We start from the raw sequence: 115,004 nt of genomic DNA on the forward strand, positions 1-115,004 counted from the left end.
CCGTTATCTGGACAAGACCCCGGCCAACTATACGCCTGGGCAGGAAGTCGATTTGCTGGTGGCCGAAGCCACTGACATGGGCTTCAAGGCGATCATCAATAACAAGCACTGGGGCTTGATCCACAAGAACGAAATCTTCAAGTTCATGCGTGCCGGTAAAGAGGAAAAGGGTTTCATCAAGGAAATCCGTCCAGACGGCAAGATCAGCCTGAGCCTGCAGCCGGTGGGTCAGGAAGCGGCCACCAGTTTGAACGCCAAGATCCTCGCCAAGTTGCGCGAGAACAACGGCACGCTCCCGGTCAGTGACAAGAGCGACCCGGTATTGATCACCAGCCTGTTTGGCGTGAGCAAGGGCAACTTCAAGAAGGCCATTGGTGCGCTGTACAAGAATGGGCAGATTGTCATTCATGCGGATCGTATTGAGCTGACCTGACCAAATCCCCGCGTGGCGAGGGCGCAAGCTCCCTCGCCACGGTTGACCTTCGCTGTATACAAAATCCTGCACCCTTAACATGCATTCGCGCCCCGTTCGTGGGCGTTTGCCCGCGCCTGCTCGACTTGTTTCGCCGCTGAACACCACGGTTTGTCTCGCATCCGGTGCCTATGGCACGCATTCTGCCTTGGAACCCGTATACAAACCATGCCAGCTCCCGTGCGCAGTGTGGTGGACAATCAACTCGGGGGCTCGGCGGTATCCAAAAGGAGCCCCGCGATGTCCGAGCAAATGCCCAACGGCTATAGCCCTCGTCTCTATAACGAAGACTTGGGCCCGCTGCCGCAGAAATGGAATTGGTACAACATCTTCGCGTTCTGGATGAGTGATGTGCACAGCGTCGGCGGCTATGTATTTGCCGCCAGCCTGTTCGCCTTGGGCCTGGCGAGTTGGCAGGTGCTCATCGCGTTGTTGGGCGGGATTTGCATTGTGCAGTTGATCGCCAACCTTGTCGCCAAGCCGAGCCAGCAGGCGGCGGTGCCTTATCCGGTTATTTGCCGGTTGGCGTTCGGCGTGTTCGGGGCGAATATTCCGGCGGTGATCCGTGGCCTGATCGCCGTGGCTTGGTATGGCATCCAGACCTATCTGGCCTCGAGTGCGCTGATCATTGTGGTGCTGCGGTTTTTTCCTTCGATGGAAGTCTATGCGACGCAGCATTTTGCAGGTTTGTCCTACCTGGGCTGGTTTGGTTTCCTCGGCTTGTGGTTTGTCCAAGCGCTAGTGTTCTGGACGGGCATGGAGTCGATCCGTCGGTTTATCGACTGGGCCGGGCCGGTGGTGTATGCGGTGATGTTCCTGCTGGCCGGGTGGATCGTCTGGAAAGCCGGTTGGAGCAACATCAGTTTTACCTTGGCCGAGAAGTCGCTGTCCGGCTGGCAAGCGTTTGGCCAGGTCATCGTGGCGACAGCTTTGGTGGTGTCGTACTTTTCCGGCCCAACCCTGAACTTCGGTGATTTCAGCCGTTATTGCCGGAGCATGTCTGACGTGCGCCGGGGAAATTTCTGGGGGTTGCCGGTAAATTTCCTGGCGTTCTCCCTGGTCACCGTGGTGATTGTCTCCGGGACTTTGCCGGTATTCGGGGAAATGCTTCACGACCCGATCGCTACCGTGGCGCGCATCGACAACGATGTGGCCGTCTTGCTCGGGGCGTTTGCCTTCGTGACCGCCACCATCGGCATTAATATTGTCGCCAACTTTGTGTCCCCGGCCTTCGACTTTGCCAACGTCGCGCCGAGCAAGATCAGTTGGCGCGCGGGCGGCATGATCGCGGCGGTGGCGTCGATTTTCATCACGCCGTGGAACCTGTTCAACAACCCTGAAGTGATCCACTACACCCTGGACGTGCTGGCGGCGTTTATTGGGCCGCTGTTCGGCATTCTGTTGGTGGATTATTACCTGATCAAAAAACAGCAGATCGACGTCGACGCGCTGTTCGACGACGGCCCGAGCGGGCGTTATTACTACAGTGGCGGGATCAACTGGACCGCCGTCAAGGCGTTGGTTCCGGCGACGCTGATGGGCGTAGCGATCACTTTCACGCCGCTGCTGCAACCGATGGCCAACTTTGCCTGGTTCACCGGATGCTTCCTCGGCGCAGTGTTGTATTTCGCCTTGGCGCGAGGTGAGCCGACGCCGCAGTTGGACAAAACCTACAGCCCCGCCGGCCAAGCCTGATCAGCGTAGGGCGGTCTGGGCGCAAGGGTTTCTCGCGCCGCGTTTGGCGGGCCGCAGCAACAGACCGCCCGCCAACACCAAACCGCTGCCGGCGACGATCAGCGCCGGTTGCAGGCCGCCGCTGAAATGGCTGCTCAGCGCCGCCAGCAATGGACCGCTGAGCTGGCCTACGGCAAAGCAGGCGGTCAGCAGCCCGATGTTGCGCTGGGTCGCGTGGGGCGCCAGTTCCCTTGAACGCAGCACCATCAGTTGCATGCAGGCCAGGAACGGTGCGCCGCATAGGATCACGCCCAGGGCCAAGCCCACGCCACTGCCCAACAGGCAGGCGAATACGCCGGCGGCTTGCAGCCACAACGTAGCCATCAGCCAGCGGCTGGTGGTGCTCGGGTTCGGTCGACGCAGGCTCACCAGCAGCACCCCGGTGGCGGCCGCCAGGCCAAAGCAGGGCCAGAACAGATCCGCCTGCCACTGCCCGTGAAATTGCGCCGAAGCCATTTGCGACAGGAAAGTCGCCGGAATGATGTAGCCGACGCCATACAAGGCGTAGACCACGCAGAGCCGGGCGATTGCGCTGTTGCTGGACGCGGCGATGGGCGCTGCGACCGTGGCCGTCGGTACGGGTTTGGGCAGGGCGGGCAGGATCACCAGCAACATCACCAGCGCTGCGCCGGCATACACCAGCCACAGGGTGTCGGATGTCTGGCCCAGCAAGTTCGAACCCAAGGCCAGCAAGCCTGTAAGAAAAATCCCCAGGCCTGGTCCGGCAAATACCAGTGCGCCGAGTCGGGGCCGTCCCGCCGCCGCTGCCAAAGGTTGGCTCAACGCGGTAATCATCACCATCACCCAGGCACTCGCCACGCCGGTGCCGAAGCGCAGCGCCAGGTGCGGCCAGAACCCCCAGGCCCAGAACGACGCCAGCGTCAGTACTACGCACAGCCACAGGCCTCCCAATAGACGTCGCTGCACCTGTTGCGGACGACGGGCGAACATGGCATCCAGCGCACCGAGCAGATAACCCAGGTAGTTGGCGGCTGCAATCAGACCGGCGGCGGTCAAGTCGACCTGACCTTCGCCGATTAAATGAGGTAATTGCGGTGTAAGGGCGAAGCGGCCAATGCCCATGGCCATCATCAGGGCAATGAAACTGGCGAGCAGGCGAATCAAGGGCGACATGGTCGATCTCCAGCGTCGAGGCGAATGACCGTCAGGCTAGAACCGATTGACTTTCATTAAAAATGAATAATAGTGAGTAACTTGTTCTTTTTTGGAGAAGGTTGTGGAGTTCAGCCAGTTACGGATTTTCCAAGCAGTGGCCGAAGAAGGTTCCATCACCCGAGCGGCAGAACGCCTGCACCGGGTGCCGTCGAACCTTTCGACCCGGCTCAAGCAGCTCGAAGAGCAGTTGGGCGTCGACCTTTTCCTGCGTGAGCGTCAGCGTTTGCAGTTATCGCCTGCGGGAAAAGTCCTGTTGGACTATGCGACCAAGCTGTTTGCCCTGCACGACGAAGCCCATGCGGCGGTGCAGGGTGGCCAGCCGGCTGGAGATTTTGTGTTGGGTACCATGTACAGCACGGCGGCGACGCACTTGCCGGACCTGCTGGCCGGTTATCACCGGGCTTACCCGGCAGTGAACCTGCAAGTGCAATCGGGGCCGAGCGGAGAATTGTTGGAAGGCTTGCTCACCAATCGCCTCGATGCGGCATTGGTAGACGGCCCACTGGAGCTGGCGGGGCTGGATGGCGTGCCGTTGTGCGACGAGCGGCTGGTGCTGATCACCGAGGCCGATCATCCGCCGGTGCGCAGTGCGCTGGATGTCCAGGGTCGCGCGGTGTTCACATTCCGGCGTGGCTGTTCCTACCGGATGCGCCTGGAAGCCTGGTTTGCCCATGATCACGCAACCATGGGCCGGGCGATGGAGATTGAGTCGTACCAGGGGATGCTGGCTTGTGTGATCGCCGGGTCCGGGGTGGCGTTGATGTCCGAGTCGATGCTCGCCAGCCTGCCAGGCCGGGAACGGGTGACGATGCATCCATTGGCCGAGCCGTTTGCCAGCGCAACGACCTGGTTGATGTGGCGCAAAGGCATGGTCGGAGCCAACTTGAACGCCTGGATTGAATTGCAACAACAAGCCTGGCCGCGCGTGCCAATGATCACGGCGCAATCGGCTTGAACTCCCGGGCTGGGATTTGGATCAATTCAGTAACAGATCATTGCAATCTGTCACGAGCATTGCGTAGGACTTCGGACTATTATCAGTGCGAAGGGGCCACAGAAATCTGCCGCTCGCACCACCCTGAGGGGGCACCACGATGAAAGAGAAAATCCAGAACTGGCTTCACGACTTGGGTGTCGCGCTCGGCCTGATCGAACCGCCGATGCAGCCGATACCGATCCGCACCGACGACGAGCAACGCCGCCGCCAGCCGCGCCGCCGGTAAACCCACCTATTTTGGAGAGATCGCAGTCTCGGGCTGTTTCAATTGAAACAGCCCGAGACTGCGATCTTTTTTTGTTTTGACGGGCTGATACAGGAAAAAAAAGGGCATGGCCACCGACGCCATGCCTCTCGAAGAAAACCTTTCCTACTGCTTGATCACGCGGCCTTGGCCACCACATTCGAACGTGGCGACAACAGGCTCACCAGTACAAAACTCACCAGCGCCACGCTCAGGCTGTAGTAGATCGGCGTGTTCGCGTCCAGGCCGTCTTTGAACATGAAGAACAGCGCGGTCAGGAAGCCCAGCGACATGCTAGTGATTGCCCCGGCCGTGGTCGCGCGTTTCCAGTAGATCGCGCCGATCAGCGGGATCAGCATGCCGCCCACCAGCAGGTTGTAAGCCAGGGTGAGGGCGCTGATCACGTCGCTGACCACCAGGGCGATGCCCAACACCACCACACCCAGCAGCAGGGTCGCGATGCGGTTTTCGTGGACGTCGCCGTCGCCGCTTTCTCGGCCCTGGCGCAGACGCGGCAACAGGTCCTGGACCACCGTCGTGGACGCTGCCAGCAGCCCCGCCGCGGCGGTGGACATCAGCGCCGCCAGCGCTGCGGCGATTACCAGCCCGCGAATGCCATTGGGCAGGCTGGTCTGCACCACGCTGGCGAAGGCGTTGTTGACGTTTTCCAGGTCCGGCAGCAACACCTTGGCGGCCATGCCGATCAGCGCACCGGCCAGGCCGTAGAGCACGCAATAAAGGCCGGCGGCAGTGCCGGCGACTTTCGCCACGCGTTCGCTGCGAGCGGTGAACACCCGTTGCCAGATGTCCTGGCCGATGAAGATGCCGAAGAAGTAGATCAGGAAGTAAGTGAGGATCGTGTCCCAGCCGATCGCGGTGAAATCGAAATAACGCGCCGGCAACGCCGCTACCATCGCATCCCAGCCGCCGGCGTCGACGATGGACATCGGCATCAGCAGGAACACCAGGCCAACGGTCATGATCAAGAATTGCACGATGTCGGTCAGGGTCAGCGACCACATGCCACCGATGGTGGAATACAGCACGACGACACCGCCGCCCACCAGGATCGAAGCCCAGAAGGGCAGGCCGAACAGCACTTGCATCACCGTGCCGATGGCGATGGTCGAGGTCGCCCCGATCATCAGCGCATACACCAGCATGATCAGCGCGCTGGCGTGACGAGCCGCCGGGTTGTAGCGGCGCTCCAGCACTTGGGTCACGGTGTAGATCTTCAGCTTGAGCAGCGGCTTGGCCAGGAACAGGCTCAGGCCGACGATGCCCAGGCCGATCGCGCCGCACAGCCAGAAGCCGGAAATGCCGTGGACATAGCCCAGGCGCACGGTGCCGATGGTCGATGCGCCGCCCAGCACGGTCGCGGCCATGGTGCCCAGGTAGAAACCTGGGCCGAGGTTGCGCCCGGCGACCAGATAGTCGTCACGCGTCTTGGCGCGGCGCATGCCATACCAGCCCAGGGCGATCATGCCGGCGGCGTAGATGAGAACGACGATTAAATCCAAAGCCATGATGGCGTGTCTCCGATTGTCTTTTTTATGTGTAGGACGAGGTGGTGCTGTCCCTGGCGAACGAGGTGTTGTGGCGAGGGAGCTTGCTCCCGCTGGACTGCGCAGCAGTCCCAGGCTTTAGCGGTTGCTGCGCAACCGAGCGGGAGCAAGCTCCCTCGCCACAGGTATCTCGTGTGTTCGGATCAGGCGGTTTGCCTGAGGGCTGGTTTATCAAGGGGCGCCGACGCGTCCTTGCTCCGCGCATCCCCCGGCCCGTACACCGCCGCAGGCTCTGGAAACAGTCCCAGCAGCGCCAGGTACACCACCGACGCTAGGCCCAGGGTGACCGGCAGGCTGATGTCGATACCGCCGGCCAGCTCGCCCAATGGCCCGACGAATTGCCCCGGCAGGTTGACGAAGCACAGCCCCACCAATGCGCTGGGAATCCACGCCCCCAGGCCCCGCCAGTTCCAGCCGTGGCTGAACCAGTAGCGCCCGCCGGTTTCGCCGCGGGTGAACACCTGCAAGTCGTCCGGGCAGTAGAAGCCGCGGCGCACCAGCAGGCCGATGATCATGATCACCATCCATGGCGTAGTGCAGGTGATGATCAGCACGGCGAAGGTCGAGACGCTCTGCACCAGGTTCGCGGCGAAGCGCCCGATAAAGATGAAGGCAATCGACAGCACGCCGATCAGCAGCGTCGCCTTGACCCGCGACAGCACGCGGGGAAAGACGCTGGACATGTCCAGCCCGGTGCCGTACAGCGACGTGGTCCCGGTGGACATGCCGCCGATCACCGCTATCAGGCACACCGGCAGGAAGAACCATCCCGGCGAAACCGCCAGCAGGCCGCCCACGTAGTTGTTGGCCGCGATGTAGTCCGGTGCCTTGATCGCCACGATGGTGGCGGTGGCAAGGCCGAACAGGAACGGAATCAGCGTGGCCAACTGGGCAGCGATCACCGCCAGCATGATGCGCGGCTTCGGCGTATTTCGCGGGATGTAGCGCGACCAATCGCCAAGGAATGCGCCGAAGGAAATCGGGTTGCTCATGGCCACCAGCGCTGCGCCGATGAAAGCGGCGTAGAAGCCCGGCTGGCCGAGGCTGACCGTGCCGGCGAACTGGCTGTCGAAGCTCGGCGCGAAGGCGAATATGCCCAGCAGGAACAGCAGGCTGGCGGCCCACACGGCGATGCGGTTGACCCACAGCATGAAGCGGAAGCCGTAGATGCACACGGTCAACACCAGGAGTGCGAACAAGCCGTAGGCCAAGCCCAGGCTGAGGTCGGTTTCCGGCACGCCGATCAAGCGCTTGGCGCCGCCGATCAGCGCATCGCCCGAACTCCACACCGACAGCGAGAAGAACGCGATGGCGGTCAACAGCGAGAGGAACGATCCGACGATTCGCCCGTGCACGCCGAAGTGCGCACCGGAAGACACCGCGTTGTTGGTGCCGTTGAGCGGGCCAAACAGGCCCATCGGCGCGAGGATGATCGAACCCACCAACACCCCCAGCACAATCGCCCAGGCACCGGCCTGGAATGACAGGCCGAACAGCACCGGGAAACTGCCGAGCACGGCGGTGGCAAAGGTATTGGCGCCGCCGAAGATCAGGCGAAACAGATCGCCCGGACCGGCGGTTCGTTCATGGTCGGGGATCTGTTCGACCCCGTTGGTTTCAATCTGCGTAAGGCTTTTATCGTTATTGTTATTCATGATCTGCTCCGATCATCGAGGCGCACTCATCGCACGTGAGCGCTGCCTGCTTGGCTAAGGGGGTGGCAGCCCTTCCGGCATTGCGGACAAATGTTCATGACAGGCCAGCCATAGGCCTTGTTGTTCTTGGCGAAACACAATGGTTTCGCGCTCCTGGCTAAAGTGAAGCTCCCCTTGCATGCGCAGCTCGGTGGCCACGTCATGGATGAAAATCGCCACGTCTCCTTGCAGGCTGACGAAGGCGTTGCTCGAGGTGCAGTTCAGCACCTCGAAGCCATCCTCGGACCGCCAGCGATCCCATAACGCCTGGTAGGCATCGCGGGACAACAAAGGCTGTTCGAGGGTGTAGAACACGAAGCTCGCATCGGCCGCGAACGCGCCGAAGTAAGCGTCGCGGTCATTGCGGGCGAAGGCCGACACCAGTTGCGCGGCGGCCTTGAGCACTTGATCGTGATCGTTCATGGCGGCGCCTCAGCGATGGACTACGCCCGGCAGTACGCAGAGCATCTCGTACAGCAGGTTGGCGCCCAGCAGCGAGGTGTTGCCGGTGGTGTCATACGGCGGCGAGACTTCTACCAGATCGCAGCCGACCAGGTCGAGGCCCTGGCAACCACGGACAATTTCGATGGCCTGGATGGTGGTCAGGCCGCCGATTTCCGGGGTGCCGGTGCCCGGCGCCCAGGCCGGATCGATGCCGTCGATGTCGAAACTCAGGTACACCGGGCCGCCGCCAACTTTCTCGCGCACTTCGGCCATCAGCGGTGCCAGGGATTTGTGCCAGCACTCTTCGGCCTGGACCACGCGGAAGCCCTGGTTGCGGCTCCAGTTGAAATCGTCGGCGGTGTAGCCCTGGGCGCGCAGGCCGATCTGCACAACGCGGTCGCAATCGAGCAGGCCTTCTTCCACGGCGCGGCGGAAGGTGGTGCCGTGGGCGATTTTCTCGCCGAACATGTGATCGTTCACATCGGCATGGGCGTCGATGTGCACCAGGCCGACCTTGCCGTGCTTCTTATGGATCGCCCGCAGGATCGGCAGGGTGATGGTATGGTCGCCGCCCAGGGTCAGGGGGATGACGTTGTGTTCGAGAATCTTGTGGTACGACTCTTCGATGATCCGTACCGCGTCCAGCAGATTGAAGGTGTTGATCGCCACGTCGCCAATGTCCGCCACCGCCAGCGAGTCGAATGGCGCGGCGCCGGTGGCCATGTTGTAGGGGCGGATCATCACGGATTCGGCGCGGATTTCGCGGGGCCCGAAACGGGTGCCGGCGCGCAGGGAGGTGCCGATGTCCAGCGGTACGCCGACGAACGCAGCGTCGAGGCCGGCAGCGGTTTGCAAATGGGGGAGTCGCATCATGGTGGCGATGCCGCCGAAGCGCGGCATTTCGTTGCCGCCCAGTGGTTGGTGAAGAATCTTGTCCACGGGTAGGGCCTCATCGTTTGTTTTATTTATCAGGGGCCGATTCTGCGAAAAGCTTTTGCCGTGAAGAATCGCTGGCGGCAAATACTTAGTTCAGATTTTTCTAAACTAATGGCGGGCGGGCCGATAGACTCCCAACCAACGCCTTCGCCACAGGTTTGCAGTGTCCTGTTTGTATTTGGAGTCCCCCCAATGGCCAACGCTCTACCCGACCTGAAACTGCTGCGCATTTTTGTCAGCGTGGTCCGGCACCAGGGGTTCGCCAATGCCCAGCACGAGCTCAATATTTCCACATCGGCCATCAGCACCTACATGAGCCAGCTCGAATCAGCCCTTGGCCTGGTGCTCTGCCATCGCGGACGGGGCGGGTTCAGCCTGACCAGCAAAGGCGAGTTGTTCCATCAGGAAACCCTGCGCTTGTTGGGCGAACTCGAAGGGTTCGAGCAGTACGCCGCAGCGCTCAAGGGCGAACTGCGCGGTACGCTGAACCTCGGCGTGATCGACTCCACCGTCAGCGACAAGGCCCTGCCGTTTGCCGAAGCCATCGGCGCCTACAGCCAGGAACATCCGGCGGTACATTTGCACTTGTCCGTCATGAGCCCTTACGAACTGCAACTCGGCGTTCAGGACAATCGCCTGGACTTGGCCATCGGCGCGTTCTCCACGCGCATGAGCGGCCTCGTCTACATGCCGCTGTACCGCGAGCAACACTGGCTGTATTGCAGCAACCGCCACCCGTTGTTTAACGAGCGGCGCATCCCTGAACAACTCATCACTCAGCAACGCATGGTCGGGCGTGGTTACTGGAGCCAGGCCGAACTGGCGCGCCATGGCTTCAAGCACAGCGCGGCGACGGTGGAGAGCATGGAGGCCCAGTTGATCCTGGTGCTGTCCGGCGCCTATGTCGGCTATTTGCCCGAACATTACGCCCAAGCCTGGGTCGACAAGGGCGACTTGCGCGTGCTGCTGCCGGCGACGTTTGGCTATCAGGCACCGTTTTCGATGATCGTGCGCCGTGGCCGCAGCCGTGAGCCGTTGATCCAGACCTTCCGCGACTTGCTCAAAGCGCAACTGAATCAGGCCTGACCATGTCCAGAATCCAATGCCCGCGTTGCCTCCGGCCGCAAAGCCACTGCCTGTGCCCGCTGATCCCGAGCCTCGACAGCCGCACCCGGGTCTTGTTGTTGCAGCACCCCAGCGAGGTGAACCACGCCTTGAATACTGCCCGGTTGGCGGCGTTGGGGCTCAATAATGCCGAGTTGATCGTGGGCGAAGTGTTCGCGGATTTGCCCCGGTTGCTCAATCAACCGGGCTATCAGGCGCGGTTGTTGTTTCCTGCCGACGATGCGCAGCCGCTGCAAGCCTATGGCCCGAGCGGTGATTCGCTGCTATTGGTCGTCCCCGACGGCACCTGGCGCAAGGCGCGCAAGCTGCTGCATATGAATCCATTGCTGGCGGCATTGCCCAGGGTGACCCTGGCCGAGGGTGGCGTGTCCCGCTACCGTTTGCGCAAGGCGCCAGGACCGGGGGCGTTGTCGACAGTGGAGGCGATTGTCCAGGCGCTGCAAACCCTTGAGGCACCTGCGAGCTTCGAGTTGTTGCTGAAGCCGTTCGAGGCGTTGATCGAAGGGCAGATCGCGGCGATGGGGGAGGAGACTTATCAGAAAAATCATGGAGGGGGGTGATCGTTCCCACGCTCTGCGTGGGAATGCATCCACTGACGCTCCGCGTCACATCCGCAAAGGGGACGCAGAGCGTCCCGGGCGGCATTCCCACGCGGAGCGTGGGAACGATCAGTCTCAGCCAAAGCCTAGCGCTCGCGCATCGCCTCGGTCCGCGCCTTCAACACCGGTTTGAGCAAGTAATCTAAGACACTTTTCTCCCCGGTGATGATATCCACCGTCGCCACCATCCCTGGAATGATCAGCAGCGGTTTTGCATCGCCGCCCAAATGATTTTTGTCGGTGCGCACCTGGATCAGGTAGAAGCTGTTGCCCTTGTCGTCGGTGATGGTGTCGGCGCCGATCAGTTCGAGCTTGGCGCTCAGGCCGCCATAAATCGTGTAGTCGTAGGCGCTGAACTTGACCATGGCTTTCTGGCCTGGATGCAGGAACGCAACGTCCTGGGGACGGACCTTGGCTTCGATCAGCAGGTTGTCTTCCAGGGGCACGATTTCGATCATGTCGCTGCCCGGCTGGACCACGCCGCCGATGGTGTTGACCTTGAGCTGCTTGATCACCCCATGCACGGGCGAGACCACGGTGGTACGGGTCACACGGTCATCAATGGCGATGCTCGAGGCGGTGATTTTCGACAGCTCGGTGCGTTTCTCGTTGAGTTCCTTGGCCGCGTCGGAGCGGAAGGACTGTTCCGATTCGTCGATCTTGCTCTTGATTTCGTTGATCGCCGATTCGGCCCGAGGGATTGCCAAGGTCGTGGCGTTGAGCGAGCCGCGGATTTCCACCGCGCTGCGCTTGAGCCGCAGGATCTCCACCGGTGAAACCGCCCCGGTGCGCACCAGCGGTGCCGACATGTTCATCTCTTCTTGCAGCAGGCCCAGGGCCGAGCTGAACTGGCTTTGCTTGGAGCGAAACTCCGCGAGTTCCTGGGTCTTCTGCCGCAGTTGTTCAGTCAGGGTGCGTTGCTCGCTGGCCAGGCGTCGCTGGCGTTGTTCGTGCAACGAGCGCTCGTCTTCCGCCACTTGCGGCGCCTTGGCGATCACCTCGGCCGACAGCTTGAAGGGACGGCCTTCTGCCTCGGCCGACAAGCGTTCGACCTGGGCCGTCAGGGCATAGCGGTCGGCCTCGCTCTCGCCCTTGTTCGACAGGAACCGCGTGTCGTCCAGGCGCAGCAGGGTATCGCCCTTGTTCACCATTTGGCCTTCGCGCGCAAAAATCTCGGTGACGATGCCGCCCTCCAGATTCTGGATCACCTGGATCTTGCTCGATGGAATGGCTTTGCCCTCACCAGTGGTGACTTCTTGCAGCACCGCCAGTTTGGCCCAGACCAGCCCGGTCACGATCAGCCCGGCGGCCAGCCACACGGTAACCCGCGAGCGACGGGGCGAATCCTGCAGCGTGGCGCTGGCGGTTTCCGGCATGAACTCGCTTTCGGCGCTTCTGCTGAAACTGCCGAAGTAGCTGCGGGCGGCTGAATCGGGCGTTTGAGCTGGCATGGGACGGTACCCGTTGGTTAGATGAAATAGTGCTCAGTGCTGCTTTTTGTGGCCACAGGGCAGTTGTAGGCAGCTATACCGCCGCGGAGCCTACCCGGCCTTTACGCAGCGCATCGATCACCGCTTCCTTCGGCCCATCCGCCACGATCCGCCCGTTATCCAGCACCACCAAGCGGTCCACCAGACTCAGCATTGAGGTGCGGTGGGTGACCAACAGCACGGTCTTGCCCTGGACATGGGTGTGAAGCTTCTGCCGCAAGGTATCTTCGCTGCTGTTGTCCATGGCGCTGGTGGGCTCGTCCAGCAACAGGATCGGCGGATCGAGCAGCAGCGCGCGGGCCAGCAGCACGGCCTGGCGCTGGCCACCGGAGAGCAACTGCCCGCGCTCGCCCACCGGGCGGTCGAAACCTTGTGGATGCTGGCGGGCCAGTTCGGTAACGCCGGTCAGCTCCGCCACTTCCAGCATGCGCGCGTCGCTGATATAGCGGGCGCCGAGGGTGAGGTTGTCGCGCAGGCTGCCGGCCAGCAGCGGCAGGTCATGGGCGACATAGCCGATCTGCTGCCGCAAGTCGGCGACGTCCAGTTGCCGCAAATCCAGCCCATCGAGCAGCAGTTGGCCTTCCTCCGGTGCATAAAAACCCATCACCAGGCGCGCCAGGGTGCTTTTGCCCGAGCCGCTGCGGCCGATGATCCCGACCCGTTCGCCAGCCTTGAGGCTGAAGCTGATGTCGGCCAGCGCCGGGGTGTCCTGGCCGTTGTAGTGGAAGGTCACGCCGCTGACGTCCAGGGCGCCCTGCAACTGAGTGCGGTCCAGCGGGCGCTGTTTGGCATCGCGCTCCTGGGGCAACGCCATCAGGGCATCGGTGCTGCGCATGGTGAGCTGGGCTTGCTGATAGCGGGTAATCAGCCCGGCGATCTGGCCCAGCGGCGCCAGCACGCGGCTGCCGAGCATGTAGGTCGCCACCAGCGCGCCGACGCTGAGGTTGCCGGCGATGATGCTGTAGACGCCGGCGACGATGGTCGCCATGCCCGCCAGTTGCTGCAGAAAGAGGGTGCCATTGGTTGCCAGCGCCGAAAGGTTGCGCGCATGGCTGTCGAGGCGGGTGAGGGCCCCGTGGGTGCTTTCCCATTGATGCTGGCGCTCGCTTTCGGCGCTGCAGGCCTTGAGGGTTTCCAGGCCGCCGAGGGTTTCGATCAGCAGAGCCTGGCGCTGGGCGCCGAGGGCCAGGCTTTTCTGCACGGTGTCGCGCAGGCGGGCCTGGATGATCATGGCGAAGACAATGGTGATTGGAAACGCCACCACTGGAATCACCACCAGCCAGCCGCCGAGCAGGCCGATCACCACCAGCATCAGCAGGGCGAAGGGCAGGTCGATCAGGCTGGTGAGGGTCACGGCGGTGAGGAACTCGCGCAGGCCCTGGAAGTCATGGATGCTTTGGGCGAATCCGCCGATGGTCACGGGCTTGGCTTTCATCGCCATGCCGGTGATGCGTTCGAACAGGGTAGCGGAGAGAATCACGTCGGTTTTCTTGCCGGCGGTGTCCAGCAGATGGGCGCGCACCACTCGCAGCACCAATTCGAACCCGGTGCCGATCAGCAGCCCCACGGCCAGTACCCATAGCGTCGACGTGGCCTGGTTCGGTACCACGCGGTCGTAGGTCTGCATGACGAACAGCGGCACCATCAGGCCCAGCAGGTTGATCAGGAAACTTGCCAGGATCGCGTCGCTGTACAACCAGCGCGACAGTTTCAATGTGTCGCGAAACCATGCCTCGACCCGCGGCACCAAGGGTGCGCGCAGGTCTTCGAGTTCATGGCGTGGCCGGGCGAACAGCGCCTGGCCACTGTAGTCGGCGGTCAGTTCCTGGCGACTGACCCATTGCTCGCCGCCATCGGCTTCGCTGGGCAGGATCAGCGCCTGGCCGTCCTCGCCCCAGCGCCGCAGTATCGCGCAGCGACCACCGGCCAGGATCAGCATGACCGGCAAGTTGAGCGCAGAAATATCGTTCAGGTCGCGACGCAACAGTCGCGCCTGCAAACTGGCCCGGGCCGCTGCGCGAGGCAGCAGGTCCAGGCTCAAGCGTTGGTGCGCCATAGGCAGCCCGGCGCTGAGGCTGGCGCGACTGACGGTCGCGCCATGGAGTTTGCAGAGGATCAACAGACCGTCCAGCAAGGGATCATCGAAGTTCAGGCGCGGGTCGGCGCCGGGGATTACCGGTTCCATGCGGGTCATGCTGATCACTCCCACTGGATTACTTCAGTTCCGGCAACCGCGCCTGGTTCTTGACCTCGGTTTGGGCGACCGCGTCGGCTGGCAGCACGATCCGTTGTTTTTGCAGCAGCAGGCCCATGTTCGCCAGCACCCGGTACATCGAGTATTCCTCGGTGTAGCGCACCTCGGTGTAGCGACGGTTGGCGTTGTACAGCTCGTTTTCACTGTCGAGCAGATCGAGCAGGGTCCGCTGGCCGAGGCCAAACTGGTCTTGGTAGGCGGCGCGCACGCGAGCGGTGGTGTCGGCGTACTCGCGGGCCGTCGGGGTCTGCTTGCGGGCGTTGAGCATCGCGTTCCAGGCCAGGCGCGTGTCTTCATTGAGCTGGCGCAGGGCGTTGTTGCGAATGTCCATGGCCTGGTTGATCTGATGGGCGTTCGAGGCCAGCCGCGCCTTGTCGCTGCCGCCGCGGAACAGGTTGTAGTTCATCACCACGCCGAGCCGCCAGTTGTTGTCATGGCCTTCTTCGCCGCCGAGGTTGTTGTTGGCGCCCACGGCCGCTTCGGCGTCGAAGCGCGGGTAGAACGGCGACTTCGCTACTTCGTACTGGCTCTCGGCGGACTGCACGTCGGCCTGTGCCGATTTCAGGTAAGGGTTGTTGTCGACCATGCTTTGCTGGGCTTCGCGCAGGTCGACGGGAAGCTCGCCTTTGGTCGAGGGCGGCGCTTCCAGCTCATCGGGCATGCGCCCGACCACGCTGTAGAAATTCGCCTCGGCATCGGCGAGGTCGACTTGGGCGGTGTCGTAATTGTTTTCCGCCAGGGCGCGACGGGCATTGGACTGGTCGGAGTCGGCGGTGCTGCCCACGCCCCGTTCGGTGCGCAGGCCGATCTGATCGTTGACCCGCAGGTGCGCTTGCAGATTGTTCTTGGCCAGGGTCACCAGTTCGCGACGCTTGAGCACTTCCAGATACACCTCGATGGTGCGCAGGGCCAGGTCCTGGGCGGTGCCCTGGGCGTAATAGGCTCGGGAATTGACCACGCCTTTGGTGCGCTCCACTTCATTGGCGGTGTTGAACCCGTCAAAAATCATCTGCCGCAGGCGCAGCTCCGACTGGGTGTAAGTCAGGATGTTGGTGTGGTGGTTGCCCAATGCCCGGGTATTGGTGTTATCGCTGTAGCCGCGGCCATAACCGGCGTTCAAATCCAACGATGGGAAAAAGCCCCCCCTGGCGACCTTGACGTCTTCATTGGCCGACAAACGGCTGTCCACCCGTTGCGCCAGTTCGGGGTGGGTTGCAATGGTGCTCTGGATCGCTTCGGTCACCGACATGGCCTGCACCTGAGAAGAGCAGGCGATGGCCAGTAAAACCGCGCTGTAGAGGGGGGTAAGAACGCGCATGGGGAGCATCTCCTGAGGTCTGTTGTGCTTCGTTGTCGCCAGAATATTGACGTTTAAAAGATCAAAACCGTTTCAACCTTGTAACAACACAGCTAAGAACATCCTGAGGAAAACCTAAGAAGGATTTCTCATAAGGCTTATGCCGAAAAAAACTTATGTGCTCTGAGAAATCCAGCACATTGTTCAAATCGAAAGCCGCGGAAGATAAGGGTTCCGACGACTTTTAGGCGTCAATAAAAAGTTCCATACAAATTTTGAAACGTAGTGAAGACGTGCAAAAAGGTTGAGCGGAGAGGTGGTTTTAAGCGACGGTTTTTTGTCATTGTGGCGAAAGGCTAGCGCTTTGGACGTTCGCGAAAGCTGGCAGATTTTCCAGATTCTGACGGTAACCTGAGCACGCATTCTTCACCCAGACAGGTGCTGACTGCGGTCGGCAGCGGAGGGAATGCACATGGCAGCGCTCATCGGTACCGTCAGCAAGGTGGTAGGGCAGGTTTTCGCGGAGGCTGCCGGCGGGCTGCGGCGGCCCCTGGTCGAAGGCGATCGGCTGTATGCCGGCGAGCATCTGATCACCGGGGCCGAAGGCGCAGTGGCCGTGCATTTGCAGAACGGCCAGGAATTGACCCTGGGCCGCGAGAGCAACCTGAGCCTGACCCCGCAATTGCTCGCCAACCAGGCGCCTCATGTCGACACGCCTGACAGCGCGGCGCCGACCGATGCGCAATTGACCGATGTGCAACAACTGCAGCAAGCCATCGCCGCCGGTGCCGACCCGACCCAGACGGGCGAGGCCACGGCAGCGGGCGCCGAGGGCGGCAACCCGGGCGGGGTGGGCGGCGGGCACAGCTTTGTATTGCTGGAAGAAGTCGCCGGGGAGGTTGATCCGCTCATCGGCTTTCCAACCGCCGGGTTCAATGGGATACCGGAGTTCCCGCAGTTGGAGTTGGCCGCTGACCCGGATGGCGACGGCGATGACGCTGCCGTGCCACCGGTAACGCCCGAGACGCCGGATAATCCCGTCACCCTCGACGGCCTGACCGTGGACGGCGGCGAACTGACCGCCCACGAGGCCAGCCTCGCCGACGGCACGGCGAGCAACCCAGGCGCCTTGGTGCAAAGCGGTACGTTCACCCTTTCGGCCCCCGACGGCCTGAGCAGCCTGAGCATTGGCGGCATCAGCGTGATTGCCGGTGGCGTGCCCACGGGTTTCCCGCAATCCATCACCTCGGCGCTGGGCAATACGCTGACCATCACCGGCTACAACCCGTCCACTGGCGTGGTCAGCTACAGCTACACCCTGACCGACAATGAAACCCATCCGACGGGCGACGGTGCCAACAGCATCAGCGAGCAATTTCCCGTGGTGGCGGTCGATACCGACGGTGATACGGCCACCGGCACCCTGGACGTCAACATCACCGACGACGTGCCCCAGGCAATCGATGACAGCCACGCCAGCACCGCATCGGAAACACTCGTCAGCCTCACCGGCAACGTCTTGCCCAATGATCATCAGGGCGCTGATCGCATTCCCACCGGCTCCGACAGCGGCCCGATCATCGGCGGCACCTTCACCGGCACCTACGGGACGTTGGTCCTCAACCCCAACGGCACGTATACCTACACGCTGAACACCAGCGACCCGCAATTCGTCGCGTTGCACGGTGGCGGCAACGGCACGGAAACCTTCACCTACACCCTGACCGACGCCGACGGTGACACCAGCACCGCGAACCTGGTGCTGCAAGTCCATAACAACGACGACCCGGTGATCATCACCGGTCTCGACACCGAAGGCGGCGAGCTGTCGTTGCAAGAGAAAAACCTCGACGACGGCAGCAGCCCCGACGCTTCGGCGCTGACCCAAAGCGGCACCTTCACCGTGACCGCGTTGGACGGCGTGCAAACCCTGAGCGTCGGCGGTATCAGCGTGGTCAGCGGTGGCGTCGCCGCCGGCTTCCCACAATCGATCACCACCGCGTTGGGCAACACGCTGACCATCACCGGCTTCAACGCGATCACTGGCGTGGTCAGCTACAGCTACACCTTGCTCGACAACGAAGCGCATCCCAATGCGAATGGCGCCAACAGCCTGGGCGAGCAATTTGCCGTGGTGGTCACCGATGACAACGGCACCACCGCGAACGGCAACCTGGACGTGAACATCGTCGACGATCTGCCCAAGGCCGTGGATGACAGCAACGCCGGTACCGCCTCGGAAAGCAACCTGACCCTGACCGGCAGCGTGCTGACCAACGACACCGAAGGCGCCGATCACGTGGCGTCCGGCCCGATTACTCCCGGCACCTTCACCGGTACTTACGGGACCTTGGTCCTCAACGCCGACGGTTCCTACACCTACACGCTCAACGCCGCCGACTCTGACTTCAAAGGCCTCAACGGTGGCGGCAACGGCACGGAAACCTTCACCTACACCCTGACCGACGCCGACGGTGACACCAGCACCGCCAACCTGGTACTTGAAGTCCATAACAACGACGACCCAGTGATCATCACCGGTCTCGACACCGAAGGCGGCGAGCTGTCGTTGGAAGAGAAAAACCTCGACGACGGCAGCAGCCCCGACGCTTCGGCGCTGACTCAAAGCGGCACCTTCACCGTGACCGCATTGGACGGCGTGCAAACCCTGAGCGTCGGCGGTATCAGCGTGGTCAGCGGTGGCGTCGCCGCCGGCTTCCCACAATCGATCACCACCGCGTTGGGCAACACGCTGACCATCACCGGCTTCAACGCGATCACTGGCGTGGTCAGCTACAGCTACACCTTGCTCGACAACGAAGCGCATCCCAATGCGAATGGCGCCAACAGCCTGGGCGAGCAATTTGCCGTGGTGGCCACCGATGACAACGGCACCACCGCGAACGGCAACCTGGACGTGAACATCGTCGACGATCTGCCCAAGGCCGTGGATGACAGCAACGCCGGTACCGCCTCGGAAAGCAACCTGACCCTGACCGGCAGCGTGCTGACCAACGATACCGAAGGCGCCGATCACGTGGCGTCCGGCCCGATTACTCCCGGCACCTTCACCGGTACTTACGGGACCTTGGTCCTCAACGCCGACGGTTCCTACACCTACACGCTCAACGCCGCCGACTCGGATTTCAAAGGGCTGCACGGTGGCGGCAGCGGCACGGAAACCTTCACCTACACCCTGACCGACGCCGACGGTGACACCAGCACCGCGAACCTGGTGCTGCAAGTCCATAACAACGACGACCCAGTGATCATCACCGGTCTCGACACCGAAGGCGGCGAGCTGTCGTTGCAAGAGAAAAACCTCGACGACGGCAGCAGCCCCGACGCTTCGGCGCTGACCCAAAGCGGCACCTTCACCGTGACCGCGTTGGACGGCGTGCAAACCCTGAGCGTCGGCGGTATCAGCGTGGTCAGCGGTGGCGTCGCCGCCGGCTTCCCACAATCGATCACCACCGCGTTGGGCAACACGCTGACCATCACCGGCTTCAACGCGATCACTGGCGTGGTCAGCTACAGCTACACCTTGCTCGACAACGAAGCGCATCCCAATGCGAATGGCGCCAACAGCCTGGGCGAGCAATTTGCCGTGGTGGTCACCGATGACAACGGCACCACCGCGAACGGCAACCTGGACGTGAACATCATCGACGACTTGCCCCAGGCCCACGCCGATTCAGCCTCGGTTGAGGAGGGCGGGACGGTCAGCGGCAATGTGCTGAACAACGATGAGGGCGGTGCCGATGGTCCCGCGGCGAGCGGTGCGGTCATCGGCGTACGGGCGGGCGGCGATACGTCGACCTCGGCCGTCGGCGGCCTCAATACCCAGATCAACGGCGCCTACGGCTACCTGACCCTGGATGCCAACGGCAACGCCGTTTACCACAGCAACCCGAGCGTCGTCAGCGCACCGGGCGCCACCGATGTGTTCACCTACACCGTGCGCGACGCCGATGGCGATGAAAGCACTACGACCATCACCGTCGACGTGCACAACAGCTGCCTCGTCGCTGCGCCGGATCATGAGATCAGCGTCCATGAACGTGCGCTCGACCTCAACCAGGATGGCCAGGACCTGGCCCCCGGCACCGTAACCGGCAGCACGCCGAACGCCAGCAGTGAAACCGCCAGCGGCAGCCTCGTGGATGCGGTGACCGGTGCGGTCGGCGCCGTCACGTTCGCGCTGATCGGCAATGCCTCCGGCGCCCATGGTCAATTGTTGCTCAACCCGGACGGTTCCTACACCTATACCCTGACCTCGCCCGCAACAACAGCGCCCGCCGCCAACGATGGGCCGAACGTGCTGAGCGAAAGCTTTACCTACCAGGCCACTGATTCACTCGGCAACACCGTCACCAGCACCATCGTCATCAATATCGTCGACGATGTGCCCAAGGCTCATTGCGATACCGCTGCGGTGGTGGAAGGCGGGACGGTCAGCGGTAATGTACTGGACAACGACGTGCTGGGCGCGGACGGCGGCGCGGTGCTTGGCGTACGTGCCGGCAACGATACTTCAACGCCCGTCACTGGCGGCCTCGACGCGCAGATCAACGGCACCTACGGCTACCTGACGCTGGACGCCAACGGCAACGCGGTTTATCACAGCAACCCGGACTCGGTCGGCGCACCGGGCGCCACCGATGTGTTTACCTACACCGTGCGTGATGGCGACGGTGACGAAAGCACCACGACCATCACTATCGACGTGCACAACAGTTGCCTGGTCGCCGAAACCGACCACGACGTCACCGTCTATGAAAAAGCCCTGGATCTGAAACAGGACGGCCAGGACCTCGCGCCTGGCACCGCCACGGGCAGCGAGCCGGGTGCCACCGGCGAAACCGCCACCGGCACCTTGGTCGGTTCGGTCACCGGTGCGACCGGCGCCGTAACGTTTACCCTGGTGGGAGACGCCACCGGCGCCCACGGCCAATTGCTGCTCAATCCCAACGGCTCCTACACCTACACGTTGACTTCACCAGCGGCGACCTCGCCCCATGCCAACGACGGCCCGAATGCGCTGACCGAAAGCTTCACCTATCAGGCCACCGATTCCCTGGGCAACAGCACTACCGGCAACCTGGTGGTGAGCATCGTCGATGACGTGCCCAAGGCGGTCGCGTCTGAGCGTTCGGTCACGGCGACGGAGATCGATTCGAACCTGCTGATCGTGCTTGATGTGTCCGGCAGCATGAAAGATCCCTCAGGCGTGTCGGGGCTCTCTCGAATGGACCTGGCCAAACAGGCAATCAACGCTTTGCTCGATAAGTACGATGACATGGGCGATGTGAAAGTCCAGCTCGTGACCTTCAGCGGCAGCGCCACCGACCAGAGCACCGTGTGGGTCGACGTAGCAACTGCCAAGACGTTGATCTCGACGCTGAATGCGCACGGTGACACCAATTACGATGCGGCCGTGGCGGTGGCTCAGACTGCGTTCGCAACCTCCGGCAAACTGCCCGACGCACAGAACGTTGGCTATTTCTTCTCGGATGGCAAGCCGACCTTGGGCGAGATCGGCTCGGCGGACGAAGCCGCTTGGAAGGCCTTCCTCGACGCCAACAGCATCAAGAACTACGCCATCGGCCTGGGCAGCGGCGTCAGGGATGTCCACCTCGATCCGCTGGCCCATGACGGCAGCACTCACACCGATACCGACGCCGTGCTGGTCACCGACCTGAACCAACTCAACTCGGTGCTTTCCGGCACGGTGCAAGGCGTGCCGGTCACCGGCAACCTGTTGGGCGAAGGCGGCTCGTTCGGTGCCGACGGCGGGTTTGTCAAAAGCCTGGTGGTGGACGGCACGACGTACAGCTACAACCCGGACGCCAACGGTGGCCACGGTGCACTGACTGCCAGCGGCGGGCTCAACCACGGCTCCTTCAATACAGCCACCAACACGTTGAGCATCGCCACCGACCACGACGGCACCCTGGTGGTGAACCTTGACACTGGCGGGTTCAGCTACACCTCGCAGACCACCACCGGCACTCTGATCACCGAGCACATCGGCTACACCATCAGCGACAACGACGGCGACCTGGCCAGTTCCAACCTGATGATCAAAGTCGTGCCCAACAGCCCTCCCGTGGCCGTTGAGGACAATGTCATCACCAACGTGCTGTCGGGCAATATCGTCATCCCCAGCGAACTCTTGCTGGGGAACGACAGCGATGCCAACGGCGATCCGCTTACCGCTTCACCCACGGGCTTCAATACGGGCTGGATCGCCAAGGGCGCGGATTTCACCGGCACCAGCGGCACTGCCAGTTTCACCGGCAACAATGCCCAGGTGATCAACCTCAACCGCAGTGCCTTCGTCGCCAACGCTGCGAGCATGACGGCGGTGCTGGTGGTCAGCGGCGCGCTGGGGTCGGTGTCGAACAACAACGCCAACGATGAAGACCGGCTCAACATCACGCTCAAGCAGGGCGAAACCCTGACGCTGGATCACAACCTCACGGCCGGTCGCATCGCCATGGAGTACTCGTTGAACGGCGGGCCGTTCATCGCGATCAACGATGGCGCCTCGTTCACCGCGGCAGCGGACGGCAACTACCAGATCCACGTCACCAACATCCCCAACCCCGGCAATGGCAACGCCAATGCCTCGGAAAACTATCAACTGACGATGACCGTCAACTATGCCGGCGCCCAGGACCACACGCCGGATTACCACGGCACTTACACCGCCAGCGACAACCATGGTGGCAGCGACAGTGCCGGAGTCGGCATCAGCTACCAGGCAGGCCATACGCTCACCGGCACAAGCGGGGACGATGTGCTGCTGGCCGGCAATGGCAACAACGTGCTCAACGCCGGCGATGGCAATGACATTCTCAGTGCGGGCACCGGCAACAACACCTTCAATGGCGGGGCGGGCGGCGACTTGCTCTACAGCGGCAGCGGCAACGACCTGCTCGACGGCGGCAGCGGCAACGACACCGCCAGCTACGCTCACGCCACCGCGGGAGTTACGGTGAACCTCGGTCTGCTGGCCGCACAAGATACCCTCGGCGCCGGCACCGACACCCTGGCCGGCATCGAAAGCCTCGTCGGCTCGAACTTCAACGACACCCTCGCGGGTAACGGCGCGAGCAATCGCATCGACGGCGGGCTCGGCCATGACATGCTCAATGGCGGCGGCGGTGATGACATCCTGATCGGCGGCCTGGGCAACAACACCCTGACCGGCGGCAGCGGCGCCGACACTTTCCAATGGCAGGCGGGCAACAGCGGCCACGACGTCATTACCGACTTCACCCCAGGCCTGGACAAACTCGACCTGTCCCAACTGCTACTGGGTGAAAACGGCAGCGCCGCGTCCCTCGACGACTACCTGCACTTCACCGTCACCGGCACCGGCGCATCGGTCATCACCAGCATCGACGTCAGCAGCATGGCGGGTGCCACGCCGAACCAGACCATTGACCTGGCCGGCGTCAACCTCGCCAGCCTCTACGGCGTCACGCCGGGCGCGGGAGGAATGATCGGCGGCGCGGACACGGCGACCATCATCAATGGGATGCTCAATGATCATTCGTTGAAGGTGGATACGGTTTGAGGTGAGCTGAGTAGGTTTGTCCCATAAGGGTGGCTTCGCCACCCAGCGGGAACAAGCTCCTCGCCACAATGGAAGCTTAGGGTCTTCGCAGCGTCTTCTGCCTGAGGATATAAGCCGTCACCAGCACCGCGCTGGACAGCATGAACACCCGTGCCCACGGGAGTGGCACCAAGTAGCAGGAAAAGAGGATGCTCACCCACATCAGTCCGATGGCGTAGACCTTGCCCTTGAGCGGGATGCCGTTGCCGCTGAGGTAGTCGCTGATCCACGGGCCGAGGCGGGGATGCTCGACCAGCCATTGGTAGAAGCGCGGCGAGCTGCGGGCGAAGCACGCGGCGGCCAGCAGTAGGAAAGGGGTGGTGGGGAGGACGGGTACGAAGATGCCGATGACGCCCAGCACCACGCTCAGCCAGCCGATGGCCAGCAGAGCGTAACGCAGGATCAGCGGGCGGTTGCCGACTGGCGCGGGCATCCGGTCACTCAGTGGTGGCGAGGCTTGAGGATCGCCGGTTTCTCGTCCGGAGCGTTGCACAGCAGGTACAGCGCGGTGAGGGCTTCCGGGATCTGCACGATCATGTCGTCCATCAGGTTCGCGTCGGCGGCGATGTCGGAAAACTCCGGCTGCTCGTCGAACAGGCCGGAACCGACCATGATCGGCAGGAGCATTTCGCTGACTTCTTCCTCGGCGGTTTCGAACCAGGCGGCTTCGCGCAGGAACACGCCTTCCATGAAGCCGATGCACCAGCCGCGCAACTCCGAATCGTCCGGGTCGTCGCCCAGGTCCAGTTCGCACGGCAGCTCGAATTCTTCGTCGGAAGCCAGTTGACGGGCAATGTGAGCCTTGAGGCCGACCAGCGTGGCTTCGATTTCAGCGCGCTGGGCTTCGTCGGCGTAGTGCGGCTCTTCGGCGAACAGGGCGTCGATCCATTCACGATCCGGCACCGATTCTGCGCAGATCGACAGGGCGGTCAGATAGCCGTGAGCGGCCACGTAATCCAGCGCTTCTTCGTGCAGCTCATCGGCGTCGAGGAAGACTTGCAGGCGGGTCAGTTGCTCAGCGAAGGACATTACGGGCTACCTTGGGGAATAAACAATGCGGGAATTCTAGGCCTTCTTGAGCGTCCAGGCCAGCCGCGTGGCGTATTTGCTTCTCGGCGGTGTGGCTGGACGCGCCGGTAGCTCACCGCAGGTCGCAGGTGGGCGCGAGTTCGGTGGCGATGCCGCAACACGATGTATCAGTCGGGTGCGCAGCCCTTGAGCACCAACCGAATAATGGTCTGTGCCGCCGCTTCATAATCGGCTTCATCGAGCTTGGCTTTGCCGGTTACCGCGCTGATCTGCCAGTCGAAGTCGGCATAGGTCTGGGTGGCGGCCCAGATGCTGAACATCAGGTGGTTGGGGTCGATAGGGGCGATTTGGCCGCGGTCGATCCAGGTCTGGATGCAGTCGATGTTGTGCCGGGCCTGGGCATTCAGTTGTTCAACGAGATCGGCGCTCAGGTGCGGGGCGCCGTGCATGATTTCGCTGGCGAAGACCTTCGAAGCGAAGGGCAGGTCCCGGGAAATACGGATCTTGGAACGGATGTAGTGGCTCAGCACCTCGCCCGGCTCGCCGTCGGCGTTGAAGGGCGTGGAGGCCTGGAGGATCGGCTCGATGATGCTTTCCAATACCTCGCGGTAAAGGTTTTCCTTGGATTTGAAGTAGTAGTAGACGTTGGGTTTGGGCAGGCCCGCCTTGGCCGCGATGTCGCTGGTTTTGGTCGCGGCGAAGCCCTTGTCGGCAAACTCTTCGCTGGCGGCACGCAGGATCAATTCTTTGTTGCGCTCGCGGATAGTGCTCATAAACCCTGGGGTTCCTTGCCGGTTCTGGCGGTGGCGCATGGTAGCACCGGGCTCGCGCGGCGCTCAAGAATGCCCATGGAAGCACCGCTCGCGCTATGCTGCGTAGCATTATTTATTCAAGGAGCCCCTTCATGGCTGGAAGCAGTTTGCTGGTACTGATCGACGATATCGCCGCCGTTCTCGACGATGTCGCGCTGATGACCAAGATGGCGGCCAAGAAAACCGCTGGTGTACTCGGTGATGACTTGGCGCTCAATGCCCAGCAAGTGTCCGGCGTGCGGGCCGAGCGGGAACTGCCGGTGGTCTGGGCGGTGGCCAAGGGATCGTTTATCAACAAGCTGATCCTGGTGCCTTCGGCGCTGGCTATCAGTGTTTTCGTGCCCTGGCTGGTGACGCCGTTGCTGATGGTCGGCGGCGCCTACCTGTGTTTCGAAGGGTTCGAAAAGCTAGCCCACAAATTCCTCCACAGCAAGGCTGAAGACCAGGCCGAGCACGCGCAATTGGTCGAGGCGGTGGCCGACCCGGCGGTGGACTTGGTGGCCTTCGAAAAGGACAAGATCAAGGGCGCAGTGCGTACCGACTTCATCCTCTCGGCGGAAATCATCGCCATCACCCTCGGCACTGTCGCCGACGCGCCGCTGACCCAGCAGGTCATCGTGCTGTCAGGCATCGCCATTGTCATGACCGTCGGCGTCTATGGCCTGGTGGCCGGGATCGTCAAGCTCGATGACCTGGGCTTGTGGCTGACCCAGAAACCGGGCCAGGCCGCCAAGAGCATCGGCGGGGCCATCCTGCGCGCGGCGCCCTACATGATGAAGAGCCTGTCGGTGATTGGCACGGCGGCGATGTTCCTGGTGGGCGGCGGCATCCTGACCCATGGCGTGCCGGCGGTGCATCATTGGATCGAAGGCGTGGCGGCCAGTGCCGGCGGCGCCGGGTTTATCGTGCCGATGCTGCTCAATGCCGTGGCCGGGATCGTGGCGGGTGCGCTGGTGCTGGCGGGAGTGATGGCGGTGGGCAAGGTCTGGAAGACCTTCAAGAAATAGAGCAGGCGCCAGAGAACCACCATGGGAGCCAGTCTGCTCCCACGGTGGTCGGTCGGCTGATGGTTACTCGGCGATCTGCAACTTGCGCGATTCGGTGTACACGTAGCGCACTTTTTCGTACTCGAACGGCGAGTTCAGCTGGCCGTAGCGGAAACTGGTCTGGTAGCGCTTGTCCACGCCACGCAAAAGCAGCAGTTCCGGGTGGTTGGAACTGACTTCGGCGACGTTCAGGAAGTTGATCGCCGACTCGGCCGTGTAGTCCACCAGCAAGCCCGAGGTGTCGCGCAGGTTCGACGGGCCGAAGATCGGCAGCACGAAATACGCGCCGCCGGGCACGCCGTAGTAGCCCAAGGTCTGGCCGAAGTCCTCGCTCTGGCGCGGCAGGCCCATGGCCGTGGCCGGGTCCCACAGGCCGGCGATGCCGACGGTAGTGTTGAGCAACAGTCGCGCCGTGGTTTCCATCGAACGCTTGCCCTTGAATTGCAGCAGGCTGTTCATCAGGTTCGGCACGTCTCCCAAGTTATTGAAGAAGTTGCTGACCCCGGTGCGCACGAAGCTCGGCGTGACATAGCGGTAGCCATCGACAACAGGCAGGAAGACCCACTGGTCGAAGCGGTAGTTGAAGTGGTAGACGCGGCGGTTCCAGGATTCCAGCGGGTCGTAGACGTTCAAGGCGTTGAGCGTCGAACGTTCGAACTCACGCTGGTCCAGGCCGGGGTTGAACTTGAGCTTGGACAGTGGTTCCTTGAAGCCGTCCGAATCCACCACCACGGGCGCGTTGGCCTTGCTGTTATCGGCGTGGACCATGCCAGCGCTCATTAATGCGGCAATAAGCAGAAGGTATTTAGCCACGGAAGAACTCCAGCATGGCGTCGCTGTTGACGCGATAGTTAAGGTTGCCGCAATGGCCGCCCAGTGGGTAAACCGTCAGGCGATCACCAAAAGTCTTGCGCAGGAAACCCAGGTCGCCCGGGCCGAGAATCACATCGTCGGCGTTGTGCATGACCGCGATCTTCGGGCTGGCCTGCAGATAATCCTTCAGGGCGTAGAGGCTGACCTGATCGACCAGTTGCAGCAGGCTGCCGCCGTCGGTGCGCGCGCGCCACATCGGAATCACTTGCTCGGTAAGGTAGCAGTCGAAATCGCATTGCAGCGCGCGCTTGAGGAACGGCGTCAGGCTGGTGCTTTCAGTGATCGGGAACTTGGGGGGGATGATCAGGCCGCGACGGTTGATCAAGTCCGAGGTAAACGCGATGTCCGCCGCCGAAAAACGGAACGAGGTGCCGATCAGCATCGCCATCTGTTCGTTGGTCAGGTGTTGCTTGGACTGCTGGAAGTCGTAGAGCAGGGCATCGTTGAGGTCGATGTAGCCTTTCTGCTGGAAGTAGCGGGTCAGCTTGTTCAGCACCAATTCATAGAAAGTGGTGCTGCTGTTGATGCCCTTGACCTCGGTCTGGACCAGTTTGTCGAGGTTGGTGATCGAGGTGTAGAGGTTCACCGGCGGGTTCAGCAACAGGACTTTCTTGAAATTGAAACTGCGCCGGGTTTCGTCCAGGTGCGCGACGAAGGCTGCATCCAGGGCGCCGAGGCTATAGCCGGTCAGGTAGTACTCGGTGACGGGCAGCTTGGGGTTCTGCGCGCGAACCGCTTGCATCACCCGGTACATGTCTTCGGCATCTTCCTTGGTGATACCCGGGGTGGCGAATCGCGAGGCCGCGCTCATGAAGTCGAAACTGGTGGGCGATGACAGCTGCACCACGTGATAACCGGCCTTGTAGTAAAGGCGCTTGAGGTACTCGTTGAGCGTGCTGTCGTAGCGTGCGCCGGTGCCGGCGATCAGGAAGATCAGCGGCGCGGGTTTGTCCTGGGTAGCCATGCGGTAAGTGAGGCTTTTTACCGGCCAGAAGTTGTCCGGCAGGATGAATTCGCGCTCCGGACGCAAGGTGAGACTGTGGTCCGACTGGTTGATGTCCTCGTTCAGCGGCAGTTCCGGGCGCAGGTCCGGCGGCGTGGTGGCAATGGTCGCCTCGAACGGGTTGGTCAAGGGGTAGCCATAGCTGGCGGCATCGACATCCACCGCCAGCGCGGACGCACTCAGGATAAGGCCGCCGGCGAGGGCAGCGAAGCGCAAGGAACGGAGCATGTCTGGATCTCTTAGAGAAAGGTGCCGGATGAGGTTCGCAGCCTATGACCACCGAAGCGAAGCCAAGTGCCATGATGGCCGCAAAACAAGCGCGAACGGGGCGCAATAGTAGCGGGACGATACACGTAGCGATGTGGTGGCGGCTAGTGATCTTGCGTCGTGCTCGGCTCAGGCATGCAAGATTTGATCGAAATTGGCGGGCTGGAGCACCTGGGATGGCCTGCTGGCCTACTGATGTCGTTTCTCGTTGCCTCAACGTCGCAGGCAGAGCAGGTTCCAGATCGGCACGGGTTGATGATCGACGGGTCAGTACTCCGCTGGCGTTCGGACCGGTTTGCAGGCGAGCGTGATGGGGGCGCTGTGCACCATAACAATACGTTGACGCTGCTCGGCATCCGCCGGGCGCAGCACTTTCGGGGAAGTAACGATGAAGATGCGACGACTCTTGGGCGCAGGTGCCGCACTGGTACTTGCGATCAGCTCCACCCTGGCCAGCGCCGAAACCAAAACCCTGAGCATTGGCTACGTTGACGGCTGGTCCGACAGCGTCGCGACCACCCATGTGGCCGCCGAAGTGATCAAGCAGAAACTCGGTTATGACGTGAAGCTGCAAGCCGTGGCGACCGGGATCATGTGGCAAGGCGTGGCCACCGGCAAGCTCGATGCGATGCTCTCGGCTTGGCTGCCAGTGACCCACGGCGACTATTGGACCAAGAACAAGGATCAGGTGGTCGACTACGGCCCGAACTTCAAGGACGCTAAAATCGGCCTGATCGTGCCGGAGTACGTCAAGGCCAAGTCGCTCGAAGACCTGAAGACCGACGACTCCTTCAAGAAACGCATCGTTGGCATCGACGCCGGTTCAGGCGTGATGCTCAAGACCGAACAGGCGATCAAGGACTACGACCTGACCGGTTATCAACTCAAGGCCAGTTCCGGCGCCGGCATGATTGCCGAGCTGACCCGTGCCGAGAAGAAGAACGAATCCATCGCGGTCACCGGTTGGGTTCCGCACTGGATGTTCGCCAAGTGGAAACTGCGCTTCCTGGAAGACCCGAAGGGCGTCTATGGCGCGGCTGAGACTGTAAACAGCATCGGTAGCAAAGGCCTGGAAGCCAAGGCGCCGGAAGTGGTCGCGTTCCTGAAGAAGTTCCAGTGGGCTTCGAAGGATGAAATCGGCGAAGTGATGCTGGCGATCCAGGAAGGTGCCAAGCCTGACGCCGCCGCCAAGGACTGGGTCGCCAAGCACCCGGACCGCGTGAAGGAGTGGACTGGCAAGTAATCGGCCTGGTCTAGCTGTTACACAAAAACCGCATGGCCTTGGGTCATGCGGTTTTTTTACGCTCGCAGTTCCTCGGTTTTCCGTCCTCATGCAAACCGTCATGTCGTTCTAATACTAAGGTCGTCTGGAACCTGGCCTTGAGCCGCATAGAGTAGCGTTGTTCCAACTTAATCTGTGCTGCGAGGATAAAAACAATGAACGACAGCATTTACCTCTCGATTCAAAACAGCCCGCGCTTCAAGGAGCTGGTGAGAAAGCGAGAGAAGTTCGCCTGGATTCTCTCGGCGATCATGCTTGGCTTGTATTCCGGCTTCATTCTCCTGATTGCTTACGGGCCCCACATACTGGGCGCAAAGATCAGTCCCGAGTCGACAATCACCTGGGGAATACCTATCGGTGTTGGCCTGATTCTCTCGGCATTTGTCCTGACCGGCATTTACGTACGACGCGCCAACGGCGAATTCGACGACCTGAACAATGCGATTCTCAAGGAGGCTCAGCAATGATCCGGCGTCTACTGGCTCTATTGAGTGTCGCAGCGTTTGCACCGGGTGTCTGGGCGGCTGATGCCGTGGCGGGTGCCGTGCAGAAACAACCTCTCAACGTCGCGGCTATCCTGATGTTCGTGGCCTTCGTCGGCGCGACCCTGTACATCACGTACTGGGCCTCGAAGAAAAACAACTCGGCGGCCGACTACTATGCGGCCGGCGGCAAGATCACCGGCTTCCAGAACGGCCTGGCAATCGCGGGCGACTACATGTCGGCGGCGTCCTTCCTGGGCATTTCCGCGTTGGTGTTCACGTCCGGTTATGACGGCCTGATCTACTCCATCGGCTTCCTGGTGGGCTGGCCGATCATTCTGTTCCTGATCGCCGAGCGCCTGCGTAACCTGGGTAAATACACCTTTGCCGACGTGGCGTCCTATCGCCTCGGGCAAACCCAGATTCGCAGTCTGTCCGCCTGCGGCTCGCTGGTGGTGGTGGCGTTCTACCTGATCGCGCAAATGGTCGGTGCCGGCAAGCTGATCCAGCTGCTGTTCGGCCTGGACTACCACGTCGCGGTGATCCTGGTCGGCATCCTGATGTGCCTCTATGTGTTGTTCGGCGGCATGCTGGCGACCACTTGGGTACAGATCATCAAGGCGGTGCTGTTGCTGTCGGGTGCTTCGTTCATGGCCTTGATGGTGATGAAGCACGTCAACTTCGACTTCAACATGCTGTTCTCCGAGGCGGTAAAGGTTCACGCCAAGGGTGAGGCGATCATGAGCCCCGGCGGCTTGGTGAAGGATCCGATTTCGGCCTTCTCCCTGGGCCTGGCGCTGATGTTCGGTACCGCTGGCCTGCCACACATCCTGATGCGTTTCTTCACCGTGAGCGACGCCAAGGAAGCGCGCAAGAGCGTGCTGTACGCTACTGGCTTCATCGGCTACTTCTACATCCTGACCTTCATCATCGGCTTCGGCGCGATCCTGCTGGTCAGCACCAACCCGGCCTTCAAGGACGCGGCGGGTGCCTTGCTGGGTGGTAACAACATGGCGGCGGTGCACCTGTCCAACGCGGTTGGCGGCAGCATCTTCCTGGGCTTCATCTCGGCGGTGGCGTTCGCGACCATCCTGGCGGTGGTAGCGGGCCTGACCCTGGCGGGTGCCTCGGCGGTGTCCCATGACCTGTATGCCAGCGTGATCAAGAAAGGCAAGGCCAACGAGAAGGATGAGATTCGCGTCTCGAAAATCACCACCATCTGTCTGGCGGTGCTGGCGATCGGCCTGGGTATCCTGTTCGAGAAGCAGAACATCGCGTTCATGGTGGGCCTGGCTTTCTCTATCGCGGCGAGCTGCAACTTCCCGGTACTGCTGCTTTCGATGTACTGGAAGAAGCTGACCACCCGTGGCGCCATGATTGGCGGCTGGCTGGGCCTGGTCAGTGCGGTGGGCCTGATGGTGCTCGGTCCGACCATTTGGGTGCAGATCATGGGTCACGAGAAGGCGATCTTCCCGTATGAATACCCTGCGCTGTTCTCGATGATCATCGCCTTTGTCGGCATCTGGTTCTTCTCCATCACCGACAAGTCGGCTGCAGGCGCCAATGAGCGGGCGTTGTTCTTCCCGCAGTTCGTGCGTTCGCAGACTGGCCTGGGTGCGAGTGGGGCGGTTAACCACTGAGATGACTTGAAGGCTGCTGATTAGGGCCTTTGTCTAACGAAATACCCCGGTCGAGAGGCCGGGGTATTTTTGTTTGGGCGGGTTATCACCACGCTTTGAAGGGATAAACAAGGGTAGAAACAAAACAGCCCCTGCTCTTATATAAGAAGCAGGGGCTGTTTCAGTGCTGCGTAGGATCTATTGCAAGGCAGGCCTTACTTGCGATCTTCCAGCTTGGTGATGTCGCGCGACTTGTAGCCGGTGTACAGCTGGCGAGGGCGGCCGATCTTGTACGGGCTGGAGAGCATTTCCTTCCAGTGGGAGATCCAGCCGACGGTCCGCGCCAGGGCGAAGATCACGGTGAACATGCTGGTTGGAATGCCGATCGCCTTGAGGATGATCCCCGAGTAGAAGTCGACGTTCGGGTACAGCGAGCGCTCGATGAAGTACGGGTCGGTCAGGGCGATCTCTTCCAGGCGCATGGCCAGTTCGAGTTGCGGATCGTTCTTGATCCCCAGTTCCTTGAGCACTTCGTCGCAGGTCTGCTTCATCACGGTGGCGCGTGGGTCGCGGTTCTTGTAGACCCGGTGACCGAAGCCCATCAGCTTGAACGGATCGTTCTTGTCCTTGGCCTTGGCGATGAACTTGTCGATGTTCGAGACATCGCCGATTTCATCGAGCATGGTCAATACCGCTTCGTTCGCACCGCCGTGGGCAGGGCCCCAGAGTGCGGCGATACCGGCGGCAATGCAGGCGAACGGGTTGGCACCCGACGAACCGGCCAGGCGCACGGTGGACGTTGAGGCGTTCTGCTCGTGATCGGCATGGAGGATGAAGATCCGGTCCATGGCCTTGGCGAGCACCGGGCTGATCGGTTTGATCTCGCACGGGGTGTTGAACATCATATGCAGGAAGTTTTCTGCATAGGTCAGGTCGTTGCGCGGGTACATCATGGGCTGGCCCATGGAGTACTTGTAGACCATGGCTGCCAGGGTTGGCATCTTCGCCACCAGGCGGATCGCGGAGATTTCGCGATGCTGGGGGTTATTGATGTCCAGGGAGTCGTGGTAGAAGGCCGAGAGGGCGCCGACAACGCCGCACATGACGGCCATCGGGTGGGCATCGCGACGGAAACCGTTGAAGAAGGTCTTCAACTGTTCGTGAACCATGGTGTGGTTCTTCACGGTGCTGACGAACTGGGCCTTTTGCTCTGCGGTCGGCAGCTCGCCGTTGAGCAGCAGGTAGCAGGTTTCCAGGTAGTCCGATTTTTCAGCCAGTTGTTCGATCGGATAGCCGCGGTGCAGCAGGATGCCGTTGTCGCCGTCGATATAGGTGATTTTCGACTCGCACGAAGCGGTCGACATGAAACCTGGGTCAAAGGTGAAACGGCCCGTGGCCGTCAGGCCCCGTACGTCGATTACATCGGGACCAACGGTGCCGGTTAAAATGGGCAGCTCGACGGGGGCTGCGCCCTCGATGATCAACTGCGCTTTTTTGTCAGCCATGTGGCCTCCTATTAATGCTTGGAATCATCAGACAGACCCCCCACGCAGGGCCCGCACCACTATAGTGAGATAAATCCGAATGTCAATTTGCCTAAAGTCTTGCTCCAGAAGGCTTTAACCGGACTTTTTCCGCGAAATTGACTGCCATTTACGCCTTTTATGGCGCTTGTGCAATGCGCTATTAGGGGAAGGTGAACGCGTTGTCATTAGTAGCCTAACTGTCTATACTCGGCCACCGACCGCCAGGGGCTTTTGGGCCTGCTTTCTTGGGGGTCGTCACTCCCTGGGTGGTGAGTACCTGACCAGTGCGCGCCCCAACAACTTTGCCCTGATTGTTAGGGGCTCTTCAGTGTGAAAAATAAGCCGTGAAAAGCCAACGACCTGTAAACCTAGACCTAAGGACCATCAAACTCCCAGTCACTGCTTACACGTCCATTCTTCACCGTATTTCCGGTGTCATCCTCTTCGTCAGCCTGGCCATCATGCTTTACGCATTGGACAAGTCGCTCGATTCGGAAGAAGGCTTCGGTCAGGTGAAAGCGTGTCTGACCAGTCCGCTAGCCAAGCTAGTGATTTGGGGCATCCTGTCCGCCTTGCTGTATCACCTGGTAGCCGGCGTGCGCCACTTGATCATGGACATGGGCATCGGTGAGACGCTGGAAGGCGGCAAGCTGGGCTCGAAAATCGTTATCGCCGTTTCGGTGGTGGTAATCGTTCTGGCAGGAGTCTGGATATGGTAACCAACGTCACGAACCTTTCGCGTTCGGGCCTTTACGACTGGATGGCCCAGCGTGTGTCTGCGGTCGTTCTCGCGGCTTATTTCATTTTCCTGATCGGATATGTAGTAGCCAACCCCGGCCTGGGCTACGCCCAATGGCACGAACTGTTTGCAAACAACTGGATGCGTATCTTCAGTCTGCTGGCACTTGTTGCACTGGGCGCTCACGCCTGGGTCGGCATGTGGACCATCGCCACCGACTACCTGACGCAAATGGCGTTCGGCAAGTCGGCGACTGCCGTACGTTTCCTCTTCCAGGCAGTATGCGGCGTTGCGATGTTCGCTTACTTCGTCTGGGGTGTGCAGATTCTCTGGGGTATCTGATTCATGGCTAACATTCCAACGATTTCTTTCGACGCCATCATCATTGGTGGTGGCGGTGCCGGCATGCGCGCAGCGCTGCAACTGGCACAGGGTGGTCACAAGACTGCCGTGATCACCAAGGTGTTCCCGACCCGTTCGCACACCGTTTCCGCCCAGGGCGGCATCACTTGCGCCATCGCTTCGGCCGACCCGAACGATGACTGGCGCTGGCATATGTACGATACCGTCAAGGGTTCCGACTACATCGGTGACCAGGACGCTATCGAGTACATGTGCCAGGAAGGCCCGGCTGCTGTTTACGAGCTGGACCACATGGGCATGCCGTTCTCGCGTACCGAACAGGGTCGTATCTACCAGCGTCCTTTCGGTGGCCAGTCCAAGGACTACGGCAAGGGCGGCCAGGCCGCACGTACTTGCGCGGCGTCCGACCGTACCGGTCACGCACTGCTGCACACCCTTTATCAGGGTAACCTGAAAGCCGGTACCGTGTTCCTGAACGAGTACTACGCTGTCGACCTGGTGAAGAATCAGGACGGCGCTTTTGTCGGCGTGATCGCGATCTGCATCGAAACCGGCGAAACCACCTACATCCGCGCCAAGGCCACCGTACTGGCTACCGGCGGCGCAGGCCGTATCTACGCGTCCACCACCAACGCCCTGATCAACACCGGTGACGGCGTCGGCATGGCACTGCGTGCTGGCGTGCCGGTGCAAGACATCGAAATGTGGCAGTTCCACCCGACCGGCATCGCCGGCGCCGGCGTGCTGGTCACCGAAGGTTGCCGCGGTGAAGGTGGTTACCTGATCAACAAGCACGGCGAGCGTTTCATGGAGCGTTATGCGCCGAACGCCAAGGACCTTGCCGGTCGTGACGTCGTGGCTCGTTCGATGGTTAAAGAGATCATCGCCGGTAACGGCTGTGGCCCGAATGGCGACCACGTGATGCTCAAGCTCGATCACCTGGGCGAGGAAGTGCTGCACAGCCGCCTGCCTGGTATCTGCGAGTTGTCCAAGACCTTCGCTCACGTCGACCCGGTCGTTGCGCCTGTTCCGGTCGTTCCAACCTGCCACTATATGATGGGCGGCGTTGCCACCAACATTCATGGCCAGGCGATCACCCAGAACGCCGAAGGCGTGGACGAAATCATCCCTGGCCTGTTCGCGGTGGGTGAAGTGGCTTGCGTATCGGTCCACGGTGCCAACCGCTTGGGCGGCAACTCACTGCTCGACCTGGTGGTCTTCGGCCGTGCTGCCGGCCTGCACCTGGAAAAAGCCCTGACCGACGGTATCGAATACCGCGACGCCAGCGACACCGATATCGATGTGGCACTCAAGCGTCTGGCTGGCCTCAACGAGCGTACCGAAGGCGAAGACGTCGCCACCCTGCGTCGCGAGCTGCAAAGCTGCATGCAGAACTACTTCGGTGTGTTCCGTACCGGCGAATACATGCAGAAGGGTATCGCCCAGCTCGCACAATTGCGTGAACGAATTGCCAACGTGAAGATCAACGATAAGTCGCAGGCGTTCAACACTGCCCGTATCGAAGCGCTGGAATTGCAGAACCTGCTGGAAGTGGCCGAAGCCACCGCCATCGCGGCTGAAGTGCGTAAAGAGTCCCGTGGTGCCCACGCCCGCGAAGACTATGAAGACCGTGACGACGAAAACTGGCTGTGCCACACCTTGTACTTCCCGGGTGATAAGCGCGTGACCAAGCGTGCCGTGAACTTCTCGCCGAAGACTGTTCCGACTTTCGAACCAAAAGTCCGGACTTATTAAGGGTGACCGCTATGTTGCAAGTCAGTGTTTATCGCTACAACCCTGATCAGGACGCTGCGCCGTTCATGCAGGACTTCCAGGTCGATACCGGTGGTAAAGACCTGATGGTGCTGGACGTGTTGGCCCTGATCAAAGAGCAGGACGAAGGTTTCTCGTATCGTCGCTCGTGCCGCGAGGGCGTTTGCGGCTCCGACGGCATGAACATCAACGGCAAGAACGGCTTGGCCTGCATCACGCCGCTGTCGGCCGTGGTCAAGGGCAACAAGCTGATCGTTCGCCCGCTGCCAGGTCTGCCGGTCATCCGTGACCTGGTCGTCGATATGAGCATCTTCTACAAGCAATACGAGAAGGTGAAGCCATTCCTGCAGAACGACACGCCGGCTCCGGCCATCGAGCGTCTGCAGTCTCCGGAAGAGCGTGAAAAGCTCGACGGTCTGTACGAGTGCATCCTGTGTGCCTGCTGCTCGACCTCGTGCCCATCCTTCTGGTGGAACCCGGACAAATTCCTGGGCCCGGCCGCCCTGCTGCAAGCGTATCGCTTCCTGGCAGACAGCCGCGACACCAAGACGTCCGAGCGTCTGGCCGCACTGGATGACCCGTTCAGCGTATTCCGCTGCCGCGGGATCATGAACTGCGTCAACGTCTGCCCGAAAGGCCTGAACCCGACCAAGGCCATCGGTCACGTACGTAACATGCTGCTGCAAAACGGCGTGTGATTCAGCTGCTGTACCCGTAGAACCGCTGTACCCGTAGAGGCGAGGGCGTGGGCTTCAACCCACGTCCTGGCTATAACCAGAACAGCCACTCACAAAGTGGCAGTTCTTATTTTGAAGAAATGAGACAAGCAGGGGCATCCGGGCTGGTACCCGGACTATCAGCGTGATCCTAAGTGGCTTGTTTTAGTCGCTGCACTCGGACTTCTGCAAGTTTGCTCGGTGTTTTCGCCGATGGTGTTCCCCAAATCGAGGGTGACCAAGCATGCAAGAAAGCGTGATGCAGCGCATGTGGAACAGTGCCCACCTCTCCGGTGGTAACGCTGCCTATGTGGAAGAGCTCTACGAGCTCTACCTGCACGACCCTAACGCTGTGCCAGAAGAATGGCGCACCTACTTTCAGAAGTTGCCAGCTGACGGTAACTCTGCCACTGATGTTTCGCACTCGACGATTCGCGATCATTTCGTGCTGCTGGCAAAGAACCAGCGCCGCGCCCAACCGGTGTCTGCCGGCAGCGTGAGCTCCGAGCATGAAAAGAAGCAAGTTGAAGTACTGAGACTGATCCAGGCCTACCGGATGCGCGGCCACCAGGCAGCCCAGCTGGACCCGCTGGGGCTGTGGCAGCGTCCTGCACCTGCAGACCTGTCGATCACTCATTACGGCTTGACCAATGCCGATCTTGATACGACCTTCCGTGCCGGCGACCTGTTCATCGGCAAAGAGGAAGCGAGCCTACGCGAAATTCACGAAGCGTTGCAGCAGACATATTGCCGCACCATCGGCGCTGAATTTACGCACATCACCGATTCCGAGCAGCGCCAGTGGTTCCAGCAGCGTCTGGAAAGCGTTCGTGGTCGTCCGGCTTACTCCGCGGATATCAAGAGTCACTTGCTCGAGCGCGTCACCGCCGGTGAAGGCTTGGAGAAGTACCTGGGCACCAAGTACCCGGGCACCAAGCGTTTCGGGCTGGAAGGCGGTGAAAGCCTGATTCCAATGCTCGACGAGCTGATCCAGCGTTCCGGTTCCTACGGCACCAAGGAAGTCGTCATCGGCATGGCCCACCGTGGCCGCCTGAACGTACTGGTCAACACCTTCGGCAAGAACCCGCGCGAGCTGTTCGACGAGTTCGAAGGCAAGAAGAAGGTCGAGCTGGGCTCCGGTGACGTGAAATACCACCAGGGCTTCTCGTCCAACGTGATGACCACAGGTGGCGAAGTGCACCTGGCCATGGCGTTCAACCCGTCCCACCTGGAAATCGTTTCCCCGGTGGTCGAGGGTTCGGTCCGCGCCCGTCAGGATCGTCGCAACGACCCGACCGGCGAGAAGGTGCTGCCGATCTCCATCCACGGTGACGCGGCATTCGCCGGTCAAGGCGTGGTCATGGAAACCTTCCAGATGTCGCAGACCCGCGGTTTCAAGACCGGCGGTACCGTGCACATCGTGATCAACAACCAGGTCGGTTTCACCATCAGCAACCCGCTGGACTCGCGTTCCACCGAGTACGCTACCGACGTCGCGAAAATGATCCAGGCGCCGATTCTCCATGTGAATGGCGATGACCCGGAAGCCGTGCTGTTCGTGACCCAGTTGGCCATCGACTACCGCATGCAGTTCAAGCGTGACGTGGTAATCGACCTGGTCTGCTACCGCCGTCGCGGCCACAACGAGGCCGACGAGCCAAGTGGCACCCAGCCGCTGATGTACCAGCAGATCGCCAAGCAGCGCACCACCCGTGAGCTGTACGCCGAGCGCCTGACCCAAGGCGGCGTCCTGGATGCCGCGCGCGTCCAGGAAAAAGTCGATGAATATCGCAACGCCCTGGACAACGGCCTGCATGTGGTAAAGAGCCTGGTCAAGGAGCCGAACAAAGAGCTGTTCGTGGACTGGCGTCCGTATCTGGGCCACGCCTGGACCGCTCGTCACGACACGCGTTTCGACCTCAAGACCTTGCAAGAGCTGTCCGCCAAGCTGCTGGAAATTCCGGAAGGCTTCGTGGTCCAGCGCCAGGTTTCGAAAATCTACGAAGACCGGCAGAAGATGCAAGCCGGTGGCTTGCCGATCAACTGGGGTTACGCTGAAACCATGGCGTACGCGACCCTGGCGTTCGAAGGCCACCCGATTCGCATGACCGGTCAGGACATCGGTCGCGGTACGTTCTCGCACCGTCACGCTGTCTTGCACAACCAGAAAGACGCGGGTACCTACATCCCGCTGCAAAACCTGTACAAGGGCCAGCCACGTTTCGACCTGTACGATTCGCTGCTGTCCGAGGAAGCCGTCCTGGCGTTCGAATATGGCTATTCCACCACCGAGCCGAATGCGCTGGTGATCTGGGAAGCCCAGTTCGGCGACTTCGCCAACGGTGCCCAGGTGGTCGTCGACCAGTTCATCACCAGCGGCGAGCACAAGTGGGGTCGTCTCTGCGGCCTGACCATGCTGTTGCCACACGGTTATGAAGGGCAGGGGCCGGAGCACTCTTCGGCACGTCTGGAGCGTTACCTGCAACTGTGCGCCGAGCACAACGTCCAGGTTTGCGTACCGACGACCCCCGCGCAGATCTACCACCTGCTGCGTCGTCAAGTCATCCGTCCGCTGCGCAAGCCGCTGATCGTGCTGACCCCCAAGTCGCTGTTGCGGCACAAGCTGGCGATTTCCACGCTCGAAGACCTGGCCGAAGGCTCGTTCCAGACCGTTATCTCGGAAATCGATACCCTGGACGCGGCGAAGGTGACTCGCCTGGTCCTGTGCAGCGGCAAGGTCTACTACGACCTGCTGGAAAAACGTCGTGCCGAAGGCCGCGAAGACATCGCCATCGTGCGTATCGAGCAGCTTTACCCGTTCCCGGAAGAGGACCTGATGGAGGCCATCGCGCCTTACACCAATCTCACCCACGCGGTGTGGTGTCAGGAAGAACCGATGAACCAAGGCGCGTGGTACAGCAGCCAGCATCACCTGCGTCGCAGCATCGGCAACCATAAGAAGGGCCTGGGCCTGGAGTACGCCGGTCGTGATGCCTCCGCTGCACCTGCGTGTGGTTATGCGTCGATGCACGCCGAGCAGCAGGAAAAACTGCTGCAAGATGCCTTCACTGTTTAACGCCTTCGCGCTGACTGAAACCGAATTTTAAGGACCCACAGAAATGGCTATCGAAATCAAAGCCCCGTCATTCCCGGAATCGGTTGCCGATGGCACCGTTGCCACCTGGCACAAGAAACCAGGCGAGGCCGTCAAGCGTGACGACCTGATCGTCGACATCGAGACCGACAAGGTCGTGCTGGAAGTATTGGCCGAAGCTGACGGCGTGCTGGGCGCAATCATTGCCGAAGAGGGCGCTACCGTCCTGTCGAACCAGGTCCTGGGCTCGATCGAAGAGGGCGGCGCTGCCGCTGCCGCTCCAGCCGCCGCTGCACCGGCTGCCGCTCAGGCTGCTGCGCCTGCTGCTTCGGGCGAAGACGATCCAGTCGCTGCACCTGCTGCTCGCAAGCTGGCTGAAGAGAACGGCATCAACATCGCTTCCGTTGCCGGCACCGGCAAGGGCGGCCGTGTGACCAAGGAAGACGTAGTAGCCGCCGTTGCCGCCAAGAAAGCCGCTCCAGCCGCAGCACCGGCCAAGCCTGCCGCGCCAGCCGCCGCTGCTCCGGTGTTCGCTGCCGGTGACCGCGTTGAAAAGCGCGTTCCGATGACCCGCCTGCGTGCCAAAGTTGCCGAGCGTCTGGTTGAAGCCCAGTCGAACATGGCGATGCTGACCACGTTCAACGAAGTCGACATGACCGAAGTCATGGCGCTGCGTTCGAAGTACAAGGATCTGTTCGAGAAGTCTCACAACGGCGTACGCCTGGGCTTCATGTCGTTCTTCGTCAAGGCTGCCACCGAAGCGCTGAAACGCTTCCCGGCCGTCAACGCGTCGATCGACGGTTCCGACATCGTCTACCACGGCTACGCCGACATCGGTGTTGCGGTCTCCAGCGACCGTGGCCTGGTGGTTCCGGTACTGCGCAACGCCGAACTGATGAGCCTGGCCGAAATCGAAGGCGGCATCGCCACCTTCGGCAAGAAGGCCCGTGACGGCAAGCTGTCCATCGAAGAGATGACCGGCGGTACGTTCACCATCACCAACGGTGGTACATTCGGTTCGATGATGTCGACCCCGATCGTCAACCCGCCACAAGCGGCTATCCTGGGCATGCACAACATCCTGCAGCGTCCGATGGCGATCAATGGCCAGGTCGTGATTCGCCCGATGATGTATCTGGCATTGTCCTACGATCACCGCCTGATCGACGGCAAAGAAGCCGTGACGTTCCTGGTGACCATCAAGAACCTGCTTGAAGATCCGGCTCGTCTGCTGCTGGATATCTGATTTTCGCCGCGAGGGCCGGTCTGTTGACCGGCCTCTTGTTGTAACAACCGGTTTCGTCCCTCGACGGTCACCACAAGTGACCGTCCGGTTTGATTCGAAAAGGAATGACTCATGACTCAGAAATTCGACGTGGTAGTGATTGGTGCGGGCCCTGGCGGCTACGTAGCGGCCATCAAGGCTGCGCAACTGGGCCTTACCACTGCCTGCATCGAGAAATACACCGACAAGGAAGGCAAACAGGCCTTGGGCGGTACTTGCCTGAACGTCGGTTGCATTCCATCCAAGGCGCTGCTGGACAGCTCCTGGAAGTACAAGGAAGCCAAGGAAAGCTTCAATGTTCACGGTATTTCCACCGGTGAAGTGAAAATGGACGTTGCTGCGATGGTTGGCCGCAAGGCTGGCATCGTCAAGAACCTGACCAGCGGTGTCGCCACCCTGTTCAAGGCCAACGGCGTCACCTCGATCCAGGGCCACGGCAAGCTGCTGATGGGCAAGAAAGTCGAAGTGACCAAGCCGGACGGCTCGGTTGAAGTGATCGAAGCTGAAAATGTCATCCTGGCGCCAGGCTCGCGTCCGATCGACATTCCACCGGCTCCAGTCGACCAGAATGTGATCGTCGATTCCACCGGCGCCCTGGAATTCCAGACCGTGCCAAAACGCCTGGGCGTGATCGGCGCTGGCGTGATCGGCCTCGAGCTGGGTTCGGTATGGTCGCGCCTGGGCGCTGAAGTGACCGTGCTCGAAGCCCTCGACACCTTCCTGATGGCCGCTGACGCCGCCGTCTCCAAGGAAGCGTTCAAGACCCTGACCAAGCAAGGCCTGGACATCAAGCTGGGCGCTCGCGTGACCGGCTCCAAGGTCAACGGCGAAGAAGTCGTGGTGACCTACACCGATGCCAACGGCGAACAGACCATCACTTTCGACAAGCTGATTGTAGCGGTCGGCCGTCGTCCGGTGACCACTGACCTGCTGGCTGCCGACAGCGGCGTGGAAATCGACGAGCGCGGCTTCATCCAGGTGGACGATCAATGCGCCACCACCGTACCGGGCGTCTTCGCCATCGGTGACGTGGTTCGCGGCATGATGCTGGCGCACAAGGCTTCCGAGGAAGGCATCATGGTTGTCGAGCGCATCAAGGGCCACAAGGCCCAGATGAACTATGACCTGATCCCATCGGTTATCTACACTCACCCGGAAATCGCATGGGTAGGCAAAACCGAGCAGGCCTTGAAAGCCGAAGGCGTTGAAGTTAACGTCGGCACCTTCCCGTTCGCCGCCAGTGGCCGCGCCATGGCAGCCAACGATACCGGTGGTTTCGTGAAAGTCATCGCCGATGCCAAGACGGATCGCGTACTGGGCGTTCACGTCATCGGCCCGAGCGCTGCAGAGCTGGTTCAGCAAGGCGCAATCGGTATGGAATTCGGCACTAGCGCTGAGGATCTGGGCATGATGGTCTTCTCCCATCCGACCCTGTCCGAAGCCTTGCACGAAGCGGCCTTGGCCGTAAATGGCGGTGCCATCCACGTGGCCAACCGCAAGAAGCGTTAATAGACAATAAGAAACCACGGCGGTATGGCCCGTCGTGAGCCTTGCGAGCAAGACTCACCGCGGAATATCCGCTGGACGCAGCCTTGCGTAGCTGCACCGGTTGACCGGAAAGCTACGCAAGCAGCAGTCACAGGTGGTGCGGCACCAGAACGGTGCAGCACCGAATGCGCAGTACCTAACGAAGACGGTAATAAGCATGAATCTTCACGAGTATCAGGGTAAGCAGCTGTTCGCTGAGTACGGCCTGCCAGTATCCACCGGTTACGCGGTAGACACCCCGGAAGCGGCAGCAGAAGCTTGCGACAAAATCGGCGGCAGCGAATGGGTTGTCAAAGCCCAGGTTCACGCCGGTGGTCGCGGTAAAGCGGGCGGCGTCAAGCTGGTTCGCAGCAAAGAAGACGCCAAAGCCTTCGCACAGCAGTGGCTGGGCAAGCGTCTGGTGACTTACCAGACTGACGCCAACGGTCAGCCAGTCACCAAGATCCTGGTTGAATCGTGCACTGATATCGCTAAAGAGCTGTACCTGGGCGCTGTCGTTGACCGTTCGAGCCGCCGCATCGTGTTCATGGCTTCCACCGAAGGTGGCGTGGACATCGAGAAAATCGCTCACGACACCCCTGAGAAAATCCTCAAGGCCACCATTGATCCACTGGTTGGCGCACAGCCGTTCCAGGGTCGCGAGCTGGCATTCCAGCTGGGCCTGGAAGGCAAGCAGGTTGCTCAGTTCGCCAAGATCTTCGTAGGCCTGGCCAAGCTGTTCAAGGACCACGACCTGGCGCTGCTGGAAGTGAACCCGCTGGTGATCAAGGCCGACGGCGACCTGCACTGCCTCGATGCCAAGATCAATATCGACGCCAACGCCATGTACCGTCAGCCTAAGCTGAAGACTTTCCACGATCCGTCGCAAGACGATCCGCGCGAAGCGCACGCTGCCAAGTTCGAACTGAACTACGTAGCCCTGGAAGGTAACATCGGCTGCATGGTCAACGGTGCTGGCCTGGCCATGGGTACCATGGACATCGTCAACCTGCATGGCGGCAAGCCAGCCAACTTCCTCGACGTGGGCGGCGGTGCTACCAAGGAACGCGTAACCGAAGCGTTCAAGATCATTCTGTCCGACACCAACGTCGCTGCAGTACTGGTCAACATCTTCGGCGGCATCGTTCGTTGCGACATGATTGCCGAAGGCATCATTGGCGCCGTGAAAGAAGTCGGCGTGAAAATCCCGGTTGTTGTTCGCCTTGAAGGCAACAACGCTGAGCTGGGCGCTAAAGTACTGGCAGAAAGCGGTTTGAACATCATCGCTGCTACCAGCCTGACCGACGCTGCTCAACAAGTCGTTAAAGCTGCGGAGGGCAAATAATGAGCGTCCTGATCAATAAAGACACTAAGGTTATCTGCCAGGGTATTACCGGTTCGCAAGGTAGTTTCCACACCCAGCAAGCCATCGAATACGGCACCAAGATGGTTGGCGGCGTAACGCCGGGCAAGGGCGGCACCGAGCACCTGGGCCTGCCTGTCTTCAACACCGTCAAGGACGCTGTTGCAGCCACTGGCGCTACCGCCAGCGTGATCTACGTTCCGGCTCCTTTCTGCAAGGACTCCATCCTTGAAGCAGCGTTTGGCGGCATCAAGCTGATCGTCTGCATCACCGAAGGCATCCCGACCATCGACATGCTGGAAGCCAAGGTCAAGTGCGACGAGCTGGGTATCACCCTGATCGGCCCTAACTGCCCAGGCGTGATCACTCCAGGCGAGTGCAAGATCGGCATCATGCCAGGTCACATTCACTTGCCAGGCAAGGTCGGTATCGTTTCCCGTTCCGGCACCTTGACCTACGAAGCCGTCAAGCAGACCACTGACGCCGGTTTCGGTCAGTCGACTTGCGTCGGCATCGGCGGTGACCCGATCCCAGGCTCCAACTTCATCGACATCCTGAAGCTGTTCCAGGAAGACCCGAAGACCGAAGCGATCGTCATGATCGGTGAGATCGGCGGTTCCGCTGAAGAAGAAGCCGCTGCCTACATCAAGGCAAACGTGACCAAGCCGGTTGTTTCCTACATCGCTGGTGTGACTGCTCCTCCGGGCAAGCGCATGGGCCATGCTGGCGCAATCATCTCCGGCGGCAAAGGCACTGCAGACGAGAAATTCGCTGCACTGCAAGACGCAGGCGTGAAAACCGTGCGTTCGCTGGCAGACATCGGCAAGGCCCTGGCCGAGCTGACTGGCTGGGAAATGAAGAAGTAAGCTTCGGCTGACCCTTCGTTCCAGCAACAAAGGCCACCTTCGGGTGGCCTTTGTCGTTTGAGGGCAGCTGCAAGCTTTGAGCTTCAAGCTGAGTGAGAGCTTGTAGCTTGTAGCCGCTTTTATTACATAAACGCGACACAGAAATGTCGTGTATCGGATAGTGCGCCCCGTAACAGTGCGTTCCGCGCATAAATTCGTTAGTCTTGCCGCCAATTTTGCGACCCGCGGCCCATAAGGCCGCGACGTGCTAAACGGGTCGGTCCCATACGGATCGGCAGCATTTCCCTCACCCTTCAGGGAAATCCCTCTCTAAATTCCGATTCAGTAGTGTGGTTTCCTTAATGAAAGTGTTGAAAGGCCAGGACATCCTGGCGCTTGGTTTCATGACATTTGCCCTGTTCGTCGGGGCCGGTAATATCATCTTCCCGCCTATCGTCGGTTTGCAGTCCGGGCCTCATGTCTGGATGGCGGCGCTGGGCTTTTTGATCACCGCGGTCGGGCTGCCGGTGATCACCGTCGTTGCGCTGGCCAAGGTCGGCGGGGCTATGGATGCCTTGAGCAGCCCTATAGGCAAGATCGCCGGTGGTTTGCTGGCGGCGGTGTGCTACCTGGCTGTCGGCCCGCTGTTCGCCACGCCGCGAACCGCCACCGTATCGTTCGAAGTCGGCCTTGCGCCGCTGACCGGCGAAAGTCCGCTGGCGCTGTTTCTTTATAGTGCGGTGTACTTCCTGCTGGTGTTCTTCATCTCGCTCTATCCGGGCCGCTTGCTGGACACCGTCGGGCGCTTCCTGGCGCCACTGAAGATCATCGCCCTGGCGGTGCTGGGCATCGCTGCGTTTGCCCTGCCTGCCGGCGATATTGGCGTGGCAACGCCTGAATATGTGGCGGCGCCGTTTTCCCAAGGCTTCATCAATGGTTACCTGACCATGGATACCCTGGGAGCATTGGTGTTTGGCATCGTCATCGTCAACGCGATCCGTTCCCGGGGCGTCGAGTCGCCGGCCTTGATCACCCGCTACGCGATCATCGCCGGGCTGATCGCCGGAGTGGGCCTGGCGCTGGTCTACGTCAGCCTGTTCCGCCTGGGCTCCGGCAGCCACGAAGTGGCGGCGGGCGCAACCAATGGCGCGGCCGTGCTGCATGCCTACGTGCAACACACGTTCGGCAGCCTGGGCAGTGGTTTCCTCGCGGTACTGATCTCCCTGGCGTGCCTGGTGACTGCGGTCGGCCTGACCTGCGCCTGTGCCGAATACTTCAGCCGCGTCCTGCCGCTGTCGTACAAGACGCTGGTGATCATCCTGGCGGCGTTTTCGCTGCTGGTCTCCAACCTCGGCCTGACCAAGCTGATCGCCTTCTCGATTCCGGTGCTGACGGCGATCTATCCACCCTGCATCGTTCTGGTGGCCCTGAGCTTCTGCAAGGATTTCTGGCACGAGCAAGGGCGCATCGTCGGCCCGGTCATGCTGGTTTCTTTCCTGTTTGGCTTGATCGATGCCCTCAAGGGCGCCGGGTTGGCGGACTGGATGCCGGCACAATTGGCCCACCTGCCTCTGAGCGAGCAGGGCCTGGCCTGGCTGATCCCTTCGGTCATGACCCTGGTGGTCGCGGTGGTCTGCGACCGGCTATTGGGCAAGCGCAGCCAAGCACTGGCTTAAGCGGCTTCGAGCAGGCACACTGGGAAAACGAAATGCCCCGTATCAATCGATACGGGGCATTTTTTTTATGGGTGCAGTGTCTTTTTCCTTGAGCCAGCGTCGAATGGGGTGTCCTGAGTCCGCAAACACGGTTCCGGCGTTCGTTATTGTCATACAGGGAATTGCATGTCATTCATTCAAGCCAACCTGATTCATCTTCTCGCCGCCGTATGGTTCATTATTTGCTGGGCTGGCTACACCCGTTACGCTTCCTGGAAAGCGCGCGATACGGCGTGCCTGGCCAGCGTCATGCACCTGTACCGAGAAGATTGGATGCGTCGCATGTTGCTGCGCGATAACCGCATCGCCGATGCCAGCGTGATCGGTAACCTTGAGCGCAACGCGTCGTTCTTCGCCTCCAGTACGCTGATTATCCTCGCCGGTATCCTCACGGTATTGGGCGCGTCTGACCGTGCGGTGTCGTTGCTCGCGGACCTGCCACTGGTGCAACAGGCTTCCCAAGGCATGGCGGAGGTGAAGCTGCTGTGCCTGGCGCTGGTGTTCGTGTATGCGTTCTTCACGTTCAGTTGGTGCATGCGCCAGTACAACTTTGCCGCGGTCCTGGTGGGTTCGGCGCCGATGATCGGTGAACGGCATGTGTCCGAGCAAGAGCGCAAGGCCTTTGCATCAAGAGCGGCACGGGTCATCTCCATGGCGGCCAACCAGTTCAACTTCGGCCTGCGCGCCTATTATTTCGGCATGACCATGTTGGCGTGGTTCGTCAGCCCCTTGTTATTCATGTTGATGAGCGCCGGTGTGGTGTTTGTGCTGTATCAGCGCGAGTTTCATTCGGACGTGCTGGATGTAATGGTCTATACGCCTACCGAAGCGCCAACGTCCGAGGCCGGCAAGGAAACCGCGTGACGCAGCGTTGAGCCGCCCAAATTGCAGGCAAAAGAAAACCCGCTCCAGGCGGGTTTTCTTTTACTGCTAAAACCGTATCAGTTGGTTTTAGGCGCGGTAGCAGGGGCTTGTTCCTGCTGGGCGGCGCTGTTCGATTCAGACTGAGCTTTGGCGGCTTCGGCGTTTTCTTTCGCCGCGTCGTTCACTTTATCCTGTGCTTTGTTCATGTCTTGCTGAGCTTGCTCAGCGTGTTGGTTGGCATCTTGAGCTTTGTCCTCGGATTTTTTATCGCAGGCAGCGAGACCGAGGGAGGCGGCCAACATCAAGGCAATAGCAAAAGTCTTACGCATGGGGTGTTTCTCCTTATGGAAATAACTACTGGCCTTTTGAGCAACCCCCCTCAGGTTAAGTTCCTCTTTTGCGACAGATATATAACTTTGCAAGGTTGCGGAACTTTAGCGCACCCGCCTGTTGCCAGACCTATAAACAAACAAGGGCGTTGATGAACATGGCTGAAGATCTCGTTTTTGAGCGCGCGACACGCTTTTTATCCGCGCTGCGGCATTGCCAGGTACTGGGCTTGACGTTGCACAGCGCCAGTCGTGACGGGCTGACGGTCATCCTGCCGTTCAGCCCGCGAATCGTTGGCAACCCGTTGACGGGCATCATCCATGGTGGCGCGTTGACCTCATTGATGGACACCGCGTGCGGCATGTCGACCTTATGCGTGCTCCCGCAATTCGAAGTCTGTCCCACCCTCGACCTGCGCATCGACTATATGCACGCCGCCGAGCCCCACAAGGACGTCTACGGCTTCGCTCAATGCTACCGGGTGACTCCGGATGTGATCTTCTCCCGCGGTTTCGCCTACCAGGACGACCCCCAGCAACCCATCGCTCATGTGGTGGGCACGTTCATGCGCCTGGGCGAGCATGCCCGGGGAATAGGGAAGGGCGGCCCGATGGCCGCCGTGGCGCAGCCATGACCGACATCACCGAGGAACAACTGCGCCGCGCCTGCGAACAGGGCGACTACGCGCTGCTGCTCGCTTCGATTCCCTATGCGCAACTGATTGGCGTTGAATGCACGCAGCAGGGCGACGAACTGCTGTTTTGCCTGCCGGCCAACAAGGACAACATTGGTAACCCTTTGCTGCCAGCCATTCATGGCGGAGTGATCGCCGGGTTCATGGAGTTGTCGGCTGCCGTTCATCTGCTGATCGCCACCCGTGCGCCGGGTGTGCCGAAGATCATCGATTTTTCCCTGGATTACCTGCGCGCCGGGCAGTTTCGCGACACCTATGCCAGATGCCAGGTATGGCGCCAGGGGCGGCGCGTAGCCAATGTGGCGATCACCGCCTGGCAGGAAAGTGAGGCCGAGCCTATTGCAACGGCCCGGGCCCATTTCAAAATCCCTGCACCTTCCAAGCCGACCGGCCCTTGAAATCATCACCGTTGCCCCAACCTTCAGGACATCCCGCCGCCAATCTCTGCGAGGCGGACACCACCATCCACTTGGAGTTTGATGACCATGAGCGTGGAAACTCAAAAGGAAACCCTGGGCTTCCAGACCGAGGTGAAGCAACTGCTGCACCTGATGATTCACTCGCTGTATTCGAATAAGGAAATTTTCCTTCGCGAGCTGATCTCGAACGCCTCTGACGCTGTCGACAAGTTACGTTTTGAAGCGCTGTCCAAGCCAGAGCTGCTGGAAGGCGGTAATGAGCTGAAGATCCGTGTGAGCTTCGACAAGGACGCGAAAACCGTCACCCTCGAAGACAATGGCATCGGCATGAGCCGCGAAGAGGTGATCACGCACCTGGGCACCATCGCCAAGTCGGGCACCGCCGACTTCATGAAAAACCTGTCCGGCGACCAGAAGAAAGATTCCCACCTGATCGGTCAGTTCGGCGTCGGTTTCTACTCCGCCTTCATCGTCGCCGATCAGGTCGAAGTGTTCAGCCGCCGTGCCGGCCTCGCGGCGAGCGAAGGCGTGCATTGGTCGTCGAAGGGCGAGGGCGAATTTGAAGTCGCCACCGTCGACAAGGCTGATCGCGGTACTCGCATCGTGTTGCACCTCAAGTCCGGCGAGGACGAGTTCGCCGATGGCTGGCGCCTGCGCAACATCATCAAGAAATACTCCGACCACATCGCGCTGCCGATCGAGTTGCCGAAGGAAGTCACCGTTGCCGAAGGTGAAGAAAAGCCTGAAGTGGAATGGGAAACCGTCAACCGCGCCAGTGCCCTGTGGACCCGTCCACGCACCGAGGTTACGGACGAGGAATACCAGGAGTTCTACAAGCACATCGCCCACGACTACGAGAACCCGCTGAGCTGGAGCCATAACAAGGTCGAAGGCAAGCTGGAATACAACTCCCTGTTGTACGTGCCGGCCCGTGCGCCGTTCGACTTGTACCAACGTGAAGCGCCACGCGGCCTGAAACTGTACGTGCAGCGTGTGTTCGTCATGGACCAGGCCGAATCGTTCCTGCCGTTGTACCTGCGCTTCATCAAGGGTGTGGTGGACTCCAATGACCTGTCGCTGAACGTCTCGCGGGAAATCCTGCAGAAAGATCCGATCATCGACTCCATGAAGTCGGCACTGACCAAGCGCGTCCTGGACATGCTGGAAAAACTGGCCAAGAACGAGCCGGAGCAATACAAGAGCTTCTGGAAGAACTTCGGCCAGGTGATGAAAGAAGGTCCAGCCGAGGACTTCGCTAACAAAGAGAAAATCGCCGGCCTGCTGCGCTTTGCATCCACCCAGGGTGACGATGGCGAGCAGGTCGTTGGCTTGGCCGACTACCTGGCTCGCGCCAAGGAAGGCCAGGACAAGATCTACTTCCTCACCGGTGAAACTTATGCACAGGTGAAAAACAGCCCGCACCTGGAAGTCTTCCGCAAAAAAGGCATCGAAGTGCTGCTGCTGACCGACCGCATCGATGAGTGGCTGATGAGCTACCTCAACGAGTTCGACGGCAAGAGTTTTGTCGACGTGGCCCGTGGCGACCTGGACCTCGGCAACCTGGATTCGGAAGAAGACAAGAAAGCCGCCGAAGAAGTCGCCAAGAGCAAGGAAGGCCTGGTCGAGCGGATCAAGACGGCCCTCGGCGATGCCGTTAGCGAAGTGCGTGTTTCCCACCGCCTGACCGATTCGCCGGCGATCCTGGCTATCGGTGAGCAGGACCTCGGTTTGCAGATGCGCCAGATCCTCGAAGCCAGCGGCCAGAAGGTCCCGGATTCCAAGCCGATCTTCGAATTCAACCCGGCGCACCCGCTGGTGGAGAAGCTCGATAACGAGCAGAGCGAAGAGCGTTTCGGCGACTTGTCGCACATACTCTTCGATCAGGCGGCCCTGGCGGCCGGCGACAGCTTGAAGGACCCGGCGGCGTATGTCCGTCGCCTGAACAAGTTGCTGGTTGAACTGTCAGCTTGATCAAGTGAGACAAAACCCGCTTCGGCGGGTTTTGTCATTTCTGGTGTTCAGTCAAAAAGGAGTCCGTCATGAGTGAGGTTACGGTTCGTTCGCTGGTCTATCAGATCGATGGTCAAAGTTATGAAGGTCGTCTGGCCTTCGACGTCAACCAGCAGGGCCCGCGTCCGGGTTTGCTGATGGCGCCGAACTGGATGGGTGTCGGGGCGGGTGCCGAAGACATCGCCAGATCGGTGGCGGCTAATGGTTATGTGGTGTTGATCGCCGACCTGTACGGGCAAACGGTGCGCCCGAGCAATGCCGAGGAGGCCGGGGCGGCGATGATGCCTCTCAAGAACGACCGGGCGTTGTTGCGCAAGCGCATGCAGGCCGCGTTCGAACAACTGCAGAGCCAGGGTGACGCAGAGGTCGATACGGCGAGACTGGCCACGTTCGGCTTCTGCTTCGGTGGCTGCTGCGCCCTGGAACTGGCGCGAAGCGGTGCGCCGCTGAAGGCCACCATTTCCTTTCACGGCACCCTGGATACACCGGACCCGGCCGATGCGCAAAATATCAACGGCGCGGTGTTGGTGATGCACGGCGCGTCCGACCCGCTGGTGCCGAAGGAACAACTGCCGGCGTTCGAAGATGAGATGAATGCCGCGGGTGTGGACTGGCAATTGCTCAGCTATGGCGGCGCGGTGCACTCTTTCACCGATCCACAAGCCAATGTGCCTGGCAAAATGATGTACGACGCCAAGGTCGCCGGGCGCGCGTTCCGGTCGATGCATAATTTGCTGGATGAAGTGTTCAAGGGCTGAATGCACCCAATAACTGTGGCGAGGGTGCTTGCTCCCTCGCCACGGGATGGGTGTGAATCTAGGGCAATTCGATCCGCTCGCTTTCCCCCGGCACCGTCGGCCAGTCCCCGGCCGCCCAGCGCTGGCGGGCTTCGTCTATGCGGGCCGGGTCGCTGGAAACGAAATTCCAGTTCATCCGACGTGGCCCATCCAGCGGAGCGCCGCCGAACAGCACGGCGTGACAATCGCTGTCGGCAAACAGTGCCATCTCTTCCCCCGCTGGCAGTATCACCAGCGAATGAGGCTCCAGCGGTTCACCGTCCAGCTGCGCCTCGCCGCTCAGGACATACAGTGCGCGTTCTTCATGCTCGGTCGGGATCAGCAGTGTCGTCGCGGTTTGCAGGTTCAGTTCGGCATACAGCGTAGGCGACAGTACCGGGACCGGCGACTCCAGGCAAAAGCCTGACCCGGCAATCATGCGGATGCTGACGCCCAGGTTATTGCTGACCGGCAGGGTCTGGGCCGGATGATGGCTGTAGTGCCCTGGCCCTTGCTCATGGGACTTGGGCGAAGCCAACCAGACTTGCAGGCCATGCATGACAAAAGCGCTGCCCAGCAATGAGTCAGGGGTGCGCTCGACATGGGCGATGCCGCTGCCCGCCGTCATCCAGCTCACGTCCCCGGCACGCACCACCTGATCGGAACCCAGGCTGTCCTTGTGTTGGAGTGTTCCCTCGAACAGGTAGGTGAGGGTGGACAGGCCAATATGCGGGTGCTGGCGGATATTCATGCCTTTATCGGCCGGGTAGGAGGTTTGCAGCATGTGATCGAAAAACACGAAGGGTCCGACGCTGCGGCATTTGGCCGACGGCAGCGGCCGCAGAATGGGCTGGCCTTCCACATCTTCTGCACGGGGACGAACGATCAGGGGAGCGGTCATGAGGGCTTCCAGGTTGAACGACGAGTGCGCAGAGCATAACCCGAGCTCACAACGAGCGGCAGCGGCGGCTTGAACCCAGGCGAGACGGATGGGGTCTATGCTTGCTCATGGCTTTTGGAGAGTGCCCGTGCCCTCGACCCGTCTGATTTTCGCCTGTTTGCTGGCCGTTTCCAGCAGCGGCGCCGTCGCTCGCGAATATGCCTACAGCGATGCGCACCTGCATTACGTCGATTTCTTCCAGGAAACCGCCGGCATGCCCAAGCTGCTCAAGGCCATGGCCGACAACCGCATCGAGCACGTCATGATTTCCGGCGTGCCGGTGGCAAAGAAATGGCATGAGGACGAGCCCAAGCGTCCGCGTTATTACGCCGGTGACGATGCGGACGCCTATTGGTATAGCGCCACCGACGTGATAGTCGCCGCAGCGGTAAACAAACTGCCCGCCGAACAACGCCAGCATTTCCATCCGTTCCTGTCAGGCTTCAATCCCAACGACAAGAATTCCGCTGCGCATATCCAGCGCATGCTCGACCTGTACCCTGGGCTGTGGCAAGGCATCGGCGAAGTGTTCACTCGCCATGACGACTTGACGGCGCTGACCTCCGGCGACACCCCCCGCGCTAACAACGAGGCCATGACCCGGATTTATCACCTGGCCGCCGAGAACGACCTGCCGGTGATGCTGCATTCCAATATCACGTCCAAGCGTGAGAGAAATCCGCTTTATCTGGCGGAAGTGGAAGAGCCGTTGCGTAATCATCCACACACACGGTTCATTTGGGCTCATGCCGGCACCAGCATGGAGATTCATCGGCACCAGACTCAGCTGGATTTCCTGCTGCCCACGCTGACGCGGATGCTCGAGTCCTACCCCAACCTGTTCATCGACCTGTCCTGGAGCATGCTCACGCCGTATTTGCTCGACGAGGCGGGCAAGCCCAGGGATGAATGGGTAAAGCTGGTGGAGCGCTTCCCTGAACGCTTCATGCTGGGATCTGATGTGGTAGGACGCTTCAACAAACTGGGTAAGGAGCTGCGCAGCTTTGACCCGTTCCTGGACGCCTTGCCGGAAGACGTGGCGAGGAAAGTGGCGCGGGATAATTTCCTTTCGGTGTTGCCGCGCTCAGCGGCCCGCTGAGCCCGCTCTTGTGGCGAGGGAGCTTGCTCCCGCTGGGCTACGCAGTAGCCCCAAAATCTGGCGACTGCTGCGCAGTCGAGCGGGAGCAAGCTCCCTCGCCACAGGTTAGCCATTTGCCCGAGTTATCGGTGGCAGGGTGCATTGGCTTTGTCATCAGCCTGTCACCCCCGCGTCATACCCTCGCGCTCATCTCAATCAAGGAGCGCAATATGCATCTCACCCGTCCAAGCGCGCTGCTCGCGCTGTTGATGACCTGTGGCCTGGCCCAGGCGGAAGTCCGTGTCGAAGGTCCGGTGGAGTACGGTGTATTCGAAGGGCCACAAGCCGAGCTGCAATCGGGCGAGCGGGTCCTGCGTCGCAGCAACGAACAGATCCGCCAGACCGAAAGCGTGCCGGCCAAGCTGGGCACCAAATTTGGCATGCGCTACCAGTTGGCGGGCAAGGTCGCGGATGACCAACCGTTGACCCTGCTGTACTTCACGCCAGGCATTCGTACTCCCGATGGCGTGCGGCATGACAAGTTCGAAGTCATCCAGAAACTGGTGCCCGGTGCGCCTCAGGACGTGATGGCGTATGAGTTCACCGAAAGCCATGAAGTGGTGCCGGGGGAATGGCGGTTCATGGTGTTCCAGGGTGATCGACTGCTGACGCAGCAGCGGTTTGTCGTGCGCTGAACTTGAACTGAGCAGGCAAAAAAACGCCCCGAACCAGTCGGGGCGTTTTTGTGTGCGGCGTAGCGGCGGGGCTTACTTGCCCTGCCAGCGCTTCATCACCAAGGTGGCGTTAGTGCCACCGAAGCCGAAGCTGTTGCTCATCACGGTGTTGATGGTGGCATTTTCGCGAGTCTTGGTCAGGATCGGCAGGTCGGCCACTTCCGGGTCCAGCTCGTCGATGTTGGCCGAACCGGCCATGAAGTTGCCTTCCATCATCAGCATGCAGTAGATCGCTTCGTGAACGCCGGCGGCGCCCAGGGAGTGACCCGACAGGCTCTTGGTGGAGCTGATGGCCGGGGCTTTGTCGCCGAACACTTCACGCACGCCTTTCATCTCCGCGACATCGCCGACCGGGGTCGAGGTGCCGTGGGTGTTCAGGTAGTCGATCGGTGCATCGACGGTGGACATCGCCATTTGCATGCAACGCACGGCACCTTCGCCGCTCGGGGCAACCATGTCGTAGCCGTCCGAAGTGGCGCCGTAGCCGACAATTTCCGCATAGATTTTTGCGCCACGGGCGAGGGCGTGTTCCAGCTCCTCGACCACGACCATGCCACCACCGCCGGCGATGACGAAGCCGTCACGGTCGGCATCGTAGGCACGAGAGGCTTTTTCCGGTGTGTCGTTGCGCTTGCTGGACAGGGCGCCCATCGCGTCGAACAGGAACGACTGGCTCCAATGTTCTTCTTCGCCGCCACCGGCAAAGACGATGTCCTGCTTGCCCATCTGGATCTGTTCCATGGCGGTACCGATGCAGTGGGCACTGGTGGCGCAGGCAGAAGCGATGGAGTAGTTCAGGCCCTTGATCTTGAATGGTGTGGCCAGGCAGGCGGAAACGGTGCTGCTCATGGTCCGCGTGACGCGGTACGGACCTACGCGCTTGACGCCTTTCTCGCGCAGGATGTCCAGCGCTTCCATCTGGTTCAAGGTCGAGGCGCCGCCGGAGCCGGCGATCAGGCCGGTGCGCGGGTTGGATACCTGCTCTTCGGTCAGGCCGGAGTCAGCGATGGCGTCCTTCATGGCCAGGTAGGCGTAAGCCGCCGCATGGCCGACGAAACGATAGATCTTGCGATCGATCAGCTCTTCGAGGTTGAGGTCAATGGAGCCGGAAACCTGGCTACGCAGACCCATTTCGGCATATTCCGGGTTGTACCGGATGCCAGGGCGACTTGCACGCAGGTTAGCGGAGACGGTCTCTTTGTCATTGCCCAGGCACGAAACGATGCCCAGACCAGTGATAACGACGCGGCGCATGCGGATAACCCTTAGAAGTTGTCAGTGGAGGTGAAAACGCCGACCCGAAGGCCTTCGGCGGTGTAGATCTCGCGACCGTCGACAGCCACCGAACCATCGGCAATGGCCATGTTCAGCTTGCCCTTGAGGACGCGTTTGATATGAATGTTATAGGTGATCTTCTTGGCGGTCGGCAGAACCTGACCGAAGAACTTCACTTCGCCCGAGCCCAAGGCGCGACCGCGACCCGGCAGGCCCTGCCAGCCGAGGAAGAAGCCGACCAGTTGCCACATGGCATCCAGGCCCAGGCAGCCCGGCATCACCGGGTCGCCTTCGAAGTGACAGGCGAAGAACCACAGGTCCGGAGTGATATCCAGCTCGGCGACCAATTCACCTTTGCCGTACTTGCCACCCTCTTCGCTGATATGGGTAATGCGATCCACCATCAGCATGTTCGGGGCGGGCAGTTGCGCGTTACCTGGGCCGAACAGCTCACCGCGACTGCAGCGCAGCAGATCTTCCCGAGTAAAGGCGTTTTGTTTGGTCATGCGAGCTCCTCAATAGTCCCATGCGGCAGGGTGGGGCAAATCTTCCCGGCCGATCGAAGCGTTCATGCCTCGAGTCGGCAGCCTACTCATAGACTATTGCGTTGTAGTGAAAGTCACAGCACACGGGAAAATGAATGTACACCTGTGCACTGAAATGGTTATTCCTTTCCCGATCGAGGCGTGTCCGGGTGCCTAAGACTGCCGCACTTTCGCCTTTCACGCCAGTCACAGATAGTCCAAGAGACCGCATTCATCCCACCCAACGCTGCAGAATCTGCTGCAGGTCTACCCGTTTGAAGGGTTTTGCCAGGTAATCGTTCATGCCCGCTGCGAGACACGCTTCGCGGTCGCCCTGCAACGCGTTGGCCGTCAGCGCGATGATGGGCACCTCGGCGCAGCCGGGCAACTGGCGAATCTGGCGCGTGGCTTCGTAGCCATCGATCACCGGCAGCCGGCAGTCCATCAGGATCGCTTCGAAAATCAGGCTCTCGGCGCTGCGTACCGCCTGGGCGCCGTCCGTGGCAACGCTGACCTTGAAGCCCAGGCTGCGCAGCATCGCTTCGATCACGGTCTGGTTCACCGGGTTGTCTTCTACTAGCAAGATGTTGCGGCCTTCTCCATCACCGTTTCCAGCAGGCAGGCGCGGGACGAGGATCGGTGGGGCCAGGCGCGACAGGGCCAACGGAATTTCCAAGGTAAACACCGAACCCTGGCCCTCCTGGCTCTGGGCACGCAGCGTGCCGCCCATGCGCTCGGCCAGGGTGCGGGCGATCGGCAGGCCCAGGCCCGTGCCGCCGTAGCGCCGGGAAATCGAACTGTCGGCCTGTTGGAAAGCATCGAACATCCGCTCCAGGCTCTCGGCTGGGATACCGATGCCACTGTCGCGCACCGTGCAGGTGAACCACAGCAACTCGTGATCCAGGGCCTGCCATTGGCATTGCACGGTGACGCGTCCCTGGTCGGTGAACTTCAGTGCGTTGCCGATCAGGTTCACCAGGATCTGCCGGATACGCGTCGGGTCGCCTTGCACCCGCAGCACCTTCATGTCGTCAGGGATCAGCAGGTCCAGGCCCAGCTTGCGTTGCGCGGCGCTGTGCTGGAACGATTGGGCACAGCTGCCGACCAGTTCAGACAAGTTGAAAGGAATATGTTCCAGTTCCAGCGCCGAACGTTCGATGCGCGAGAAATCGAGGATGTCGTTGATCACCTTCAACAGGTGCTCGGTGGATTCCGACGCCAGCGCGGTGTACTCCTGCTGCTCATCGGTCATCTGCGTGGTTTCCAGCAGCTGCAGCATGCCCAGCACACCGTTCATCGGCGTGCGCAGTTCATGGCTCATCATCGCGAGGAATTCCGACTTGGCGCTGTTGGCTTTTTCCGCTTCCTCCCGAGTCTTGATCAGTTGCGCCATGGCCTGGTGCTGTTCGCGGCTGGCTTGTTCCAGGCCGTCCGCCAGATTGTTGATGTGCCGCGACAACGCGCCCAGTTCGCCGTCATCGACGATCGGCAGTGGGGTGCTGTAGTCGCCTTGCTGGATGGCCTTGACCGCGTTGCCGATGTCGCGAATCGGCTGCGACAGGCTCGCCGCCAGGCGACGCGCCACCAGGAAGGTGAACAACAGGGCGAACAGGGCCAGGATCGCTGCCTTGAGCAAAATTTCCTGTTGGCGCTGGCTGAAGGCGTCACTGGACATGCCGACGATGACACGGCCCAGATAATCCTCGCCGGGCATTTCGATGGACGGGCCGGCGCTCTGCAGGAAATCATTATTCAAGGCAATGCGCTGCAGGCGAACCGGGGCCTGGAACACCTCCACCTGCCGGGAATGGCCGCCGGTTTGTGCCGGTTGCTCGACGTACACAAGCACCCGCTCCGAGCGATCCTGGACTTCCAGGAAGCGCACGTGTGGCGTGGCGAGCGTGGCCGTGAGCAGGCTTTCCAGTACTTCGTTGTTGCCGGAGATCACACCGTATTCCGCCGCCGGGGCCAGTTGGTTAGCGATCAGTTGCCCGGTGTGGTTGAGTTCCTGGCGCAGGTCCTGGATTCGCACGAAGGTGAAAAAGCTGATCAACAGCACGGTCAGCAACAAAGCCGGGCCAAGCGCAATGAGCTGGGTGCGGGTATTGATGTCCCAACGGCGACGCAAGGTCATGGGCGATGTTCTCCTTCTGCCAACTGCGCAGCAACGTATTCGGCGTCAATCGGTTCGATCCCCAGCGAGCGGGCGACCTGCTGGTTGCTCAGAATCTTGAAGCGGGCCGGATACAAGGCGCGTGGCCAAGTGGCGGTGGGGCGGTCGAGCAGGTCGTCAAGAATCGCCAGCCAATCTTCCTGGTCGCTGTAGGTGCTGGCCAGGCTGCCGGCCTTGACGAAGGCGGCACTTGGGCCGATCAGCGCCCGTTGTCGGGCATAACTGCTGAGCAGCACGTTCTTCACGGTCTTGGGGTTATAGAGGTCGGGGTCATCGAGGCCCAGCAAGACATCGCTCTGGCCCAACAGCCTTTGCAAGGGGCGGCTGTCGTTGGTGTCGTCCCAGCGTTCGCTGACGATTTCCAGGCCCAGGGGCGTCGCGGCCTGGCGAAGGTCCTTGAGCAGAAACTCGCTGTGCCTGTCGAACAGCACGCCGACCCGCCGCACTTGCGGCAGGACTTTGCGAATCAGGCGCAATTGCCGGGCCATCGGCGGATCGCTCCAGAGCAGGCTCAGTTGAGCGGGCGTCGCCTCGCCGAGGCGCTCGCGGGCTTGTTGGCGGCTGATCCGCAGCACCAGGGTGGCCGGACCGTTGGGCGTTTGCAGGCGCCAGTCGAGGCTCGGCAGGTCCAGCAGGACCAGGCGCGCGTCGGCGGGCAAACGGTCCGGTGCCGGCAGGCTGGACAGGAGTGCAAACCGCACGCGGTCCTGGGGACGCCGGGCCTGTAGGGCTTGGGTAAACGATTGCACGCCGGGGCTGTCCTGGGCGCCGGTCAACAGAATCTCGGCGGCCCGCGCCTCAAGGGAGCCCAGCAGGCCGGCGAACGCCAGGCACAGCAGCCACCACAGGCGGCCACAAAAGGGCGTCTTGCTCGGTTGGCCGCCGAACATCTAGAAAGACAACTCCGCGCTGAAATACAGCACATGACGGGAGTCGTAGCGGTTGTCGACGAACGTGGTCGGCTGATCGTCGAGACGCTGTTGCAGGATGCCCGCCAGCTCCAGGCTGGCCTTGCCCAGGGGGATGCGCCGGGCGAGGCGGGTGTCGACCCGCTCGTAGCGGTAGCCATTGAGGGCATCAGCGGCGTAATAGAAAACCGCGCTGTTCCAGCCTCGGCCCCAGTCACGGAGCCAGCCGGCCGAACCGCTGTTGCGGGCGGTCAGTTGTTCATCGAGGGGATTGCTCGCCAGGGCGTCAACGTAGGCGTAGGTCAGGCGCAGGCGATCGGCGCGGGTCACGCGCCAGTCCAATTGGGTCTCGGCGCCGGTAAATTGCGATTCGTTGCTGTTGCTGGCGATGTACTGATTGTTGCGCAGCGGTTCGCTGATCATGCCGGTAATTTCGTCATGGAACAGCTTCACATCGACCGCCAGGCCCAGGTCCATGAAATATCCGTTGTAGCCCAGCTCCCGGGAGCGCATGTGCTCCTGCTCCAGGTTGCCCGGACCGCGGGTGCGGACGAAATAACGGGCGCTGTCCTGGCCGAACGCGGCGGGCCGCAGGTTGGTCACCTGGTAGCTCCAATTGACATTGTTCTCGAACATGTCCGGCGAGCGCACGGCCTCGGAGTACACCGCCCGCAGTCCGTGTCGCGGGGTGATCAGATAGTTGACCGCCATGCGCGGGGTCAGCGAGCTGCCGGTCAGACGCGTGTCTTCGAACATGGCACCGCCCTGCAACAGCCAGTGCTCGCTGGCCCGCCATTCGAGCTGGCCGAACAGGCGCCAGGTGGTGTCGTCGAGCGTGCCGTTGAAGTAGGTTTCGGAATCGGCGCGGTCGTAGCGATAGTTCACCCCGGTGACGAGCCGCAGGCTGTCGGACAAGCTCAGGGTGTCCTGGATTTCCAAGTCATAGCGCGATTCCCGGGCGCTCTGGTCGATGTCACCGCACAGGGTTTGCGAAGCGCCGTTGCGCCACTGGTCGAGCACCTGGTTGGCCAGGGCCTGTTCCCGGGCCGTGCCGGCAGGCGCACCCGTGCCGAGGAAGCTGGGAATATTGCGCGCCAGCTTCTCGGCGTAATACGGGTTGAGTTGCCAGAGGTCCGTCAGTTGCGGACTGAAGGATACTTCGGCGTCACAGGCGCGCCAGGTTTGTTGGCGGTCCCAATGCTGGATGGAACCTTGCACATAAAGACTGTGATTGGGATGCAGGTCCAGGTTCCAGCGCAGCGAGCCGGCGTAATCCTTGGCAATGACGTCAGAGTTATCCCCAGCCTCGGTAATCCCGGCGAAAACCGGGCGATAGGTATAAGGCCGTTGATTGGTCCCGTCCTTGGCATTCAACTGCCAGTCGATGCTCTGGCGTTCGTCCAGGGTCTGGCTGACCGACAGGTTGAAGCGGTCCAGGCGTCGACTGTCGCGGTAGTTTGCGCCGTTGCGGTCACTGTCAAAACCGTCGTCTTCCTGGCCTGACAGTGAAAGTCGCCAGTCTCCGTTCTCCCAGCCGCTGCCCTGGCTCGCGTACCAGTCGCCGATCCCGCGCTGGCCCCGGGTTATTTTCAAGCGTGTACCGTGGCTGTCGGCCGGGGCGCGGGTGATGATGTTGACGACCGCCATCAGGGCGTTGGCGCCGTAGCTGACGGTGTTGGGGCCGCGGAAGACTTCGATCCGATCGATGTCTTCCATGGCCACCGGAATATCGCTCCAGTCCACCGTCGCGAGGCCGGCGCGGTACACCGAGCGGCCGTCGATCAGCACCTGCATGCGTCGCGCTTCGCTGGCGCTGGTGCCGTGGTAGTTCGCCGTGGCCTGGTTGCCGCTGAGATTGCCGACCATCATGCCCGGCACCAGGCGCAACAATTCGCTGATGTCCCGGGCGCCGCTGGCCTTGATCAGTTCGCTGTCGAGCACCGTCATGCTGCCCGGCACCGCCGCTGGCGATTGTTTCAGGCGCGTGGCGGTCAGTACCTGGGGCAAGGGCTGGTTGTCCACGAACAAGTCGTCGGCCACCACTGGCGGGCTGATGATCAGCGCCAATAGCAGTGGTGAACCTGAACGGGAAGGGCCGACGAGCACGGCACAGCCTCTGATAAAGGAAGGGTGGCGGGCATGTTAACCGAGCCGAACGACTTTTCCATTCACGTTGACAGCATTTTCCTGGAAATTGATGGTCTGCCTCCTACGGCTGTGGCTATTTACTGACGGGGCTGGTCGCGATCTGGCCGCTCCGTATAATGCCCGGCATTGCCACTTGGTATGGAAGAGCGGATTGCATATGACTGAACAGCGCCCGATTGCGGTCCTGGGAGGCGGGAGTTTCGGCACCGCCGTGGCCAACCTGCTGGCGGAAAATGGCCACGCGGTACGCCAATGGATGCGTGACCCGGAGCAGGCCGAGGCCATCCGCGTGAACCGGGAGAATCCGCGTTACCTCAAAGGCATCAAGGTCCGACCTGAAGTGGAGCCCGTCACTGACTTGCAGGCGACACTTGAGGGCAGCGATCTGTTCTTTGTCGCCTTGCCCTCCAGCGCCTTGCGCTCGGTATTGGCGGCGCATGCCGAACGCTTGAGCGGAAAACTGCTGGTGAGCCTGACCAAAGGCATCGAGGCACAGAGCTTCAAGCTGATGAGCGAAATCCTCGAAGAGATCGCTCCCAAGGCGCGCATCGGCGTGATTTCCGGGCCGAACCTGGCGCGCGAGATCGCCGAACATGCACTGACCGCCACCGTGGTCGCCAGTGAAGACGAAGAACTGTGCCAGCGGGTCCAGGCGGCACTGCATGGCCGCACCTTCCGCGTCTACGCCAGTGCTGACCGTTTCGGCGTGGAATTGGGCGGGGCGTTGAAAAATGTCTATGCAATCATCGCCGGCATGGCGGTCGCGCTGGGCATGGGTGAGAACACCAAGAGCATGCTGATCACCCGGGCGCTGGCGGAAATGACCCGTTTTGCCGTCAGCCAGGGCGCCAACCCGATGACTTTCCTCGGGCTGGCCGGGGTGGGCGATTTGATCGTCACCTGTTCCTCGCCCAAGAGCCGCAACTACCAGGTGGGTTTCGCTCTCGGCCAAGGGCTGAGCCTGGATGAGGCGGTGTCGCGCCTGGGCGAAGTGGCCGAGGGCGTCAATACCCTCAAGGTGCTCAAGGCCAAGTCCCAGGAGGCCGGCGTCTACATGCCATTGGTCGCCGGGCTGCACGCGATTCTGTTCGAAGGGCGGACGCTGGAACAGGTCATCGAACTGTTGATGCGCGGCGAGCCGAAGACCGACGTCGATTTCATTTCCACCAGCGGTTTCAACTGATTCCTTGACCGCAAGCAGGAGCGAACCATGAACGATCCAAAAGGGCAGCCTCAGTACGAATCCATCCTGCTGCGTGTGCTGTGGATGGTGATTTACCTGCTGGTCTGGCAGGTGGCGCAATTCATTCTCGGCGCCGTAGTGCTGGTGCAGTTGATCTATCGGTTGATCTACGGCGCACCCAGCGCCAGCTTGATGAATTTCGGCGACGGCCTGAGCCAGTTCCTGGCGCAGATCGGCCGCTTTGGCACGTTCCACAGCGACCAGAAACCCTGGCCGTTCGCCGACTGGCCGACTCCACGGACACCCGAAGGCGAAGCGCCTCACACCGTGGCGCCGGCGCCGCATCCAGTCCGCGACGAGGAGCCAAAGCTATGAAACTATGGGTATTGCGTCATGGTGAGGCCGAGCCCCACGGCGTTCGTCCCGATCCGGAGCGGGTGTTGACGGTGCATGGTCGCGAAGAAGTGCTGCGCAGCGCCGGTCGGTTGATGGGCGAGCCGTTGCGGGTCATCTATGCCAGCCCCTACGTGCGGGCCCAGCAGACCGCGCAATTAGTGCGTGAAGCGTTGGGGTTCGAGCCTGAGCTGATTACCGTGGACTGGTTGACGCCCGATACCCGACCGACCGATGTGCCGAAACATCTGAAGGATCAGGATGACGTGCTGTTGGTCAGCCACAACCCGCTGGTGGGCAGCTTGCTGGGCTTGTTGCAGCACGGTCACTTGCAGCAGCCCGAGCAGGTGCAAACGGCTGGGCTGGCCGAGCTTGAAGGTGACCTGCCGTTGGCCGGTGCGATGAAGCTCGAAAGCCTTAAGCATCCCTGAAAAACCACTTGCCGGAACATAAAAATCAAAAAGGAAGGGCAACGATGAGTCTGTGGCGCACCACCCCCAATATCGAACAGTTGAACGCTGCCGGTAAGAACACCATCAGCGAAGTGCTGGACATCCGTTTCGAGTCGTTCGACGACGAGTCCCTGACCGCCAGCATGGTGGTCGATCACCGCACCCACCAGCCGTTCGGCCTGCTGCATGGCGGCGCTTCGGTGGTGTTGGCCGAAACGGTCGGATCCATGGCCGCCTACCTTTGCGTCGACACCAGCAAGTTCTACTGCGTGGGCCTGGAAATCAATGCCAATCACCTGCGCGGAGTGCGCAGCGGTCGCGTCACGGCCACGGCCCGCTCGGTTCACCTGGGCCGCACCACCCAGGTCTGGGACATCCGCCTGATCAACGATGACGGCAAGGTCAATTGCGTATCGCGCCTGACCATGGCGGTGGTGCCGTTGGGTGAGCAGCCGCCTGGGCGCTAAAAGCTACAAGCTATAAGCTACAAGCGAAGCAGGCCTGCGTTTACTGGCAGCGTGAGGCTTGCAGCTTGCAGCTTGAATCCAGCTGTCATCATTCCTGTCAGTTACGGTCATTGCCGCGCTACGGGGTTCTGCGCACAATCGGTTGCAGTTCTCGCAATGGATCGGCCTACATGTCACAGGTGTTTTTCGCCCACGCCAATGGTTTTCCCTCGGCCACCTACGGCAAGCTGTTCGCCGCGTTGGCGCCGCAATACGCTGTCGCTCATCTTGAGTTGCACGGCCATGACCCGCGATTTCCGGTGGATGACAACTGGAACAACCTGGTGGACGAACTGATTCATCACCTCGAACAACAACCGGGGCCGGTATGGGGCGTGGGCCACTCTCTAGGCGGCGTGCTGCACCTTCACGCAGCGTTGCGATGCCCTCGGCTGTATCGGGGCGTGGTCATGCTCGATTCGCCGGTGCTGACCCGCGCGGACCGTTGGGTGATCCTCGCCGCCAAGCGCCTGGGGTTCATTGATCGCCTGACCCCGGCCGGGCGGACTCTGGGCCGGCGCGAGGAGTTCAACGATCTCGAATCGGCGCGGGCCTATTTTGCCGGCAAGACGCTGTTTCGCGGTTTCGATCCGGAGTGCTTCGAAGCGTACCTGCAGCATGGCTTGCAGCCCGTCGGCGATCGGTTGCGACTGCGCTTTGACCCGGCCACGGAAATCAGCATCTACCGCGGCGTGCCGCACACCAGTCCAGGTCTGGCTCTAAAGCTGCAAGTGCCGCTGGCGGTGGTGCGAGGCCGGCAGAGCCGGGTGGTGATGCGTCATCACACCCGTTCGGTAGGACGCATGCCCTTGGGCGAATCCCTGACCATGCCTGGCGGCCACATGTTTCCGCTTGAGCACCCCCAGGACACGGCCACGCTGATCAAGGAGCTGCTCCAGCGCTGGGAAGGGCAGCGAGCATGAATGCCGTCGAAGAGGTTCGCTTGAGCCTGCCTCATATTGAACTGGCGGCCCACCTGTTCGGGCCGGAAGATGGCCGACCGGTGATCGCCTTGCATGGCTGGCTGGACAATGCCAACAGTTTCGCCCGGCTGGCACCGAGGCTTGAGGGCGTGCGAGTCATTGCCCTGGACATGGCCGGTCACGGTCATTCCGGTCACCGCCCGCCTGGCGCCGGCTACGCCCTGTGGGACTACGCGCATGATGTGCTGCAAGTCGCTGAACAACTGGGCTTGAAGCGTTTTGCCTTGCTGGGGCATTCCATGGGCGCGATTGTTTCGCTGGTATTGGCCGGCGCGTTGCCCGAGCGGATTACGCACCTGGGCTTGATTGACGGAGTGATTCCTCCTACGGCTAAAGGCGATAATGCGGCGGAGCGCATGGGCATGGCCTTGCAGGCGCAGATGGAGCTGCAACAAAAACGCAAACCGGTCTACAAAACCCTCGACCGGGCCATCGAAGCCCGCATGAAAGGGCTGGTGGCGGTCAGCCGCGAAGCCGCCGAGCTGCTGGCCCAGCGCGGACTGATGCCGGTGCCGGGGGGCTACACCTGGCGCACCGACAACCGGCTGACCTTGCCCTCACCGCTGCGCCTGACCGATGAACAAGCCATGGCCTTCGTGGCTCGGGTCGCTTGTCCTGCTCATCTGGTGGTGGCGGCCAACGGCATGCTTGCCCAGCACCCCGAGTTGCTGGAGCGTCTACCCTTCAGTCATGAACAGCTGCCTGGCGGTCATCATTTGCACCTGAACGACGAGGTCGGTGCCGCGCTTGTAGCAGACTGTTTCAATCGGTTCTTCAGCGTTTCTTGACTTGCGCCGGGCAAGTGCCGAGGCTGGGCGGGTTGAAAGGGAGCCAACCATGACAGATATCCATCCACTCGCCTTGCTGCGCATTGACGAACGCCTTTGCGTCGCGCAGATCCAGGCTAAGTCCATCCGATGAAACCGACCATTCAATCATTCGTCCTGTTGGCGCTGGCCTGTCTCGGCCCGGCAGCGTTGGCCGCCGATGTGCCCGGTAGCCGGGACCTCGAACGCGTACCACGCATGCCCGACGCGCAGATCGTCGATTACCGGCAAACCAGCGACCTGGAGCGCATCTACCCGATGGGGTCGATCCGCAGGATCAGCGGCCAGTTGCGTTTCGACGGGCAGGTCGATGCCCGTGGCAACGCGACGTCAGTGACCTACGAATTGCCGCCGGAACATTCCGCCACCCAAGCCTTTACCGCTGCGCGCGAAGCCTTGCAAAAGCAGGGCGCCGAGCTGTTGTTCTGGTGCCAGGCCCGCGATTGCGGCGAAAGCAGCCTGTGGGCCAACGACGTATTCGGCAATGCCAAGCTCTATGGCGCCGATAACGGTCAGGCCTACCTGTTGCTGCGCCTGGCGCCGCCTGCGGACAACACACTGATCGCGCTGTATGCGATAACCCGTGGCAACCGCAAGGCGTACCTGCACATCGAGCAGTTCGAAGCGGGCGCGCCCTTGGGGAACGTCCTGCCGACATCGGCGACACTGCTGCGCCAGCTCAAGGACACCGGTGTGCTGGATTTGCCGCGTCTGGCCGGCGAGCCGGATGACGCCTGGTTACGCCTGCTGTCCCGGGCCCTGAACCTGGATACGGGCCTGCGAGTCAGCATCGCTGGCCCGCACGCCGAGGCTTGGCGCCAGGCCTTGGTCGATCAGGGTGTCCGCGCGGCAAGGATGGAGGCTACCAGGAGTGACGCAGCGGGCCTGCACGTTGAATTGATGCGATAAGCTCTAGCGGGGGAGGCGCTTGACGTCGTACCCCCGTCATCTATTTTTTCGAGATCTTTCATGCTCAATAACGATCGGCTTTTGGTGCAGATCCTGCTCCTGGTGTTGTTCGGAGCAAGCCTTTGGGTAATGGCTCCGTTCTGGTCGGCGCTGTTCTGGGGCGCTGTGCTGGCGTTTGCCAGTTGGCCGCTGATGCGCTTGCTGACGCGTTGGGTCCATGGCCGTGAGTCCCTGGCGGCGGCGTTGCTGACGGTAGGCTGGATGTTGCTGGTGGCGGTGCCGTTGGTGTGGCTGGGGTTCAACCTGGCCGATCATGTGCGCGATGCCACGGCCTTCATCAAGGACGTCCAGGTCGACGGCCTGCCCGAAGCGCCCGAGTGGCTGGCCGGTGTGCCATTGGTGGGCGGACGGCTGGTGACGCTCTGGGACAGCATCGACCAGCAAGGTGCGGCGATGATGGCTTCCGTCAAACCGTACCTGGGACGCGTCGGCAACTGGTTGCTGGCCCGCAGTGCGCAAATTGGCGGCGGGATCCTCGAACTGACCCTGAGCATTGTGTTCGTGTTCTTTTTCTACCGCGACGGCCCGCGACTGGCAGCCTTTGTCCAAGGGCTGCTGGAGCGGCTGATCGGCGACCGCGCCGGCTACTACGTCGAACTGGTGGCCGGTACGGTGCAACGCGTGGTCAATGGCGTGATCGGGACCGCGGCGGCCCAGGCCGTGCTGGCGCTGATCGGCTTCCTGATCGCCGGGGTACCGGGTGCCTTGGTGCTGGGGATCGTCACCTTCCTGCTCAGCCTGATTCCCATGGGGCCGCCATTGGTCTGGATCCCCGCCACCGCCTGGCTGGCATGGAAGGGCGAGTACGGGATGGCGGTGTTCCTGGGCATCTGGGGAACTTTCATCATCAGCGGGGTGGACAACGTGCTCAAGCCCTACCTGATCAGTCGTGGCGGAAACCTGCCGCTGGTCATCGTGTTGCTGGGCGTATTCGGCGGGCTGATTGCATTCGGTTTCATTGGGCTGTTCATCGGTCCAACCTTGCTGGCGGTGGCGTACAGCTTGCTGAACGATTGGAGCAAGAGCCAGGCACGATAGGCCCATAGTCAGGCGCGAGGCAGGCTGATGATCGCAGTCAATCCGCCTCCCGGTGTTTCTTCCAGGGTCAATTGCCCACCCAGGCGTTCGGCGGCCTCCCTGGCAATCGTCATGCCCAGGCCGACGCCGCCGGAGTTGCGGTTGCGCGAGCCTTCCAAGCGATAAAAGGGCTCGAACACGGCCTCGCGTTTCTCTTCTGCGATGCCGGGGCCATGGTCGATGACACGGATCAATAGCTGGTGGCGTTGGTCTTCCAAGAGAATCAAAGCATGGCCGGCATAGCGCAGGGCATTGTCGATGAGGTTGTTGATGCAGGAACGCAGCGCCATCGGCTGTACCTGCAGCGGGGCGCAAATGCCGCCGACCTGCACATCGGCGCCCTGGTCCTGGGCATTTTCGCTGAGTGATTCCACCAAGGCCTGCACGTCCATCCTTTGCAACGTTTCACTGGTGCGTTGTTCGTGCAGATAGGTCAGCGTGGCGTCGAGCATGCCGATCATGTCGTCCAGATCCTGGCGCATCTGGCCTTGCAGCTTGCGGTCGTCAATCTGTTCGAGGCGCAGCTTGAGCCGCGACAGCGGAGTGCGCAGGTCATGGGAAACCGCGCCGAGCATGCGCGAGCGCTGCTGCACCTGCTCACGGATCCGCTGCTGCATCAGGTTGAACGTATGGGCTGCCTGGCGCGCTTCCCGGGGGCCGCTTTCGTCCAGCGGCGGACTGTCGAGATTTTCGCTCAACCGTTCGGCGGCATCGCTCAGGCGCTGGATGGGGCGGGTCAGCAGCTTGGCACCGTACCAGGCGGCCACGATCAGAAATACAAATTGAAAAGTCAGCGGCACTACCGGGCCGCCGAACCAGGGACGCGGTGGGCGGCCGGGCATCGAATCCGAGCCTTGGGAGAACTTGCCTTGCCGGGAAAACTCCGGCGCTGAGCCCGGAGGCGGAGGCGGCGGGGCAAAGTAGGAAAACCAGGCGAAGGCCAGCAGATGCGCCAGGACAATTGCCAGTAACAGCACGCCGAACAGGCGGCCGAACAGGGTGTCGAGGCGCAGGCGCATCAACCGATGTCCCGCGCGTCGAACAAATAGCCTTCGCCGCGTACTGTCTTGATCAGTTGCGGGGCTTTTGGATCATCGCCCAGCTTCTGCCGCAGGCGCGACACCAGCAAATCGATGCTACGGTCGAATGCCTCGATCGAGCGACCACGGGCTGCGTCCAGCAGTTGCTCACGGCTGAGTACTCGGCGGGGCCGTTCGATGAACACCCACAACAGCCGGAATTCCGCATTGGACAGCGGCACCACCAGCCCGTCGGCGGAAATCAATTGGCGCAGTACGCTGTTGAGCCGCCAGTTATCGAAGCGAATGTTGGCACGTTGCTCGGTGCGGTCATCACGCACGCGGCGCAGGATCGTCTGGATCCGCGCCACCAGTTCCCTGGGCTCGAAAGGCTTGGCCATGTAGTCATCGGCTCCCAGTTCCAGGCCGATGATGCGATCGGTGGGTTCGCAGCGCGCAGTCAGCATCAGGATCGGAATATCCGATTCGGCCCGCAACCACCGGCACAGCTGCAAGCCATCTTCACCTGGCAGCATCAAGTCCAGCACCACTACATCGAAATGCTCGGCCTGCATCGCCTGGCGCATGGCGGCGCCATCGGTCACGCCGCTGGCACGAATGCCGAAGCGGGCCAGGTAATCGATCAACAGCTCACGGATCGGCACGTCGTCATCGACGATCAGTGCCCGGGTGTTCCAGCGTTTGTCATCGTCAGACGCTTTTTTCTGATCGTCGGCATTGGCAATAAAGGGGGTCTGCATAAGTGCTTCATCTGCCAGGTTGGCTGCCAATCGCAAAGAAGGCGGCGAGGTAATGGCTCCAGCATAAGCTCCGGTCGGTAGGCCGTGAAGCGCTGGGAGCACGGGGTGCGGCGTCGGACAGTAACGTGCCGGCGTGTAGCGCGCATGTCGCGAGTGTATCGGTTTCGACACAAAGGCCTGCAGGATCCCATGCTGGAGCAGATGATGATTTACCGATCATCGGGTCCCGCACGGGCGCTGGTTCCGCTACAATGCGCGCCGATTTCGACTTGCCTGAGAGCCCACTCATGTCCGCCTGCCAGACGCCCATCATCGTCGCCCTGGATTTCCCCACCCGTGACGCCGCCCTGAAGCTGGCCGACCAGTTGGACCCTAAGCTTTGCCGGGTCAAAGTCGGCAAGGAGCTGTTCACCAGCTGTGCCTCGGAAATCGTCGGCACCCTGCGTGACAAGGGTTTTGAAGTGTTCCTGGACCTTAAATTTCATGACATCCCCAACACCACTGCCATGGCCGTCAAGGCTGCCGCAGAGATGGGCGTGTGGATGGTCAATGTGCATTGCTCCGGTGGCTTGCGCATGATGGCCGCGTGCCGTGAAGTGCTCGATCAGCGCAGCGGTCCGAAACCGCTGTTGATCGGCGTGACCGTGCTGACCAGCATGGAGCGTGAGGACTTGGCGGGGATCGGCCTGGATATCGAGCCTCAGGAACAAGTGCTGCGCCTGGCGGCGCTGGCGCAAAAGGCCGGCATGGACGGTCTGGTCTGCTCAGCCCTGGAAGCCAGCGCCCTGAAGTCGGCCCATCCGTCGCTGCAACTGGTGACGCCGGGGATTCGTCCGGCGGGCAGCGCCCAGGACGACCAACGCCGTATCCTGACGCCGCGCCAGGCATTGGACGCTGGCTCCGATTATCTGGTGATAGGCCGCCCGATCAGCCAGGCAGCGGATCCGGCCAAGGCCCTGGCGGCGGTGGTGGCCGAACTGGCCTGATCCAACCCTGAAGATCGTGCGGGAGCGAGCAAGCTCGCTCCCGATTGTCTCGCTTCAGACCTTGAGAACAAGTTTCCCGAAGTTCTCGCCACTGAACAATTTGGTCAGTGTCTCGGGAAATGTTTCCAGCCCTTCGACGATATCTTCCTTGCTCTTGAGTTGTCCCTTGGCCATCCAGCCGGCCATTTCCTGCCCAGCCGCGGCGAACTGCGACGCATAGTCCATGACCACGAAGCCTTCCATGCGCGCGCGGTTGACCAGCAGCGACAGGTAGTTGGCCGGGCCCTTTACCGCTTCCTTGTTGTTGTATTGGCTGATCGCACCGCAAATCACCACGCGAGCCTTGAGGGCCAGGCGGCTGAGCACCGCATCGAGGATGTCGCCGCCGACGTTGTCGAAATACACATCTACGCCTTTGGGGCACTCGCGCTTGAGGCCCGCGTGGACGTCTTCGCTCTTGTAATCGATGGCGCCGTCGAAGCCCAGCTCATCGATCAGGAATTTGCATTTATCGGCGCCACCGGCGATGCCCACCACGCGGCAACCTTTGATCTTGGCGATCTGCCCGGCAATGCTGCCCACTGCACCGGCGGCCCCGGAAAGCACCACGGTTTCTCCGGCTTTGGGCGCACCGACATCCAGCAGGGCGAAATAAGCAGTCATCCCGGTCATGCCCAGCGCGGACAAATAGCGTGGCAGCGGCGCCAGTTGCGGGTCCACCTTGTAGAAACCTCGCGGCTCGCCAAGGAAATAATCCTGCACGCCCAGCGCACCGTTGACGTAATCCCCGACCGAAAATCCCGGGTTGTTCGACGCGATGACCTGGCCTACGCCCAACGCCCGCATGACTTCACCGATGCCGACCGGCGGGATGTAGGACTTGCCTTCATTCATCCAGCCGCGCATGGCCGGGTCGAGGGACAGGTATTCATTCTTGACCAGGATCTGGCCGGCTGCCGCTTCGCCGACGGGGACTTCTTGAAAGGTGAACGTCTCACGGGTCGCGGCGCCCACCGGGCGTTTGGCGAGCAGGAACTGGCGATTGGTCTGGGCAGTCATGACAGGCACTCAAAATGAATGAAGCCTTGTTGATAGACCCTGCAGGCCTGCGCTGCAAGGTTTGCCGATACAGCGAATGCAGGTTGATCCAACCCAGTGATAGTACGGCCGTCGCTATTATCACTGGCGCTCATGCGGCGCCAACCGGCGGTTGGATAGTGCTGCCGTGCCGTTGCGATCGGTGGCTATATGCGGCAACCAACGGTAATTCTTCGAGGCATTGGCAATGAGCATGACGTTTTCCGGACAGGTTGCGGTGGTGACGGGCGCGGCGGCGGGCATTGGCCGCGCCACGGCTCAGGCATTCGCGGCGCAAAACCTCAAAGTGGTCGTTGCCGACCTCGACGTGGCGGGCGGCGAGGGCACGGTGCAGTCGATCCGCGAGGCGGGGGGCGAAGCTGTGTTCGTGCGTTGCGACGTGACATTGGAAAGCGACGTACAGAATCTGATGAGCGAAGTGATCAGTGCTTATGGACGCTTGGATTATGCCTTCAACAACGCGGGCATCGAGATTGAGAAGGGCAAGTTGGCTGACGGTACGCTGGATGAATTCGACGCAATCATGGGCGTCAACGTAAAGGGCGTGTGGCTGTGCATGAAGTACCAGTTGCCATTGCTGTTGGCTCAAGGCGGTGGCGCCATCGTCAATACCGCCTCGGTGGCAGGGCTCGGGGCGGCGCCGAAGATGAGTATCTATGCGGCGTCCAAGCATGCCGTGATCGGCCTCACCAAGTCGGCGGCCATTGAATACGCCAAGAAGAAGATCCGCGTGAATGCAGTTTGCCCGGCAGTGATCGACACGGACATGTTCCGTCGAGCCTACGAGGCGGACCCGAAAAAAGCCGATTTCGCCAACGCAATGCACCCGGTCGGGCGTATTGGCAAGGTCGAGGAAATTGCCAGCGCGGTGTTGTATCTGTGCAGCGATGGCGCCGCATTCACCACGGGACACTCCTTGGCAGTGGACGGTGGGGTCACTGCGTTCTGACGCCAATTACGAAGATAGGGCCCGCGTTGTTCGCGGGCTTTTTCTTTTGGTGCCGAAGGTTCCCTTGATAAGGAGGCCAATGTATTTCAAAGAATGAGAATCAGGTGGTTTTGCGTCGATGTCGTACATCGTCCAGCGGCGGCCTGTGCTTAACTGTTTGTGGAAATAAAACAAACGCTTAGGAGCTTGGTTACTCATGGAGTTGAGAATCGACCGGCAGGCACTGGTACCTGTCGTGCAGCAAATTGTCGATGCGCTGACCAGTTGGGTTCGACAAGGAACGGTTGAGCCGGGCACTCGCCTGCCGTCGATCCGGCAACTGGCGCGGGAGAACCTGCTCAGCCAGGCCAGCGTTCACGACGCTTACCAACGCTTGGTTGCCCAAGGCGTGCTGGCATCCCGTAACGGCTCGAGTTTTTTTGTCGCCTTCGCTCCTTCGGCAGGGGAGCCGGCAGGCAGCGTCTGGCTCCAGGACGCACTGTCCGCCCAGCCCCGCCCGGCCAGCGACGCGCAACAAGAGCTGAAGCTGGGTTGTGGTGGCCTGCCCGAGAGTTGGCGCGAAAGCGACGACCTGGGCTATGCGATCCGTCAGGTAACCCGAATAGACATGGCGGGCCTGTTCAACTACAGCACGCCGCTGGGGTTGCCTGCCTTGCGCGAGCTTCTGTCCAGGCGACTGAAGCAGTTCGATATCGACGCCGACAAGAACCGGATCCTTACGACCACAGGCGCCACCCACGGGCTGGACCTGATCGTGCGTACCCTTCTGCCACCAGGAAGTTGCGTCGTAGTGGAGAGTCCCGGCTATTCGAACCTGTTCGATCTGCTCAGGCTGCATAAGATAGACATGATCGAGCTGCCCAGGACCCCACGTGGACCGGACGTCGAAGCCCTGCAATGCCTGCTGGCGATCCATCGGCCCTGCGCACTGTTCGTCAACAGCGCCTGCCACAATCCTACCGGTAGCAGCCTGGCTCCGGCCGTGGCCCAGCAGCTGCTGCAACTGACAAAAAAACACGCCATGCTGGTTATCGAGGACGACGTCTATGCCGATTTTCAAAGCTCGATGCGCCCGCGGCTGGCGGCGCTGGATGACGATGTGGTTTACCTGGGCAGCTTTTCAAAAACCCTGAGCAGCTCGTTGCGAGTCGGCTTCGTGGTAGCCGGGCCGTCTACCATAGCGCGCTTGAGCGAGGTCAAGGAGATCACCAGCATGGGCGGTTCTCGATTCTGCGAATCGGTGCTGGCCAATCTCCTGGCCAACGGTGCCTATCGCAAACTGGTCCAACGCCAACGGCAGCGACTGAGCACCGATATGGCAATGGCTTTGCAACTGCTGGAGGATGCCGACTGGAAAGTGTTCGGCAAGCCGGCGGGTGGCCTGTTCATATGGGCGCGTGCGCCATTGTGTGACTATGCTGAGTTGCAGCGGCTGGCCAAACGGTGCGGTATACAGCTGTCGTCGCGCACCGCATTCAGCCCTTCGGGCACGGACACTGACTGGCTGCGTATCAACGTGGCCTATGCCCGAGATCCCAAAGCCTTGGCGTTCTTCCGCGCAACGGCTCTGGATCGACCTCAAGTGTCCTGAAAACGACGCGGCTGTAGCTTTTTGCCATTATTCCGACGCGAGCATCTTGTGTTGCGGGGCGTCTCGTTGCGAACCTGCAATCAACACACACTGGCAGAGGATTGGGCGCAATGATTTCGGCCGTGCAAGGACGTTTTGCCAACCTGGGTATGGCAAAGAAACTGGGTATCGGGTTCGTCCTGGTATTGCTGCTCACCGCAGTAGTGGCGGCTATTGGCGTCTGGTCCCTGCAAACCATCAGTTTTCGCTTCGATGGCTTGAAGCAGATGTCGTCCCTCAACAGCGAACTGCTCAAGGTCCGGCTGCTTGAGCAGGAATACGCCTTGCGCTCCGATCCCAAGACTGCCGATGCCTTGCGCCAGGGTGTCGACGGGCTGGTGGCCCTGGCAAACGAGCTCAAGGCGCAATCGGCTGCCAACGTGCCGGTGATGGAAGATGTGGAACAGGCCTTGGCGGCCTATCGCAAAGCATTCGATGAGTTCGTCGAGCTGAGCCAAAGCAAGGACCTGGCCCTCGAAATGGCCAGTTGGTCAGTCTCCAGCGTCGCCAACAACCTGGATGTGTTGCAGGCTGGGTTGGCCGATGACGGCGCCTACACGTTGAAGGAGTCGGAAGGCAAGGAGGGCGCCGAGTTCATCGAGCAGGCCAATCAGGTCAGCGAAGTGTCGCGGATGATGTTGCAGGCAATGAACGAAGCGCGCGTTCGCCTTGATCAAAGCCGCAAAGGCAGTGATGAAGCTGCCGGACAAGGCAATATTGAACAGGCCGAGCAGGCCATGAAACTGGCCGAAGGGCTCAAGAGCGCCGTCAAGGATCCAGGCTACCAGACCGTGCTCAACGAAGTGGCCGGGCATATTGGCGGGTTCAACCAGCAACTGGCCGAATACACCGGCCTGTTGGCCAAGGAAAAGACTGTATACCAGCAGCTGCACGAGCGCGCCGACCAGGTCGTGGCGCGGGTCAACCAGGCCTACGGCGCCGAAGACAGTGCCATGCAGGGGGAATTGAAGAAGAACTCGCTGATGATCATCGGCTCGTCGGCCTTGGCGCTGCTGGTGGGATTGATCGCAGCCTGGGTCATCACCCGGCTGATCGTCACGCCGCTGCGCAGTGTCATACGTGTCGCGCAGCAAATTGCTTCGGGTGACTTGAGTGCAAAGGTCGAAGTGACGCGTCGGGACGAGATCGGCCAGTTGATGCTCGCGATGCAACAGATGGCCGCCGGCTTGAGCAGCATCGTCAGTGGATTGCAGGCCGGGATCGAGCAACTGGCCAGCTCGGCCCAGTCGCTGTCGTCCGTGACTGAACAGACCAACCTGGAAGTCAGCAGCCAGAAGGAGGAAACAGAGCAAGTGGCGACGGCCATGAATCAGATGACCGCCACCGTGCACGACGTCGCCCGCAATGCCGAAGAGGCGGCGCAAGCGGCTCAGACGGCTGACGACAAAGTCGAAAGCGGCCAGCAGGTAGTGCGCCAGAGCATGGTACGCATTGAGCAACTGGCCGACTCGGCCACACTTGCCAGCACCAGCATCGAAAGCCTGAGCGCCGAAATACAAAACATCGGCAAGGTCCTGAGCGTAATCAAGAGCGTGGCCGAGCAAACCAACCTGCTGGCGCTCAATGCCGCGATCGAGGCGGCTCGGGCGGGCGAACAGGGCAGGGGATTCGCTGTGGTGGCCGACGAAGTACGGGCCTTGGCCAAGCGTACGCAACAATCCACCGAGGAAATCGAGCGACTGGTGAGTGCCTTGCGCTCAGCCGCTCAGACGTCCGTACAACAGATCCAGAGCAGCGGCGACCTGGTGAAAATGGCCGTCAGCGATGCGCTACAGACCGAAAGCGCCCTGGGCAGCATCGCGGCAGCGGTGTCGCTCATCCAGCAAATGAACCAGCAGATCGCCGCGGCCGCCGAGCAACAGAGCTCAGTGGCCGAAGAAATCAACCGCAGCGTCACCAGCATCCGGGCCAGCGCCGATCAGTCATCCGTGGCCATGCAAGGCAACGCCGCGTCCAGTATTGAACTGGCGCAGCTGGGCGCTGAATTGAAAGGGATGGTGGGGCATTTCAGGTTGTGAATGGGGTGACATCAAACTCAGCCGTGCTGATTCTGATCACAGCTATCGCGGCCAAACTGGTCCACAGAGGAGAAACGCGGTCACCAAGAAACAGGTCGGCTGTCAGGCCGCCTCGCGGCGGATGGTGATTTCGGCGCCCCATTAACCACGCTGGCTGAACGGAGGCGTTGTGCAGTGGGCATCCCGGCATGGATGCCGGGATAGCTGCGCTGGGCCATGGATGGCCCTTCGCAGCGGGCCCACGGAGCAATGCCTTCGTTCAGGCATGCCGAGCCTAGGCGAGGTACCGAGTGGTGGGGCAAAGCCTTTTTGGTTACTTTTTTGGCGTCTGAAAAAAGTGACCCGCCGTAAGGGCGGAACCCTAAGCAGCCATTACCGCAGCAACGGATATACACCCAACCCCAACCCCAACCCCAACCCCAACCCCAACCCTCAACTCAATCGTAAACCTTCTTCTTCTTCCACTCGTCGCTCGCTTCGTCGTCCTTCAAGCCTTCCGTCAACTGATTCACCTCACCCTCGACCGGCTGAGTGCTGGCCAGGACCTGGGCGTTGGCCCGAGCCAAGAGCTTCTCCAGATAGGCCAACTGCTCGGCATAGAGCTGAGGCTCCTGCTGCTTGCGCAGATACTGCACGCCACGCTCGAACGCCAGGCGAGCCTGCCCCGGCTGCTCCTGTTGCAAAGCCTGCTGGCCAAGGTTGTTGAAGAACTCGATGTGCAACAGCACCAGGATATGCCGCACTTCGCGGATCCAACGCTTGGCCTCATTGGACGGCAGGAAACCGTCCTGGGCAGCGCGGGTGATCTGGCCGTGCAAGGCCTCGAGCAAAAACCGTACATCCTTGGCCTTGGCTTCGGTCTGGATCGGTGCCGGCGGGTTGCTCACCGGGATCGATTCACCTTGGGCCGCCAGTGCTGTCAGTTCGTCCAGTCGTGCCTTGACCGCAGCATTGGTCTTGTCCAGATTGAGCAAGCGCTGGCAGACGTTGAGTTCAAGGCGCGTGATCAATAGTTTCAGGGCCGGAGTCATCAGCTGGCCGGGGAAGGTTTCGGTCAGCTCGCCGCAACGACGCAAACGGTCGTTGAGTTCAACCTTGGTGCGGGCCTTTTCCAGCTTGTTGTTTTCCACCACATGGTTCATGTAGCCAATGGCGATCAACAGCGCGATCCCGGCTACGACGAGCAGGGTGATCATGAGTGGTGTCACCGGTAAGACCTCTTTATTAGCGTTTGCATGTCATGAGTGTAGTGGCTTGGCTTTTAAGCGCATAGGCCCGAACGATGCGATTAGACGGGCGTCGTGCTGCTTATGGGATGCGAAGCGCAGTGGCTGCACATTGCCATCATTTACCGCATGCGACTATAACGTCTTGGCGGGCGACAGAATATAGGCGTCAGAGACCGGGCGGGCAAAATCCGCAAATCCGCCCCAAACCCGAGGAAGTCATTGATTTAAATAAATTTATATCTGGGGGTTGACGACCCTCCAATCCGTCCATAGAATGCGCGCCACTTACAGCGTAAAGCACTCAGCCAAACGCGATAAGCAGTGAATGTTGTACGTGTGTCCCCTTCGTCTAGTGGCCTAGGACACCGCCCTTTCACGGCGGTAACAGGGGTTCGAGTCCCCTAGGGGACGCCAATGCGGGAATAGCTCAGTTGGTAGAGCACGACCTTGCCAAGGTCGGGGTCGCGAGTTCGAGTCTCGTTTCCCGCTCCAATTTTAAGCAGCATTGCTTTCGGGCAGTGCTGAGTGAAGCCAGAGCCGACATCTTAGGGTGCGGGTTTGGGCACTGGAATACACACCATGTATTTCAGTTAGCGTGTCCCCTTCGTCTAGTGGCCTAGGACACCGCCCTTTCACGGCGGTAACAGGGGTTCGAGTCCCCTAGGGGACGCCATTTGCGGGAATAGCTCAGTTGGTAGAGCACGACCTTGCCAAGGTCGGGGTCGCGAGTTCGAGTCTCGTTTCCCGCTCCAAATTAAAAAAAACGCCGCTCATTGAGCGGCGTTTTTTTATGCCTCTATGAAAGGTGTTCAAGGCAATTAGAACAGAGTGCTGCAGTCTGGGCGGTTGTTGCACCTCGGTATTGCCAAAAAAAGGCCCGCAGGGTTGAACCGTGCGGGCCTGGTCATGCTGATTGCAATCAGTGCTTGCTGTCCTGATCTGACATCGCCAGCAATTGCTTTTCCTGGTTCCAATCGAAGGGCTCGTCGTTTTGTTCGGCTTCGAAACGACGTTCCTCCAAGGCTTGGTAGAGGCTGATTTCTTCGTCAGGCATGTAGTGCAGGCAATCACCGGCGAAGTACCACAGCAGATCGCGCGGCACCAAATGGGCGATCTGTGGATAACGAACGATGACCTGGCATAGAAGGTCCTGTCCCAGGTACTGGCTTTCGATCGGGTCGACCGGCAGTTGCGCACGCAACTCATCAAAGCGCTCCAGGAACAGCGCATGGCTTTCTTCGGGAACCTGTTCGGCCTCACCCACGGCGACCAGGATGCTGCGCAAGTGGTCAAGCAAGACGAGGTGATCGGCAACGACATTGGACACGAGATAAGTCCTCAAGAGCAAAACGGGCGCAGGAGTATAAAGCCCTTGCGCCGGTTTTTACATGGCAGCGATCAGATCGCTGCCTGGATCAGCGGACCTTGGCCTCGGCGAGCACCAGCTCCGCCTTATCGAAATCATCCACGTCGATGACTTTGCGTCGTGCCGCTTCGGCTGTGCGCAAGGTCTGCGCCTCACTGGCCTGCAGTACACCCGCTTCCAGGGCGGCGTCGATGAGGTGTTCACCGGGCGCCGGGTTGAGCTGCCCATGCTTGAGCGCGCCCTGTAGCTTTTTGTGCAGCGGGTGGGCGGCCGCCAACAGGTCGGCGGCATGTTGCAACGCTCCGACTGGGTCCTCCTCCGACTGCGGGCGATAACAGCCTTGAAGCAGTTCTTCCAGGGTCGGATCGCCCTTGGCTCGACCGATCACGGCGGCGACCTCGGCGTCCAGTCTGTCGCTCGGGCCCTTGTGGCGACGGCCAAAAGGAAATACCACCACGCGCAACAAACAGCCCAGCAAGCGGTTCGGGAAATTGTCCAGCAGTTCGTCCAGCGCCCGCTCCGACTGGCCCAGGCTTTCTTCCATGGCCCATTGGAACAGCGGCGCCATATGGTCTGGCGAGTCGAGGTCGTGGTAGCGCTTGAGCGCTGCGGAGGCCAGGTAAAGGTTGCTTAATACGTCACCCAGGCGTGCGGACAGGCGTTCGCGACGTTTGAGTTCGCCGCCGAGCAACATCATGCTCAAATCCGCCAGCAGGGCGAATGCTGCCGCCTGCCGATTGAGGGCGCGGAAATACCCTTGGCTCAAGGCATTGCCCGGCACGTTGTCGAAATGTCCCAGGCCCAGGTTCAGCACCAGGGTGCTGGCGGCGTTGCTGACCGCAAAACCGATGTGCTTGAGCAGCAATCCATCGAATTCGATCAGCGCCTGGTCTTTGTCTTCGCGAGTCGCCAGGGCCATTTCCTTGAGCACAAAGGGATGGCAGCGAATCGCCCCCTGGCCGAAGATCATCAGATTGCGCGAGAGGATGTTCGCCCCTTCCACCGTGATGAAGATCGGCGCGCCTTGCCAACTGCGGCCCAGGTAATTGTTCGGGCCCATAATGATGCCCTTGCCGCCGTGTACGTCCATGGCGTGGCTGATGCACTCGCGGCCGCGTTCGGTCAGGTGGTACTTGAGGATCGCCGACAACACTGAGGGTTTCTCGCCGAGGTCTACCGCGTTGGCGGTCAACATGCGCGCGGCGTCCATCAACCAGGCGTTGCCGCCAATCCGCGCCATGGCCTCCTGGATACCTTCGAAGGCGGCCAACGGTACGTTGAATTGTTCACGCACCTGGGTGTATTGGCCTGTCACCAGGCTGGTGAATTTAGCCGCGCCGGTGCCTACCGCCGGCAGGGAAATCGAGCGGCCGACCGACAGGCAGTTCATCAACATCATCCAGCCCTTGCCGAGCATGGCCTGGCCGCCGATGAGGAAGTCCAGCGGGATGAACACGTCCTTGCCCCAGTTCGGCCCGTTCATGAAGGCGGCGCCGAGGGGCAGGTGACGGCGACCGATCTGGACGCCGGGTGTATCCGTCGGGATCAGCGCCAGGCTGATTCCGAGGTCTTCTTCGTCGCCGAGCAGGTGGTCAGGATCGTAGGCCTTGAAGGCCAGGCCGAGGAGGGTGGCGACCGGGCCGAGGGTGATGTAGCGCTTTTCCCAGTTCAAGCGCAGCCCCAGGGTTTCCTTGCCTTCCCATTCGCCCTTGCAAATGATGCCGGTGTCGGGCATCGCCCCGGCGTCGGAGCCGGCCAGCGGCCCGGTCAGGGCGAAGCAGGGAATATCGTCACCACGGGCCAGGCGCGGCAGGTAATGGTTGCGTTGTTCATCGGTGCCATAGTGCAGCAGCAGTTCGGCCGGGCCGAGGGAGTTGGGGACCATCACAGTGGAGGCCAGGTCGCCGCTGCGGGTCGCCAGTTTCATCGCCACCTGGGAATGGGCATAGGCGGAGAACCCCTTGCCGCCATATTCCTTGGGGATGATCAGCGCGAAGAAACCGTGTTCCTTTATATGAGCCCAAGCCTGCGGCGGCAGGTCCATGGCCTGGCCGATCTGCCAGTCGCTGACCATTGCGCAGAGCGCCTCGGTAGGGCCGTCGAGGAATGCCTGCTCTTCTTCGGTCAATTGCACCTTGGGGTAGGCCAGCAACATGTCCCAGTTCGGGCGACCACTGAAAAGCTCGCCGTCCCACCACACCGTGCCGGCGTCGATGGCATCGCGTTCGGTCTGCGACATGGGCGGCAAGGTCTTCTGGAACCAGTCGAACATCGGCGCGCTGAAATACTTGCGGCGCAGGTCTGGCAGCAACAGCGGGGCAGCGACGACGGCGAGCGCCAGCCACAGAATCAGCATCAGCCAACCGGGGGCGTGGCTGGAAACCCCCATGACGAGCAAATAGACCGCGACGATGCCCAGCGCGGGCAGCGGGGCGGTGCGACGGTGCGCCAGCCAGGCTATCCCAACGACCAGCACCAATATCCACAACAACAGCATAAGTGATCCTCCGTGAACCAAGGCAAACCGACCTTCAGAGCTTAGACGGCCCCTGCAAAACCGGCGGTAGGCGCGATGTGACTGATTTCGTGGGAAACCCTCGACACATTGCGCCAGTCTGGTTGGCAACAGCCGTGGGAAATCGTTCGTTGCCAGCGTGAGAAAACGCCATTGTTTGGCCGATACGTCGTTTCCGCGAGTCAGGACTGTGGATGGATAGGCGATGTTCGGGGTGATTTGAGTCGCGCTTGATCCGGCGTATGCTGCTGCGGCATTTATCCAATGAGGAAACCGTGATGCTGATGATCTGGGGCCGGAAGAATTCATCGAACGTGCGCAAGGCGTTATGGTGCGCCGAAGAGCTGGGCCTGGTTTACCAGGCCATCGATGCGGGCGGGGCGTTCGGTGTGGTGGACACACCTGAGTACCGTGCGAAGAACCCCAACGGCCGCGTCCCGATGATCGAGGACGACGGCTTCGTGCTCTGGGAATCCAACACCATCGTGCGTTACCTCGCAGCTCGTCATGCCCCGGGTTCGGCCTGGTACCCCGCTGACGTTCAAGCCCGAGCCCGGGCTGAAAAATGGATGGATTGGACCACGTCCAGCTTCGCTGCCCCGTTTCGCACGGTATTCTGGGGCGTGTTGCGCACCCCATCCGAGCAACAGGACTGGGCGGCCATCAACGCGGGAATCAAGGAATGCGGCGACTTGCTGGCAATGGTGGAGCAGGCCTTGGCCGAACAGCCTTACCTCTCGGGCAGTGAAATCGGCATCGGCGACATTCCCTTGGGCAGCTTCATCTATGCCTGGTTCGAGATGCCCATCGAGCGCGTCGACCTGCCGCACCTGGAGGCCTGGTATGCACGGCTCACGCAGCGTCCAGCCTATCGAAAAGCCGTCATGACCGCGTTGACTTAATACTTACTATCGACACACTTCACTGTACTTGTGCGGCGACGCCACGCACCATTGCCTTCGTGCGACGTGGTTGTATTACTCGCCGCACGCCCTTATCTATTCTTCTCTTCCCCTTCTTGGTGCGTAATCCGATATGAGTTCCGCTCTGTCCATAAGGCAGTTAACCAAAACCTACGGCAACGGTTTCCAGGCCCTGAGTGGTATCGATCTGGACGTTGCCGAAGGTGATTTCTTCGCCTTGCTTGGCCCCAACGGCGCGGGCAAATCCACCACCATCGGCATCCTTTCCACCCTGGTGAACAAGTCCGGCGGTACGGTAAATGTCTTCGGTCATGACCTGGACCGCTCACCCGCCGCGCTCAAGCGTTGCATTGGCGTGGTGCCCCAGGAATTCAATTTCAACCAATTCGAAAAGACCTTCGACATCGTCGTGACCCAGGCCGGTTACTACGGTATCCCGCCGAAGGTCGCCAATGAGCGCGCTGAACAGTACCTGACCCAACTAGGGTTGTGGGACAAGCGCGACGTGCCGTCCCGTTCGTTGTCCGGGGGCATGAAGCGGCGCCTGATGATTGCCCGTGCGCTGGTGCACGAGCCGCGCCTGCTGATCCTCGACGAACCGACCGCGGGTGTGGACATCGAGCTACGCCGTTCGATGTGGACCTTCCTGACCGAGCTGAACCAGAAAGGCATCACCATCATCCTCACCACGCACTACCTGGAAGAGGCCGAGCAGCTGTGCCGCAACATCGGCATCATCGATCACGGCACCATCGTCGAAAACACCAGCATGCGCCAGTTGCTGAGCCAGTTGCATGTGGAAACCTTCCTGCTGGACCTCAAGCATGACCTGAGTGTCGTGCCGCAGCTCGTTGGCTATCCCGCCCGGCTGGTGGACCGCCACACACTGGAAGTCCAGGTCGACAAAGCCGCTGGTATCACCGGGTTGTTCACCCAGTTGGCCCTGCAGAACATCGAAGTGCTGAGCCTGCGTAACAAAACCAATCGCCTTGAGGAGTTGTTCGTGTCCCTGGTGGAGAAAAACCTGGCGAAGGTGGCGGTATGAGTTCCGAATTGCGCCCCAACCTGATTGCCCTCAATACCATCGTGTACCGGGAAGTCCGGCGCTTCATGCGGATCTGGCCGCAGACCCTGCTGCCGCCGGCCATCACGATGGTTCTGTATTTCGTCATCTTCGGCAACCTGATCGGCCGGCAGATCGGCGACATGGGCGGCTTCACGTACATGGACTACATCGTGCCTGGGCTGATCATGATGTCGGTGATCACCAACTCCTACGGCAACGTCGTGTCGAGTTTCTTCGGCAGCAAGTTCCAGCGCTCGATCGAAGAACTGATGGTCTCGCCGGTTTCGCCTCACACGATCCTGATCGGCTTTACCTTGGGCGGCGTGCTGCGAGGGCTGGCGGTGGGTTTGATCGTGACGCTGCTGTCATTGTTCTTCACTGACATGCAAGTGCATCACCTGGGGTTGACGATCCTGGTTGTGGTTCTGACGGCCACGATCTTTTCGTTACTCGGTTTCATCAACGCCGTGTTTGCGCGTAACTTCGATGACATTTCCATCATCCCGACCTTCGTGCTCACGCCGTTGACCTACCTGGGCGGAGTGTTCTACTCGATCTCCCTGCTGCCACCGTTCTGGCAGACCGTATCGCTGGCCAACCCGGTGCTGCACATGGTTAACGCTTTCCGCTACGGGATCCTTGGGGTTTCGGACATTCGCATCAGTATTGCGATTACGTTCATGGTGGTGGCGACTGTGGTGCTTTATGTAGGATGCGCGCGGTTGTTGGTGAGTGGGCGGGGGATGCGGACTTGAGCCGGTAGTTTCATGCGCCACCGTCTCGAGCGGAACGAAAAGGCCTCCAATTGTTGGAGGCCTTTTGCATTTCACATCCGGCTTTTCTTACGCCGCCGCCACTGCCGCGTCACCCACCACCGCCAATACGCCATGGTGACAAAATACGCCAACGCGCCAAGCACCAACCCCGTCACCACAGACCCCAGCAAAAACGGCTGCCACAACGTCGACAACTGATTGGTGATCCACTCCCAGGTCAGCTCATCCGGCAGCGTCCGGGCTGGCACATCCATCAGCCAGGCACCGGTTTGATAAGTGCAGAAGAACACCGCAGGCATCGTGATGGGGTTAGTCAACCAGACCAGGCTCACCGCAATCGGAATATTGCCACGCACCGTGACGGCCAGCGCCGCGGCCAGCAGCATTTGCAAAGGGATAGGCAGAAACGCGGCGAACAGGCCGACGGCCATCGCCCGCGCCACTGAATGGCGATTGAGGTGCCAAAGGTTCGGATCGTGAAGCAGGGTACCGAGAAAGCGTAAGGACTTGTGTTCCCGAATGCTCGCTGGGTCAGGCATGTAACGTTTGAATAGGCGCCGGGGCATAAGGCTTCTCGGTGGGATCAAAGCAGTCAGGTCGCAAGTATGTCCGGATTCTACGGCCGGCAGATTCAGACTTTGTGACAATTGATAACGCGCGCGGTGCCATTAACCGGCTAAGCCTGAGAGGGAACTCTCAAGGATGAGCTTATGCGCAGAGCAATGGTCGCGCTTGCATCGGGGCTGCTGGCGCCGATTTTTCTACCGGTATTGCCACCGCTGTGGCTGATCGCAGCCATGTCTATCTTGGCGTTGATGGTGTTGCCATCTCGCCTTTACCCGGTGGGCTTCTTTTTCTTCGGGCTGGCATGGGCCTGTTTCTCGGCGCAGCTAGCATTGGACGACCGGTTACCCGCCGCGCTGGAAGGTGAGACCCGCTGGGTCGAGGGGCGTGTCGTCGGCTTGCCGCAACAGAGTGACGGCGTGGTGCGTTTCGAACTGGCCGACGCTCAATCCCGACGCACACGCTTGCCGACGTTGATGCGCCTGGCCTGGTACGACGGGCCGGCGGTCAACAGCGGTGAAAAATGGCGCCTGGCGGTCAAGCTCAAAAGGCCCGCCGGGCTGCTCAATCCCCACGGCTTCGACTATGAAGCGTGGTTGCTGAGCCGGGGCATTGGCGCCACCGGCTCGGTCAAGGATGGTTGGCGGGTGCAGCCGGCCCAAGGCGCCTGGCGCGATGGGGTGCGCCAGGCGCTGGCAAGAGTCGATGCCCAGGGGCGCTCCGGCGCGCTAATGGCGTTGGTTCTCGGCGACGGTGCCGGTCTGGCCCGGGAAGATTGGCAGGTGCTGCAAGACACCGGCACTGTCCACCTACTGGTGATCTCCGGACAGCATATCGGCTTGCTTGCCGGCCTGGTTTATCTGCTGGTGGCCGGCGCGGCGCGTTATGGCGCATGGCCGTCGCGTCTGCCGTGGCTGCCCTGGGCTTGTGCGCTGGCTTTTGCCGCTGCCCTGGGTTACGGCTTGCTCGCCGGGTTCGAGGTGCCGGTGCGGCGGGCCTGCGCCATGATCGGGCTGGTGCTGTTGTGGCGCTTGCGCTTCCGGCAGGCGAAGCCTTGGTGGGCCTGGCTGTTGGCCTTCGTTGGAGTGCTGGTGCTGGACCCGCTGGCGAGCCTGCGGCCAGGGTTCTGGTTGTCGTTTGCCGCCGTGGCCATATTGATGTTCACGTTCGGTGCTCGCCTGGGGCCCTGGCGCTGGTGGCAGACCTGGACCCGCGCCCAGTGGCTGATTGCGCTCGGCCTTTGCCCGTTGTTGCTGATACTGGGTTTGCCGGTCAGTCTCAGCGGTCCGTTGGTCAACTTGCTGGCGGTGCCCTGGATCAGCCTGTTGGTATTGCCTGCGGCGCTGCTTGGCACGGCGTTGCTGCCGGTCCCGTTCATGGGTGAAAGCCTTTTATGGATCGCCGGTGGATTGCTCGATTTGCTATTCAAGGGGCTTGCCCTGGCAGCCGGGCGAATACCGGCTTGGGCGCCTCCCGCCTTGCCGTTATGGGCTTGGGCCCTTGCGACGCTCGGTGCTTTGTTGCTGCTGTTGCCCAAGGGCCTGCCGTTGCGGATCCTGGGTTGGCCGATGCTGTTGCTGATCGTTTTTCCTCCACGGGAAGAAGTGCCTTGGGGGCAGGCCGAAATCTGGCAATTGGACGTTGGCCAGGGGCTGGCGGTCTTGGTGCGCACCCGTCGCCATGCCTTGTTATATGACGCGGGGCCGCGCTTTGGTGACGCCGATGCGGGCGAACGTGTGGTGGTGCCGACGTTGCGCAAGCTCGGCGTGCGCGGATTGGACCTGATGTTGCTCAGCCACGCGGATGCAGATCACGCTGGCGGTGCTCGCGCCGTGCGCAACGGGCTGCCGACGACCCGGGTGATCAGCGGCGACCCCACTGCGCTGCCCGTCGATCTACAGGCGGGCCCGTGCGATAGCGGTGAAGGCTGGGAGTGGGACGGGGTCAGGTTCGAGCTCTGGCGATGGGCGTCGGCTGTCGAGAGTAACCAGACGTCCTGCGTCTTGCTGGTGGAGGCCGGCGGCGAGCGATTGTTGCTGACGGGTGACATCGACACCCATGCCGAGCGCGCCTTGCTTGACGGTCCGCTGGGGGTACCGACCCAATGGTTGGCGTCTCCGCACCATGGCAGCCGCAGCTCATCGTCGATGGCGTTGCTGACGCGCCTCCAGCCTCATTCGGTATTGATCTCCCGAGGTCGAAACAACGCATTCGGCCATCCACATCCGTGGGTGATGGAGCGGTATCGAAGGTTGGGCATGACAATCTATGACAGTGCCGAACAGGGTGCCATTCGTCTGCAGCTGGGCGCGTTCGGGCCGGCGCACATCCAAGCCGGCGAGCGTCGCTACTGGCGTGAGCCGCCACCCGCTGGCACATCGATGCAGCATTGATCTGGCTCATCGTTCTTGGCGTGTTGTCGGCCGGGCGGGTCTGCACGGCGAGTCTGTATGATAAAGTGGCGCACTTTTTCGAGGGGGCTGTCACTGTGTGGGAATTGGTCAAATCCGGCGGTTGGATGATGTTGCCGATCATTCTGAGTTCCATCGCGGCACTGGGTATCGTTGCCGAACGCCTGTGGACCCTGCGGGCCAGTCGCGTGACCCCGGAGCATCTGCTCGGGCAGGTCTGGGTCTGGATCAAGGACAAACAGCTGAACAAGGACAAGCTCAAGGAGCTGCGAGCCAGTTCTCCTCTGGGAGAGATTCTTGCGGCGGGCCTGGCGAACTCCAAGCATGGTCGCGAGATCATGAAGGAATGCATTGAAGAAGCTGCCGCGCGGGTCATTCATGATCTGGAGCGCTACCTCAATGCCCTGGGGACCATCGCGGCCATGTCCCCATTGCTGGGCCTGCTGGGCACGGTGCTGGGCATGATCGATATTTTCAGTGCCTTTACCGGCTCTGGCATGACCACCAACGCCGCGGTGTTGGCAGGTGGTATTTCCAAGGCCCTGATCACCACCGCCGCAGGCCTGATGGTCGGTATCCCAGCCGTGTTCTTCCACCGATTCCTGCAACGCCGCGTCGACGAATTGGTGGTGGGCATGGAGCAGGAAGCCATCAAGCTGGTCGAGGTGGTGCAGGGCGACCGTGACGTGGACCTGGCCGGGGGCAAGCAGTGAAATTCCGCCGCAAACCACGGGAAAACATCGAGATCAATCTCGCGTCGCTGATCGACGTGGTGTTCATCCTGCTGCTGTTTTTCGTCGTGACCACCACGTTCACCCGGGAGACCCAGCTCAAGGTCGAATTGCCGCAAGCGGTCAGTGGTTCGCCCGCCGAAGACCAGCAGTTGAAGAACCTGGAAGTCACCATCAGCGCCGAAGGCGCGTTCTCGGTGAACAACCATTTGCTGCCAAAAAGCGACCTGGCGAGCCTGATCGAGGCCCTGCAGAAGGAATCCGGCGGTGACACCAGCCTGCCGTTGTCCATCAGCGCCGACGGCAAGACCCCTCACCAATCCGTTATCACTGCCATGGATGCTGCCGGCAAGCTCGGCTTCAGCCACCTGCGCATGACGACGGTCGAGGCGGCGCCGGCACCCTGATGGCCATGTCCGATCGATTGCTCGCCGCGTGGTATGAAGGTCACCCGGCCCTGACGCTGTTGCGACCGCTGGAATGGCTGTATCGACGTGTGGTGAAGAGCAAGCGCGAACGCTTCCTGGCGGGCGGCGGCGAGATCTATCAACCGCCCGTGCCGCTGATCGTGGTCGGCAATATTACCGTTGGCGGCACGGGCAAGACGCCGCTGATCCTGTGGATGATCGAACATTGCCAGCGCAGTGGCTTGCGGGTTGGCGTGGTCAGCCGTGGCTATGGTGCCAAGCCGCCGCAACTGCCTTGGCGGGTCCAGGCCGAGCAGGGCGCCGACATCGCGGGTGACGAGCCGCTGCTGATCGTCCAGCGCACCGGCGTGCCGTTGATGATCGACCCTGATCGCAGTCGCGCAGTCCGCGCGCTGCTGGAAGCCGAGCCGCTGGACCTGATCCTGTCCGACGACGGCATGCAGCATTACCGCCTGGCCCGGGACCTTGAACTGGTACTGATCGACAACGCCCGCGGCCTCGGCAACCGCCGTTGCCTGCCGGCCGGTCCGTTGCGCGAACCGGTCGAACGCCTGCAATCGGTCGATGCGGTGTTGTACAACGGCGCCAGCGCCGACCGCGAAGACGGCTTCGCTTTCGAATTGCGGCCCACCGCCCTGGTGAACCTCGCCAGTGGAGAACGGCGCGCTCTCGACCACTTTCCAGCCGGCCAGGCCCTGCACGCCGTGGCCGGTATCGGCAATCCGCAGCGTTTCTTCAAGACCCTCGAAACGCTACACTGGCGGCCCATACCGCACGGGTTTGCCGATCACGCCGAATACAGTGCCCAGGCCTTGAATTTCACGCCAGCCCTGCCAGTGATCATGACGGAAAAAGACGCGGTCAAGTGCCGTGCCTTCGCCGCACCGGATTGGTGGTACCTGGCGGTGGACGCCGCGCCGTCCCCGGCCTTCGCGGCCTGGTTCGATACGCAGTTGATGCGCCTGTTGCCGGATCGGCTCTTGCCTTAGAAATCTTTACCAGGGGAAAACCATGGACACCAAGTTGCTCGATATTCTGGCCTGCCCAGTTTGCAAAGGCCCGCTCAAGCTCAGCGCCGACAAGACCGAGCTGATCAGCAAGGGTGCCGGCCTGGCCTATCCGATTCGCGACGGCATCCCGGTGATGCTCGAGAGCGAAGCCCGCACCCTGACCACTGACGAGCGCCTGGATAAATGACCACAGCCTTCACCGTCGTCATTCCGTCGCGTTTTGCCTCGACGCGCCTGCCCGGCAAGCCGTTGCTGTTGATCGCCGGCAAGCCGATGATCCAGCACGTCTGGGAACAGGCCAGCAAAAGCAGCGCCCAGCGCGTGGTGGTCGCGACCGACGATGCGCGCATCGTCGAAGCCTGCGAGGCGTTTGGCGCCGAAGTGGTGCTGACCCGCGAAGATCATAATTCCGGCACCGATCGCCTGGCGGAAGTCGCCACGAAACTGGGCCTTGAGGCCGACGCCATCGTGGTCAACGTACAAGGCGATGAGCCGTTGATCCCGCCCAGCGTGATCGATCAGGTCGCGGCTAACCTGGCGGCCCATCCCGAAGCGCGCATGGCGACCCTGGCTGAGCCGATCGACGACGTGCAAGCGTTGTTCAATCCCAACGTGGTCAAGGTGATCAGCGACCTTAATGGCCTGGCCTTGACCTTCAGCCGCGCGACATTGCCCTGGGCGCGGGATGCCTTCGCGCAAAGCCGCGACGTAATGCCCGAAGGCGTGCCGTACCGCCGCCATATCGGCATCTACGCCTACCGCGCCGGCTTCCTTCACGACTTCGTGGCCTGGGGACCGTGCTGGCTGGAAAACACCGAAGCGCTGGAACAGTTGCGTGCCCTGTGGCACGGCGTACGAATCCACGTGGCCGATGCACTGATCGCTCCGCCGACCGGCGTTGATACCGCTGAAGATCTCGAGCGCGTTCGGCGCTTGCTGGAGGCCTGATGCGGGTTTTGTTTGTCTGCCTCGGCAATATCTGCCGATCGCCCACGGCCGAAGGCATCTTGCGCCACAAGTTGCGCGAAGCCGGGTTGGACGATCAGGTGGAGGTCGCCTCCGCCGGAACCGGTGACTGGCACGTCGGCAAGGCGCCGGACAAGCGCAGCCAGGCCTCAGCCCTGCGGCGCGGCTACGATTTGTCGGCCCAGCGTGCCCGGCAAGTGTCCCGTGCCGATTTCGCCGCCTATGACCTGATCCTGGCGATGGACAGCAGCAACTTGCGCAATCTCAAAGTCCTGCAACCGACCAATGCCAGGGCTGAACTGGACCTGTTCCTGCGTCGTTACGAGGCGGAACTCGATGACGTACCAGACCCTTACTACGACGGTGAGCAAGGTTTCGAGCAAGTGTTGGATTTGATTGAACGTGCCACGGATCGCCTGGTGGTCGAACTGAAGGGGCGGTTATGACCTTGCACGTCCAGGCGGGTGTCAGCCTCAAGCCATTCAACAGCTTTGGCGTGGATGTCAGCGCCCGGCTGTTCGCCGAAGCCCACAGCGATGCGGATGTTCGCCAGGCGCTGGCCTATGCCGCCGAGCATGCCGTGTCGTTGCTGGTGATTGGCGGCGGCAGCAACCTGTTGCTGACCGGCGACATCGACGCCTTGGTGGTGCGCATGGCCAGCCAGGGGATCCGCCTGCTCAGCGATGATGGCGAGCGGGTGGTGATCGAGGCCGAAGCCGGGGAACCCTGGCATCCCTTCGTCCAGCACACGCTGGCGCAAGGTTGGTCTGGATTGGAGAACCTCAGCCTGATCCCCGGCACCGTGGGCGCGGCACCGATGCAAAACATCGGCGCCTACGGGGTGGAGATAAAGGACGTCTTTGCTGGCCTCACCGCGCTGGATCGCCAGACCGGCGAACTGCGCGATTTCACCCTTGAAGAATGCGATTTCTCCTACCGCGACAGCCTTTTCAAGCAGCAGGCGGGTCGCTGGCTGATCCTGCGGGTGCGTTTTGCCCTCAGTCGTGCCGCCCATCTGCATCTGGAATACGGCCCAGTACGCCAACGGTTGACCGAGCAAGGCATCAACCAGCCGACGCCCAGCGATGTCAGCCGGGCCATCTGCAGTATCCGCAGCGAAAAACTGCCAGACCCAGCGGTGTTGGGCAATGCCGGCAGTTTCTTCAAGAACCCGTTGGTGCCGGCCTCCCACGTGGCGCAACTCAAGGCCCGATACCCGGACCTGGTGGCTTATCCACAGCCCGACGGCCAGATGAAGATCGCCGCTGGCTGGCTGATCGAGCACGCCGGCTGGAAGGGCTTTCGCGATGGCGACGCCGGGGTGCATAAATTGCAGGCGCTGGTGTTGGTCAACTACGGCAATGCCACCGGCCTGCAACTGCTGGAGCTGGCCCGGCGCATCCAGAAGGACATTGCCGAACGTTTTCAGGTCGAGCTGGAAATGGAACCCAATCGGTACTGAACCGCGCTTCGCAAGCGCCGGATAAAACGCCCTGGACAGGCTGCACAAAACCATTCGTGCAGGATTGTGCAGGGCGTTTTGCTTGATCCTGGGTTAATTTAATGGGCTGACGATGCGAGCATACGCATCCCTGAGGCCCGGTGCAGACGCTTGCTCGCGTGTGCACAAGAGAGCCCGATTAGCCTGAGCCAGTCTGCGACACCGAACCGATAACCAAACGGCAGATGGCTCGACCCCATAACTCGATGACGATGCGGGCGTGCCCATGATTACCCTGAAACTCAATGGAAAAGACCACCAACTGGATGTGACCGAGGACATGCCGCTGCTGTGGGCGATCCGTGACGTGGCCGGTTACAACGGCACCAAGTTCGGCTGCGGCATGGGCTTGTGCGGCGCCTGCACCATTCACATCGACGGTGCCCCCGCACGCAGTTGCATCACGCCGATCGGCTCGGTGAAGGGGCAGAACGTCAGCACCATCGACGCGCTTCACGTCGACCCGGTCGGGCAGGTGGTGCAGAAAGCCTGGCTGGATACCGCGGTGGCGCAGTGCGGTTTCTGCCAGGGCGGGCAGATCATGTCTGCTACGGCCCTGCTCAAGACCAACCCCAACCCCAGCGACGAGCAGATCGAAGAAGCCATGGTCGGCAACCTCTGCCGCTGCGGCACTTATAACCGGATCAAGACCGCGATTCGCCAAGCCTCCACCCACCTGAAGGAGGCCAAGGCATGAGCCACTTGCCCGATGATTTTGTCCTGAGCAACCTCAGCCGTCGTGGCTTCCTGAAAGGTGCGAGCGCCACCGGTGTGCTGGTGCTGGCGGCCACGTGGGGCCTGCCGGATGCCTTTGCCGAGGAAAAGAAATTTGGCGCCGAGGGCATGCCCAACGGCGCGGTCGACGACCCCAAGGTTTACGTGAGCATTGCCGCCGACGGCAGCGTGACGGTGATCTGCAACCGTTCCGAGATGGGCCAGGGTGTGCGCACCAGCCTGAGCATGGTGGTGGCCGACGAACTGGACGCCGACTGGGCGCTGGTCAAGGTCAAGCAGGCACCGGCAGATGAGGCGCGCTTCGGCAACCAGGACACCGACGGCTCGCGCAGCATGCGCCATTGGTACGAGCCGATGCGCCGTTGCGGTGCCGCCGCCCGGACCATGTTGGAACTGGCCGCCGCTGCACAATGGAACGTGCCGGTAGGCGAATGCCGCGCGCAGCTGCACAAAGTGGTGCACCAGCCTTCCGGGCGGGAGCTGGGTTATGGCGCCTTGGCTGCCGCCGCCAGTGCCTTGCCGGTGCCGGCCCGCGAGAGCCTGCGCCTCAAACAGCCTTCGGAATTTCGTTACATCGGCAAGGAGGCGACCCGTGCCATCGACGGCGCGGACATCGTCAACGGTCGCGCAGTCTTCGGTGCCGACGTGCATTTCGACGGCATGCTCTATGCCGTCATCGCGCGTCCGCCGGTCTATGGCGGCAAGGTCAAGAGCGTCGACAGCAGCGCGGCGTTGAAAGTACCGGGCGTGGTCAAGGTGGTGCAGATCGAGGGGCGCCCATTGCCCTCCGAATTCCAACCTCTGGGCGGCGTGGCGGTGGTGGCGAAAAATACCTGGGCAGCGATCAAGGGCCGCGAAGCGCTGAAAATAGAGTGGGACGACGGCCCGAACGTCGGTTACGACTCCATCGCCTACCGCAAGGAACTGGAAGCGGCTGCTCGCAAGCCTGGAAAAGTCTTGCGCAGCACCGGTGATCTCGATGGCGCATTGGCCAAGGCCGATTCGACGTTGGAGGCTTCATATTATCTGCCGCACCTGTCCCAGTCCCCCATGGAGCCGATGGTCGCCGTCGCCCGGTTCGAGGATGGCCACTGCGAAGCCTGGGCGCCGAGCCAGGCACCGCAGGTGACCCGCGAGCGCGTCGCCGAGCGCCTGGGCATCCCTTTCGAGAACGTCACGGTGAACATCACGTTGCTGGGCGGTGGCTTCGGGCGCAAGTCGAAACCCGATTTTGTCGTCGAAGCCGCCGTGCTCGCCAAGGAGTTTCCCGGCCAGGCGGTACGGGTGCAATGGACCCGCGAGGACGATATCCATCACTCGTATTTCCACACTGTATCGGCCGAATACCTGAAGGCCAGCCTGAACAAGGACGGATTGCCCTCCGGTTGGCTGCATCGCACCGTGGCTCCGACCATCACCGCGTTGTTCGCGCCGGGCATGACCCACGAAGCACCGTTCGAAGTGGGCATGGGCGTGACCAACATGGCTTACGCCGTTCCCAACATGCGCCTGGAAAATCCCGAGGCGGTGGCCCACACCCGGGTGGGCTGGTACCGCTCGGTGTCGAATATTCCCCACGGTTTTGCGATCCAGAGCTTCATCGACGAATTGGCCCACAAGGCCGGCCAGGATCCGCTGAAGTATCACCTCAAGTTGCTGGGGCCGGACCGCAAGATCAATCCGAACAGCCTGAACGACGATTGGAACTACGGCGAATCGCCCGAGCGTTATCCCATCGATACGGCGCGGATCCGTACCGTGCTGGAGACTGCCGCGAAAGCCGCCGGTTGGGGACGTGAATTGCCCAAGGGAAGGGGGTTGGGCCTGGCGGTGCATTACAGCTTTGTCACTTACGTCGCGGCGGCGATCGAAGTCGAGGTCAAGGATGACGGCACGGTGATGGTGCACAAGGCCGACATTGCCGTGGATTGTGGGCCACGGATCAACCCCGAGCGCATCCGCTCCCAGTTCGAAGGCGCCTGCGTCATGGGCTTGGGCAACGCGATGGTCGGCGAGATCAGCTTCAAGGACGGCAAGGTCCAGCAGGATAACTTCCACATGTACGAAGTGGCGCGCATGTCCCTGGCGCCCAAGGAAGTGGCGGTGCATCTGGTCACGCCGCCGGGTGAAGTTCCCTTGGGCGGCGTGGGTGAGCCAGGCGTGCCGCCGATCGCGCCGGCGCTGTGCAACGCGATTTTTGCTGCCACCGGCAAGCGTATCCGCGATCTGCCCGTGCGTTATCAGCTGCAAGGCTGGCAACAGGCCAAAGCCTGATGGACAGCGTTGACCTGAATGTCCTGCGCAGCGTGCTGGAGTGGCGCCGCGCCGGGCAGCGCGTGGTGTTGTTCACCGTGGTCCAGACCTGGGGCACCGCGCCACGGCCTCCTGGCGCCATGCTGGCCCTGCGCGAGGATGGCGTGGTAATCGGTTCGGTGTCGGGCGGTTGTGTCGAGGATGACTTGATCGCCCGGCTGCACGACGGCCGAATTCCGGCGGACGGTCCGCCGGTGCAACTGATCACCTATGGCGTCACCCGCGAGGAGGCGGCGCGCTTCGGCCTGCCGTGCGGCGGCACCTTGCGCCTGACGGAAGAGCGAGTGGGCGATCCCCAGTGGATCAGCGACTTGCTGGAGCGTTGCGAGGCCCATGAGATTGTCGCCCGGGAATTGACCATCGCCACCGGTAGCGTGTCGTTGGTGCCGGCCAGTAAAAGCGATGCTTTAGTGTTTGATGGCGAGACACTGCGGGCAATTTATGGCCCGCGTTGGCGGCTGCTGTTGATCGGCGCTGGACAGCTGTCCCGTTACGTCGCGGAGATGGCCCGACTGCTGGATTTCGAAGTGCTGATCTGCGATCCGCGCAAGGAATTCGTCTACGGCTGGGAGGAGCAGCACGGCCGCTTCGTGACCGGCATGCCCGACGAAGCGGTGCTGAGCATCCAGACGGATGAGCGCACGGCGATCGTGGCGCTGACCCATGATCCGCGCCTGGACGACATGGCCTTGTTGACCGCCCTCGATTCCAAGGCCTTTTATGTGGGCGCCCTGGGGTCGCGGGTCAACAGCCAGAAACGCCGGGACAACCTGGCTCAGCTAGGCTTGTCGGCACAGGCCATCGAACGGCTGCATGGCCCTATCGGCTTGCACATCGGCAGCCACACACCCGCGGAAATCGCCTTGTCGTTGCTGGCGGAAATCGTTGCCATCAAAAATGGCATCGAACTGCGTCAAAAGAAACCGCTGTAAGCCACAAAGGAGCAGGTTATGACTGGGTCCATTGGCGTGATCATTCTTGCGGCGGGATCGGGTCGCCGTTTCCGTGAGGTTGTCGGTGCCGACAAGGATAAGTTGCTGGCGGATTGCACCGGGCGTGACGGTGCGGTGCGCTCAGTGATCGAACATGTGCTGGTCAATTTACCGTCCTCCCTGGAAAAGCGCGTGCTGGTGACCCGCAACGATCGTCCGCAGGCCATTCGCATGGCCCAGGCCTACGGGTGCGATTACGTGGAGCTGGACTCGCCCGGCCTGGGCGACAGCATTGCCGCCGGCGTCCAGGCGTGCCCGGACCTTGACGGCTGGCTGGTCGTGTTGGGCGACATGCCTTTCATTTTGCCGTCGAGCTTCGAACGGGTGGTGGCGGGGATGCGCGAGGAGGGCATCAGCGTGCCGGTGCTTGCCGGGGAGTATGGGCATCCGGTGGGATTTGGTCGCGCGTTGGGTCCGCAACTGATGGCCTTGACTGGTGATCGCGGCGCCAAGGTGCTGTTCGCCGGGGCGCACGTGGTCCAAGTGCCGGTGGACGATGCGGGTGTGACGTGGGATGTCGATGTGCCTGAGGCACTGGTTTTTAGATAACTCACTCGGTCAGATCCACTGAGGCATAAAAAAACCCCGCCTGGCATTACCAGGCGGGGTTTTTTACTGGGCGGTGGAATCAGGCGTGAGGTTTAGGCTCGTGCTCTTTTTCCAGGGCTTCAGGGTGGTGCGGTGCAACTTCTTCAGCGGACTGCTGAGGTTCGTCGATCGCCGGCTCTGCTGCGGTTTCAGCAACCGGGGCAGGGGCTTCGACGACTTCCACGGCTGGCGCCGGTTCGGCGGCAGGCGCCTGGGCAGCGGCAGCGGCGGCCTGTTCGGCTTCCTTCTGCAGACGCTCGGCTTCACGCTTGCGACGGCGCACTTCACGCGGATCGTTCGGAGCGCGGCCATTCGGAGCCAAGGCGCTGACAGGTGCAGGTGCCTCAACCGGGGCCGGAGCCTCGACAACCGCAGGAGCCTCGATCACGGGCGCAGGCTCTTCCACCGGGGCAGCTTCGACCACCGGCTCGATCACTTGCGCTTCGACGGTTTTCACTGGCTCAGGCTCGGCGACTGGCGCTGGCGCCGCGGGTTCTGCGTTCCAGTTGAACGTCGTCTGCTCTTCACGCACAGGCTCGGGTGCAACTTCCTCGGCCGGGGTTTCCTGCGCTACAGCTTCGACGGCAGGTTCGGCGACGGCCACTGGCTGCTCGACGACCGGTGCTGGCTCGGCGGCTTGGGCTTCAGGCTCGGCGTCGGGAACCGGTGCGAGTTCCACTTCTGGCGAAGCGGTGGTTTGCACTGGCGTGGTCGCTTCGACGACTGGCGCTTCAACCGGGGCATCTTCCACCGCAGCGGTGGCGCGTTCAGCCTGCTCGTGTGCCTGGGCTTCGGCCGGGGCGCTGATCGCGCTGCTGGCCACTGCCGCAGTGACGGCCAGGCCTGCGGCCAGATCCGCGCCACTTGGCGCTTCGGCGTTCTCGGCGGATTCGGACTCTTCCGAACCCTCGATCACGTTGCCATTAGCATCACGTTGACGCTCGCGGCGGTTGCTGCGACGACGCTGGCCACGGGAGCGGCGGCGTGGACGATCGCCTTCGGCGTTGTCCTGGCCGTCTTCCTGCAACTGCTCTTCGCTGTTCAGCACTTCTTCTTCGCTGGCAGCGGCTGCCTCCTCGACGCGTGGTTGACGCTCTTCACGCGGCTGACGCGGTGCGCGTTCTTCGCGAGGCTGGCGGGCCGGGCGCTCTTCAGCCGGTGCGGCGCCAGCGGCGGCGGGTGCGGCATCCAGTGGCTCACGCAGTTCGCGGACACGTTCTTCACGCTCGCCACGCGGCTTGCGGTCTTCACGCGGTGCGCGCGGCTGACGCTCTTCACGTGGTGGGCGCGGTGCGCGCTCTTCACGGGCTACGGTTGGAGTCGCTGGCGTTTCCTCGCGGGCTTCGCGTGGCTGGCGTTCTTCACGCGGCTCACGTGGCGCGCGCTCTTCACGCGGTGCACGTTCTTCGCGCGGCTTGCGCTCTTCGTCGCGACGACCGTTGCGGTTGCGGGTCTGCTGGCGACCATTGCGACGTTCTTCGTTGCGGGCTGGACGCTCGGTGGCGGCAGGCTTGGCGACAACGGCAGGGGTCGCTGGCTCTTCCTTGGTGGCGAACAGGCTGACCAGCGACTTCACCAGGCCCTTGAACAGGCTTGGTTCTGGCACGGCGGCGGGTGCGGCAACCGGGGCGGAGACTTCGCTCGGGACCGGAGCGTTGGCGCGGGCTGGGGCGGTCTTGACCGCCGCTTCCTGGCGAACCAGGGTGCGAGTGGCGGCGGCGGCCGGCTGGACTTCTTCCACTTCGGCGGCGGCAGCGGCGATTTCGTAGCTGGACTGGTTGGTGTGGGCTTCCGGGCTGTCATCGCGCAGGCGCTGCACTTCGAAGTGCGGCGTCTCGAGGTGATCGTTCGGCAGGATGACGATACGGGCACGGGTGCGCAGTTCGATCTTGGTGATCGAGTTGCGTTTTTCGTTGAGCAGGAACGCGGCCACCGGGATCGGGACCTGGGCGCGGACTTCGGCGGTGCGGTCTTTCAGGGCTTCTTCTTCGATCAGGCGCAGGATTGCCAGGGACAGCGATTCAACGTCACGGATGATGCCGGTGCCGTTGCAGCGAGGGCAAACGATGCCGCTGCTTTCACCCAGCGATGGACGCAGGCGCTGACGGGACATTTCCAGCAGGCCGAAACGCGAGATACGACCGACCTGTACGCGGGCGCGGTCGGCTTCCAGGCACTCACGGACCTTCTCTTCCACGGCGCGCTGGTTCTTGGCCGGGGTCATGTCGATGAAATCGATGACGATCAGGCCGCCAATGTCGCGCAGGCGCAACTGACGGGCGATTTCTTCAGCGGCTTCAAGGTTGGTCTGCAGGGCGGTTTCTTCGATGTCGCTGCCTTTGGTGGCGCGCGCCGAGTTGATGTCGATGGACACCAGGGCCTCGGTCGGATCGATGACGATGGAGCCGCCGGACGGCAGTTCGACGACGCGCTGGAAGGCGGTCTCGATCTGGCTTTCGATCTGGAAACGGTTGAACAGCGGAACGCTGTCTTCGTAGAGCTTGATCTTGCTCGCGTACTGCGGCATCACCTGGCGAATGAAAGTCAGGGCTTCGTCCTGGGCTTCGACGCTGTCGATCAGCACTTCGCCGATGTCCTGGCGCAGGTAGTCGCGGATGGCGCGGATGATCACGTTGCTTTCCTGGTAGATCAGGAATGGCGCGGAGCGATCCAGCGAGGCTTCTTTGATGGCGGTCCACAGCTGCAGCAGGTAATCGAGGTCCCACTGCATTTCTTCGCTGCTGCGGCCCAGGCCGGCAGTGCGCACGATCAGGCCCATGTCGGCAGGTGCGACCAGGCCGTTGAGGGCTTCGCGCAGTTCGTTGCGCTCTTCGCCTTCGATGCGGCGGGAGATACCACCGGCACGCGGGTTGTTCGGCATCAGGACCAGGTAACGGCCGGCGAGGCTGATGAAGGTGGTCAGGGCGGCGCCCTTGTTGCCACGTTCTTCTTTTTCGACCTGGACGATGACTTCCTGGCCTTCGCTCAGGACGTCCTTGATGTTGACGCGGCCTTCAGGGGCCTTCTTGAAGTATTCGCGGGAGATTTCTTTGAGGGGCAGGAAGCCGTGGCGCTCGGAGCCGAAATCGACAAAGGCAGCCTCAAGGCTTGGTTCGATGCGAGTAATCCGGCCTTTATAGATGTTGGCCTTCTTCTGCTCGCGTGCACCGGATTCGATATCCAGGTCGTAGAGGCGCTGGCCGTCTACCAGTGCAACACGCAACTCTTCGGGTTGAGTTGCGTTAATCAGCATTCTTTTCATGTAGTACCGTCGGTTTCCGGGCTGCCGGAAACGGCGTTCGGCACACACGACTTCTCACGGTCGGTGTCAGGTGCGTCCTGGCAATGGCGAGGCCATTCCAGTGTCCAGCGAGTTCGGCCCAATGATGGCGAAGTCGCGACGGACGCGTCCTGCTTGCTGGTACTCAAGCACTCAGTCAGGAGGAGGAATCAACCGGCGCCTGTGGACGAGATGAAGCGTCTAAATATAAGCCTAGTGCTACACAGTCCGACGGTTGTACATCTCCACCCTACACGTATCCCTGATAATTCGGGTGCTGCCGCGCGCAGAATCCGCAGCGGGTTGGCATTTACCGTGAGCTCCGAAAGGGGAGGTCACGCATCATGGCTAATTTAGGCGTTGTTTCCGAAGCTCTCGCTCGGGGTCGTCTTCGGCTGACTGCACTTTGTGAACTGGCCGTGAATGTGGCGCGCAATGCGAGTCAAAACTCTGCTTTGCGGCGTATTTCAGGCCTCATGTCACCTGCGCTCGTTGCACCCGTAGACTCTACCGTTACGTAGCAAAAGCCCCGTAGGACGGCCTCTCGTCCTCGTGAATTGCGTTGGTCAGGGCCGGTTTTTGACCGCTAGTCCGCTGTCCAGCCACTTTTGGCGGCGTTCGCGACTATAGCAGCAATGATTAAGTGCTTCAATTCCATAAAAAATTGTTATGATCGCCGCCATGACAACTACTGCCCCTTCGACCCCTGGCGTTCAACTGCTCGAGGTCTCGCCGGAATATGCCGGCCAACGAATCGATAATTTCCTGCTGGCCCGGCTCAAAGGCGTGCCCAAGACCTTGATCTACCGCATTTTGCGCAAAGGCGAAGTGCGGGTGAACAAAGGTCGGATCAAGCCCGAATACAAGCTCCAGGCCGGCGACGTCGTGCGCGTGCCACCGGTTCGCGTGCCCGAGCGCGATGAGCCGGTACCGCTGGCCCAGGGATTGTTGCAGCGCCTTGAAGCCTCGATCGTCTATGAAGACAAGGCGCTGATCGTGGTCAACAAGCCCGCGGGTATCGCGGTCCACGGCGGCAGCGGCCTGAGCTTCGGGGTGATCGAAGCCTTTCGTCAATTGCGTCCGGATACCAAGGAGCTGGAACTGGTCCATCGCCTGGATCGCGACACCTCCGGTCTGCTGATGATCGCCAAGAAGCGCAGCATGCTGCGGCATCTGCACGAGCAGTTGCGCGGCGATGGCGTCGACAAGCGCTACATGGCGCTGGTGCGTGGTCGTTGGGATACCTCCGTAAAGCAGGTCCGTGCGCCGTTGCTCAAGAGCAATCTGCGTTCGGGCGAGCGCATGGTGGAAGTCAACGAGGAGGGCAAGGAGGCGCTGACCGTGTTCAAGGTGCTCCGGCGCTTCGGCGACTTTGCCACCATGGTCGAAGCCAAGCCGGTCACCGGGCGGACTCACCAGATCCGTGTCCACACCCTGCATGCCGGGCATTGCATCGCCGGTGACAGCAAATACGGCGATGACGATTTCACCAAGGAAATTCGCGACCTGGGCGGCAAGCGCCTGTTTCTGCACGCCTACATGCTGACTGTGCCGCTGCCTGATGGCGGCGAGTTGAAGTTGCAGGCTCCCGTGGATGAAATGTGGGCCAAGACCGTGGAGCGGCTGAGTGCATCCTGACTACAAGCTGTTGATATTCGATTGGGACGGCACTCTGGCGAACTCCATTGGTCGGATCGTGGAGTCCATGCATATCGCGGCTGACCGTGCGGGTTTCGCGCGGCGTGACGACTATGCGGTGAAGGGCATCATCGGCCTCGGGTTGCCAGAGGCGATCCGCAGCCTCTACCCGGACATCGATGGCGATGGGTTGGTTATTTTCCGCCAGCATTACGCCGATCACTACATTGCCTTGGAGGCCGAGCCTTCGCCGCTGTTCGATGGCGTGGCGGACACGCTCCAGCTTCTGCGGGGCGAGGGCTATCGCATGGCCGTCGCGACCGGCAAGGCCAGGCGTGGGCTGGATCGGGTATTGAAAGCCCACGGTTGGGACGATTATTTCGACATCACCCGTGCTGCGGATGAAACCGCCAGCAAGCCGCATCCGCTGATGCTTGAGCAAATCCTGGCTCATTGCGGTGTGCAGGCTGGGCAGGCGCTGATGGTGGGGGACTCGTCGTTCGACCTGCAAATGGCGCGTAACGCCGGCATGAGTTCGGTGGCTGTCAGTTACGGCGCGCAGACAATCGAGGCATTGAAGGCTTTTGAGCCATGCCTGGCGATTGACCATTTTCCTGAGTTGCACGCCTGGTTGAGCCGGCGTGCCGATTAAGTTTTGACGGGGATGCATGCATGACGGATGAATGGAAGGCACCGGCCAAGGCAAGCGCCGAGAACGGTGATGATAAAAGCTGGAAGCTGCTGGAAAAGACTCTGCTGGCCAGTGTCCAGGAGCAGCGTCGTTCGCGTCGCTGGGGCATCTTCTTCAAGCTGCTGACGTTTGTTTATCTTTTCGCCGCGCTCATGCTGTTCACACCGCTGATGAGCCTGGAGAAAAGCGCCGCGGGCGGTTCGGCGTATACCGCGCTGATCGACATCGAAGGCATGATCGCCGACAAGGAGCCCGCCAGCGCGGACAACATCGTCGGTAGCCTGCGGGCAGCGTTCGAGGATCCGAAGGTCAAAGGTGTGGTGCTGCGCATCAACAGTCCGGGCGGCAGTCCGGTGCAGTCGGGTTACGTTTACGACGAAATCGTCCGCTTGCGTGGCTTGCACCCGAACATCAAGGTTTACGCGGTCATCGCCGATCTCGGTGCGTCCGGGGCCTATTACATTGCCAGTGCGGCAGACCAGATTTATGCCGACAAGGCCAGTCTGGTGGGTTCCATTGGTGTGACGGCGGCCGGTTATGGTTTTGTCGGAACCATGGAGAAGCTTGGCGTGGAGCGCCGGGTCTATACCTCTGGCGAGCATAAATCCTTCCTTGATCCGTTCCAGCCGCAAAAGCCTGAAGAAACCGCGTTCTGGCAGGGTGTGCTGGATACGACTCACAAGCAATTCATCGCCAGCGTCAAGAAAGGCCGGGGCGAGCGCCTGAAGGACAAAGAACATCCGGAGTTGTTCTCCGGTCTGGTCTGGTCGGGGGAGCAGGCGTTGCCGCTGGGCTTGATCGATGGCTTGGGCAGTGCCAGTTTCGTGGCTCGGGACGTGATCGGCGAGAAAGAGCTGGTGGATTTCACTATCGAAGAGTCGCCGTTCGATCGTTTCTCGAAAAAACTGGGTGCGAGCATTGCCGAGCATCTGGCGATGTGGATGGGCTTCCAAGGCCCGGCGTTGCGCTGATTTCTACCGAGGGTTGATGCCATCCAGTGTGGCTCAGGGGATCTGCACACCCTCGGCCAGTAACATATCCACAAGGCGAATCAGCGGCAGGCCGATCAGGCTGGTGGCGTCTGGCCCTTCAGTGCTCTTGAACAGGCTCACGCCCAGCCCCTCGGCCTTGAAGCTGCCGGCGCAGTCGTACGGCTGCTCCGCTCGCAGGTAGCGCTCGACGCGTGCCTGGTCAAGTGTCCGCATCGTCACGGTAAACGGAACGCAATCGACCTGGCAGGTGCCTGTCTGGCTGTTGAGCAGCGCCAGGCCGGTCAGGAACGTCACGCGGGCGCCGCTGGCGGCCAGTAGTTGGTCACGGGCGTTTTCGAAGGTATGGGGCTTGCCCAGGATGCGCTCGCCGAGTACGGCGACCTGGTCTGATCCGATGATCAGGTGCGCCGGATGGCTGCCGGCTAGCGCCAAGGCTTTTTCCCGGGCCAGGCGTTTTACCAGTTCGAGCGCGGATTCATCGGGGCGGCGGCTTTCGTCGATGTCCGGTGAGCTGCAGACGAACGGCAGCCCCAGGCGGGCGAGCAATTCTCGGCGGTAGACCGAGCTTGAGGCAAGTAATAAAGGCAGCATGGGTGTCTCCAGGAGGCAGGAGCGAATTCTAGCGAGGCGCGCAAGTGACGGACAGGGCTGAATTTCCTTTGACATGGCCCGGTGCATCCCTATAATGCTGCGCCTATGTTGAATGACCCGATTCCACCTCACGTTGACCCGCGCAAATTGGCTGACCGTGGCACCACCCTTCAAGGTGAACTGCTGCTGGCCGATTTGAAGAGACTCTGCGACCCGCTTTCCGACAATGTCGGTACGGTCCAGGCCAAATTCGTTTTTGAACGAGATGAACGTAAATCTGTGGTCATCCACAGCTTTATCGACACTGAAGTCAAAATGGTTTGCCAGCGTTGTCTTGAGCTGGTCACCCTGCCGATCCACAGCGAGTGCAGTTACGCCGTGGTGAAGGAGGGTGCGAATACCCAGTCGTTGCCGAAAGGTTATGACGTGCTGGAACTGGGCGAAGATCCATTGGATCTGCAGTCACTGATCGAGGAGGAGCTTCTGCTCGCCTTGCCCATTGTGCCTGCTCATCATCCGGAAGAATGCCAGCAGCCGGCGGGAGCAGGTGAGCCCGAACCGAGCGAGGACGAGGTAACGCGGTCCAACCCGTTCAGTGTATTGGCGCAGTTAAAGCGTGACCCAAACGTTTAGGAGTTAATCAATTATGGCTGTTCAGCAGAACAAAAAATCCCGCTCTGCCCGTGACATGCGCCGTTCGCACGACGCTCTCGAGGCTAGCACCCTGTCTGTAGAAAAAACCACCGGTGAAGTTCACCTGCGTCACCACGTATCGCCAGAAGGCGTATATCGTGGCCGTAAAGTGATCGACAAGGGCGCCGACGAGTAATCACTTGTCCGCTCAAGTCATCGCGATTGACGCAATGGGCGGGGACTTCGGTCCCCGCAGCATTGTCCAGGCCAGCCTTGCTTGCCTGAACGCCATGCCCTCGCTACACCTGACCCTCGTCGGTCAACCCTCTCTCCTTGAAGAAATGCTCAGCGGCCAATCGGCTGCGGATCGCGCGCGCCTATCGATTGCGCCTGCGTCCGAAGTCATCACGATGGACGAAAAGCCGGCCCAGGCCCTGCGTGGCAAGCCTGACGCTTCGATGCGGGTGGCTCTTGAGTTGTTGCGAGACGGTAAAGTCCAAGCGTGTGTCAGCGCGGGTAACACCGGTGCGCTGATGGCGCTGTCGCGCTACGTACTCAAGACCCTGCCGGGTATCGATCGCCCGGCGATGGTGGCTGCGATCCCGACCCAGCGCGGCTTCTGCCAGTTGCTGGACCTGGGCGCCAACGTCGATTGCAGCGCCGAGCACCTGTTGCAGTTTGCCGTGATGGGCTCGGTTGCGGCGCAGACCCTTGGCATCGCCCGGCCTCGCGTGGCGCTGCTCAATATCGGCACCGAAGACATCAAGGGCAACCAGCAGGTCAAGCTGGCGGCAACGTTGTTGCAGGGCGCGAGCGGAATCAACTACATCGGTTTCATCGAGGGCGACGGCTTGTACCGTGGCGAGGCCGATGTTGTGGTTTGCGACGGCTTTGTCGGCAATATCCTGCTCAAGTCCAGTGAAGGCCTGGCAACCATGATCGGCCAGCGCATTGAAGCCCTGTTCAAACAGAATCTGGCCTCGCGGGTCGTTGGCGCCCTGGCCCTGCCGTTGATGCGGCGACTGCAAGCGGACCTGGCCCCGGCGCGGCACAACGGGGCGAGTTTTCTCGGGTTGCAGGGCATCGTGATCAAGAGTCACGGTTCGGCGGGCGTGCAGGGGTTCCAAAGTGCTATCAATCGGGCGGTGATCGAGATCCAGGAGAACCTGCCGGAACGTCTTCATGGTCGCCTCGAAGATTTGTTAACTTAGGCGTTTTCGTCCGACAATGCTTAAATGTGACCGGTCGGTTCAACCCGCCATCCAACTGTCAGTTTCCTAGCGCCCCCAGGGGCGTCAATTTTTGACGACAAGATCATTAGGGGCTTTGTTTTCATGTCTGCTTCCCTCGCATTCGTCTTTCCAGGACAGGGCTCGCAGTCCCTCGGTATGTTGGCCGAGCTGGGCGCGCAATACCCGCTGGTCCTTGAAACATTCAAAGAAGCGTCCGATGCACTCGGCTACGACTTGTGGGCACTGACCCAGCAGGGGCCGGAAGAGCAACTCAATCAAACCGATAAAACCCAGCCAGCCATCCTCACCGCCTCGATCGCCTTGTGGCGCTTGTGGCTGGCTGAAGGCGGCGCGCGCCCGGCATTTGTCGCCGGTCACAGCCTGGGCGAATACAGCGCCCTCGTGGCCGCTGGCAGCCTGAGCCTGGGCGCCGCGGTGAAATTGGTGGAGCGTCGCGGCCAGTTGATGCAAGAAGCCGTTCCGGCCGGGCAGGGCGGCATGGCCGCGATCCTGGGGCTGGAAGACGCTGATGTGCTCGCTGCCTGTGCCGAAGCGGCGCAAGGCGAAGTGGTCAGCGCGGTGAACTTCAACTCCCCGGGCCAAGTGGTCATCGCCGGTGCCAAGGCCGCTGTCGAGCGCGCCATCGAGGGCTGCAAGGCCCGTGGTGCCAAGCGCGCCATGCCCTTGCCGGTCAGCGTGCCATCGCACTGCGAGCTGATGCGTCCAGCCGCCGAGCGCTTTGCCGAATCCATCGCCGCCATCGACTGGCAGGCCCCGCAGATTCCGGTGGTGCAGAATGTCAGCGCCAACGTGGCGCCGGATCTCGAGACCCTCAAGCGTGATCTGCTGGAACAACTCTACAAGCCGGTTCGCTGGGTCGAATCGGTACAGACCCTGGCAGCCAAGGGCGCGACCGAACTGGTCGAATGCGGTCCTGGCAAAGTGCTGGCAGGCCTGAACAAACGCTGCGCCGAAGGCGTGTCGACTTCCAACCTCAACACCCCAGACGCCTTCGCTGCCGCCCGTGCGGCGCAGGCCTGAACAGGAGAAGCTTGCATGAGTCTGCAAGGTAAAGTTGCACTGGTGACCGGTGCAAGCCGTGGCATCGGCCAGGCCATCGCCCTGGAACTGGGTCGTCAAGGCGCCATCGTCATCGGCACCGCGACTTCCGCTTCGGGCGCCGAGCGTATCGCCGCGACCCTGAAGGAAAACGACATCCAGGGCACCGGCCTTGAGCTGAACGTCACCAGCGACGAATCCGTTGCGGCGGTGCTGGCGAGCATTCAGGCGCAGTTCGGCGCGCCGGCGATCCTGGTCAATAATGCCGGTATCACCCGCGATAACCTGATGATGCGCATGAAAGATGACGAATGGTTCGATGTGATCGATACCAACCTGAACAGTCTGTACCGGCTGTCCAAGGGCGTTCTGCGCGGCATGACCAAGGCGCGTTGGGGTCGAATTATCAGTATCGGCTCGGTTGTGGGTGCCATGGGCAACGCAGGCCAAGTAAACTATGCTGCGGCGAAGGCCGGCCTGGAAGGTTTCAGTCGTGCGCTGGCGCGTGAAGTGGGTTCGCGCTCGATTACGGTAAACTCGGTTGCACCGGGTTTCATCGACACCGACATGACCCGTGAACTGCCAGAAGCACAGCGTGAAGCCTTGTTGACGCAGATTCCGCTGGGTCGTCTGGGGCAAGCTCAAGAAATCGCGTCGGTGGTCGCTTTTCTTGCTTCGGACGGTGCGGCATACGTGACTGGGGCTACAATCCCGGTAAACGGCGGGATGTACATGAGTTAAATGTGACGGATTGCTTCAAAAAAATGTCATACGAGCTGTCTAAAATCCGTTATAAAGCTGCAATCTATTTATAGGCGGCGGGCCCCAGGGTTCGAGGAGTGAAGCTTTCAGTTGAAAAACTGAAAAGTCTTTCTATACACTTACCCACCGGCCAGCTGCCTGAATTTGTCCATTAGGAGTGAAAACAAGGTATGAGCACCATCGAAGAGCGCGTCAAGAAAATCGTTGCCGAGCAACTGGGCGTTAAAGAAGAAGAAGTTGTGAACACCGCTTCCTTCGTTGAAGACCTGGGTGCCGACTCCCTTGACACTGTTGAGCTGGTGATGGCTCTGGAAGAGGAATTCGAGACCGAGATTCCTGACGAAGAAGCTGAGAAGATCACTACTGTACAAGCTGCTATCGACTACGTTACCAGCCACCAGGCGTAATCGTTTTTAGTCGTCGCTAGCTGTCATGGAAAAACCGCACTGCCATTTCGGCGTGCGGTTTTTTCTTTAGGCCTGATGCAAAGTCGTCATTAGAAAAAGGAGAGTGCTGTGTCGCGTAGACGCGTCGTAGTCACCGGTATGGGTATGTTGTCGCCACTGGGCACGGATGTGCCGAGCAGCTGGCAAGGCATTCTGGCTGGCCGCAGTGGCATTGGTCTGATCGAACACACCGACCTTTCTGCCTATTCCACCCGTTTTGGCGGCTCGGTGAAGGGCTTCAATGTCGAGGAATACCTGTCGGTCAAGGAAGCTCGAAAGCTTGACCTGTTCATTCAATACGGCTTGGCAGCCGGATTCCAGGCGGTGCGCAATGCCGGGCTGGAAGTCACCGACGCCAACCGTGAGCGCATCGGCGTGGCCATGGGTTCGGGTATTGGCGGCTTGACCAATATCGAAGAAACCAGCCGCACGCTGCATGATTCGGGGCCGCGACGGATTTCTCCGTTCTTCGTGCCGGGCTCGATCATCAATATGATTTCCGGTTTCCTGTCCATCCACCTGGGTGCACAAGGGCCTAACTACGCCATTGCCACAGCGTGTACCACGGGTACCCACTGCATCGGTATGGCCGCGCGCAACATCATGTACGACGAAGCTGACGTGATGATCGCCGGCGGCGCCGAAATGGCCGCTTGCGGCCTGGGCATGGGCGGTTTCGGCGCGTCCCGTGCGCTGTCGACCCGCAACGATGAGCCGGCCCGCGCCAGTCGTCCATGGGACAAGGGCCGCGATGGCTTCGTGTTGTCGGACGGTGCCGGTGCGCTGGTTCTCGAAGAGCTGGAGCACGCCAAGGCGCGCGGCGCGACCATCTATGCCGAACTGATCGGATTTGGCACCAGCGGCGATGCGTATCACATGACGTCGCCGCCGGCCGATGGTGCCGGTGCTGCCCGTTGCATCACCAACGCCCTGCGGGATGCGAAGCTCAACGGCGAACAGGTGCAGTACATCAACGCCCATGGCACTTCGACCCCGGCCGGCGACTTGGCCGAAGCCCAGGCGATCAAGACTGTGTTCGGCGACCACGCCTACAAGCTGGCTGTCAGCTCTACCAAGTCGATGACCGGTCACCTGCTGGGTGCGGCAGGGGCAGTGGAAGCGATCTTCAGCGTGCTGGCGATCAATAGCCAGGTGGCGCCGCCGACCATCAACCTCGATGAGCCAGACGAGGGTTGCGACTTGGACTTCGTGCCGCATACGGCCCGTAGCATGGACATCGATGTGGTGTTGTCCAACTCCTTCGGCTTCGGCGGAACCAACGGCTCGCTGGTGTTCCGCCGGTTCGCCGGTTGATGGAAAGCTGGGTCGACGGTCAGACGGCTGACGTCCTGTCGCTGAAAGATCGCGGCCTGGCTTACGGCGATGGTGTGTTCGAAACCATCGCTGTGCGTGACGGCAAGCTCGTTTTGCTGGAGCGTCACTTGCAACGCCTCGCGCTGGGGTGCCAACGGTTGGCATTCAATCTCGACTGGACCTTACTGAACGACGAGCTGCAAGCCTATGCGCAACAGCTTGGCGAAGGCGTGATGAAACTCATCGTGACCCGAGGCGACAGTCAGCGGGGCTATGCCGCGAGCCCCTTGGCCCAGGCTCGACGCATTTTGCAAGGCAGCCCACCGGCCGCCTATCCGGCGGCCCATGTCGAGCAAGGTATTCAGCTGTTTCCCTGCGCAACACGCCTGTGCGAACAACCTTTGCTCGCCGGCCTCAAGCATCTCAATCGCCTTGAGCAGGTGCTGGCCCGGGCCGAGTGGAGCGACACCGAGCATGCCGAAGGCTTGATGCTCGACACGTCCGGTCGGGTGATCGAAGGCGTCTTCAGCAACCTGTTCCTGGTGCGTGATGGCGTATTGTTCACGGCGGACCTTAGCCGTTGTGGTGTGGCCGGTGTGATGCGCGCGGAATTATTGTTTCAAGCCAAGTCCCAGGGCATCGCCACGCAAATCACCGATATCCGCCTCGAACAGCTGCACCAGGCCGACGAAGTCTTTGTCTGCAACAGCGTGTACGGCGTGTGGCCGGTACGCGGATGCGGTTCGACGCGCTGGTCGGTTGGCCCGCTCACCCGTAAACTGCAGTCCCTTGCCCGTACGCTATTGGATGCTTGATTCGTGAGACGTAAATTCTTGTTGCTGCTAGAGACCGGACTGGTTCTGGCGGGGCTGTTGTTGGGCGCTTCGGCCTGGAAAATTCATTCAGCTTTGCAGCAGCCGTTGAACATCGCCCAGGAAGAACTGCTCGACGTGCCCAACGGGACCACGCCGACCGGCACCTTCAATCGTCTCGAAGCTGATGGCCTGATAAAGGATGCATTCTGGTTGCGGGTCTATTGGCGTTTCAATCTCGCCGGCCAGCCGTTGCATTCCGGTGAATACCGGATGACGCCGGGGATGACCATGGAAGGCCTGATCGGTGTCTGGAAGCGCGGCGAAGTGGTGCAGTACAGCGTGACGCTGGTAGAGGGGTGGAACTTCCGTCAGGTTCGCGCTGCGCTGGCCAAGGCTGAAAAGCTCGAGCAAACCGTTGCCGGCCTGAGCGACAGCCAGGTGATGGAGCGTCTTGGCCATTCCGGGGTATTTCCCGAGGGCCGGTTCTTTCCGGATACCTATCGATTCGTGCGCGGTACGTCGGACGTCGACCTGCTGAAAAAAGCCTACGATCGGCTCGAAGACGTGCTTGCCAAAGAGTGGGCGCAACGCGCCGCCGACGTCCCTTACACCCAGCCCTACCAAGCGCTGATCATGGCCTCCCTGATTGAAAAGGAAACCGGCGTGCCCCAGGAGCGCGACCAGATTGCCGGAGTATTCGTGCGCCGCCTGCGCCTTGGCATGCTGTTGCAGACCGATCCCACCGTGATCTATGGCTTGGGGGAGCGCTACACCGGTAAGCTCACCCGGGCCCATTTGAAAGAACCGAATCCCTACAATACGTACCTCGTTCCAGGCTTGCCGCCAACGCCCATTGCGATGGTTGGGCGCGAGGCGATTCATGCGGCATTGAACCCGGCCGACGGCAACAGCCTTTACTTTGTCGCGCGCGGCGATGGCAGCCACGTCTTTTCCGATGACCTGGAGACGCACAATAACGCGGTGCGCGAATATCAGCTCAAGCGCCGTGCCGACTATCGCTCCAGCCCGGCTCCAGCTGCGCCGGAAGATTCAGCGCCGATTCCCGCCGCATCGCCTGATACCGCGCCCGAAGCCGTGCCTCAGGTGCCGCCGCAGGAACCTGCCCCTGAACCGAACGCCAGCGAGCCGCCGAGCCCGCAATGACACTGAATTAAGGATCGCCCGTGACTGGCTTGTTTATAACGCTGGAAGGCCCCGAAGGCGCCGGCAAGAGCACCAACCGCGAATACCTGGCCGAACGCCTGCGGGCATCGGGCGTCGAGGTCGTGTTGACGCGTGAGCCGGGCGGTACGCCGTTGGCCGAGCGGATTCGCGAGGTCCTGCTGGCACCTGCCGACGAAGTCATGAACGCCGATACGGAACTGCTGTTGGTGTTCGCAGCCCGGGCACAGCACCTGGCGGAAGTGATTCGCCCGGCGCTGGCCCGTGGTGCCGTTGTGCTGTGTGATCGGTTTACCGATTCGACCTACGCGTACCAGGGCGGAGGCCGAGGCTTGTCACTTGAACGTATCGCTGCGCTGGAGTCTTTCGTCCAGGGCGACCTGCGACCTGACCTGACCCTGGTTTTCGACCTGCCGGTGGAAATCGGCCTGGCCCGCGCCAGTGCTCGCGGTCGCCTGGATCGCTTCGAGCTTGAAGGTCAGGCGTTCTTCAATGCCGTGCGCAATGCTTTCCTGGGCCGCGCCAAGGCCGATCCTGCGCGTTACTTGTTGATCGACGCCGCTCAGCCGCTGACGCAAGTCCAGCAGTCATTGGACAGCTTGCTGCCGCGTTTGCTGGAGCGTACCCGTGGCTGAAGCCTATCCCTGGCAGGACGGCCTGTGGCAACAGTTGGCCGGTCGTTCGCAACACGCCCATGCCTATCTGTTGCACGGCCCGGCCGGTATCGGCAAGCGAGCCCTTGCCGAGCGCCTGATGGCCAGCTTGTTGTGCCAGGCTCCGACGGCCTTGAACGCCTGCGGTGAATGCAAGTCGTGCATGCTGCTCAGGGCCGGCAGTCATCCTGACAACTATGTGCTGGAGCCGGAAGAGGCGGACAAGGCGATCAAGGTCGACCAGGTCCGCGACCTGGTCAGTTTCGTGGTCCAGACCGCGCAGATGGGCGGGCGCAAAGTGGTGTTGATCGAGCCGGTCGAGTCGATGAACATCAACGCCGCGAACGCGCTGCTCAAGAGCCTCGAAGAGCCTTCCGGCGATACGGTGCTGTTGCTGGTCAGCCACCAGCCTAGCCGTCTGCTGCCAACCATCAAGAGCCGTTGCGTGCAGCAGGCCTGTCCGTTGCCCAGCGAGGCGATCAGCCTGCAATGGCTGGGCCAGGCGTTGCCTGAGAGCACCGATGAAGAACGTGTCGAACTGCTGACCCTGGCCGCCGGTTCACCGCTTGCCGCCGTCAGCCTCCAGGCCCAGGGCGTGCGCGAGCAGCGGGCGCTGGTGGTGGACGGCGTGAAGAAACTGCTCAAGCAGCAACAATCTCCGACGCAACTGGCCGAGGGGTGGAACGCCATTCCCTTGCTGCTGTTGTTTGATTGGTTCTGCGACTGGTCGAGCCTGGTCCTGCGTTATCAGCTCACCGAGGACGAGGCAGGCCTGGGGCTGGCAGACATGCGCAAGGTGATCCAATACCTGGCGCAAAAAAGCAGCCAGGACAAAATCTTGAACATTCAGGACTGGATCCTTGCCCAACGTCAGAAGGTGCTGAGCAAGGCCAACCTCAATCGCGTGTTGCTGCTGGAGGCACTGTTGGTGCAATGGGCGAGTTTGCCTGGTCGTAACTGACAGAGAGCGCCTAGACTCAGCTCAATTGCAGCGGAGATCAGCATGAACGAACCTGTCAGTCCCGGGCCACGCAATGGCATCTTGTCCCTGACCATCAAGGACAAGTCGGTGCTTTACGCCGCCTACATGCCCTTCATCAAGAACGGCGGCCTGTTCATTCCCACCAACAAGAATTATCGCTTGGGCGATGAGGTGTTCATGCTGTTGAGCCTGATGGACGAGCCGGAGAAAATCCCGGTTGCCGGCAAGGTGATCTGGATGACGCCCAAAGGCGCCCAGGGCAATCGGGCCGCTGGCGTCGGCGTGCAATTCAATGAAGGCGACAACTCCGCCCGCAGTCAGATCGAAACCCACCTGGCCGGAACCCTCAAGTCCGACCGTCCCACCCATACGATGTAGCCTGGCCTCTTATGCTTGTAGACTCTCATTGCCACCTCGATCGCCTCGACCTTGTCGCCCATGGCGGCTCCCTGGACGCTGCGCTGGATGCCGCACGCCAACGGGGCGTCGGCCACTTCCTGTGCATTGGCGTCAGCGCCGACAATGCGGCCGACGTCAAAGTCCTGGCTGAACGTTACGAAGACGTCGATTGCTCAGTCGGTATCCACCCGCTGGATGTTCAGCCCGGTGCTGCGCCGGCCCTGGACTGGCTGCTGCGTGAGCTGGACCATCCCCGGGTGGTCGCCATCGGCGAGACCGGCCTCGACTATCACTACGAGCCGGAGGCCGCCGACGTTCAGCAGGCTTCGTTCCGTCTACACTTGGAGGCCGCGCAACAGACGGGCAAGCCAGTGATCATTCATACCCGCGGTGCCCGGGCCGATACCTTGGCCCTGTTGCAAGAGGCGGCGTTGCCCCAGGCCGGCGTGCTGCATTGTTTCACCGAGGACTGGGACATGGCCAAGGCCGCGCTGGACATGGGTTATTACATTTCCCTGTCCGGGATTGTCACGTTTCGCAATGCCGATGCCCTGCGCGATGTTGCAAGCAAGGTGCCGGCCGATCGCTTGCTGGTGGAAACGGACTCGCCTTACCTGGCTCCGATACCGTATCGCGGCAAGCCGAACCTTCCGCAATACGTACGGGAGGTGGCGGAGTTCCTGGCGATGTTGCGCGGCGAGTCCTACGAGCGGTTCGCCCAGCAGACCACGGAGAATTTCAAGCGGCTGTTTCCCTTGGCCCATGTCCGTTCGGTACGGGCTTGAATCGCAGGCAAAAAAAACCCGGGTTCTGGGGGGTGAATCCGGGTTAAGACCATTAGGAGTAAAACAAAGGCACGCGGTCCGTTGGTACCTTTATCGGCGCGTCACTTGGGGGAGATGTCGCGCCGACAGTTCAAGTATTGATCACTATGGCGACGCGTCCAGTTTGGCCGCTTTGGTTTTTAAACAAATTTGGAATACGTTCGCTTCGGATAGGTTCTCACCGTCACCCAAGCCTGCCAGTACGGTGCGGGTGGTGGCGTACATGGGGGAGTCGGGTTCGCACGGTTTTTAGAAGAACTGCCGCCAAGAGCGGATGATCCGTGCATTTTTGCGTAAGTTAGGCATAATACCCGGCTTCGAATTTTGACCCTTCAGACCTTTTTCTTATGCATAAAGAACCCCGTAAGGTCCGTGAGTTTCGTCGCCGCGAGCAGGAAATTCTCGACACCGCGCTCAAGTTGTTCCTCGACCAGGGCGAAGACAGCGTCACCGTCGAGATGATTGCGGATGCCGTGGGTATCGGCAAAGGCACGATTTATAAGCACTTCAAATCCAAGGCGGAGATTTACCTGCGCTTGATGCTCGATTACGAGCGCGATTTGAACGAGCTGTTGCATTCGGCCGATGTGGACAAAGACAAGGAGGCCCTGTCCCGGGCCTACTTCGAGTTCCGCATGCGTG

At 61.2% G+C, this 115,004-nt stretch carries 102 protein-coding genes, 4 tRNA genes and 1 pseudogene (2 of these 107 cut by a window edge); 77 read left to right on the forward strand and 30 right to left on the reverse strand.

Translation table 11 applies throughout. The features are described 5' to 3' along the window. Both HU742_RS06755 and HU742_RS06760 read left to right on the forward strand, forming a co-directional pair. Positions 1–433, forward strand: partial view of a CvfB family protein gene (locus HU742_RS06755; protein ID WP_186636138.1) — the 3' portion only. Its footprint begins 404 nt before the window's first position; 433 of the gene's 837 nt are visible here — the last part of the coding sequence; its start codon lies off the left edge, out of view; the stop codon is at positions 431–433. A gap of 279 nt (positions 434–712) precedes the next feature. Beyond that, positions 713–2,167 (forward strand): NCS1 family nucleobase:cation symporter-1, encoded by a 1,455-nt coding sequence (locus tag HU742_RS06760; RefSeq protein ID WP_186636141.1) that lies wholly within the window; start codon positions 713–715, stop codon positions 2,165–2,167. On the opposite strand, the gene HU742_RS06765 is transcribed toward HU742_RS06760, so the two are convergent. Beyond that, positions 2,168–3,340 (reverse strand): MFS transporter, encoded by a 1,173-nt coding sequence (locus HU742_RS06765; protein ID WP_186643751.1) that lies wholly within the window; start codon positions 3,338–3,340, stop codon positions 2,168–2,170. It lies immediately after the preceding gene. Between the two features lie 103 nt (positions 3,341–3,443). On the opposite strand from HU742_RS06765, the gene ptrR reads away from it, so the two are divergent. Then, complete coding sequence (gene ptrR, locus HU742_RS06770) at positions 3,444–4,337, forward strand: putrescine utilization regulator PtrR (protein WP_186643753.1); 894 nt, start codon at positions 3,444–3,446, stop codon at positions 4,335–4,337. 139 nt (positions 4,338–4,476) lie between these two features. Then, entirely contained in the window at positions 4,477–4,605 is a 129-nt protein-coding gene (locus HU742_RS26875; RefSeq protein WP_256222727.1) for a PA1414 family protein, read from the forward strand. Between the two features lie 155 nt (positions 4,606–4,760). Here HU742_RS26875 and HU742_RS06775 read toward each other — a convergent pair whose 3' ends face one another. The 4 genes from HU742_RS06775 to speB form a co-directional block, all read right to left on the reverse strand. After that, positions 4,761–6,149, reverse strand: coding sequence for a sodium:solute symporter family protein (locus tag HU742_RS06775; RefSeq protein ID WP_186614022.1), 1,389 nt, complete (start codon positions 6,147–6,149; stop codon positions 4,761–4,763). 182 nt (positions 6,150–6,331) lie between these two features. Beyond that, positions 6,332–7,846, reverse strand: coding sequence for a cytosine permease (locus tag HU742_RS06780; protein ID WP_186636285.1), 1,515 nt, complete (start codon positions 7,844–7,846; stop codon positions 6,332–6,334). Between the two features lie 51 nt (positions 7,847–7,897). Beyond that, the gene (locus HU742_RS06785) at positions 7,898–8,305 is read right to left on the reverse strand and encodes a YybH family protein (protein WP_186636150.1); all 408 of its coding nucleotides are present in this window, start codon (positions 8,303–8,305) and stop codon (positions 7,898–7,900) included. 9 nt (positions 8,306–8,314) lie between these two features. Then, entirely contained in the window at positions 8,315–9,265 is a 951-nt protein-coding gene (gene speB, locus HU742_RS06790; protein WP_186643754.1) for an agmatinase, read from the reverse strand. 189 nt (positions 9,266–9,454) lie between these two features. Here speB and HU742_RS06795 point away from each other — a divergent pair, with 189 nt between their 5' ends. Together HU742_RS06795 and HU742_RS06800 are read left to right on the forward strand one after the other, a co-directional pair. Beyond that, entirely contained in the window at positions 9,455–10,348 is an 894-nt protein-coding gene (locus HU742_RS06795) for a LysR family transcriptional regulator (RefSeq protein ID WP_186636153.1), read from the forward strand. A gap of 2 nt (positions 10,349–10,350) precedes the next feature. Next, the gene (locus HU742_RS06800) at positions 10,351–10,947 is read left to right on the forward strand and encodes a tRNA-uridine aminocarboxypropyltransferase (RefSeq protein ID WP_186636155.1); all 597 of its coding nucleotides are present in this window, start codon (positions 10,351–10,353) and stop codon (positions 10,945–10,947) included. Positions 10,948–11,072: 125 nt separating this feature from the next. Here HU742_RS06800 and HU742_RS06805 read toward each other — a convergent pair whose 3' ends face one another. From HU742_RS06805 to HU742_RS06815, 3 genes are all read right to left on the reverse strand, one after another. Further along, positions 11,073–12,437 (reverse strand): HlyD family type I secretion periplasmic adaptor subunit, encoded by a 1,365-nt coding sequence (locus HU742_RS06805; RefSeq protein WP_186636158.1) that lies wholly within the window; start codon positions 12,435–12,437, stop codon positions 11,073–11,075. 73 nt (positions 12,438–12,510) lie between these two features. Continuing rightward, positions 12,511–14,670: a type I secretion system permease/ATPase gene (locus HU742_RS06810; RefSeq protein WP_186614012.1), complete on the reverse strand. Its 2,160-nt coding sequence runs from the start codon at positions 14,668–14,670 to the stop codon at positions 12,511–12,513. Positions 14,671–14,689: 19 nt separating this feature from the next. After that, on the reverse strand, positions 14,690–16,048 hold the full coding sequence (locus tag HU742_RS06815) for a TolC family outer membrane protein (protein WP_186636161.1): 1,359 nt from the start codon (positions 16,046–16,048) through the stop codon (positions 14,690–14,692). Positions 16,049–16,499: 451 nt separating this feature from the next. On the opposite strand from HU742_RS06815, the gene HU742_RS06820 reads away from it, so the two are divergent. After that, a complete protein-coding gene (locus tag HU742_RS06820; protein ID WP_217828367.1) occupies positions 16,500–23,612 on the forward strand; it encodes a retention module-containing protein in 7,113 nt (2,370 codons plus the stop codon). Between the two features lie 76 nt (positions 23,613–23,688). On the opposite strand, the gene HU742_RS06825 is transcribed toward HU742_RS06820, so the two are convergent. The 3 genes from HU742_RS06825 to HU742_RS06835 form a co-directional block, all read right to left on the reverse strand. Beyond that, entirely contained in the window at positions 23,689–24,084 is a 396-nt protein-coding gene (locus HU742_RS06825; RefSeq protein WP_186636166.1) for a YbaN family protein, read from the reverse strand. An 8-nt stretch (positions 24,085–24,092) separates the two neighbouring features. Beyond that, complete coding sequence (locus tag HU742_RS06830; RefSeq protein ID WP_186611597.1) at positions 24,093–24,680, reverse strand: UPF0149 family protein; 588 nt, start codon at positions 24,678–24,680, stop codon at positions 24,093–24,095. Between the two features lie 167 nt (positions 24,681–24,847). Continuing rightward, the gene (locus HU742_RS06835; RefSeq protein WP_186636170.1) at positions 24,848–25,453 is read right to left on the reverse strand and encodes a TetR/AcrR family transcriptional regulator; all 606 of its coding nucleotides are present in this window, start codon (positions 25,451–25,453) and stop codon (positions 24,848–24,850) included. 131 nt (positions 25,454–25,584) lie between these two features. On the opposite strand from HU742_RS06835, the gene HU742_RS06840 reads away from it, so the two are divergent. Continuing rightward, positions 25,585–26,499: a DUF808 domain-containing protein gene (locus HU742_RS06840; protein ID WP_186643757.1), complete on the forward strand. Its 915-nt coding sequence runs from the start codon at positions 25,585–25,587 to the stop codon at positions 26,497–26,499. A 63-nt stretch (positions 26,500–26,562) separates the two neighbouring features. On the opposite strand, the gene HU742_RS06845 is transcribed toward HU742_RS06840, so the two are convergent. After that, entirely contained in the window at positions 26,563–27,351 is a 789-nt protein-coding gene (locus tag HU742_RS06845) for an MlaA family lipoprotein (RefSeq protein WP_186636176.1), read from the reverse strand. Beyond that, positions 27,344–28,642, reverse strand: coding sequence for an alpha/beta fold hydrolase (locus HU742_RS06850; protein WP_186636179.1), 1,299 nt, complete (start codon positions 28,640–28,642; stop codon positions 27,344–27,346). Before HU742_RS06850 ends, HU742_RS06845 begins: the two co-directional genes overlap by 8 nt. A gap of 427 nt (positions 28,643–29,069) precedes the next feature. Between HU742_RS06850 and HU742_RS06855 the strand changes: the two genes are divergently transcribed. The 3 genes from HU742_RS06855 to HU742_RS06865 all read left to right on the forward strand — a co-directional run bounded on the left by HU742_RS06855 (position 29,070) and on the right by HU742_RS06865 (position 32,085). Next, entirely contained in the window at positions 29,070–29,924 is an 855-nt protein-coding gene (locus HU742_RS06855; protein WP_186611592.1) for a glycine betaine ABC transporter substrate-binding protein, read from the forward strand. Positions 29,925–30,118: 194 nt separating this feature from the next. Further along, positions 30,119–30,430 (forward strand): DUF485 domain-containing protein, encoded by a 312-nt coding sequence (locus HU742_RS06860; protein ID WP_186636180.1) that lies wholly within the window; start codon positions 30,119–30,121, stop codon positions 30,428–30,430. Next, positions 30,427–32,085, forward strand: a complete 1,659-nt coding sequence (locus HU742_RS06865; RefSeq protein ID WP_186636183.1) for a cation acetate symporter — start codon at positions 30,427–30,429, stop codon at positions 32,083–32,085. Before HU742_RS06860 ends, HU742_RS06865 begins: the two co-directional genes overlap by 4 nt. Before the next feature lie 194 nt (positions 32,086–32,279). Here the strand turns inward: HU742_RS06865 and gltA are convergent, their stop codons facing one another. Then, positions 32,280–33,569 carry a citrate synthase gene (gene gltA, locus HU742_RS06870; protein WP_186636186.1) on the reverse strand — a complete coding sequence of 430 codons (1,290 nt, stop codon included), beginning with the start codon at positions 33,567–33,569 and terminating at the stop codon, positions 32,280–32,282. Positions 33,570–33,934: 365 nt separating this feature from the next. Between gltA and sdhC the strand changes: the two genes are divergently transcribed. The 11 genes from sdhC to HU742_RS06925 all read left to right on the forward strand — a co-directional run bounded on the left by sdhC (position 33,935) and on the right by HU742_RS06925 (position 47,874). Further along, positions 33,935–34,309: a succinate dehydrogenase, cytochrome b556 subunit gene (gene sdhC, locus HU742_RS06875; protein ID WP_024780620.1), complete on the forward strand. Its 375-nt coding sequence runs from the start codon at positions 33,935–33,937 to the stop codon at positions 34,307–34,309. Beyond that, positions 34,303–34,671, forward strand: coding sequence for a succinate dehydrogenase, hydrophobic membrane anchor protein (gene sdhD, locus HU742_RS06880; RefSeq protein WP_003179222.1), 369 nt, complete (start codon positions 34,303–34,305; stop codon positions 34,669–34,671). The genes sdhC and sdhD overlap by 7 nt, the downstream gene beginning before the upstream one ends. 3 nt (positions 34,672–34,674) lie before the next feature. Further along, positions 34,675–36,447 (forward strand): succinate dehydrogenase flavoprotein subunit, encoded by a 1,773-nt coding sequence (gene sdhA, locus HU742_RS06885; protein WP_186611588.1) that lies wholly within the window; start codon positions 34,675–34,677, stop codon positions 36,445–36,447. An 11-nt stretch (positions 36,448–36,458) separates the two neighbouring features. Further along, a complete protein-coding gene (locus HU742_RS06890) occupies positions 36,459–37,163 on the forward strand; it encodes a succinate dehydrogenase iron-sulfur subunit (RefSeq protein ID WP_039594133.1) in 705 nt (234 codons plus the stop codon). A gap of 262 nt (positions 37,164–37,425) precedes the next feature. After that, entirely contained in the window at positions 37,426–40,257 is a 2,832-nt protein-coding gene (locus tag HU742_RS06895; protein ID WP_186636189.1) for a 2-oxoglutarate dehydrogenase E1 component, read from the forward strand. 43 nt (positions 40,258–40,300) lie between these two features. Further along, positions 40,301–41,521 (forward strand): 2-oxoglutarate dehydrogenase complex dihydrolipoyllysine-residue succinyltransferase, encoded by a 1,221-nt coding sequence (gene odhB / locus HU742_RS06900; protein ID WP_186643759.1) that lies wholly within the window; start codon positions 40,301–40,303, stop codon positions 41,519–41,521. 111 nt (positions 41,522–41,632) lie between these two features. Next, positions 41,633–43,069: a dihydrolipoyl dehydrogenase gene (lpdA, locus tag HU742_RS06905; RefSeq protein WP_186636194.1), complete on the forward strand. Its 1,437-nt coding sequence runs from the start codon at positions 41,633–41,635 to the stop codon at positions 43,067–43,069. 196 nt (positions 43,070–43,265) lie between these two features. Next, the gene (gene sucC / locus HU742_RS06910; RefSeq protein ID WP_007919879.1) at positions 43,266–44,432 is read left to right on the forward strand and encodes an ADP-forming succinate--CoA ligase subunit beta; all 1,167 of its coding nucleotides are present in this window, start codon (positions 43,266–43,268) and stop codon (positions 44,430–44,432) included. Continuing rightward, the gene (gene sucD, locus HU742_RS06915; RefSeq protein ID WP_003179236.1) at positions 44,432–45,316 is read left to right on the forward strand and encodes a succinate--CoA ligase subunit alpha; all 885 of its coding nucleotides are present in this window, start codon (positions 44,432–44,434) and stop codon (positions 45,314–45,316) included. Before sucC ends, sucD begins: the two co-directional genes overlap by 1 nt. A 341-nt stretch (positions 45,317–45,657) precedes the next feature. Continuing rightward, complete coding sequence (gene brnQ, locus HU742_RS06920) at positions 45,658–46,971, forward strand: branched-chain amino acid transport system II carrier protein (protein WP_186636197.1); 1,314 nt, start codon at positions 45,658–45,660, stop codon at positions 46,969–46,971. Between the two features lie 165 nt (positions 46,972–47,136). Beyond that, a complete protein-coding gene (locus tag HU742_RS06925) occupies positions 47,137–47,874 on the forward strand; it encodes a DUF599 domain-containing protein (protein WP_186636199.1) in 738 nt (245 codons plus the stop codon). Between the two features lie 77 nt (positions 47,875–47,951). Here the strand turns inward: HU742_RS06925 and HU742_RS06930 are convergent, their stop codons facing one another. Beyond that, entirely contained in the window at positions 47,952–48,203 is a 252-nt protein-coding gene (locus HU742_RS06930) for a hypothetical protein (protein ID WP_030138335.1), read from the reverse strand. Between the two features lie 158 nt (positions 48,204–48,361). Between HU742_RS06930 and HU742_RS06935 the strand changes: the two genes are divergently transcribed. The 4 genes from HU742_RS06935 to HU742_RS06950 all read left to right on the forward strand — a co-directional run bounded on the left by HU742_RS06935 (position 48,362) and on the right by HU742_RS06950 (position 52,085). Next, the gene (locus HU742_RS06935; RefSeq protein ID WP_186643761.1) at positions 48,362–48,838 is read left to right on the forward strand and encodes a PaaI family thioesterase; all 477 of its coding nucleotides are present in this window, start codon (positions 48,362–48,364) and stop codon (positions 48,836–48,838) included. Beyond that, positions 48,835–49,296 carry a PaaI family thioesterase gene (locus HU742_RS06940; protein WP_186636202.1) on the forward strand — a complete coding sequence of 154 codons (462 nt, stop codon included), beginning with the start codon at positions 48,835–48,837 and terminating at the stop codon, positions 49,294–49,296. Before HU742_RS06935 ends, HU742_RS06940 begins: the two co-directional genes overlap by 4 nt. 87 nt (positions 49,297–49,383) lie before the next feature. Beyond that, complete coding sequence (gene htpG / locus HU742_RS06945; RefSeq protein ID WP_186636204.1) at positions 49,384–51,288, forward strand: molecular chaperone HtpG; 1,905 nt, start codon at positions 49,384–49,386, stop codon at positions 51,286–51,288. Positions 51,289–51,356: 68 nt separating this feature from the next. After that, positions 51,357–52,085, forward strand: coding sequence for a dienelactone hydrolase family protein (locus tag HU742_RS06950; RefSeq protein WP_186636206.1), 729 nt, complete (start codon positions 51,357–51,359; stop codon positions 52,083–52,085). 58 nt (positions 52,086–52,143) lie between these two features. On the opposite strand, the gene HU742_RS06955 is transcribed toward HU742_RS06950, so the two are convergent. Next, on the reverse strand, positions 52,144–53,004 hold the full coding sequence (locus HU742_RS06955; protein ID WP_186643763.1) for a pirin family protein: 861 nt from the start codon (positions 53,002–53,004) through the stop codon (positions 52,144–52,146). Between the two features lie 121 nt (positions 53,005–53,125). On the opposite strand from HU742_RS06955, the gene HU742_RS06960 reads away from it, so the two are divergent. Continuing rightward, positions 53,126–54,142 (forward strand): amidohydrolase family protein, encoded by a 1,017-nt coding sequence (locus HU742_RS06960; protein WP_186643765.1) that lies wholly within the window; start codon positions 53,126–53,128, stop codon positions 54,140–54,142. A gap of 209 nt (positions 54,143–54,351) precedes the next feature. Then, positions 54,352–54,816 carry a DUF3859 domain-containing protein gene (locus HU742_RS06965; RefSeq protein ID WP_186611576.1) on the forward strand — a complete coding sequence of 155 codons (465 nt, stop codon included), beginning with the start codon at positions 54,352–54,354 and terminating at the stop codon, positions 54,814–54,816. A gap of 72 nt (positions 54,817–54,888) precedes the next feature. Here HU742_RS06965 and fabB read toward each other — a convergent pair whose 3' ends face one another. The 5 genes from fabB to HU742_RS06990 form a co-directional block, all read right to left on the reverse strand. After that, on the reverse strand, positions 54,889–56,109 hold the full coding sequence (gene fabB, locus HU742_RS06970; protein ID WP_186636213.1) for a beta-ketoacyl-ACP synthase I: 1,221 nt from the start codon (positions 56,107–56,109) through the stop codon (positions 54,889–54,891). Between the two features lie 11 nt (positions 56,110–56,120). Then, entirely contained in the window at positions 56,121–56,636 is a 516-nt protein-coding gene (gene fabA / locus HU742_RS06975) for a 3-hydroxyacyl-[acyl-carrier-protein] dehydratase FabA (RefSeq protein ID WP_003204400.1), read from the reverse strand. Between the two features lie 250 nt (positions 56,637–56,886). Continuing rightward, positions 56,887–58,788, reverse strand: coding sequence for an ATP-binding protein (locus tag HU742_RS06980; RefSeq protein WP_186636215.1), 1,902 nt, complete (start codon positions 58,786–58,788; stop codon positions 56,887–56,889). Further along, positions 58,785–59,717, reverse strand: coding sequence for an ABC transporter substrate-binding protein (locus tag HU742_RS06985; protein WP_186643767.1), 933 nt, complete (start codon positions 59,715–59,717; stop codon positions 58,785–58,787). The genes HU742_RS06980 and HU742_RS06985 overlap by 4 nt, the downstream gene beginning before the upstream one ends. Next, the gene (locus tag HU742_RS06990) at positions 59,718–61,841 is read right to left on the reverse strand and encodes a TonB-dependent receptor plug domain-containing protein (protein WP_186643769.1); all 2,124 of its coding nucleotides are present in this window, start codon (positions 61,839–61,841) and stop codon (positions 59,718–59,720) included. It abuts the gene before it with no gap. A gap of 199 nt (positions 61,842–62,040) precedes the next feature. Here HU742_RS06990 and HU742_RS06995 point away from each other — a divergent pair, with 199 nt between their 5' ends. The 8 genes from HU742_RS06995 (at position 62,041) to HU742_RS07030 (ending at position 68,234) form a co-directional block, all read left to right on the forward strand. Next, complete coding sequence (locus HU742_RS06995; protein WP_186636222.1) at positions 62,041–63,066, forward strand: NAD(P)H-dependent glycerol-3-phosphate dehydrogenase; 1,026 nt, start codon at positions 62,041–62,043, stop codon at positions 63,064–63,066. Between the two features lie 27 nt (positions 63,067–63,093). Next, positions 63,094–63,441: a DUF4389 domain-containing protein gene (locus HU742_RS07000; protein ID WP_186643771.1), complete on the forward strand. Its 348-nt coding sequence runs from the start codon at positions 63,094–63,096 to the stop codon at positions 63,439–63,441. Then, on the forward strand, positions 63,438–63,890 hold the full coding sequence (gene sixA, locus HU742_RS07005; protein WP_186636225.1) for a phosphohistidine phosphatase SixA: 453 nt from the start codon (positions 63,438–63,440) through the stop codon (positions 63,888–63,890). The genes HU742_RS07000 and sixA overlap by 4 nt, the downstream gene beginning before the upstream one ends. A 44-nt stretch (positions 63,891–63,934) precedes the next feature. Beyond that, entirely contained in the window at positions 63,935–64,378 is a 444-nt protein-coding gene (locus HU742_RS07010; RefSeq protein ID WP_186636228.1) for a hotdog fold thioesterase, read from the forward strand. Positions 64,379–64,548: 170 nt separating this feature from the next. Then, positions 64,549–65,340: an alpha/beta fold hydrolase gene (locus tag HU742_RS07015; protein ID WP_186636231.1), complete on the forward strand. Its 792-nt coding sequence runs from the start codon at positions 64,549–64,551 to the stop codon at positions 65,338–65,340. Then, entirely contained in the window at positions 65,337–66,188 is an 852-nt protein-coding gene (locus tag HU742_RS07020; RefSeq protein WP_186643773.1) for an alpha/beta hydrolase, read from the forward strand. The genes HU742_RS07015 and HU742_RS07020 overlap by 4 nt, the downstream gene beginning before the upstream one ends. Positions 66,189–66,329: 141 nt before the next feature. Further along, positions 66,330–67,136, forward strand: coding sequence for a DUF4892 domain-containing protein (locus HU742_RS07025; RefSeq protein WP_437179891.1), 807 nt, complete (start codon positions 66,330–66,332; stop codon positions 67,134–67,136). A 60-nt stretch (positions 67,137–67,196) separates the two neighbouring features. Next, complete coding sequence (locus HU742_RS07030) at positions 67,197–68,234, forward strand: AI-2E family transporter (RefSeq protein ID WP_186636240.1); 1,038 nt, start codon at positions 67,197–67,199, stop codon at positions 68,232–68,234. Positions 68,235–68,242: 8 nt separating this feature from the next. Here the strand turns inward: HU742_RS07030 and HU742_RS07035 are convergent, their stop codons facing one another. Further along, the gene (locus HU742_RS07035; protein ID WP_186636243.1) at positions 68,243–69,292 is read right to left on the reverse strand and encodes a sensor histidine kinase; all 1,050 of its coding nucleotides are present in this window, start codon (positions 69,290–69,292) and stop codon (positions 68,243–68,245) included. Next, positions 69,292–70,053, reverse strand: coding sequence for a response regulator (locus HU742_RS07040; protein WP_186636246.1), 762 nt, complete (start codon positions 70,051–70,053; stop codon positions 69,292–69,294). The genes HU742_RS07035 and HU742_RS07040 overlap by 1 nt, the downstream gene beginning before the upstream one ends. Before the next feature lie 287 nt (positions 70,054–70,340). On the opposite strand from HU742_RS07040, the gene pyrF reads away from it, so the two are divergent. Continuing rightward, a complete protein-coding gene (gene pyrF / locus HU742_RS07045) occupies positions 70,341–71,039 on the forward strand; it encodes an orotidine-5'-phosphate decarboxylase (protein ID WP_186611561.1) in 699 nt (232 codons plus the stop codon). A gap of 54 nt (positions 71,040–71,093) precedes the next feature. Here the strand turns inward: pyrF and HU742_RS07050 are convergent, their stop codons facing one another. Then, a complete protein-coding gene (locus HU742_RS07050) occupies positions 71,094–72,098 on the reverse strand; it encodes an NADP-dependent oxidoreductase (RefSeq protein ID WP_186643775.1) in 1,005 nt (334 codons plus the stop codon). A 226-nt stretch (positions 72,099–72,324) separates the two neighbouring features. Here HU742_RS07050 and HU742_RS07055 point away from each other — a divergent pair, with 226 nt between their 5' ends. The 4 genes and pseudogenes from HU742_RS07055 (at position 72,325) to HU742_RS27025 (ending at position 76,755) form a co-directional block, all read left to right on the forward strand. Continuing rightward, positions 72,325–73,086 (forward strand): SDR family oxidoreductase, encoded by a 762-nt coding sequence (locus HU742_RS07055; RefSeq protein WP_186636251.1) that lies wholly within the window; start codon positions 72,325–72,327, stop codon positions 73,084–73,086. Between the two features lie 196 nt (positions 73,087–73,282). Continuing rightward, positions 73,283–74,677 (forward strand): aminotransferase-like domain-containing protein, encoded by a 1,395-nt coding sequence (locus tag HU742_RS07060; RefSeq protein ID WP_186643776.1) that lies wholly within the window; start codon positions 73,283–73,285, stop codon positions 74,675–74,677. A 1,022-nt stretch (positions 74,678–75,699) separates the two neighbouring features. Next, positions 75,700–75,846 (forward strand): annotated as a pseudogene (locus tag HU742_RS27020) (HAMP domain-containing protein); the annotation flags it as partial. Positions 75,847–76,050: 204 nt separating this feature from the next. Then, positions 76,051–76,755 (forward strand): methyl-accepting chemotaxis protein, encoded by a 705-nt coding sequence (locus tag HU742_RS27025; protein ID WP_437179892.1) that lies wholly within the window; start codon positions 76,051–76,053, stop codon positions 76,753–76,755. A gap of 437 nt (positions 76,756–77,192) precedes the next feature. Here HU742_RS27025 and HU742_RS07070 read toward each other — a convergent pair whose 3' ends face one another. After that, positions 77,193–77,951: a VHS/ENTH/ANTH domain-containing protein gene (locus tag HU742_RS07070; RefSeq protein WP_186645087.1), complete on the reverse strand. Its 759-nt coding sequence runs from the start codon at positions 77,949–77,951 to the stop codon at positions 77,193–77,195. A gap of 371 nt (positions 77,952–78,322) precedes the next feature. Here HU742_RS07070 and HU742_RS07075 point away from each other — a divergent pair. From HU742_RS07075 to HU742_RS07090, 4 genes are all read left to right on the forward strand, one after another. Further along, a tRNA-Glu gene (locus tag HU742_RS07075) sits at positions 78,323–78,398 on the forward strand. Between the two features lie 2 nt (positions 78,399–78,400). After that, positions 78,401–78,476, forward strand: a tRNA-Gly gene (locus HU742_RS07080). Between the two features lie 105 nt (positions 78,477–78,581). After that, a tRNA-Glu gene (locus HU742_RS07085) sits at positions 78,582–78,657 on the forward strand. 3 nt (positions 78,658–78,660) lie between these two features. Then, a tRNA-Gly gene (locus HU742_RS07090) sits at positions 78,661–78,736 on the forward strand. 167 nt (positions 78,737–78,903) lie between these two features. On the opposite strand, the gene HU742_RS07095 is transcribed toward HU742_RS07090, so the two are convergent. Both HU742_RS07095 and HU742_RS07100 read right to left on the reverse strand, forming a co-directional pair. Then, positions 78,904–79,311 (reverse strand): PA2817 family protein, encoded by a 408-nt coding sequence (locus HU742_RS07095; RefSeq protein WP_186611541.1) that lies wholly within the window; start codon positions 79,309–79,311, stop codon positions 78,904–78,906. A gap of 88 nt (positions 79,312–79,399) precedes the next feature. Beyond that, on the reverse strand, positions 79,400–81,847 hold the full coding sequence (locus HU742_RS07100; protein ID WP_186640842.1) for an acyl-CoA dehydrogenase: 2,448 nt from the start codon (positions 81,845–81,847) through the stop codon (positions 79,400–79,402). A 296-nt stretch (positions 81,848–82,143) separates the two neighbouring features. Between HU742_RS07100 and HU742_RS07105 the strand changes: the two genes are divergently transcribed. The 3 genes from HU742_RS07105 to HU742_RS07115 all read left to right on the forward strand — a co-directional run bounded on the left by HU742_RS07105 (position 82,144) and on the right by HU742_RS07115 (position 84,609). Continuing rightward, complete coding sequence (locus tag HU742_RS07105) at positions 82,144–82,767, forward strand: glutathione S-transferase family protein (RefSeq protein ID WP_186640840.1); 624 nt, start codon at positions 82,144–82,146, stop codon at positions 82,765–82,767. A 133-nt stretch (positions 82,768–82,900) separates the two neighbouring features. Continuing rightward, complete coding sequence (locus tag HU742_RS07110; RefSeq protein ID WP_186640837.1) at positions 82,901–83,833, forward strand: ABC transporter ATP-binding protein; 933 nt, start codon at positions 82,901–82,903, stop codon at positions 83,831–83,833. Next, a complete protein-coding gene (locus tag HU742_RS07115) occupies positions 83,830–84,609 on the forward strand; it encodes an ABC transporter permease (protein ID WP_186640835.1) in 780 nt (259 codons plus the stop codon). The genes HU742_RS07110 and HU742_RS07115 overlap by 4 nt, the downstream gene beginning before the upstream one ends. A 71-nt stretch (positions 84,610–84,680) precedes the next feature. Here HU742_RS07115 and HU742_RS07120 read toward each other — a convergent pair whose 3' ends face one another. After that, positions 84,681–85,196: a DUF2062 domain-containing protein gene (locus tag HU742_RS07120; RefSeq protein ID WP_186640833.1), complete on the reverse strand. Its 516-nt coding sequence runs from the start codon at positions 85,194–85,196 to the stop codon at positions 84,681–84,683. 144 nt (positions 85,197–85,340) lie between these two features. Between HU742_RS07120 and HU742_RS07125 the strand changes: the two genes are divergently transcribed. The 12 genes from HU742_RS07125 (at position 85,341) to HU742_RS07180 (ending at position 96,830) form a co-directional block, all read left to right on the forward strand. Further along, positions 85,341–87,587, forward strand: a complete 2,247-nt coding sequence (locus tag HU742_RS07125) for a DNA internalization-related competence protein ComEC/Rec2 (RefSeq protein WP_186645085.1) — start codon at positions 85,341–85,343, stop codon at positions 87,585–87,587. Positions 87,588–87,682: 95 nt separating this feature from the next. After that, positions 87,683–88,318, forward strand: a complete 636-nt coding sequence (locus tag HU742_RS07130; protein ID WP_186611608.1) for a MotA/TolQ/ExbB proton channel family protein — start codon at positions 87,683–87,685, stop codon at positions 88,316–88,318. After that, positions 88,315–88,743, forward strand: a complete 429-nt coding sequence (locus tag HU742_RS07135) for a biopolymer transporter ExbD (RefSeq protein WP_186611534.1) — start codon at positions 88,315–88,317, stop codon at positions 88,741–88,743. Before HU742_RS07130 ends, HU742_RS07135 begins: the two co-directional genes overlap by 4 nt. Then, the gene (gene lpxK / locus HU742_RS07140; RefSeq protein ID WP_186645083.1) at positions 88,743–89,753 is read left to right on the forward strand and encodes a tetraacyldisaccharide 4'-kinase; all 1,011 of its coding nucleotides are present in this window, start codon (positions 88,743–88,745) and stop codon (positions 89,751–89,753) included. The genes HU742_RS07135 and lpxK overlap by 1 nt, the downstream gene beginning before the upstream one ends. A 22-nt stretch (positions 89,754–89,775) precedes the next feature. Then, entirely contained in the window at positions 89,776–89,961 is a 186-nt protein-coding gene (locus tag HU742_RS07145; protein WP_003179363.1) for a Trm112 family protein, read from the forward strand. Beyond that, on the forward strand, positions 89,958–90,722 hold the full coding sequence (gene kdsB / locus HU742_RS07150) for a 3-deoxy-manno-octulosonate cytidylyltransferase (RefSeq protein WP_186645081.1): 765 nt from the start codon (positions 89,958–89,960) through the stop codon (positions 90,720–90,722). Before HU742_RS07145 ends, kdsB begins: the two co-directional genes overlap by 4 nt. After that, positions 90,722–91,186, forward strand: coding sequence for a low molecular weight protein-tyrosine-phosphatase (locus HU742_RS07155; protein WP_186645080.1), 465 nt, complete (start codon positions 90,722–90,724; stop codon positions 91,184–91,186). The genes kdsB and HU742_RS07155 overlap by 1 nt, the downstream gene beginning before the upstream one ends. Beyond that, the gene (gene murB, locus HU742_RS07160) at positions 91,183–92,202 is read left to right on the forward strand and encodes a UDP-N-acetylmuramate dehydrogenase (RefSeq protein WP_186640825.1); all 1,020 of its coding nucleotides are present in this window, start codon (positions 91,183–91,185) and stop codon (positions 92,200–92,202) included. Before HU742_RS07155 ends, murB begins: the two co-directional genes overlap by 4 nt. A 265-nt stretch (positions 92,203–92,467) precedes the next feature. Further along, on the forward strand, positions 92,468–92,938 hold the full coding sequence (locus HU742_RS07165; RefSeq protein ID WP_186645079.1) for a (2Fe-2S)-binding protein: 471 nt from the start codon (positions 92,468–92,470) through the stop codon (positions 92,936–92,938). Further along, positions 92,935–95,250 carry a xanthine dehydrogenase family protein molybdopterin-binding subunit gene (locus tag HU742_RS07170; RefSeq protein ID WP_186645078.1) on the forward strand — a complete coding sequence of 772 codons (2,316 nt, stop codon included), beginning with the start codon at positions 92,935–92,937 and terminating at the stop codon, positions 95,248–95,250. The genes HU742_RS07165 and HU742_RS07170 overlap by 4 nt, the downstream gene beginning before the upstream one ends. Then, positions 95,250–96,221, forward strand: a complete 972-nt coding sequence (locus tag HU742_RS07175; RefSeq protein ID WP_186645077.1) for an XdhC family protein — start codon at positions 95,250–95,252, stop codon at positions 96,219–96,221. Before HU742_RS07170 ends, HU742_RS07175 begins: the two co-directional genes overlap by 1 nt. A gap of 18 nt (positions 96,222–96,239) precedes the next feature. Then, complete coding sequence (locus HU742_RS07180) at positions 96,240–96,830, forward strand: nucleotidyltransferase family protein (RefSeq protein WP_186645076.1); 591 nt, start codon at positions 96,240–96,242, stop codon at positions 96,828–96,830. 79 nt (positions 96,831–96,909) lie between these two features. On the opposite strand, the gene rne is transcribed toward HU742_RS07180, so the two are convergent. Then, positions 96,910–100,131: a ribonuclease E gene (rne, locus tag HU742_RS07185; protein ID WP_186645075.1), complete on the reverse strand. Its 3,222-nt coding sequence runs from the start codon at positions 100,129–100,131 to the stop codon at positions 96,910–96,912. A gap of 699 nt (positions 100,132–100,830) precedes the next feature. Between rne and rluC the strand changes: the two genes are divergently transcribed. From rluC to HU742_RS07200, 3 genes are read left to right on the forward strand one after another with little or no spacing between them, the layout of a single operon-like run. Beyond that, the gene (rluC, locus tag HU742_RS07190) at positions 100,831–101,787 is read left to right on the forward strand and encodes a 23S rRNA pseudouridine(955/2504/2580) synthase RluC (protein WP_186640813.1); all 957 of its coding nucleotides are present in this window, start codon (positions 100,831–100,833) and stop codon (positions 101,785–101,787) included. Continuing rightward, on the forward strand, positions 101,777–102,439 hold the full coding sequence (locus HU742_RS07195; RefSeq protein ID WP_186645074.1) for an HAD-IIIA family hydrolase: 663 nt from the start codon (positions 101,777–101,779) through the stop codon (positions 102,437–102,439). Before rluC ends, HU742_RS07195 begins: the two co-directional genes overlap by 11 nt. A gap of 20 nt (positions 102,440–102,459) precedes the next feature. Then, positions 102,460–103,449, forward strand: coding sequence for a S49 family peptidase (locus HU742_RS07200; RefSeq protein WP_186640810.1), 990 nt, complete (start codon positions 102,460–102,462; stop codon positions 103,447–103,449). A 33-nt stretch (positions 103,450–103,482) separates the two neighbouring features. On the opposite strand, the gene HU742_RS07205 is transcribed toward HU742_RS07200, so the two are convergent. Further along, positions 103,483–104,061: a Maf family protein gene (locus HU742_RS07205; protein ID WP_186640809.1), complete on the reverse strand. Its 579-nt coding sequence runs from the start codon at positions 104,059–104,061 to the stop codon at positions 103,483–103,485. 105 nt (positions 104,062–104,166) lie between these two features. Between HU742_RS07205 and HU742_RS07210 the strand changes: the two genes are divergently transcribed. The 14 genes from HU742_RS07210 to HU742_RS07275 all read left to right on the forward strand — a co-directional run. Continuing rightward, positions 104,167–104,694, forward strand: coding sequence for a YceD family protein (locus tag HU742_RS07210; RefSeq protein ID WP_186640808.1), 528 nt, complete (start codon positions 104,167–104,169; stop codon positions 104,692–104,694). Positions 104,695–104,707: 13 nt separating this feature from the next. Next, positions 104,708–104,890, forward strand: coding sequence for a 50S ribosomal protein L32 (gene rpmF / locus HU742_RS07215; RefSeq protein ID WP_003179396.1), 183 nt, complete (start codon positions 104,708–104,710; stop codon positions 104,888–104,890). A gap of 4 nt (positions 104,891–104,894) precedes the next feature. Next, a complete protein-coding gene (plsX, locus tag HU742_RS07220; RefSeq protein ID WP_186640807.1) occupies positions 104,895–105,905 on the forward strand; it encodes a phosphate acyltransferase PlsX in 1,011 nt (336 codons plus the stop codon). Positions 105,906–106,028: 123 nt separating this feature from the next. After that, a complete protein-coding gene (fabD, locus tag HU742_RS07225; protein ID WP_186640806.1) occupies positions 106,029–106,967 on the forward strand; it encodes an ACP S-malonyltransferase in 939 nt (312 codons plus the stop codon). Between the two features lie 15 nt (positions 106,968–106,982). Further along, the gene (gene fabG / locus HU742_RS07230) at positions 106,983–107,726 is read left to right on the forward strand and encodes a 3-oxoacyl-ACP reductase FabG (RefSeq protein WP_186640805.1); all 744 of its coding nucleotides are present in this window, start codon (positions 106,983–106,985) and stop codon (positions 107,724–107,726) included. Positions 107,727–107,917: 191 nt separating this feature from the next. Then, positions 107,918–108,154 carry an acyl carrier protein gene (gene acpP / locus HU742_RS07235; RefSeq protein ID WP_003175607.1) on the forward strand — a complete coding sequence of 79 codons (237 nt, stop codon included), beginning with the start codon at positions 107,918–107,920 and terminating at the stop codon, positions 108,152–108,154. Between the two features lie 108 nt (positions 108,155–108,262). Further along, entirely contained in the window at positions 108,263–109,507 is a 1,245-nt protein-coding gene (fabF, locus tag HU742_RS07240) for a beta-ketoacyl-ACP synthase II (RefSeq protein WP_186611518.1), read from the forward strand. Beyond that, complete coding sequence (gene pabC, locus HU742_RS07245; protein WP_186640804.1) at positions 109,507–110,322, forward strand: aminodeoxychorismate lyase; 816 nt, start codon at positions 109,507–109,509, stop codon at positions 110,320–110,322. The genes fabF and pabC overlap by 1 nt, the downstream gene beginning before the upstream one ends. Positions 110,323–110,325: 3 nt before the next feature. Further along, positions 110,326–111,486: an endolytic transglycosylase MltG gene (gene mltG / locus HU742_RS07250; RefSeq protein WP_186645072.1), complete on the forward strand. Its 1,161-nt coding sequence runs from the start codon at positions 110,326–110,328 to the stop codon at positions 111,484–111,486. Between the two features lie 20 nt (positions 111,487–111,506). Beyond that, the gene (gene tmk, locus HU742_RS07255; RefSeq protein ID WP_186611515.1) at positions 111,507–112,139 is read left to right on the forward strand and encodes a dTMP kinase; all 633 of its coding nucleotides are present in this window, start codon (positions 111,507–111,509) and stop codon (positions 112,137–112,139) included. Beyond that, complete coding sequence (locus HU742_RS07260; RefSeq protein ID WP_186640802.1) at positions 112,132–113,118, forward strand: DNA polymerase III subunit delta'; 987 nt, start codon at positions 112,132–112,134, stop codon at positions 113,116–113,118. Before tmk ends, HU742_RS07260 begins: the two co-directional genes overlap by 8 nt. Before the next feature lie 42 nt (positions 113,119–113,160). Continuing rightward, positions 113,161–113,517, forward strand: coding sequence for a PilZ domain-containing protein (locus HU742_RS07265; protein WP_186640799.1), 357 nt, complete (start codon positions 113,161–113,163; stop codon positions 113,515–113,517). 11 nt (positions 113,518–113,528) lie between these two features. Further along, positions 113,529–114,323, forward strand: a complete 795-nt coding sequence (locus HU742_RS07270) for a TatD family hydrolase (protein WP_186640797.1) — start codon at positions 113,529–113,531, stop codon at positions 114,321–114,323. 386 nt (positions 114,324–114,709) lie between these two features. Beyond that, positions 114,710–115,004: the start of a TetR/AcrR family transcriptional regulator gene (locus HU742_RS07275; RefSeq protein WP_186611511.1), read on the forward strand. The gene runs 344 nt beyond the window's last position; only the first 295 of its 639 coding nucleotides appear in the window; the start codon lies at positions 114,710–114,712; its stop codon lies off the right edge, out of view.

This window comes from Pseudomonas marvdashtae, assembly GCF_014268655.2.
GTDB classification, from domain to species: Bacteria; Pseudomonadota; Gammaproteobacteria; order Pseudomonadales; family Pseudomonadaceae; genus Aquipseudomonas; species Aquipseudomonas marvdashtae.

What these genes read in the sequence shown, in the direction of transcription:
- HU742_RS06760 (WP_186636141.1), top strand. Translation starts at nt 713, where the DNA reads ATGTCCGAGCAAATGCCCAACGGCTATAGCCCTCGTCTCTATAACGAA.
- HU742_RS06765 (WP_186643751.1), bottom strand. Translation starts at nt 3,340, where the DNA reads ATGTCGCCCTTGATTCGCCTGCTCGCCAGTTTCATTGCCCTGATGATG.
- HU742_RS26875 (WP_256222727.1), top strand. Translation starts at nt 4,477, where the DNA reads ATGAAAGAGAAAATCCAGAACTGGCTTCACGACTTGGGTGTCGCGCTC.
- HU742_RS06775 (WP_186614022.1), bottom strand. Translation starts at nt 6,149, where the DNA reads ATGGCTTTGGATTTAATCGTCGTTCTCATCTACGCCGCCGGCATGATC.
- HU742_RS06785 (WP_186636150.1), bottom strand. Translation starts at nt 8,305, where the DNA reads ATGAACGATCACGATCAAGTGCTCAAGGCCGCCGCGCAACTGGTGTCG.
- HU742_RS06795 (WP_186636153.1), top strand. Translation starts at nt 9,455, where the DNA reads ATGGCCAACGCTCTACCCGACCTGAAACTGCTGCGCATTTTTGTCAGC.
- HU742_RS06800 (WP_186636155.1), top strand. Translation starts at nt 10,351, where the DNA reads ATGTCCAGAATCCAATGCCCGCGTTGCCTCCGGCCGCAAAGCCACTGC.
- HU742_RS06805 (WP_186636158.1), bottom strand. Translation starts at nt 12,437, where the DNA reads ATGCCAGCTCAAACGCCCGATTCAGCCGCCCGCAGCTACTTCGGCAGT.
- HU742_RS06810 (WP_186614012.1), bottom strand. Translation starts at nt 14,670, where the DNA reads ATGACCCGCATGGAACCGGTAATCCCCGGCGCCGACCCGCGCCTGAAC.
- HU742_RS06815 (WP_186636161.1), bottom strand. Translation starts at nt 16,048, where the DNA reads ATGCGCGTTCTTACCCCCCTCTACAGCGCGGTTTTACTGGCCATCGCC.
- HU742_RS06820 (WP_217828367.1), top strand. Translation starts at nt 16,500, where the DNA reads ATGGCAGCGCTCATCGGTACCGTCAGCAAGGTGGTAGGGCAGGTTTTC.
- HU742_RS06825 (WP_186636166.1), bottom strand. Translation starts at nt 24,084, where the DNA reads ATGCCCGCGCCAGTCGGCAACCGCCCGCTGATCCTGCGTTACGCTCTG.
- HU742_RS06830 (WP_186611597.1), bottom strand. Translation starts at nt 24,680, where the DNA reads ATGTCCTTCGCTGAGCAACTGACCCGCCTGCAAGTCTTCCTCGACGCC.
- HU742_RS06835 (WP_186636170.1), bottom strand. Translation starts at nt 25,453, where the DNA reads ATGAGCACTATCCGCGAGCGCAACAAAGAATTGATCCTGCGTGCCGCC.
- HU742_RS06840 (WP_186643757.1), top strand. Translation starts at nt 25,585, where the DNA reads ATGGCTGGAAGCAGTTTGCTGGTACTGATCGACGATATCGCCGCCGTT.
- HU742_RS06850 (WP_186636179.1), bottom strand. Translation starts at nt 28,642, where the DNA reads ATGCTCCGTTCCTTGCGCTTCGCTGCCCTCGCCGGCGGCCTTATCCTG.
- HU742_RS06855 (WP_186611592.1), top strand. Translation starts at nt 29,070, where the DNA reads ATGAAGATGCGACGACTCTTGGGCGCAGGTGCCGCACTGGTACTTGCG.
- HU742_RS06860 (WP_186636180.1), top strand. Translation starts at nt 30,119, where the DNA reads ATGAACGACAGCATTTACCTCTCGATTCAAAACAGCCCGCGCTTCAAG.
- HU742_RS06865 (WP_186636183.1), top strand. Translation starts at nt 30,427, where the DNA reads ATGATCCGGCGTCTACTGGCTCTATTGAGTGTCGCAGCGTTTGCACCG.
- gltA (WP_186636186.1), bottom strand. Translation starts at nt 33,569, where the DNA reads ATGGCTGACAAAAAAGCGCAGTTGATCATCGAGGGCGCAGCCCCCGTC.
- sdhD (WP_003179222.1), top strand. Translation starts at nt 34,303, where the DNA reads ATGGTAACCAACGTCACGAACCTTTCGCGTTCGGGCCTTTACGACTGG.
- sdhA (WP_186611588.1), top strand. Translation starts at nt 34,675, where the DNA reads ATGGCTAACATTCCAACGATTTCTTTCGACGCCATCATCATTGGTGGT.
- HU742_RS06890 (WP_039594133.1), top strand. Translation starts at nt 36,459, where the DNA reads ATGTTGCAAGTCAGTGTTTATCGCTACAACCCTGATCAGGACGCTGCG.
- HU742_RS06895 (WP_186636189.1), top strand. Translation starts at nt 37,426, where the DNA reads ATGCAAGAAAGCGTGATGCAGCGCATGTGGAACAGTGCCCACCTCTCC.
- odhB (WP_186643759.1), top strand. Translation starts at nt 40,301, where the DNA reads ATGGCTATCGAAATCAAAGCCCCGTCATTCCCGGAATCGGTTGCCGAT.
- lpdA (WP_186636194.1), top strand. Translation starts at nt 41,633, where the DNA reads ATGACTCAGAAATTCGACGTGGTAGTGATTGGTGCGGGCCCTGGCGGC.
- sucC (WP_007919879.1), top strand. Translation starts at nt 43,266, where the DNA reads ATGAATCTTCACGAGTATCAGGGTAAGCAGCTGTTCGCTGAGTACGGC.
- sucD (WP_003179236.1), top strand. Translation starts at nt 44,432, where the DNA reads ATGAGCGTCCTGATCAATAAAGACACTAAGGTTATCTGCCAGGGTATT.
- brnQ (WP_186636197.1), top strand. Translation starts at nt 45,658, where the DNA reads ATGAAAGTGTTGAAAGGCCAGGACATCCTGGCGCTTGGTTTCATGACA.
- HU742_RS06925 (WP_186636199.1), top strand. Translation starts at nt 47,137, where the DNA reads ATGTCATTCATTCAAGCCAACCTGATTCATCTTCTCGCCGCCGTATGG.
- HU742_RS06930 (WP_030138335.1), bottom strand. Translation starts at nt 48,203, where the DNA reads ATGCGTAAGACTTTTGCTATTGCCTTGATGTTGGCCGCCTCCCTCGGT.
- HU742_RS06935 (WP_186643761.1), top strand. Translation starts at nt 48,362, where the DNA reads ATGGCTGAAGATCTCGTTTTTGAGCGCGCGACACGCTTTTTATCCGCG.
- HU742_RS06940 (WP_186636202.1), top strand. Translation starts at nt 48,835, where the DNA reads ATGACCGACATCACCGAGGAACAACTGCGCCGCGCCTGCGAACAGGGC.
- htpG (WP_186636204.1), top strand. Translation starts at nt 49,384, where the DNA reads ATGAGCGTGGAAACTCAAAAGGAAACCCTGGGCTTCCAGACCGAGGTG.
- HU742_RS06950 (WP_186636206.1), top strand. Translation starts at nt 51,357, where the DNA reads ATGAGTGAGGTTACGGTTCGTTCGCTGGTCTATCAGATCGATGGTCAA.
- HU742_RS06955 (WP_186643763.1), bottom strand. Translation starts at nt 53,004, where the DNA reads ATGACCGCTCCCCTGATCGTTCGTCCCCGTGCAGAAGATGTGGAAGGC.
- HU742_RS06965 (WP_186611576.1), top strand. Translation starts at nt 54,352, where the DNA reads ATGCATCTCACCCGTCCAAGCGCGCTGCTCGCGCTGTTGATGACCTGT.
- fabB (WP_186636213.1), bottom strand. Translation starts at nt 56,109, where the DNA reads ATGCGCCGCGTCGTTATCACTGGTCTGGGCATCGTTTCGTGCCTGGGC.
- fabA (WP_003204400.1), bottom strand. Translation starts at nt 56,636, where the DNA reads ATGACCAAACAAAACGCCTTTACTCGGGAAGATCTGCTGCGCTGCAGT.
- HU742_RS06980 (WP_186636215.1), bottom strand. Translation starts at nt 58,788, where the DNA reads ATGACCTTGCGTCGCCGTTGGGACATCAATACCCGCACCCAGCTCATT.
- HU742_RS06985 (WP_186643767.1), bottom strand. Translation starts at nt 59,717, where the DNA reads ATGTTCGGCGGCCAACCGAGCAAGACGCCCTTTTGTGGCCGCCTGTGG.
- HU742_RS06995 (WP_186636222.1), top strand. Translation starts at nt 62,041, where the DNA reads ATGACTGAACAGCGCCCGATTGCGGTCCTGGGAGGCGGGAGTTTCGGC.
- HU742_RS07000 (WP_186643771.1), top strand. Translation starts at nt 63,094, where the DNA reads ATGAACGATCCAAAAGGGCAGCCTCAGTACGAATCCATCCTGCTGCGT.
- sixA (WP_186636225.1), top strand. Translation starts at nt 63,438, where the DNA reads ATGAAACTATGGGTATTGCGTCATGGTGAGGCCGAGCCCCACGGCGTT.
- HU742_RS07010 (WP_186636228.1), top strand. Translation starts at nt 63,935, where the DNA reads ATGAGTCTGTGGCGCACCACCCCCAATATCGAACAGTTGAACGCTGCC.
- HU742_RS07015 (WP_186636231.1), top strand. Translation starts at nt 64,549, where the DNA reads ATGTCACAGGTGTTTTTCGCCCACGCCAATGGTTTTCCCTCGGCCACC.
- HU742_RS07020 (WP_186643773.1), top strand. Translation starts at nt 65,337, where the DNA reads ATGAATGCCGTCGAAGAGGTTCGCTTGAGCCTGCCTCATATTGAACTG.
- HU742_RS07030 (WP_186636240.1), top strand. Translation starts at nt 67,197, where the DNA reads ATGCTCAATAACGATCGGCTTTTGGTGCAGATCCTGCTCCTGGTGTTG.
- HU742_RS07035 (WP_186636243.1), bottom strand. Translation starts at nt 69,292, where the DNA reads ATGCGCCTGCGCCTCGACACCCTGTTCGGCCGCCTGTTCGGCGTGCTG.
- HU742_RS07040 (WP_186636246.1), bottom strand. Translation starts at nt 70,053, where the DNA reads ATGCAGACCCCCTTTATTGCCAATGCCGACGATCAGAAAAAAGCGTCT.
- pyrF (WP_186611561.1), top strand. Translation starts at nt 70,341, where the DNA reads ATGTCCGCCTGCCAGACGCCCATCATCGTCGCCCTGGATTTCCCCACC.
- HU742_RS07050 (WP_186643775.1), bottom strand. Translation starts at nt 72,098, where the DNA reads ATGACTGCCCAGACCAATCGCCAGTTCCTGCTCGCCAAACGCCCGGTG.
- HU742_RS07055 (WP_186636251.1), top strand. Translation starts at nt 72,325, where the DNA reads ATGAGCATGACGTTTTCCGGACAGGTTGCGGTGGTGACGGGCGCGGCG.
- HU742_RS07060 (WP_186643776.1), top strand. Translation starts at nt 73,283, where the DNA reads ATGGAGTTGAGAATCGACCGGCAGGCACTGGTACCTGTCGTGCAGCAA.
- HU742_RS27025 (WP_437179892.1), top strand. Translation starts at nt 76,051, where the DNA reads ATGACCGCCACCGTGCACGACGTCGCCCGCAATGCCGAAGAGGCGGCG.
- HU742_RS07070 (WP_186645087.1), bottom strand. Translation starts at nt 77,951, where the DNA reads ATGATCACCCTGCTCGTCGTAGCCGGGATCGCGCTGTTGATCGCCATT.
- HU742_RS07100 (WP_186640842.1), bottom strand. Translation starts at nt 81,847, where the DNA reads ATGCTGTTGTTGTGGATATTGGTGCTGGTCGTTGGGATAGCCTGGCTG.
- HU742_RS07105 (WP_186640840.1), top strand. Translation starts at nt 82,144, where the DNA reads ATGCTGATGATCTGGGGCCGGAAGAATTCATCGAACGTGCGCAAGGCG.
- HU742_RS07110 (WP_186640837.1), top strand. Translation starts at nt 82,901, where the DNA reads ATGAGTTCCGCTCTGTCCATAAGGCAGTTAACCAAAACCTACGGCAAC.
- HU742_RS07115 (WP_186640835.1), top strand. Translation starts at nt 83,830, where the DNA reads ATGAGTTCCGAATTGCGCCCCAACCTGATTGCCCTCAATACCATCGTG.
- HU742_RS07120 (WP_186640833.1), bottom strand. Translation starts at nt 85,196, where the DNA reads ATGCCCCGGCGCCTATTCAAACGTTACATGCCTGACCCAGCGAGCATT.
- HU742_RS07125 (WP_186645085.1), top strand. Translation starts at nt 85,341, where the DNA reads ATGCGCAGAGCAATGGTCGCGCTTGCATCGGGGCTGCTGGCGCCGATT.
- lpxK (WP_186645083.1), top strand. Translation starts at nt 88,743, where the DNA reads ATGGCCATGTCCGATCGATTGCTCGCCGCGTGGTATGAAGGTCACCCG.
- HU742_RS07145 (WP_003179363.1), top strand. Translation starts at nt 89,776, where the DNA reads ATGGACACCAAGTTGCTCGATATTCTGGCCTGCCCAGTTTGCAAAGGC.
- kdsB (WP_186645081.1), top strand. Translation starts at nt 89,958, where the DNA reads ATGACCACAGCCTTCACCGTCGTCATTCCGTCGCGTTTTGCCTCGACG.
- HU742_RS07155 (WP_186645080.1), top strand. Translation starts at nt 90,722, where the DNA reads ATGCGGGTTTTGTTTGTCTGCCTCGGCAATATCTGCCGATCGCCCACG.
- murB (WP_186640825.1), top strand. Translation starts at nt 91,183, where the DNA reads ATGACCTTGCACGTCCAGGCGGGTGTCAGCCTCAAGCCATTCAACAGC.
- HU742_RS07165 (WP_186645079.1), top strand. Translation starts at nt 92,468, where the DNA reads ATGATTACCCTGAAACTCAATGGAAAAGACCACCAACTGGATGTGACC.
- HU742_RS07170 (WP_186645078.1), top strand. Translation starts at nt 92,935, where the DNA reads ATGAGCCACTTGCCCGATGATTTTGTCCTGAGCAACCTCAGCCGTCGT.
- HU742_RS07175 (WP_186645077.1), top strand. Translation starts at nt 95,250, where the DNA reads ATGGACAGCGTTGACCTGAATGTCCTGCGCAGCGTGCTGGAGTGGCGC.
- HU742_RS07180 (WP_186645076.1), top strand. Translation starts at nt 96,240, where the DNA reads ATGACTGGGTCCATTGGCGTGATCATTCTTGCGGCGGGATCGGGTCGC.
- rne (WP_186645075.1), bottom strand. Translation starts at nt 100,131, where the DNA reads ATGAAAAGAATGCTGATTAACGCAACTCAACCCGAAGAGTTGCGTGTT.
- rluC (WP_186640813.1), top strand. Translation starts at nt 100,831, where the DNA reads ATGACAACTACTGCCCCTTCGACCCCTGGCGTTCAACTGCTCGAGGTC.
- HU742_RS07200 (WP_186640810.1), top strand. Translation starts at nt 102,460, where the DNA reads ATGACGGATGAATGGAAGGCACCGGCCAAGGCAAGCGCCGAGAACGGT.
- HU742_RS07205 (WP_186640809.1), bottom strand. Translation starts at nt 104,061, where the DNA reads ATGCTGCCTTTATTACTTGCCTCAAGCTCGGTCTACCGCCGAGAATTG.
- HU742_RS07210 (WP_186640808.1), top strand. Translation starts at nt 104,167, where the DNA reads ATGTTGAATGACCCGATTCCACCTCACGTTGACCCGCGCAAATTGGCT.
- rpmF (WP_003179396.1), top strand. Translation starts at nt 104,708, where the DNA reads ATGGCTGTTCAGCAGAACAAAAAATCCCGCTCTGCCCGTGACATGCGC.
- fabD (WP_186640806.1), top strand. Translation starts at nt 106,029, where the DNA reads ATGTCTGCTTCCCTCGCATTCGTCTTTCCAGGACAGGGCTCGCAGTCC.
- fabG (WP_186640805.1), top strand. Translation starts at nt 106,983, where the DNA reads ATGAGTCTGCAAGGTAAAGTTGCACTGGTGACCGGTGCAAGCCGTGGC.
- acpP (WP_003175607.1), top strand. Translation starts at nt 107,918, where the DNA reads ATGAGCACCATCGAAGAGCGCGTCAAGAAAATCGTTGCCGAGCAACTG.
- pabC (WP_186640804.1), top strand. Translation starts at nt 109,507, where the DNA reads ATGGAAAGCTGGGTCGACGGTCAGACGGCTGACGTCCTGTCGCTGAAA.
- HU742_RS07265 (WP_186640799.1), top strand. Translation starts at nt 113,161, where the DNA reads ATGAACGAACCTGTCAGTCCCGGGCCACGCAATGGCATCTTGTCCCTG.
- HU742_RS07270 (WP_186640797.1), top strand. Translation starts at nt 113,529, where the DNA reads ATGCTTGTAGACTCTCATTGCCACCTCGATCGCCTCGACCTTGTCGCC.